The 89733-nt window shown below is 72.0% G+C and carries 81 protein-coding genes and 1 pseudogene; 42 read left to right on the forward strand and 40 right to left on the reverse strand.

Annotated features, from left to right (window positions below; all coding sequences use genetic code 11):
* Positions 1-161: 161 nt before the first annotated feature.
* Positions 162-449, reverse strand: a complete 288-nt coding sequence (locus ACGFIO_RS04500) for a DUF4873 domain-containing protein (RefSeq protein ID WP_392821901.1) — start codon at positions 447-449, stop codon at positions 162-164.
* Entirely contained in the window at positions 446-1093 is a 648-nt protein-coding gene (locus ACGFIO_RS04505; RefSeq protein ID WP_392821903.1) for a TetR family transcriptional regulator, read from the reverse strand. The genes ACGFIO_RS04500 and ACGFIO_RS04505 overlap by 4 nt, the downstream gene beginning before the upstream one ends.
* Before the next feature lie 48 nt (positions 1094-1141).
* Between ACGFIO_RS04505 and ACGFIO_RS04510 the strand changes: the two genes are divergently transcribed.
* Positions 1142-2020 (forward strand): diiron oxygenase, encoded by an 879-nt coding sequence (locus tag ACGFIO_RS04510; protein ID WP_392821906.1) that lies wholly within the window; start codon positions 1142-1144, stop codon positions 2018-2020.
* Here ACGFIO_RS04510 and ACGFIO_RS04515 read toward each other — a convergent pair.
* The 3 genes from ACGFIO_RS04515 to ACGFIO_RS04525 are packed head-to-tail and all read right to left on the reverse strand — an operon-like array spanning position 1991 to position 5093.
* Complete coding sequence (locus tag ACGFIO_RS04515; protein ID WP_392821909.1) at positions 1991-2830, reverse strand: alpha/beta fold hydrolase; 840 nt, start codon at positions 2828-2830, stop codon at positions 1991-1993. The genes ACGFIO_RS04510 and ACGFIO_RS04515 overlap by 30 nt on opposite strands.
* Positions 2827-3642 (reverse strand): SDR family NAD(P)-dependent oxidoreductase, encoded by an 816-nt coding sequence (locus ACGFIO_RS04520; RefSeq protein ID WP_392821911.1) that lies wholly within the window; start codon positions 3640-3642, stop codon positions 2827-2829. Before ACGFIO_RS04520 ends, ACGFIO_RS04515 begins: the two co-directional genes overlap by 4 nt.
* Complete coding sequence (locus tag ACGFIO_RS04525; RefSeq protein ID WP_392821914.1) at positions 3639-5093, reverse strand: flavin-containing monooxygenase; 1455 nt, start codon at positions 5091-5093, stop codon at positions 3639-3641. The genes ACGFIO_RS04520 and ACGFIO_RS04525 overlap by 4 nt, the downstream gene beginning before the upstream one ends.
* A 70-nt stretch (positions 5094-5163) precedes the next feature.
* Here ACGFIO_RS04525 and ACGFIO_RS04530 point away from each other — a divergent pair, with 70 nt between their 5' ends.
* Positions 5164-6192, forward strand: a complete 1029-nt coding sequence (locus ACGFIO_RS04530; RefSeq protein ID WP_392821915.1) for an AraC family transcriptional regulator — start codon at positions 5164-5166, stop codon at positions 6190-6192.
* Here the strand turns inward: ACGFIO_RS04530 and ACGFIO_RS04535 are convergent, their stop codons facing one another.
* The 4 genes from ACGFIO_RS04535 to ACGFIO_RS04550 all read right to left on the reverse strand — a co-directional run bounded on the left by ACGFIO_RS04535 (position 6193) and on the right by ACGFIO_RS04550 (position 9216).
* Positions 6193-7143, reverse strand: coding sequence for an SDR family NAD(P)-dependent oxidoreductase (locus ACGFIO_RS04535; RefSeq protein WP_392821916.1), 951 nt, complete (start codon positions 7141-7143; stop codon positions 6193-6195).
* Between the two features lie 38 nt (positions 7144-7181).
* A complete protein-coding gene (locus ACGFIO_RS04540) occupies positions 7182-8162 on the reverse strand; it encodes an MFS transporter (protein WP_392821919.1) in 981 nt (326 codons plus the stop codon).
* A complete protein-coding gene (locus tag ACGFIO_RS04545; protein WP_392821921.1) occupies positions 8117-8422 on the reverse strand; it encodes a hypothetical protein in 306 nt (101 codons plus the stop codon). Before ACGFIO_RS04545 ends, ACGFIO_RS04540 begins: the two co-directional genes overlap by 46 nt.
* A gap of 137 nt (positions 8423-8559) precedes the next feature.
* The gene (locus ACGFIO_RS04550) at positions 8560-9216 is read right to left on the reverse strand and encodes a nitroreductase family protein (protein ID WP_392821924.1); all 657 of its coding nucleotides are present in this window, start codon (positions 9214-9216) and stop codon (positions 8560-8562) included.
* A 75-nt stretch (positions 9217-9291) separates the two neighbouring features.
* Here ACGFIO_RS04550 and ACGFIO_RS04555 point away from each other — a divergent pair, with 75 nt between their 5' ends.
* Entirely contained in the window at positions 9292-10479 is a 1188-nt protein-coding gene (locus ACGFIO_RS04555; RefSeq protein ID WP_392821925.1) for a CynX/NimT family MFS transporter, read from the forward strand.
* A 115-nt stretch (positions 10480-10594) separates the two neighbouring features.
* Here ACGFIO_RS04555 and ACGFIO_RS04560 read toward each other — a convergent pair whose 3' ends face one another.
* A complete protein-coding gene (locus ACGFIO_RS04560) occupies positions 10595-11599 on the reverse strand; it encodes a zinc-binding dehydrogenase (RefSeq protein WP_392821928.1) in 1005 nt (334 codons plus the stop codon).
* Positions 11599-12420, reverse strand: coding sequence for an SMP-30/gluconolactonase/LRE family protein (locus ACGFIO_RS04565; RefSeq protein WP_392821931.1), 822 nt, complete (start codon positions 12418-12420; stop codon positions 11599-11601). Before ACGFIO_RS04565 ends, ACGFIO_RS04560 begins: the two co-directional genes overlap by 1 nt.
* A gap of 82 nt (positions 12421-12502) precedes the next feature.
* Between ACGFIO_RS04565 and ACGFIO_RS04570 the strand changes: the two genes are divergently transcribed.
* Positions 12503-14218, forward strand: coding sequence for an IlvD/Edd family dehydratase (locus ACGFIO_RS04570; protein ID WP_392821934.1), 1716 nt, complete (start codon positions 12503-12505; stop codon positions 14216-14218).
* Here ACGFIO_RS04570 and ACGFIO_RS04575 read toward each other — a convergent pair.
* Entirely contained in the window at positions 14199-14969 is a 771-nt protein-coding gene (locus ACGFIO_RS04575) for a PHP-associated domain-containing protein (RefSeq protein WP_392821935.1), read from the reverse strand. The genes ACGFIO_RS04570 and ACGFIO_RS04575 overlap by 20 nt on opposite strands.
* A 27-nt stretch (positions 14970-14996) precedes the next feature.
* Between ACGFIO_RS04575 and ACGFIO_RS04580 the strand changes: the two are divergent.
* Positions 14997-15212: pseudogene (locus ACGFIO_RS04580) on the forward strand (hypothetical protein); the annotation flags it as partial.
* Between the two features lie 6 nt (positions 15213-15218).
* Here ACGFIO_RS04580 and ACGFIO_RS04585 read toward each other — a convergent pair.
* Positions 15219-16127, reverse strand: coding sequence for an NADP-dependent oxidoreductase (locus ACGFIO_RS04585; RefSeq protein WP_392821938.1), 909 nt, complete (start codon positions 16125-16127; stop codon positions 15219-15221).
* Between the two features lie 38 nt (positions 16128-16165).
* Between ACGFIO_RS04585 and ACGFIO_RS04590 the strand changes: the two genes are divergently transcribed.
* The 9 genes from ACGFIO_RS04590 to ACGFIO_RS04630 all read left to right on the forward strand — a co-directional run bounded on the left by ACGFIO_RS04590 (position 16166) and on the right by ACGFIO_RS04630 (position 22773).
* On the forward strand, positions 16166-16771 hold the full coding sequence (locus ACGFIO_RS04590; protein WP_392821940.1) for a TetR/AcrR family transcriptional regulator: 606 nt from the start codon (positions 16166-16168) through the stop codon (positions 16769-16771).
* A 9-nt stretch (positions 16772-16780) separates the two neighbouring features.
* Positions 16781-17401: an L-threonylcarbamoyladenylate synthase gene (locus tag ACGFIO_RS04595; RefSeq protein WP_392821943.1), complete on the forward strand. Its 621-nt coding sequence runs from the start codon at positions 16781-16783 to the stop codon at positions 17399-17401.
* Between the two features lie 17 nt (positions 17402-17418).
* Positions 17419-17853: an alpha/beta fold hydrolase gene (locus ACGFIO_RS04600; RefSeq protein WP_392821945.1), complete on the forward strand. Its 435-nt coding sequence runs from the start codon at positions 17419-17421 to the stop codon at positions 17851-17853.
* Positions 17850-19223: an FAD-binding oxidoreductase gene (locus ACGFIO_RS04605; protein ID WP_392821949.1), complete on the forward strand. Its 1374-nt coding sequence runs from the start codon at positions 17850-17852 to the stop codon at positions 19221-19223. Before ACGFIO_RS04600 ends, ACGFIO_RS04605 begins: the two co-directional genes overlap by 4 nt.
* 55 nt (positions 19224-19278) lie before the next feature.
* On the forward strand, positions 19279-19962 hold the full coding sequence (locus ACGFIO_RS04610) for an energy-coupling factor ABC transporter permease (RefSeq protein ID WP_392821951.1): 684 nt from the start codon (positions 19279-19281) through the stop codon (positions 19960-19962).
* On the forward strand, positions 19959-20303 hold the full coding sequence (locus ACGFIO_RS04615) for a PDGLE domain-containing protein (protein WP_392821953.1): 345 nt from the start codon (positions 19959-19961) through the stop codon (positions 20301-20303). The genes ACGFIO_RS04610 and ACGFIO_RS04615 overlap by 4 nt, the downstream gene beginning before the upstream one ends.
* A 1-nt stretch (position 20304) precedes the next feature.
* Positions 20305-21057: a cobalt ECF transporter T component CbiQ gene (cbiQ, locus tag ACGFIO_RS04620; protein ID WP_392821956.1), complete on the forward strand. Its 753-nt coding sequence runs from the start codon at positions 20305-20307 to the stop codon at positions 21055-21057.
* Positions 21054-21809 carry an energy-coupling factor ABC transporter ATP-binding protein gene (locus tag ACGFIO_RS04625; RefSeq protein WP_392821958.1) on the forward strand — a complete coding sequence of 252 codons (756 nt, stop codon included), beginning with the start codon at positions 21054-21056 and terminating at the stop codon, positions 21807-21809. Before cbiQ ends, ACGFIO_RS04625 begins: the two co-directional genes overlap by 4 nt.
* 148 nt (positions 21810-21957) lie before the next feature.
* Positions 21958-22773 carry an LLM class flavin-dependent oxidoreductase gene (locus ACGFIO_RS04630; RefSeq protein ID WP_392821960.1) on the forward strand — a complete coding sequence of 272 codons (816 nt, stop codon included), beginning with the start codon at positions 21958-21960 and terminating at the stop codon, positions 22771-22773.
* A gap of 32 nt (positions 22774-22805) precedes the next feature.
* On the opposite strand, the gene ACGFIO_RS04635 is transcribed toward ACGFIO_RS04630, so the two are convergent.
* A complete protein-coding gene (locus ACGFIO_RS04635; protein ID WP_392821962.1) occupies positions 22806-23447 on the reverse strand; it encodes an isochorismatase family protein in 642 nt (213 codons plus the stop codon).
* Between the two features lie 11 nt (positions 23448-23458).
* Positions 23459-24463, reverse strand: coding sequence for an LLM class flavin-dependent oxidoreductase (locus tag ACGFIO_RS04640; protein ID WP_392821964.1), 1005 nt, complete (start codon positions 24461-24463; stop codon positions 23459-23461).
* 87 nt (positions 24464-24550) lie between these two features.
* On the opposite strand from ACGFIO_RS04640, the gene ACGFIO_RS04645 reads away from it, so the two are divergent.
* Positions 24551-25459 carry a fumarylacetoacetate hydrolase family protein gene (locus ACGFIO_RS04645; RefSeq protein ID WP_392821966.1) on the forward strand — a complete coding sequence of 303 codons (909 nt, stop codon included), beginning with the start codon at positions 24551-24553 and terminating at the stop codon, positions 25457-25459.
* Positions 25460-25462: 3 nt separating this feature from the next.
* On the opposite strand, the gene ACGFIO_RS04650 is transcribed toward ACGFIO_RS04645, so the two are convergent.
* Positions 25463-26911, reverse strand: a complete 1449-nt coding sequence (locus ACGFIO_RS04650; RefSeq protein WP_392822000.1) for a peptide MFS transporter — start codon at positions 26909-26911, stop codon at positions 25463-25465.
* 133 nt (positions 26912-27044) lie between these two features.
* Positions 27045-28235, reverse strand: coding sequence for an MFS transporter (locus ACGFIO_RS04655; protein ID WP_392822002.1), 1191 nt, complete (start codon positions 28233-28235; stop codon positions 27045-27047).
* Positions 28236-28322: 87 nt separating this feature from the next.
* Between ACGFIO_RS04655 and ACGFIO_RS04660 the strand changes: the two genes are divergently transcribed.
* From ACGFIO_RS04660 to ACGFIO_RS04675, 4 genes are all read left to right on the forward strand, one after another.
* A complete protein-coding gene (locus ACGFIO_RS04660; protein WP_392822004.1) occupies positions 28323-29744 on the forward strand; it encodes an NAD-dependent succinate-semialdehyde dehydrogenase in 1422 nt (473 codons plus the stop codon).
* A 28-nt stretch (positions 29745-29772) separates the two neighbouring features.
* Positions 29773-30543 carry a glycerophosphodiester phosphodiesterase family protein gene (locus ACGFIO_RS04665; protein ID WP_392822007.1) on the forward strand — a complete coding sequence of 257 codons (771 nt, stop codon included), beginning with the start codon at positions 29773-29775 and terminating at the stop codon, positions 30541-30543.
* A 175-nt stretch (positions 30544-30718) separates the two neighbouring features.
* Positions 30719-31561: an alpha/beta fold hydrolase gene (locus tag ACGFIO_RS04670; protein WP_392822009.1), complete on the forward strand. Its 843-nt coding sequence runs from the start codon at positions 30719-30721 to the stop codon at positions 31559-31561.
* Positions 31562-31857: 296 nt separating this feature from the next.
* The gene (locus ACGFIO_RS04675; protein WP_392822012.1) at positions 31858-32901 is read left to right on the forward strand and encodes a DMT family transporter; all 1044 of its coding nucleotides are present in this window, start codon (positions 31858-31860) and stop codon (positions 32899-32901) included.
* A gap of 31 nt (positions 32902-32932) precedes the next feature.
* On the opposite strand, the gene ACGFIO_RS04680 is transcribed toward ACGFIO_RS04675, so the two are convergent.
* Positions 32933-34696 carry a hypothetical protein gene (locus ACGFIO_RS04680; protein WP_392822013.1) on the reverse strand — a complete coding sequence of 588 codons (1764 nt, stop codon included), beginning with the start codon at positions 34694-34696 and terminating at the stop codon, positions 32933-32935.
* 599 nt (positions 34697-35295) lie between these two features.
* A complete protein-coding gene (locus tag ACGFIO_RS04685) occupies positions 35296-37479 on the reverse strand; it encodes an ATP-binding protein (RefSeq protein WP_392822016.1) in 2184 nt (727 codons plus the stop codon).
* A 150-nt stretch (positions 37480-37629) separates the two neighbouring features.
* Between ACGFIO_RS04685 and ACGFIO_RS04690 the strand changes: the two genes are divergently transcribed.
* From ACGFIO_RS04690 to ACGFIO_RS04710, 5 genes are all read left to right on the forward strand, one after another.
* Positions 37630-38004, forward strand: coding sequence for a YciI family protein (locus tag ACGFIO_RS04690; protein WP_392822019.1), 375 nt, complete (start codon positions 37630-37632; stop codon positions 38002-38004).
* A 77-nt stretch (positions 38005-38081) separates the two neighbouring features.
* Positions 38082-39275 (forward strand): alginate lyase family protein, encoded by a 1194-nt coding sequence (locus tag ACGFIO_RS04695; protein ID WP_392822021.1) that lies wholly within the window; start codon positions 38082-38084, stop codon positions 39273-39275.
* A gap of 62 nt (positions 39276-39337) precedes the next feature.
* Positions 39338-40351 carry an efflux RND transporter periplasmic adaptor subunit gene (locus ACGFIO_RS04700; protein WP_392822023.1) on the forward strand — a complete coding sequence of 338 codons (1014 nt, stop codon included), beginning with the start codon at positions 39338-39340 and terminating at the stop codon, positions 40349-40351.
* Positions 40348-41037, forward strand: a complete 690-nt coding sequence (locus ACGFIO_RS04705) for an ABC transporter ATP-binding protein (protein WP_392822025.1) — start codon at positions 40348-40350, stop codon at positions 41035-41037. Before ACGFIO_RS04700 ends, ACGFIO_RS04705 begins: the two co-directional genes overlap by 4 nt.
* Complete coding sequence (locus ACGFIO_RS04710) at positions 41034-42299, forward strand: ABC transporter permease (RefSeq protein WP_392822027.1); 1266 nt, start codon at positions 41034-41036, stop codon at positions 42297-42299. The genes ACGFIO_RS04705 and ACGFIO_RS04710 overlap by 4 nt, the downstream gene beginning before the upstream one ends.
* A gap of 109 nt (positions 42300-42408) precedes the next feature.
* Here ACGFIO_RS04710 and ACGFIO_RS04715 read toward each other — a convergent pair whose 3' ends face one another.
* The gene (locus ACGFIO_RS04715) at positions 42409-43371 is read right to left on the reverse strand and encodes a ricin-type beta-trefoil lectin domain protein (protein ID WP_392822029.1); all 963 of its coding nucleotides are present in this window, start codon (positions 43369-43371) and stop codon (positions 42409-42411) included.
* Positions 43372-43467: 96 nt separating this feature from the next.
* Positions 43468-44562, reverse strand: coding sequence for an alpha/beta hydrolase family protein (locus ACGFIO_RS04720; RefSeq protein ID WP_392822031.1), 1095 nt, complete (start codon positions 44560-44562; stop codon positions 43468-43470).
* A 210-nt stretch (positions 44563-44772) separates the two neighbouring features.
* Here ACGFIO_RS04720 and ACGFIO_RS04725 point away from each other — a divergent pair, with 210 nt between their 5' ends.
* Positions 44773-45210 carry a CBS domain-containing protein gene (locus ACGFIO_RS04725; protein ID WP_392822033.1) on the forward strand — a complete coding sequence of 146 codons (438 nt, stop codon included), beginning with the start codon at positions 44773-44775 and terminating at the stop codon, positions 45208-45210.
* Positions 45211-45217: 7 nt separating this feature from the next.
* Here ACGFIO_RS04725 and ACGFIO_RS04730 read toward each other — a convergent pair whose 3' ends face one another.
* Together ACGFIO_RS04730 and ACGFIO_RS04735 are read right to left on the reverse strand one after the other, a co-directional pair.
* Positions 45218-46063: a DUF4097 domain-containing protein gene (locus ACGFIO_RS04730; protein WP_392822034.1), complete on the reverse strand. Its 846-nt coding sequence runs from the start codon at positions 46061-46063 to the stop codon at positions 45218-45220.
* A gap of 49 nt (positions 46064-46112) precedes the next feature.
* Positions 46113-46613: a toxin-antitoxin system HicB family antitoxin gene (locus tag ACGFIO_RS04735; protein ID WP_392822036.1), complete on the reverse strand. Its 501-nt coding sequence runs from the start codon at positions 46611-46613 to the stop codon at positions 46113-46115.
* Positions 46614-46781: 168 nt separating this feature from the next.
* Between ACGFIO_RS04735 and ACGFIO_RS04740 the strand changes: the two genes are divergently transcribed.
* Entirely contained in the window at positions 46782-48539 is a 1758-nt protein-coding gene (locus ACGFIO_RS04740; RefSeq protein ID WP_392822038.1) for an alpha/beta fold hydrolase, read from the forward strand.
* On the opposite strand, the gene ACGFIO_RS04745 is transcribed toward ACGFIO_RS04740, so the two are convergent.
* The 3 genes from ACGFIO_RS04745 to ACGFIO_RS04755 form a co-directional block, all read right to left on the reverse strand.
* A complete protein-coding gene (locus ACGFIO_RS04745) occupies positions 48540-50861 on the reverse strand; it encodes a VIT domain-containing protein (RefSeq protein ID WP_392822041.1) in 2322 nt (773 codons plus the stop codon). It lies immediately after the preceding gene.
* Positions 50858-51523 (reverse strand): MerR family transcriptional regulator, encoded by a 666-nt coding sequence (locus ACGFIO_RS04750; protein ID WP_392822043.1) that lies wholly within the window; start codon positions 51521-51523, stop codon positions 50858-50860. The genes ACGFIO_RS04745 and ACGFIO_RS04750 overlap by 4 nt, the downstream gene beginning before the upstream one ends.
* Positions 51524-51645: 122 nt before the next feature.
* Entirely contained in the window at positions 51646-52173 is a 528-nt protein-coding gene (locus ACGFIO_RS04755) for a gamma-glutamylcyclotransferase family protein (RefSeq protein ID WP_392822046.1), read from the reverse strand.
* Between the two features lie 37 nt (positions 52174-52210).
* Here ACGFIO_RS04755 and ACGFIO_RS04760 point away from each other — a divergent pair, with 37 nt between their 5' ends.
* Positions 52211-52900, forward strand: coding sequence for an aspartate/glutamate racemase family protein (locus ACGFIO_RS04760; RefSeq protein ID WP_392822049.1), 690 nt, complete (start codon positions 52211-52213; stop codon positions 52898-52900).
* A 41-nt stretch (positions 52901-52941) separates the two neighbouring features.
* On the opposite strand, the gene ACGFIO_RS04765 is transcribed toward ACGFIO_RS04760, so the two are convergent.
* Both ACGFIO_RS04765 and ACGFIO_RS04770 read right to left on the reverse strand, forming a co-directional pair.
* Complete coding sequence (locus tag ACGFIO_RS04765; protein WP_392822051.1) at positions 52942-53718, reverse strand: ABC transporter permease; 777 nt, start codon at positions 53716-53718, stop codon at positions 52942-52944.
* A complete protein-coding gene (locus ACGFIO_RS04770; protein WP_392822054.1) occupies positions 53715-54614 on the reverse strand; it encodes an ABC transporter ATP-binding protein in 900 nt (299 codons plus the stop codon). Before ACGFIO_RS04770 ends, ACGFIO_RS04765 begins: the two co-directional genes overlap by 4 nt.
* 111 nt (positions 54615-54725) lie before the next feature.
* Between ACGFIO_RS04770 and ACGFIO_RS04775 the strand changes: the two genes are divergently transcribed.
* Both ACGFIO_RS04775 and ACGFIO_RS04780 read left to right on the forward strand, forming a co-directional pair.
* Positions 54726-55964 (forward strand): sensor histidine kinase, encoded by a 1239-nt coding sequence (locus ACGFIO_RS04775; protein WP_392822057.1) that lies wholly within the window; start codon positions 54726-54728, stop codon positions 55962-55964.
* A gap of 10 nt (positions 55965-55974) precedes the next feature.
* Complete coding sequence (locus tag ACGFIO_RS04780) at positions 55975-56637, forward strand: response regulator (RefSeq protein ID WP_392822059.1); 663 nt, start codon at positions 55975-55977, stop codon at positions 56635-56637.
* A gap of 170 nt (positions 56638-56807) precedes the next feature.
* On the opposite strand, the gene ACGFIO_RS04785 is transcribed toward ACGFIO_RS04780, so the two are convergent.
* Genes ACGFIO_RS04785 through ACGFIO_RS04795 form a run of 3 tightly spaced genes read right to left on the reverse strand, consistent with a single transcriptional unit; the run spans position 56808 to position 59087 of the window.
* Positions 56808-57578 carry a MerR family transcriptional regulator gene (locus tag ACGFIO_RS04785; RefSeq protein WP_392822061.1) on the reverse strand — a complete coding sequence of 257 codons (771 nt, stop codon included), beginning with the start codon at positions 57576-57578 and terminating at the stop codon, positions 56808-56810.
* A gap of 4 nt (positions 57579-57582) precedes the next feature.
* The gene (locus ACGFIO_RS04790) at positions 57583-58335 is read right to left on the reverse strand and encodes an ABC transporter permease (protein WP_392822063.1); all 753 of its coding nucleotides are present in this window, start codon (positions 58333-58335) and stop codon (positions 57583-57585) included.
* Positions 58332-59087, reverse strand: a complete 756-nt coding sequence (locus ACGFIO_RS04795; protein ID WP_392822064.1) for an ABC transporter ATP-binding protein — start codon at positions 59085-59087, stop codon at positions 58332-58334. The genes ACGFIO_RS04790 and ACGFIO_RS04795 overlap by 4 nt, the downstream gene beginning before the upstream one ends.
* Before the next feature lie 92 nt (positions 59088-59179).
* Here ACGFIO_RS04795 and ACGFIO_RS04800 point away from each other — a divergent pair, with 92 nt between their 5' ends.
* Positions 59180-61135, forward strand: coding sequence for a peptidase M6 immune inhibitor A (locus ACGFIO_RS04800; protein ID WP_392822067.1), 1956 nt, complete (start codon positions 59180-59182; stop codon positions 61133-61135).
* On the opposite strand, the gene ACGFIO_RS04805 is transcribed toward ACGFIO_RS04800, so the two are convergent.
* Positions 61122-62318, reverse strand: coding sequence for a dipeptidase (locus ACGFIO_RS04805; RefSeq protein WP_392822069.1), 1197 nt, complete (start codon positions 62316-62318; stop codon positions 61122-61124). The two genes, ACGFIO_RS04800 and ACGFIO_RS04805, sit on opposite strands and share 14 nt — an antisense overlap.
* Before the next feature lie 161 nt (positions 62319-62479).
* Between ACGFIO_RS04805 and ACGFIO_RS04810 the strand changes: the two genes are divergently transcribed.
* On the forward strand, positions 62480-64066 hold the full coding sequence (locus ACGFIO_RS04810; RefSeq protein WP_392822072.1) for a DNRLRE domain-containing protein: 1587 nt from the start codon (positions 62480-62482) through the stop codon (positions 64064-64066).
* Positions 64067-64081: 15 nt separating this feature from the next.
* Here ACGFIO_RS04810 and ACGFIO_RS04815 read toward each other — a convergent pair whose 3' ends face one another.
* On the reverse strand, positions 64082-64660 hold the full coding sequence (locus ACGFIO_RS04815; protein ID WP_392822073.1) for a TetR/AcrR family transcriptional regulator: 579 nt from the start codon (positions 64658-64660) through the stop codon (positions 64082-64084).
* 250 nt (positions 64661-64910) lie between these two features.
* Here ACGFIO_RS04815 and ACGFIO_RS04820 point away from each other — a divergent pair, with 250 nt between their 5' ends.
* The 4 genes from ACGFIO_RS04820 (at position 64911) to ACGFIO_RS04835 (ending at position 71924) form a co-directional block, all read left to right on the forward strand.
* The gene (locus tag ACGFIO_RS04820; RefSeq protein WP_392822075.1) at positions 64911-67583 is read left to right on the forward strand and encodes a putative bifunctional diguanylate cyclase/phosphodiesterase; all 2673 of its coding nucleotides are present in this window, start codon (positions 64911-64913) and stop codon (positions 67581-67583) included.
* A gap of 134 nt (positions 67584-67717) precedes the next feature.
* A complete protein-coding gene (gene pgi, locus ACGFIO_RS04825) occupies positions 67718-69349 on the forward strand; it encodes a glucose-6-phosphate isomerase (RefSeq protein WP_392822077.1) in 1632 nt (543 codons plus the stop codon).
* Positions 69339-70421 carry a winged helix DNA-binding domain-containing protein gene (locus tag ACGFIO_RS04830; protein WP_392822080.1) on the forward strand — a complete coding sequence of 361 codons (1083 nt, stop codon included), beginning with the start codon at positions 69339-69341 and terminating at the stop codon, positions 70419-70421. The genes pgi and ACGFIO_RS04830 overlap by 11 nt, the downstream gene beginning before the upstream one ends.
* 162 nt (positions 70422-70583) lie before the next feature.
* A complete protein-coding gene (locus ACGFIO_RS04835; RefSeq protein ID WP_392822082.1) occupies positions 70584-71924 on the forward strand; it encodes a discoidin domain-containing protein in 1341 nt (446 codons plus the stop codon).
* Positions 71925-71993: 69 nt separating this feature from the next.
* Here the strand turns inward: ACGFIO_RS04835 and ACGFIO_RS04840 are convergent, their stop codons facing one another.
* From ACGFIO_RS04840 to ACGFIO_RS04850, 3 genes are all read right to left on the reverse strand, one after another.
* Entirely contained in the window at positions 71994-72854 is an 861-nt protein-coding gene (locus tag ACGFIO_RS04840) for a hypothetical protein (RefSeq protein ID WP_392822084.1), read from the reverse strand.
* 269 nt (positions 72855-73123) lie between these two features.
* Positions 73124-73996 carry an oxidoreductase gene (locus ACGFIO_RS04845; RefSeq protein WP_392822086.1) on the reverse strand — a complete coding sequence of 291 codons (873 nt, stop codon included), beginning with the start codon at positions 73994-73996 and terminating at the stop codon, positions 73124-73126.
* Positions 73993-74745, reverse strand: coding sequence for an alpha/beta fold hydrolase (locus ACGFIO_RS04850; protein ID WP_392822088.1), 753 nt, complete (start codon positions 74743-74745; stop codon positions 73993-73995). Before ACGFIO_RS04850 ends, ACGFIO_RS04845 begins: the two co-directional genes overlap by 4 nt.
* A gap of 95 nt (positions 74746-74840) precedes the next feature.
* Here ACGFIO_RS04850 and ACGFIO_RS04855 point away from each other — a divergent pair, with 95 nt between their 5' ends.
* From ACGFIO_RS04855 to ACGFIO_RS04885, 7 genes are all read left to right on the forward strand, one after another.
* Positions 74841-75734 carry a LysR family transcriptional regulator gene (locus tag ACGFIO_RS04855; RefSeq protein ID WP_392822091.1) on the forward strand — a complete coding sequence of 298 codons (894 nt, stop codon included), beginning with the start codon at positions 74841-74843 and terminating at the stop codon, positions 75732-75734.
* A gap of 208 nt (positions 75735-75942) precedes the next feature.
* Complete coding sequence (locus ACGFIO_RS04860) at positions 75943-76692, forward strand: alpha/beta fold hydrolase (RefSeq protein ID WP_392822092.1); 750 nt, start codon at positions 75943-75945, stop codon at positions 76690-76692.
* Positions 76693-76723: 31 nt separating this feature from the next.
* Positions 76724-78013 carry a carbohydrate-binding protein gene (locus ACGFIO_RS04865; RefSeq protein ID WP_392822094.1) on the forward strand — a complete coding sequence of 430 codons (1290 nt, stop codon included), beginning with the start codon at positions 76724-76726 and terminating at the stop codon, positions 78011-78013.
* Between the two features lie 126 nt (positions 78014-78139).
* Positions 78140-79609, forward strand: a complete 1470-nt coding sequence (locus tag ACGFIO_RS04870; RefSeq protein ID WP_392822096.1) for a beta-N-acetylhexosaminidase — start codon at positions 78140-78142, stop codon at positions 79607-79609.
* A gap of 27 nt (positions 79610-79636) precedes the next feature.
* Positions 79637-82477 carry an NACHT domain-containing protein gene (locus tag ACGFIO_RS04875; protein WP_392822099.1) on the forward strand — a complete coding sequence of 947 codons (2841 nt, stop codon included), beginning with the start codon at positions 79637-79639 and terminating at the stop codon, positions 82475-82477.
* A 161-nt stretch (positions 82478-82638) separates the two neighbouring features.
* Positions 82639-83688, forward strand: a complete 1050-nt coding sequence (locus ACGFIO_RS04880; protein ID WP_392822101.1) for an FAD-dependent oxidoreductase — start codon at positions 82639-82641, stop codon at positions 83686-83688.
* Between the two features lie 193 nt (positions 83689-83881).
* On the forward strand, positions 83882-84463 hold the full coding sequence (locus ACGFIO_RS04885) for a pyridoxamine 5'-phosphate oxidase family protein (protein ID WP_392822102.1): 582 nt from the start codon (positions 83882-83884) through the stop codon (positions 84461-84463).
* 267 nt (positions 84464-84730) lie between these two features.
* On the opposite strand, the gene ACGFIO_RS04890 is transcribed toward ACGFIO_RS04885, so the two are convergent.
* From ACGFIO_RS04890 to ACGFIO_RS04905, 4 genes are all read right to left on the reverse strand, one after another.
* Entirely contained in the window at positions 84731-85930 is a 1200-nt protein-coding gene (locus tag ACGFIO_RS04890; RefSeq protein ID WP_392822104.1) for a M20 family metallopeptidase, read from the reverse strand.
* 104 nt (positions 85931-86034) lie between these two features.
* A complete protein-coding gene (locus tag ACGFIO_RS04895) occupies positions 86035-86616 on the reverse strand; it encodes an FMN reductase (RefSeq protein WP_392822106.1) in 582 nt (193 codons plus the stop codon).
* A complete protein-coding gene (locus ACGFIO_RS04900) occupies positions 86613-87692 on the reverse strand; it encodes an LLM class flavin-dependent oxidoreductase (protein ID WP_392822108.1) in 1080 nt (359 codons plus the stop codon). The genes ACGFIO_RS04895 and ACGFIO_RS04900 overlap by 4 nt, the downstream gene beginning before the upstream one ends.
* A 55-nt stretch (positions 87693-87747) precedes the next feature.
* On the reverse strand, positions 87748-89571 hold the full coding sequence (locus ACGFIO_RS04905; protein ID WP_392822109.1) for a glycoside hydrolase family 76 protein: 1824 nt from the start codon (positions 89569-89571) through the stop codon (positions 87748-87750).
* Positions 89572-89733: the final 162 nt, after the last annotated feature.

Consider the following 89733-nt stretch of genomic DNA (forward strand, 5'->3'; position numbering starts at 1 on the left):
CGGGGGGGGGGGCGGGCGGGGGGGGGGCGGGGCCGGGGGCGGGCCCCCCCCCCCGGGGCGCCCCCGCCGCGCCAACCCCCCCCCCGCCCCCCCCGCCCGGGGGGCCCCCCCCCCCGCCCCCCCCCGGTTCCGTACGCTCGGACGGATGGACCCGCCGGCGCTCAGCTGAAATCGGGCCAGGGCGGGAAGCCGATGCCGGACAGCCGCAGACCGCCCCACGGGTCGGGCTCGCCGACCTTGGCCGAGGCCGGGCTGCCGTCGGCGACGGTGATGGTCGCCTCCCGGAAACCCGCCCGGTACGCCGCCACCAGCGCCGCGTCCGGTGCGATCCGCCCGGCCCAGCGCAGCCGGCCCTCCAGCGGTTCGAAGTGGGCCGACAGCCGCACGTCGAGCGACGCCGACGAGTCGCCCACGGTCACCACGGCCGGGCCACGGTAGTCCTCGCTCATTTCCGCACCGCCCACTCGTCCGGGAAGTCGGCGGCCCGGTTGACGCCTGCGATGCCGCCCCACAGGAACGTGGTCAGGTAGTCGCTCAACGCCGGCCGGCTGATCGGCTGCTGGGTGCGCAGCCACCAGTCCCCGACGGTCTGGACGTAGCCCACGATGCCGTACGCCCACGGCAGCGCCGGCCCCGAGTCGAGCCCGATCGAGCGCAGCCGGTCGCCCAGCAGGCGCGCCAGCCCGCTGGACACGGTGTCGACCACGTCGCCGACCACATCCGGACCGCGCTCGATGCCGGACGGGTGCACCACGAACCGGTACACGTGCGGGTCACCCTCGATGTAGGCGAGGTAGGCGTCGATCGCGGCGGCCACCACGTCGCGCTCCGCGCGTACCCGGGAAACCGCGGGACCGATCGCCGCGAGCAGGCTGGCCGCCGTCTCCTGGCCCACCGCCTGCCAGAGTTCCGACTTGTCGGCGAAGTATCGGTACAAAACCGGCTTGCTGACCCCGGCGGCCGCCGCGATCGCCTCCATGCCGATGTCGGGGCCCTGCGCGCGGATGGCCTCGATGGCGGCCGCGGTGAGCTGGGCGCGGCGCTGCTCGCGATGTCCGGCCCAGCGTTGACTGCGACCGTCCGGAGAGTTCATAGTACGAAAAGTAACTGTTACCGGAGGTAACATCAAGAGGAGGGGACCGTGGACCGCGACCTGACCGCCACCCGGCTACTCCGATCGTCGGCGTTGAACACGTACGACCCCGAGGTCGAGATCGACTGGGAGGCTCCGTTCGAGCCGGGCCGTTATTACTGCCCGCCCGAGCGCTGCAGTCTCTACGGCACCGAGCTGTGGAACGGGCTCACCGAGCCGCAGCGGATCGAACTGTCCAAGCACGAGGTGGCCAGCGTGGCCGGCCTGGGCATCTGGTTCGAGACGATCCTGATGCGGATGCTGCTGCGCGAGTACCACCGGCAGGACCCCCGGGAGCGGCACGCGCAGTACGCGCTGACCGAGGTCGGCGACGAGTGCCGGCACTCGGTCATGTTCGGGCGCATGGTCGCCCGGTTCGGCTGCCCGCACTACCGCCCGGAGGGCCGCGACGGCCGGCTCGGCCGGTTCGTCGCCGCCACCGCGCGAGGACCGCGGATGTACGCCGCCACCCTGATCGCCGAGGAAGTGCTGGACACCTTCCAGCGCGAGGCGATGGCCGACGAACGGGTCCAGCCGCTGGTGCGCATGGTGTCCCGGATCCACGTCATCGAGGAGTCCCGGCACGTCCGCTACGCCCGCGAGGAACTGGCCCGGCAGATCGCCGAAGTCACCACCTACGACCGCGTGATCATCGCCCGGACGGCCTGGCTGACCGGTCACCGCCTGATCCACGCCGACGTCTACCGGTCGGTCGGCATCGATCCGGCGGTGGGCCGGCGCGCCGCCTGGGCCAACCCGAACTTCCAGGCGACGCTGCGCTGGGCGGGGGAGCGGGTCGTCGAGTTCCTCGGCGAGCTCGGCCTGATCAGAGGTCCGGCCCGCAAGCTGTGGGAAAGGTCAGGCCTGCTTCAGGAACTCTCGCGCTAAGCCCGCGAACTCGTCGGCCCGCTCGATCTGCGGCATGTGGCCCGTGCCCGGGAAGAGGTGGAACGAGGCGTGCGGCAGCGCGGTGCGGGCCGCCCGGAGGTGCGCGGCCGGGAGGATCAGGTCCTTCTCACCCCAGACGACCAGGGTCGGCGGGTCGAGCTCGGCCACCCGGGCCAGCAGCTCGGTACGCCACCCCGGGTGCACACCACGGATCCCGCCGAGCGCCTTCGCCGTGGCCAGGAAATGCGCGGCGTACCCGTCCCGGGCGGCGACCCGGAGGCCGAACTCCACCCGCTCGTCGGTGACCAGCGCCCGGTCCACGAACAGGTTCCGCTCGACCTGGGCCGACACCCGCCGGTCGAAGCGCCTCATCAGCCGTCGGCCCAGCCCGGGCACGGCCAGGACGCGCAGCGCCATCGTCACTTCACGCCCGAAGCCGGCGCTGGCCACCAGCGTCAGTGACCGGGCGGCCCCCGGGTCGCGGCAGAGCATGCGCATGGCCACCGCGCCGCCGAGCGAGTTGCCCATCAGGTGGGCCGGCCGCCCGGCGCCGAGAACGACGAGGGTGTCCTCGACCCCGGCGGCCAGACTGTCCAGGCTGGGCGGTCCCGGCAGCGGGTCGCTCAGCCCGAAGCCGGGCAGGTCGACGCTGATCACCCGGTAGTCGTCGTCGAGCCGCTCGTGCTGCGGGGCCCAGTCCTCCAGGCTCCGGGCGATGCCGTGCAGCAGGACCACCGGTGGCGCGTCCGGGTCGCCGGTGACGTGCGCGCGGATCCGGGCGCCGTGCACCTCGACCTCGCGTACCGTCATCGGGACGCCAGCCGCACCAGCCGGCCGATCACCTTCATGTGCGACACCGGCATCAGCCGGGACAGCGCGGCCGGGACCTTCGCGCTCGACGCGATCAGAACCCGCGCCCGGCGGCGGGCCACGCCGTCCAGGATCTCGGCCGCGGCCTTTTCCGGCGGGTACGAGAGCAGCCGGTCGAAGCGCTCCTGCTCGCCGTCCTCGCCGCCCTTCGGCACGTTGCTGCCGACCGGGGCGTTCGCGGCGATCCTGGTCCGGATCCCGCCCGGATGGATGGTGGTGACACCGACCCGCCCGTCGAGCTCCGACCGCAGCACCTCGCTGAACCCGCGCAACCCGAACTTGCTGGTGCTGTACGCGGCCTGCCCGGCCGGCGCGATCAGCCCGTACAGGCTGGACACGTTGACCAGGTGGCTGCCCTCGGACGCGAGCAGGCTGGGCAGCAGCTCGTGGGTGAGCCGGACCGGAGCCCGCAGGTTGACGTTGAGCACGGTCTCGAACTCTTCGATCGTCACCTGCTCGAACAGCCCGCCCAGGGCCATCCCGGCGTTGTTGACCAGCAGACCCAGTCGTGGGTGGCGCTCGCGCAGGAGCCGGCCGAGCTCGGTCGCGGCGGACGGGTCGGACAGGTCGGCGACGTGCGTCCGCACAGCCCCGTTGATCCGACCGGCCACCGCCTTGAGGCCGACCGCGTCCTTGTCCACCAGCACCAGGTCGCAGCCGCGCTGGGCGAGCCCGTAGGCCAGCTGTTCACCGATGCCCGACGCGGCCCCGGTGAGCACCGCGGTCTTGCCCCGGAAGACGAACGGCTTCATGCGGCGGCTCCTACCCGGGTGCGTTCGCGGCTGAACGTCATGTTGCGGCGCAGGTCGGCCCGCGGGGACCGGATCAGGTCGTAGACGTAGTTCTGCTTGATCGTCCACGGGTCGCGCGTGCCCTGCTGCGGGAACAGGCTCAGCGCGCGCTGGACGTACCCCGAGGTGAAGTCCAGCAGCGGCCGTCGCGGCCCCGGAGGCTTGGCGTCCGGTCTGGCCACTGTGTACCCGTTGCGGTTCATGAAGGTCAGCAGCCGCATCACGTAGCGGTGGCTGAGGTCGGCGCGCAGCGTCCACGAGGCGTTCGTGTAACCGATGCAAAAGGCCAGGTTGGGTACGCCGCTGAACATCATGCCCCGGTACGCGACCTGCTCACCCGGGTTGACCGCCGTGCCGTCGACAGTGACCCTGATGCCGCCGACGGCCAGCAGGCGCAGCCCGGTCGCCGACACCACCACGTCGGCCGGGATCGTCGTGCCCGAGCTCAGCCGGACGCCCTCGGGCACCAACCGGTCGATCGTGTCGGTGACCACCGACGCCCGGCCGGAGCGGATCACGTCGTACAGGTCGCCGTCCGGGATCACGCACAGGCGCTGGTCCCAAGGGTCGTAGGCCGGCTTGAAGTGGGTGTCCACGTAGGCCTCGTCGCCCAGCCGCCCGACCGCGAACTTGCGCAGGATCGCGCGTGCCCGCTCGGGCCGGCGGCGCGCGAGCTGGTAGAAACCCTGCGACACGGCCACGTTGCGGGCCCGGATGACCCGGTGCACCACGCCGGCGGGCAGCTTGCGCATCATCGCCGCGGCCATCTTGTCCCGCGCGGGCAGGATCGCCATGTACGTGGGGGAGCGCTGCAGCATCGTCACGTGCCCGGCCGTCCCGGCCAGCGTCGGAACGAGGGTGACCGCGGTGGCACCACTGCCGATGACCACGATCCGCTTGCCCCGGGTGTCCAGATCGGCCGGCCAGAACTGCGGGTGCACGAAATCGCCGGCGAAGTCCTCGCGGCCGGGGAACTCCGGCTCGTACCCGCGGTCGTAGTCGTAGTAGCCGGTGCAGCAGTACAGAAACCGGCAGACGTACGTGCCGCCGGTCGTCTCGACCGTCCACCGCTGCTCCTCCGACGACCACGCGGCGGTCAGCACCTTGGTGTCGAAGCGGATCCGCGGCAGGATCGGGCCGTCCTCGGCGATCTGGCGGATGTACGTGCGGATCGACTCGCCGTCGGCCAGCGACCGGTCGCTGCGCCACGGCTTGAACGGATAGCTCATCGTGAACATGTCCGAGTCGGAACGCACGCCCGGATAGCGGAACAGATCCCAGGTGCCGCCGAGCGCGGCCCGGGCCTCCAGCACGGCGAAGCTGCGTTCCGGATGCTCGCGGGTCAGCCGCCAGGCCGCCCCGACCCCGGAGAGCCCGGCGCCGACGATCAGCACGTCCAGATGTTCGGCCATGACGCCCAGCTTTCTGTACTTCTACCGTCAGTACTTGTCTTTCGGCGACAAGTATTTACCCTCGTACGACATGGCTGACGTTGTCCGGGCCGCCGGTCTGCGTGGCCTGCCCGACCTGGTGACCGCGCTCGGCCGGGACGGCGACGCGCTGCTGGCCGCCCACGGCATCCCGCCCACGGCGCTGAACAGCGACGACGCCGTCATCCCGTCGACCGCCGCGGCCCGCGTCCTGGAGTCCGCCGCCACCGCCTGCGACTGCGGCGACCTGGGTCTGCGCCTGGCCGGGCAGCAGAACGCCTCGGTGCTCGGCCCGCTCGCGATCGCCATCGAGAACTCACCGACCCTGGGCGAGGCCCTGGACTGTGCCCGGCGGTTCCTGTTCGTTCACAGTCCCGGCCTGACCGTCGCCGAGGTGCCCGACCCCGAGCACCGCCCCGGCGTGTCCGGCATCCGCTACGCCGGCGCCACGTCCCCGCTGCCGCCGCAGGTCGCCGACCTCGGGCTCGGCCTGCTGCACCGGGTCACCGACCTGCTCTCCGGCGGCTACGGGCTGCGCTCGGTGCACCTGCCGCATCCGCCCCTCGCGCCGGTCGCCCGCTACACCGCGTTCTTCGGCGCCGACGTCCGCTTCGACCAGCCCGCCGCCGTCCTGCGGGTGCCGCAGACGCTGGCCGCGACGCCGGTGGCCGGCGGTGGCAACGAGATGCTGCGCGAGGTCGCGCTGGACTACATGCGTGGCCACTTTCCCGCCCCCGGGTCGTTCACCAGCGCCCGGGTCCGGCACCTGCTGGCGCGTGGGCTCGGGTCGGCGCCGGTCCACCTGGCCGCGGTGGCCCGCCAGCTGCGGACGCATCCACGAACCCTGCAGCGCCGGCTGGCCGACGAGCAGGTGACCTTCGAAGAACTGCTCGACGATGTACGCCGCTCCGCCGCCCACCGCCTGATCACCTCCACCGACCTGCCGTTGTCCCAGGTCACGGCCATGGTCAGCCTGGCCGAGCAGTCGGCGCTGACCCGCGCCTGCCGCCGCTGGTTCGGCGTACCGCCCCGCGAGCTCCGGCGCGCCACCCGGCTCAGCCGCGACGCCGGGCCCGCCTGATCAACGTGTCGCGCGGCGGAACGCCTGGTGGAGTGCCGCCGCGCCGACCGCCGCGGCCACCCCGCCGGTCGCGACCGCGGTGACCTGCCGCCACGTCGGCCGCAATGGGCCGCCCTCGCTGCGCGCCGCCGGCCCGAAGACGTTGCCCGGATGCCGCGAGATCGGTTCCCGCGACAGCCCGAAGCGTCGCATCAGCGGCGTGACCAGGGCGTCGTACACCCATGGCATGGTCGTGAACCCCAACTCGATCAACCGGTTGGCCGGGCCGACCGAGATCTCCCGCCCCGGCCGGTCGGCCTGCCGCAGGATCGCCGCGGCCACCCGCTCGGGCCGGTCGACCGGGGGTGGCGGCCGGCCGACGAAACCGGCGTAGTTCGCCGCGCTGGTGTAGATCGGTGTGTCGACGCTGCCCAGCGACACTGTGCAGACCCGCACGCCGGGCGCGTCGCGGACCTCCTGGGCGAGCGTACGGGCCAGACCCCGCAGCCCCCACTTGGCCGTGACGTAGGCCGACATGTACGGCGCGGTGATGTGCGCGAGCAGCGAGCTGCAGAGGATCAGCGTGCCCCGCTGCTGGTGCCGGAACTGCCGCAACGCGACCCGGGCGACGTTCGCGGTGCCGATCAGGTCGGTGGCGATGACCCGGTCGAAGACCTCGGCCGGAAGATCCTCGAAGCGTCCGTACGCCATCACGGCGGCCGAGTCGGACCAGATGTCGATCCGCCCGAACCGCTCGACCGCCGCGTCCCGAACCGCGTCGACCTCGGCCCGGCGGGTCACGTCGGCCGGCACGATCAGCGGTGTCCCGCCACACTCCTCGGCCACCTTGTGCAGGTCGGCCTCGCCCCGCGCGACCAGCACCAGCCTGTCCCCGCGCGCGGCGAACGCACGCGCGGCCGCCCTCCCGATGCCGCTCGACGCTCCCGTGATCACCACGACCCGCTCACTCATGCCCCGGGTCTTACCCACGATCAGCCGGAACGTGCAGTTTATTTGCCCATCACCGGGGCAAGAAACCTGGCCCGCTGCATGACGGCGATGCCCGCCGCGCCGAGCAGGCCGACCAGGCACAGGAAGGCGAACGGGATCCACAGGTGGCCGTTCAGGTCGAGCAGGGCGCCGGTGACCGTGCTGACCACGGCCGTGAGCAGGGCCGAGATCAGGTAGAAGTAGCCGTAGTAGGTGCCGACGAGGCGTTCGCTGCCGACCATCGGGATCAGCTCCATCATGAACGGGTTGGTGATCGTGATGCCGACGCTGAACACCATCGTGCCGAGGAGAACCGGCCCCGCCGCGGCCAGGGCGTCCGCTGGGGCCAGCGGGGACGCGGCCGTGCCGGTCAGCGGGGCCGCCAGGGCCGGGGCCACGAAACCGGCGGCGATCAGGGCCAGCCCGACCGCCATCGAGGTGCCCGGGGACCACCGGCGGCGGCACAGGGCGACCAGCCGTACGCCGGTCAGCAGGCCCACGCCGGTCGACACCACGAAGACCGCGCTGACCGCGCCCGGGCGGCCGGTCACCCGCTGCGCCTCGAGCGGCAGGGCGAGGTAGAGCTGGTTGAACAGGGCCCAGTAGGCCGCGCCGGCCAGGGTGAAGGCCAGGAAGCGGCGATTGGCCAGCATGGTCGCCCAGGCCCGCCACACGCCCGCCTCCGGTGGCGGCCGCAAGGTCGACGGCAGCACGAACGCCTGCACGACGGTCAGCACCGCGAAGATGCCGCAAGCGACCGCGCAGACGATGCGGAAGTCGACGCCCAGCAGCAGCGCGCCGAGCACCGGGCCGACCAGGGAGCCCGAGTTGCCGACGACGTTAAGCAGCGTGAACGTCTCGGCCCGGCGGGTCGGCGACTCGTGCATCAGATAGGTCTGCACGGCCGGGTTGAAGATCGCACCGGCGACCCCGGTCAGCGCGGTCGCGGCGATGATCAGGGCCGGGGTGGTGAACAGGGCGAACATGCCGAAGGCGACCACCCGCAGGGCGCACCCAGCATGATCATGAGGCGGGGGCTGAGCCGGTCGGCTCCCACCCCACCGACCACGTAGAGACCCTGCTGGCAGAGCGTGCGGACGCCGAGCACGGTGCCGATCAGCGCGGCGGCGAAGCCCAGATCCTCGCGCAGATAGGTGGCCAGGAACGGCACCACCATGAAGAAGCCCAGCGTGATCCCGAACTGGTTGGCGATGAGCAGCTTGGCCACCGGGGTCAGACCGCGCCACCCCGACCGCTCCATCCCCAGACCCTAGGAGATCACCGGCGGCCCGGCTGTGATCACCGCCTCAGCCTCGGGCAGCAGGGCCCGCTCCCGGTAGGCGCAGAAGCCGTCGTATTTCGCGAGCCTTCGGCGTACCCCCCCCGGGCGCCCACGCTCTACTGTTCGGCTGACCGGGGGCGGTTCGCGCCGTACGCGTCCCAGTGCACGACCTCCTCCAGCGGCCGCCGCTTCGGTTGCGCCCAGCGCCCCTTGACCGGGTAGCCGAGCGGCACCAGCGCCATCGTGATCGACTTCTCCGGCAGCCCGAGCAGCTCGCAGGTCTCCTTGTCGTGGCCCGAGTAGAGCGTGGTCAAGGTCGCACCGATCCCGTAGGCCCGGGCCGCCAGCATCAGCTGCTGCACCGCGCCGTAGATGGACGAGCCCAGCCGCGGGTTCTTCGACTCGCCCGGCCCCAGCAGCGCCGGGATGATCCAGACGGGCGCGTCCTCCAGGTGCTCGGCCAGGTGCTCGGCCGAGAGGTAGGTGCGCCGGCCGGTCGCGTCGCCGTTGAGTTCCTTCTCCCGGCGGGGCCCGTACACCGCCTGCCAGCCCTCGCGGTACCACTGCGCGATCTGCCGCTTCTTCTCCGGGTCGCGCAGCACGATCCACGCCCACAGCTGCGAGTTGCCGCCGGACGGCCCGCGCACGGCGGCGTCCAGCAGCTCCCAGATGATCTCGTCCGGGATCGGGTCGGTGGACAGGTAGCGGCGCGCCGGCGTGGAGTGCAGGGCCTCCAGCACGCTGATGTTCTCGGGGGTCATGGCGTCAGTCATACCACCGCCGGAGTCCCTCGTGACCACGACCACAACACCGGGCGGCGACGTCGCCGGAGGCACATGATGGGGTCCGTGGTCACCGAGGAGAAGACGCGGGCCCGGTCCGGCGGCGTGGTCGCCGTGGTGGCCATCCTGCTCGCCGCGGTGAACCTGCGCCTCGCCGTGACCAGCGTGGGCCCTGTGCTGGCCGAGATCCGCGACGGCCTCGGCATGAGCGGCACGGTCGCCGGGCTGCTCACCTCGCTGCCGGTCGTGTGTTTCGCGCTGTTCGGCTTCACCGCTCCGCGGCTCGCCCGCCGGTTCGGCGCGGCCGCCGTCGTCGCCGCCGGCCTGGTGGTCCTCGCGCTCGGTCTCACGATCCGCCCGTACGCCGGCAGCCCGCCGCTGTTCATCCTGCTCAGCGGCGTGGCCCTGGCCGGCATCGCGGTCGTCAACGTGCTCCTCCCGATGATCGTCAAGGAGCGTTTCGCCGGGCGTGCGGGCGTGCTCACCGGCCTCTACTCCTTGTCGCTCAACCTGGGCGCCGCGGCCGCCGCCGGCGCCACCGTGCCGCTGACCGGCGCGCTCGGCGACGACTGGCGGCTCGGGCTGGCCGCCTGGGCGGTGGTGGCGGTGCTGGCGGTGCCACCGTGGCTGGCCCTCAGCCGCGACCACACGCCGGCGCCGCCGACCGGCCGGGCCGCCCCGCCGCCGTTGCGGGTGGTCCGCGAGCCGGTGGCGTGGGCCTTGGCGGTGTACTTCGGCATGCAGTCGACCTCGGCCTACGTGATGATCGGCTGGCTTCCGCAGATCTACCGCGACGCCGGGATCTCGGCCTCGACGGCCGGCGTGCTCTTCGCGGTGACATCCTTCCTCGGCGTGCCGCTGGGCTTTCTGGTGACCACGTACGCCGGACGTGTCCGCAGCCAGAGCCTGATCGCTCTCGGGCTGGGCGTGGCCGGCATCTTCGGCTATGGCGGCCTGTGGCTCGACCCGGCCGCGGCCCCCTGGCTCTGGGCCGTCCTGCTGGGCGTCGCCAACTGCGCGTTCCCCCTGGTCCTGACCATGATCACACTGCGCGGCCGCACGCCCGCGTCGGTCGTCCGGCTGTCCGCCTTCGGCCAGGGCATCGGCTACCTGATCGCCATCCCCGGCCCGATCCTGGTCGGCGTCCTGCACGACGCGTCCGGCGGCTGGCGGGTTCCGCTGGCCCTGATGGTGGCCTTGACGATCCCACAGATCATCGGCGGAGCGCAGGCCGGCCGCGACCGCCAGGTCTGAGCCTCCTCGCCGACGGCCCTACCACTGTTGAGGCAGATGGTGGGCGTGGGCGGTGTTCGGGCGTGAGGGCCGCCCGGTGCTACCACTGTCCAGACCGGTGGTAGGCCCTGGGGCGTCAGGAGGCGGGGGTGATGTGGATCTTTGGGGCGGGGCCCCAGGCCGGGGCACGGCGGCCGGAGAGGACGGCGACCGCGTCGTCGAGGGTGACGGTGGCCGCTACCAGTGGGCGGGGGTCGACGGCGCCGGCGGCGTACGCGGAAATGGTCTGAGCCAGCGCGCCCGAACCGCTCAGCACGCCCACCGCGGTCACGTCCTTGAGCGCCAGCCGCCGGGTGTCGGCGAGCGACGGCTGCTCGGCGATCCCGATGAACACCACCCGGCCGCCGGGCTCGACCAGGTCGATGGCCCGGGCCGGCAGCGTCGACGCCGTCGAGCAGTCGACGACCGCGTCGAACGGCAGTTCGGGCAACGTGTCGGCGGTCCACGCGTGGGTGAAGCCGAGCGAGCGGGTGAAGTCGAGTGACAACCCGAGCACGTGCACCTCGGCGCCGGCCGCCGCCGCGAACGACGCCGCCAGCAGCCCGATCGTGCCGGGACCCATGATCAGCACCCGGGCGCCGGGCACCAGCTGGGCGGCCAGGACGGCCCGGAGCGCGTTGGCCCCGGGTTCGACCAGGGCGCCCAGGGTGGCGTCGACCTCGGGCGGCAGCTCGTGCAGCGCCGACACGGGCACCGGGAGTTGGGCCGCCAGCGCGCCGGGCCAGCCGCGCCGGACCCCGATCTCGTGCCGGTCGGCGCACAGGTGCTGCCGGCCGGACGTGCACCGGGCACAGTGCCCGCAGCCGAGCATCGTGTCACCGGTGACGCGACGGCCGAGCCAGGCCTCGTCCCCGGCCGAGCCGACCGCGGTGACGACGCCGCTCCACTCGTGCCCGATGCGCATCGGGTAGGAGGCCTCGCCGGAGTGCAGGTAGGCCATCTCGCCGCTGAAGAACTCGAGGTCGGTGCCGCACACCCCGGCCCGGTCGACGTCCACGACGACCTCGCCGGCCCGCGCCGCCGGCGGCGGGACGTCGCGCACCACGCCCTGGCCGGGCCCGGTGATGACGAACGCGCGCACTAGTGGAACCCGGCCCACTCGTAGGCGGGCAGCCCGGTCGCGCCGACGTCGGCCAGGTAGACGGCGTCCCGCGCGGTGATCATCAGCCGGTCGAGCCCGGGCCCCACGAACGCCGGGCAGGTCACCTCGGCGCTGGCCACCGCGACGACGCCGGTCAGGTCGCCGGCCGGGCTGAACCGCCGAACCTCACCCGTGCCGTAGACGGCCACCCAGACATTGCCGTCGGCGTCGGCGCAGATCCCGTCGGGGTCCCAATCGTCGCGCAGGAAGACCTCGGACGACGTGGACGACCGCCGATGGATCACGCCGGGCACGGTGTCGACCCAGTAGCGGAGGCTTCCGTCGGGGCTCCAGGCCAGCCCGTTACTCAGGCCGGCCCCCGATTCGACGGTGGTGACCGAGCGGTCGGCGCCGACCCGGACCAGCACCTCGTCGGTCCCGGGCTGCTCGTTCAGTTGCATGGTCCCGACCAGGAAGGCGCCGTCGGGGTCGCACTTGCCGTCGTTGAGGCGGCGGCCGCTGCCCTCGGGCAGGATCCGCGGGCCGGGCGTGACCTCACCGTCGGCGGTCACCACGAGCAGGGTTTCCAGGCCGGCGACGAGCAGGTCTCCGGTACGCCCGCGCGCCACCGCCGTGACCATCCGGTCGAGTTCGCGGGTCTCGGTCAGCTCCACGCCCGAGTCGGTCAGCCGCCCGCTGTGCAGGGCGCCGGCCTCGATCTCGACCCAGTGCACCAGAGCGCGCGGCCCGTCCCAGATCGGTCCCTCGGCCAGCCGGAACTTTCGGTCCGACGCCCGCGTCGCAACCCACCGCTCGACCATGAAGCCCCCTTCTCGAACTGACCCCTAGCTTGCCGGAAATCCAAAGGTAGGGTCCAGGAAGGGTATCGAGAGGTGGTCGGAAGTGGCGGAGTTGCGCAGCAACCAGTGGTACGGCGGGGACGACCGGAACTCCTACATTCATCGGGCCTGGATGCGCCGCGGCACCCCGGGCACGTCGTTCATGGGCAAGCCGCAGATCGCCATCGCCAACACCGCGTCCGATCTGACTCCGTGCAACGCGCATCTCAACGAGGTCGCCGACAGCGTCAAGCAGGGCGTGTGGGCCGCGGGTGGCGTGCCCCTGAACCTGCCCGTTGTCTCGCTCGGTGAGACGAACGTCCGGCCGACCGCGATGCTCTGGCGCAACATGGCCGCGATGGCCATCGAGGAGATGCTACGGGCCAACCCGATCGACGGCGTGGTGCTGCTCGGCGGCTGCGACAAGACGATCCCGTCGCTGCTGATGGCGGCCGCCTCGGTCGACCTGCCCGCGGTGGTGGTGCCGGGCGGGCCGATGCTCACCGGCACGTTCCGGGGCACGCCGCTGGGTTGCGGCACCGACGTGTGGCGGCTGTCCGAGGAGGTGCGCGCGGGGACGCTGTCGGAGGCCGCGTTCCTGGAGTCCGAGTCGTCGATGATCCGCAGCCGGGGGCACTGCAACACGATGGGTACGGCCAGCACGATGGGCCTGCTGGCCGAGGCTCTGGGTACGACGATCCCGGGCACCGCCGGCACCCCGGCCCCGGACAGCCGGCTGCTGGCCCGCTCGCACGACACCGGCCGGTTGATCGTCGACATGGTCAACGCCGACCGCCGCCCCAGCCAGGTGATCACCGCGGCGTCGTTCCACAACGCGATCGTGGCACTGGCGGCGATCGGCGGGTCGACCAATGCGGTGGTGCACCTGCTGGCCATTGCCGGGCGGTTGGGCGTACCCCTCACGCTCGACGATTTCGATCGCATCGCCGCCGAGGTGCCGTTCCTGGTCGACCTGCAGCCCTCCGGCCGCTTCCTGATGGAGGACCTGTTCCGTGCGGGCGGGCTGGCGGCCGTGCTCAAGCAGGTCGAAGATCTGCTCGACCCGTCGGCGATCACGGTCACCGGCGAGCCGTTCGTGGAGTCGCTGGGCGAGGCGCAGATCTGGGACAAAGAGGTGATCCGTACGCGCGACGCCCCGCTGCTGCCCAGCGGCGGCATCGCGCGGCTCCGCGGCAACCTGGCCCCCGACGGCGCGATCATCAAGCCGGCCGCCGCCTCTCCGCATCTGCTCCAGCACCGGGGCAAGGCGCTGGTCTTCGACTCGATCGAGGACTTCCACGCCCGCGTGGACGATCCGGAACTCGACGTCGACGAGAACACCGTGCTGGTCCTGCGGGGCTGCGGGCCGCGCGGCTACCCGGGCATGCCCGAGGTGTCGAACATGCCGCTGCCGGCGAAGCTGCTGCAGAAGGGCGTCCGCGACATGGTCCGGATCTGCGACGGCCGGATGAGCGGCACCGCCTACGGCACGGTGGTGCTGCACGTGGCCCCCGAGGGCGCGTCCGGCGGCCCGCTGGCCAAGGTGCGGACCGGCGACTGGATCACGCTCGACGTGCCGGCCCGGCGCATCGACGTCGACCTGCCCGAGGGCGAACTGGAGGCCCGCGAGCCCGCGCCGGCGATGCTCGAGGCGCTGGCCCGCCCGGCCCGGGGCTGGGAGAAGCTCTACGTCGACACGGTGACCGGCGCGGACACCGGCGCCGACTGCTCGTTCCTGCTCGGCGGCAGCGGCGACAAGGTCACCCGCGAGTCTCACTGAGCCGTATCGCGTTGGTCAGGGCCGCCATCCGGCCGTCCGGGTGGCGGACCTCGACCAGCGCGTACGCGTCGGTGCGGTGGAGCTCGACCCGGGCGCCGGGTACGCCGCGGACGTCGACGGTCAGCTCGGGTTCGCCATCACCCGGCGGCAGGGTGTCACCGATCTGGGCCACGTGATCGCCCCGGCGGGCCTCGAAGGTCAGCTCGGTGGAGGCGGAGTCGGTGATCCAGCTGCGGCCGGCCGCGAGCCCGTCCAGGATCGCGCCGGGAGTGCACCGGTCGGCGCGGACCACGGTGTGTGCCACTCCGATCTGCCCGGCCCGGTGGATGTCGCTGTCTCCGACGGCCGGCCGGGTCAGCGGGTCGAGCAGCCAGCCGGCCAGCGCCGCCTCGTTGTCGGCCTGCCACGGCACGTCCGAGCGCCACGCCCCGTTCCACACCTCGACCAGGTCGAAGCCGTCCGGTGGAAGGGTGAACGTCCCGCCCGGGTAGGGGGCGTGCGGGTGTGCCACCACGCGCAGCCGTCCCTCGATGTCAAGCCAGTGCCCGTCCGGCGTGATGTTCTCGCGCCCCCGCAGGACCGGGAACCCGGTCGCGGCCCAGTCGGCGAAGTTCTCGTCGGTGCCGTGCTCGGTGGCGGCCAGGAAGTCCAGCCCGAACTCCCGGGCCGCGGCCACCACCTGCGCCGGCGTCAGCTCGCCGCCGCTCGATCGCGCCGAATGGGTGTGACAGTCGCCCCGGAACCACGCCATCGAGCCAGATTAGTCAATGATGGGTGGATGCTTTCCTACCGCTCCGAGGGTTCCATTCTCAGCCTGTGGTCGAAGGGCTCGATCCTGTCGATCGGCTCGACCGGTTCGATCGCGTCCATCGGCTCGGTCGGTTCCGTCGCCTCGATCGCCTCGATCGGCTCCTTCGTGGCGGTCGGCTCGATCCTCTCGGCCGTCTCGGTCGGTTCGGTCATGGCCTGGCGCGCCCGCCGCCGCGTCCTCGCCGCCGGCTCAGACCACTAGAACCAGGCGGCCGCGCAGGTGGCCCTGCTCGCCGCGGCGGTGGGCCTCGGCGATGTCGGCGAGTGGGAAGGTCCGGTCGACCGGGAGCCAGAAGCGGCCGGCCGCGATCAGGTCGCCGATCTGGCCGATGGCGTGGACGGCGAGGCCGTCAGTGTGGCCGTTGCTGAAGTGCACGCCGTGCTTCTCGGCGCCGGCGAAGTCGGCCAGGGTGATCACGTTGGGCGCGCCGCCGGCCAGGTCGATGAGGTCGGGCAGGACGCCGTTGCCGGCCACGTCGAGGGCGACGTCGACTCCGCCGGGGGCCAGGTCGCGGACCCGGCCGGCCATGCCGTCGCCGTAGGTGACCGGCTCGGCGCCGAGCAGGCGCAGGTAGTGCTGGTTGGCGGGGCCGGCGGCGCCGATCACCCGGGCGCCGCGGGCGACCGCGAGCTGGACGGCCGTGCTGCCGATGCCGCCGGTAGCGCCGTTGACGAACAGCGAGCGTCCACTCTCGACTCCGAGCTGGTCGATGGCCCGGGTGGCCGTCTCGAGGGCGACCGGCAGGCCGGCCGCGTCGACGAAGCCGAGTTGCTCCGGGATGGGCGCGCGGACGGTGATCAGGGCCAGTTCGGCCGCGCCGGCGCCATCGTCGGAGACGCCGAACACGCGGTCGCCGACGCGGACGTCGGTCACCCCCTCGCCCAGCTCGTCGACGACGCCGGCGACGTCGCGGCCGGTGGTCTGCGGCAGCGGGTCGCCGAAGTCGATCTCGCCGCTGCGAATCTTCCACTCGGTCGCGTTGAGGCCGGCCGCGCGCACGACGATGCGGACCTGGCCGGGGCCGGGGTGCGGGTCGGGGAGGTCGACGATCTCCAGGACCTCGGGGCCGCCGAAGCGGCTGAACCGCGCTGCTCGCATTCCTGGACCGTACCCCTTCTTTAGGGTGTACTCCAAGTATGGGACTTCGGGATCTCAAGAAGGCGCGCACCCGGCAACTCATCGCCGAGACCGCGGCCCGGCTGTTCGCCGAGCGGGGGTACGAGCAGGTGACCGTGGGCGAGATCGCACGGGCGGCCGAGGTGGCCGAGCAGACCCTCTACAACTACTTCCCGTCCAAGGAGCAGCTGGTCACCGATCGGGAAGAGGAGGTTCAGCAGCGCCTGGTCGAGCTGGTCCGGGCCCGGCCGGCCGGCACCAGCCCGGCCGCCGCCATCCGCGACTTCGTGCTCGAGTCGGTGTCCGGCATCGGGGACATGCCGCCGGAACTCGCCGCCGGCACGATCGGCCACCTGGCGACGATCAGCCCGGCGGTCCACCGGATCGTCCTCGAACTGACCGACCGGCAGGCCACCGCGCTGGCCGAGGCGATCGGCGCGACCAGCCCCGTGCCGCCCGAGATCGCCCGGCTGCGAGGGGCCGCGCTGGCCGGCGTCTTCCACTTCGTCATCGGCGAGTCGGGCCGGCTGATCCGCGCGGGGCGGACGGGCCCCGAGATCGCCGGCACGCTGCGGCCGAAGGTGGAGAACATCCTCGCCGAACTCGACCGGTGGCCGGCCGACTAGGCTCTTCGCGTGGCGAGGTATTTCGACGTGCATCCGGTCAATCCGCAGGCCAGGGCGATCGGGCAGGTGGTCGGCGTCATCCGGGACGGCGGCGTGGTGGCGTACCCGACGGATTCGTGTTTCGCGCTCGGTGTGCGGATGGGTGACAAGGACGGGCTGGACCGGATCCGCGAGATCCGCCACCTCGACGAGCGGCACCATTTCACGCTGATGTGCCGGGACTTCGCGCAGCTGGGGCAGTTCGTGACGATCAACAACGCGCTGTTCCGGTCGATCAAGGCGGCCACCCCGGGCCCGTACACCTTCATCCTGCCCGCCACCCGCGAGGTCCCGCGGCGGCTGCTGCACCCCAAGAAGAAGACAGTGGGGGTACGCATCCCCGACCACGTCGTGGCCCAGGCCATCTTGGCCGAGCTGGGCGAGCCGCTGGTGTCGAGCACCCTGCTGCTGCCCGGCGAGGACGAGCCGATGACCCAGGGCTGGGAGATCAAAGAGGCCCTCGACCACCAGGTCGACGCCGTGGTCGACTCGGGGGAGTGCGGCACCGAGCCGACCACCGTGATCGACTTCTCGGATGGCGAGGCAGAGGTTCTGCGCGCCGGCGCCGGCGACACGACCCGTTTCGCGTGAAAAGCTAGGGTCGGCTCATGGCGACATTCACCACCGGCGACGGGGTCGATCTGCACTACACCGATGACGGTGACGGGCCGCCGGTGCTGTTGCTGGCCGGCTTCTGCGGCCCCGCCGAGAGCTGGGAGTTCCAGCGCCGGGCCCTGATCGACGCCGGTCACCGGGTGATCGCCCTGGACCGGCGGTCGCACGGCCGGTCGGCCGACCCACCGCTGCGGGCGCTGCTGCGCGACCACGCGGCACAGGACTGGCGCGACGTGGTGGCACGACTGTCCGTGCCGTCGCTGTTCCTCGCCCCGCGCGACTCGCAACTGTGGCCGGCCGGACACGCGGCCTGGGCCGCCTCCGTCAACGAGCGGGCAGGTGTGGTGACCCTGGACGGCTGCGGTCACGCCATGGCCGTCGACCAGCCCGAGGCGGTCAGCGCCGCGATCGTGGAGTTCCTGCGATGAGTCTGGTCCCGGGCATCGACGAGATCACCGACCCCGACGTGCTGGCGAGCCTGTCGCATGACGAGGCCGAGTGGGCGCCGGTGGGGCGGGCGGTCGCCGCAGTCCGTCCCCGCTCGACCGACGAGGTCGCCGCGATCGTGGCCGAGTGCGCCCGGCAGGGGCTGGCCGTCGTGCCGCGAGGCGCCGGGACCGGGCTGTCCGGCGGTGCCAACGCGGTCGACGACTGCGTGATTCTCGACCTGTCGAAGATGAACACGATCCTGGAGATCGACCCCGGCAACATGCTGTGCGTCGTGCAGGCCGGCGTGGTCAACAACGATCTCAAGGCCGCGGTGGCCGAGCACGGCCTCTGGTATCCACCCGACCCGGCCAGCGCGCCGTGGTCCACGATCGGCGGGAACGTCGCCACCAACGCGGGCGGCATGTGCTGCCTCAAGTACGGCGTGACCCGCGATTACGTGCTCGGCCTGACGGCCGTCGCGGGCGGCCCAGCCGGGGACTACGGCACCGTGGTCCGGCTCGGCCGCCGCACCACCAAGGGCGTCGCCGGGTACGACCTGACCAGCCTGTTCGTCGGCTCGGAGGGGACGTTCGGCGTGGTCACCGAGGTGACGCTGCGCCTGCGCCCGGCTCGCACGGAGCCGACCCGCACGGCCGTCGGCGCGTTCGGCAGCCTGGTGGCGGCCGGTGAGGCGGTGGCCGAGTGCACCCGCCGCGGCCTGCTCCCGGCCGCGCTGGAACTGATGGACAAGGCCACCCTGACCGCGGTCGAGGAGTGGAAGCACCTGGGCCTGTCGGCCGACGCCGAGGCGCTGCTGCTGGCCGAGATCGACACCCCGGGTGCGGCCGGGGAGGCCGAGGCGATGGCCATGGCCGACGCGTTCACCGCCGCGGGGGCGTTGTGGGCGGAGTCGTCGACCGACGAGTTCGAGGCCGAGCAGCTGCTGGCGGCGCGGCGGCTGGCGTACCCGGCGCTGGAGCGGCTGGGGTCGGTGTTGTCCGAGGATGTGTGCGTGCCCCGCTCGGCGATCCCGGGGATGCTGGCGACGATCGAGGCGATCGGAGCCCGGCACGGCGTGACGATCGCCACCATCGCCCACGCCGGCGACGGCAACCTGCATCCGCTGATCATCACGCCGACCGGTGACGACGTCGCGCGCGGGGCCGCTCAGCAGGCTTTCGAGGAGATCCTGGCCGAGGCCATCGCCGCAGGTGGGACGGTCACCGGGGAGCACGGCGTGGGCCTGTTGAAGCGTGGCGGCATGCGCCGGGAGCTGTCGCCCGAGGTGCTGGCCATGCAGTCGGCGGTGAAGCAGACGCTCGACCCGCGGAACCTGTTCAATCCCGGCAAAGTGGTCGGCCTGCCCTGATCTTGCTTGTTGCCAGGTCTGTGCAACAGCCAGTTCTTCCAAATATGCTGCGGGCATGGACCGTTCCGTGGCGATGCACATCGCGAACGGCATCGTGGACGCGCGGATCTCCGCCGCATTCGCGATCGTCTCCCTGGTCGCGCTCGGTTTCTGCGTGATGCGCGGCCGGCTCGACCTCGACGACCGGCTGGCCCCGATGGCCGGCCTGGTCGCCGCCTTCATCTTCGCCGTGCAGATGCTCAACTTCCAGGTCCTGCCGGGCGTCTCCGGGCACCTGCTCGGCGGTGCGCTCGCGGCCATGCTGGTCGGCCCGTGGGTCGGCGCGCTGTGCGTGTCGACCGTGCTGATCGTGCAGTGCCTGCTGTTCGCCGACGGCGGCCTGACCGCGCTGGGCCTGAACATCTTCAACATGGCCCTGCTCGGCACCGCGGCCGGCTATCTGGTGGCCGTCGCCGTGCTCCGGCTGATCCCGCGGGTCTGGGTCGCGACCTTCGTGGCCTCGGTTCTCAGCGTCGTGATCGCGTCGCAGGGCTTCGTTCTGGAATACGCGCTGGGCGGCACCACCGACCTCGACCTCAGCACCGTCTCGGCCACCATGGCCGGCGTGCACGTCCTCATCGGCATCGGCGAGGGCCTGATCGCCGCCACCACCGTCGCCACGGTGGCCAAGGTCCGGCCCGATCTGGTGTACGCCCTGCGCCGCGCCCGCAAGCCCCAGCCCGTGGAGGCTCAACTATGACCAAGAAGCTCGGCTGGTTCCTGGCCGGTGGACTGCTCGTGGCGCTGCTCCTGGCCGGCGTGGTCAGCAACTTCGCCTCCGGCAGCCCCGACGGCCTGGACGCCACCGCCCGGCAGGGCTGCACGTTCGACGCCCAGGGCGAGATCACCGGCGGCACGTGCATGGCCCAGCGGGAGCAACGGCACCAGCTGAACGGCAGTCCGCTGGCCGACTACGGCATGAAGGGCCTGGACGGCCCGCTCGGCACCGGCCTGTCCGGCGTCCTCGGCGTGCTCCTCACGTTCGGGCTCGGCGGGGGAGTGTTCTGGCTGGTCCGGCGGCGCAAGCCGGTCGCGCACTGAGATGGGCGCCGGACACGCGCATCCCCTGCACCTCGAACACGACAGCCCCCTGCACCGGCTGCCGCCCGAGGTGAAGATCGCCGCCACCCTGCTGTTCACCATCGTCGTGGTGGTGACGCCGCGCGAGCACTTCCGGGCGTTCGCCGGTTACGCCGCGCTCATCGTGATCGTGGCGGCGGTCGCCCGGGTCCGGCCCGGCTGGCTGGCCCGGCGGGCCAGCATCGAGCTGCCGTTCGTACTCCTCGCCCTGTGGCTCCCGTTCGCCGGGCACGGGGAGCGGATCATCTGGCTGGGCCTGTCGCTGTCGGTGGACGGGCTCTACGGCGCCTGGAACATCCTGGCCAAGGGGACGCTGGGCGTACTCGCGTCGCTGCTGCTCGCCGCGACCACCTCGATGCGCGACCTGATCATCGGCCTGGACCGGCTGCGGGTGCCGTCGGTCTTCACCCAGATCGCCACGTTCATGCTGCGCTACCTGGACATCCTGGCCGAGGACGCGCGGCGGATGCGGATCGCGCGGCTGTCCCGCGGCTACAACCAGCGGTTCCTGTGGCAGGTCAAGGCGTTCGCGGTCGGTGTCGGCGCGCTGTTCCTGCGGTCGTTCGAGCGGGGTGAGCGGGTCTATCTGGCGATGCGGTCGCGTGGTTACACCGGCCGGCTGCCCCTGCTGTCGCACCGGCGGGCGTCGGTCGCGCAGTGGGCGGCGTCGGCGACGCTTCCGCTGGCGGCGGCCGGGCTGGCGGTGCTGACGTGACGGCCGCGCTCGAGGTTCATGGCCTGCATTACGCCTACCCGGACGGGACGGCCGCGCTGCGCGGCGTCGACCTGACCGTCCCGGAGGGCGAACGGGTGGCGCTGCTCGGCCCCAACGGAGCCGGCAAGACCACGCTGGTGCTGCACCTCAACGGCATCCTGCACGGCGGCGCGGGCCGGGTGACGGTGGCCGGGGCCGACGTCGACCCGCGGGACCGTACCCGCATCACCGAGATCCGCCGCCGCGTCGGCATCGTCTTCCAGGACCCCGACGATCAGCTGTTCATGCCGTCGGTGGCCGAGGACGTGGCGTTCGGCCCGGCCAACCTCGGCCTGCGCGGCGCCGAGCTGGACGCCCGGGTGGACGAGGCGCTGGCCGCCGTCGGCATGAGCGCGCACCGCGACCAGGTCCCGCAGCACCTGTCGTTCGGCCAGCGCCGCCGGGTGGCCGTGGCTACGGTGCTGGCCATGCGACCGTCGCTGCTGGTCCTGGACGAGCCGTCGTCCAATCTGGACCCGGCCAGCCGCCGCGAACTGGCCGAGATCGTCCGATCCCTGCCCGTGACCGTCCTGATGGTGACCCACGACCTGCCGTACGCGCTGGAACTCTGCTCCCGCGCCCTGATCCTGGACAACGGCCGTGTCGAGGCCGACGGCCCGACCCGGGACGTCCTCACCGACGCGAACCTGCTCGCCGCGCATCGCCTCGAACTTCCCTTCGGTTTCAATCCGTTGGCCGTCGCGGGCGGATAGTTCAACCGAACTTTGTGAACCTCCACACGTGTGTCGGCGGGAAGTTTGACACGGAAAGTATCGCTAGCGTCGATGGGGTTTGGACATTCCACGACGAGGCGAGGCAGACGTGAAGATCGGTATTGGACTTCCGAATCAGGTGCGGGAGATGAACCCGGCGGTCATCCCGGGCTGGGCCAAGCGGGCCGAGGAGGCCGGCTTCAGCACGCTCGGCACGGTCGGGCGGCTGGCGTACCCCGGTCTCAACGACACCGTGGCGCTCGCCGCCGCGGCCGGTGCGACCAGTCGCATCGGGCTCTTGACCAACGTCCTGCTCGCTACGGTCTGGCCGCCGGTGCTGCTGGCCAAGGAGGCGGCCGGGATCGACGCGGTCTCCGGCGGCCGGCTCACCCTCGGCCTCGGCATCGGCGCGCGGCCGGACGACTTCGTCGCCGAGGGCTACCCGGCCAAGGGGCTGGGCAAGCGGATCGACGCCGACCTCGAGGTCTACCACCGCGTGTGGAAGGGCGAGCCGGTCGGCGGCGGCGACAACGCGGCCGTGCCCACCGGCACCCGGGCGGTCCCGCTGTTGTTCGGTGGCATGGCCCCGGCCTCGTTCGCCCGGCTGGCCAAGTGGGGCCAGGGCTGGGTGGCGCCGAGCGTGCCGGTCGCGATGGCCGCGCAGGGCTTCGAGGCCGCCCGCGGCGCGTGGAAGGCCGCCGGCCGGGAGGGCGACCCGCGGATGGTCGGGATCGCCTACGTCGCGCTCGGCGACCCGGAGAAGGGCAAGGCCAACGTGTACGACTACTACAGCATCTCCCCGCAGTTCCTGGACATCGTGATGAGCTCGGTCTCGACGTCGGCCGATCAGCTCCGCGAGACGGTCAAGGCGTTCGCCGCGCTGGGGATCGACGAGCTCATCCTCAACCCGACGACCGACGACCCCGACGAGGTCGAGCGCTTCGCCGAGGTCGTCCTCTCCTAGCTGTACAGCCTGCTGGCCGCGGCCCGGTCCATTCAGGACCGGGCCGTGAGCTTTCCCTGGTCGACGCCGGCGAAGAACACCCGGCCGCCCATGGCCATGGCCGGTTGGAACTCGCTCATCAGCCGCATCCGGATCGGTGAGTCGGCGAAGCGCGGCTCGAGCTGGAACTCCGCCGCCAGCGACCACCAGGTCACCGGTGTCACCCCGGCCTGGATCATGCGCTGGACGGCCATGTCATGCGCCTCCTCGCTGGTGCTCGCGCTGGCGTCGACGACGACGCTCACCTCGTACCCCTCGCGTAGCGCGCCCAGCACCGTCTGCAGGACGCAGCCGTCGGTGGCGATGCCGCCGACGATCAGCCGGCGCCGGCCGGTGGCCTTGACCGCGGCGGCGAAGTCCGGGTCGAGGAACGAGTTGAAGGCGGTCGTCCGCTCGATCACCGGCTCGTCGCCGATCGCGGCCATCAGCTCCGGATAGAGCGGGCCGGAGGGCTTCGACGCCTCGCCGTTGGTCACCACCAGCGGAGCGCCGTAGAGCTTGGCCGTCGTGGCCAGGCCGACCGCGTTGGTGATGTGCTCGCGCAGGTCGTGCGAGCGGAGCAGGTTGGCGAATCCGATCGCGTAGTCGACCAGGACGACGGCCGCGTTGTCGGGGGATAGGGGTTCGAGGTTCATGACGGGTCCCTTCAGGCGTTGCGGAGTGCGGGTGCGATCTCGGTGCCCAGCAGATGCAGCGACTCGTCGACCAGCTCGGCCGGCAGCCCGCCCCAGTCGGCCAGCAACTGAACGCGGTCGAAGCCGACGCTCTTGTGCAGCCGGAGCAGCTTCTCGGTGACCGGACCGGCCGGGCCGACCATGAGGTGCCGGTCGGGCCGGAGCCCCTCGGCGAAGTCCTCGGGCGAGACCCGGATGCCGGCCGCGCCGGGCCGCTTCGGCCGCAGGAAGTCGCGGTAGTACGGATAGGAGCCGGCGGCGGTGTCGCCGGCCAGGTAGTGGGCCGCCACCCCGAGCCGCAGGCGATCGGCGTGACCGGCCCGTTCGCCGGTCGCGCGGTAGAGGTCGGCGAGCTGCCGCAGGTAGTCCGGTGTGCCGCCGATGTAGCCGAGGACCAGCGGCAGCCCGGCGGTGGCCGCCCGGATGACACTGCCCGGGCTGCCGCCGGCGCCGATCCACACCGGCAACGGCTGTTGCACGGCCCGGGGCGTCACGTGCGCGGGCACCAGGCTCGGCCGGTGCCGGCCGGACCAGCGTTCCGGGTCGCCGTCGCGGAGCCGCAGCAGCAACTCCAGCCGCTCGGCGAACGCCTCGTCGTAGCCGGCGATGTCCACCCCGAACAGCTCGAACGGGTCGGGATAGGCGCTGCGCCCGGCGGCGATCTCGGCCCGGCCGCCGCTGATCAGGTCGAGCGTCGCGAAGTCCTGATAGACCCGCACCGGGTCGTGCACGCTCAGCACGGTGACGCCGCTGGTCAGCCGGATCCTGTTGGTGCGCGCGGCCACCGCCGACAGCACCGGCACCGGTGACGAGACCAGGAAGTCGGCGCTGTGGTGCTCGCCGACCCCGAACACGTCCAGGCCGAGCTCGTCGGCGCGTACGCCGAGCTCGACGATCTGCCGCATCCGGGCCTCGGGCGACGCGCCCGACGGCAGGTCGGTCAGAGTCGACACGCCGATCTCCATGACGGCCTCCATGACATAACTGGAAGTGCTCTTCCGGTTTAACGTAGCATAACTGGAAGCCCCCTTCCAAATGTCTCGGAGCTGTGTCACGGTGACGGCATGAAAATCGTCAGCTACGGACCGCCCCGCGCCGAGCGGCCCGGAATACTCGTACCCGGGCAGGGAATCGCCCCGCTCGACCCGCTGCTGCGCTCGCTCGGTCTGACCAGCCTGGACACCAACAGCGTGCTGGCCCTGTTGGACCACCTGCAGCCGGTGATCGAGACGACGCTGACCGGCGGCGGAGTCGCGTGGCTGGACGAGACGACCACCCGCCTCGGGCCGCCGGTGCCGTTCCCCGACAAGATCCTGGTCGCCGGCGGCAACTACCAGTCCCATGTGGACGAGGCGATGGGTCGCGAGAACGCGCCGTCGCCGTCCGAGCCGATCATCATCTTCAAGCCGTCGAACACCGTGATCGGCCCCTACGACACCCTGGTACGGCCGGCGCAGAGCGATCAGCTCGACTACGAGACCGAGATCGGCGTGGTGATCGGGCGGGGCGGCCGGCGCATCCCGGCCGAACGGGCCTACGACCACGTGGCCGGCTACCTCATCGCCAACGACGTCACAGCCCGCGACCTGGCCTTCAAGGACATCCACATCAGTCCCGCCTTCGCCCAGATGACCCGGGCCAAGGGAATACCGACCGGCGCGCCCCTCGGACCGTGGCTGGCCACCCGGGACGAAATCCCCGACCCGCACCGGCTCCGGCTGCGCTGCTGGGTCAACGGCGAACTCCGCCAGGATGGCGCCAGCGACGAGATGATCGTCGACATCCCGCACCTGATCGAGGACTTCAGCCAGATCCTCGAACTCTCACCCGGCGACGTCATCATGACCGGGACCACGACCGGCTGCGGCGCCTTCCAGAAGCCGGAGCCGATCTGGCTGACCGCCGGCGACGTGGTCCGGATGGAGATCACCGGGCTGGGCCGGATGGAGACCACCGTCGCCGACGAGGCCTGAGCGTCAGTTGACCCCGGCCATCAGCCGCTTCAACGGCCGGGTCAGCGCGACCATGACCAGGCCGGCGACGATGGCGATCGCGCCCAGAATGCCGAAGTACGGAACCTCGTGGTCCTCGCTGTAGTAGTTGGCCAGCGTGCCCGACATCGCCGTGCCCAGCGCCACCGACAGGAAGAACAGCGCCACCATCTGGGTCCGGAACGCCTCCGGCGCCAGCTTCGTGGCCAGCGACAGCCCGACCGGCGACAGCAGCAGCTCGGCCACCGTGAAGACGAACAGGATTCCGGCCAGGCCGAGCAGCGGCGCCGAGTTCGGCCCACCGCCGGCCAGCGGCAGGAAGAGCAGGAAAGCGACGCCCATCAGCGCGGTGCCCAGGCCGAACTTGATCGGAGTCGACGGCTGCCGCGAGCCCAGGCGCGTCCACAGCACGGTGAACACGCCGGACAGGATGATGATGAACACCGGGTTGATCGACTGCACCCAGGACACCGGCATCTCCCAGCCGAACAGGTTCCGGTCCAGCCGCTGGTCCGAATACACCGTGACGACCGTGAACTGCTGCTGGTAGAGGCTCCAGAAGACGGCGCTGACCAGGAACATCGGGATGAACGCGAGGACCCGGCGCCGCTCGGTGGCGTCGATCCGGTGGCTGGACAGGATCACCGCGAAGTAGGCGACCGCGGCCAGAATGCTCAGCACCACGACGATCGTCGACAGCCGGGCCGCCGGGATCAGGCCGGTGAACGCCAGCGCCGCCACCACGACGACCACGGCCACGGCGAACGCGATCACCAGGGGGCGTCGCTCGCGGGGGAGCGGGTTGGCCACCTCGTTGGTCAGACCCTTGCGGCCGTACGCGTACTGCGCGAGCCCCAGCGCCATGCCCACGGCGGCCAGGCCGAAGCCCCAATGGAAGCCCGCCTCCTTCTGCAGCAGCCCGGTCAGCAGCGGACCGACCAGCGCACCGAGGTTGATGCCGAGGTAGAACAGCGAGAACCCGGCGTCGCGGCGCTCGTCACCGGCCGTGTAGAGCGAGCCGACCAGCGCGGTGGCGGTCGCCTTGACCCCGCCCGAGCCGAGCGCGATGCAGATCAGGCCGAACGCGACACCGGCGACACCCGGGACGACGGCCAGGCCGATGTGCCCGATCATGACCAGGACGGCCGCGCCGAACAGCACCCGCTCCGGCCCGAAGAGCCGGTCGGCGATCCACGCCCCGACCACCGTGGCCAGATAGACACTGCCGCCGTACGCCCCGACGATGCTGGTCGCCGTGCCCTGGTCGATCCCGAGCCCGCCCTGCGCGGCCGTGTAGTACAGATAGATCAGCAGAATCCCCTGCATGCCGTAGAACGAGAACCGTTCCCACAGCTCGACGCCGAACAGATGAGCGAGCGCGCGGGGTTGCCCGAAGAACGCGCGGTCCCGGGCATCAACATCCGTCACTGTCATGCGGTGGCCGTACCCCGAACCGCCGTGATCTAGGCACGCCCCCGCCGACACACGTGGCGTCCGGCGATCAGTGGGGGAAGCCGCGCGGCACCGGCCCCGGCGATCAGCACCGTGCGACACCGGCCGAGCGGTCCTAGCCCACGCTGGGCGGCGCGGCCGGGCCGGTGGCCGCAACGGGTTCTCGCCAGCGGGCGCGGGCGACAGTGGCCAGGACTCCGAGGGGGACGCAGGCGACCGCGAGGGCCGCGTAGACGAGGTCGAAACGGCCCGCGTCGGCCGGGCCGGCGAGCAGCGCGGCCGACACCGAGCTGCCCGCGAACAGGGAACCAGCGAACAACGACACCACGATCGCCCGGGCCGACGGCAGCACCTGGGTCGCCCACGTCTGCAGCGACGAGTGCATCGAGGACCAGCCGACGCCGAGCAGGACCGCGGCGACGGCGGCCGGCCCCGGCGTACGCGAAACCGCCGCGACCGCGCAGGCCAGCGCGCACGCGGTGGCGCCGCCGGCGATCAGCTGCCACACCGGGCGGGTCCGGGACAGCCGGCCGGCCACCCGCGCGAACCCGAACACCGCCACCCCATAGACGGCCGTGACCAGCCCGGCCAGCGTCGGCCCGGCGCCGGCCCGCTCGGCCGCGGCGGGCAGCAGGGTGAGCGCGCCGAGCAGGATTCCGCCCTCGACCAGGGCGATGAGCAGGACCATCAGGGTGTACGGGGACCGCGCCACCCGCCCCGCGGGGGCCAGGATCGGCTCGTCGGCGCGCTCCACGGCGGGTTCGGGCAGCCGCCGCAGCAGAACCACCAGCACCAGCGCGCAGCCGGCCGAGATCAGGAACACCAGCCGCCAGCTGACCGCCTGGGCCAGGGCGCCGGCGGCACCGGAGGCCAGAGCGGTGCCCGCCGCGACGCCGGTCATCAGGGCGGCGATCTCCGGCTGCCGGCGTTCGGCCGGAACCGTGTCGCCCACGTAGATCAGGCTGGCCGGGATCGCGGCGGCGAAACAGGCGCCGGCCACGGCCCGGGCCACACCGAGCTGGACCGTGTCGGCCACGCCGGCCGAGGCGGCGGTGGCGATCGCGGCCAGCAGCAGTGACAGGCGCAGCGTGCGGACCCGGCCCAGACGGTCCGAGACGACGCCCCAGACCGGTTGCATCAGGCCGTACGCGAGAAAGTAGAACCCGGCCACGTGCACCATGGCCGACAGCGGCTGATGCAGCGCCGCCGCCATCACCAGCAGCATCGGCGGCATCGCGAACCGGTCGAGTGTGCTGACGAACGTGGTCACCTGGAGCAGCCGCGCGCCCGGCGCTCTCTCGATCACCACGCCATCATGCCCCGGCCGTACGGGGGCGGCTCGGCGCGGACCGGCCTAGGGTGGGACGGACGACCCGTACTAGGGGGATTAGCTGTGGAAACTGACCTGTTCATCGGCGGCAAGTGGGTGTCCTCGGAAGCCCGGTTCGACGTCCTCGACCCCGCCACCGGCGACGTGCTCGCCTCCGTGGCCGACGGCAGCGTGGCCGACGCCGGTGCCGCGGTCGACGCCGCCGCGGCCGCCCTGCACGCCTGGTCCAAGACCCCGCCGCGGGAGCGGTCCGAGATCCTCCGCCGCGCCTTCGAGCTGATGACCGACCGGGCCGACGAGCTGGCCAAGCTGGTCAGCCTGGAGAACGGCAAGGCCCTGGTGGACGCCAAGGGCGAGGTGACGTACGCGGCCGAGTTCTTCCGCTGGTACGCCGAGGAGGCGGTCCGGGCCGAGGGGCAGGTGACCATCGCGCCGTCCGGGGCCAACCGCATCGTGGTCGTCCGGCAGCCGGTCGGCGTGTGCGTGCTCGTGACGCCGTGGAACTTCCCGGCCGCGATGGCCACCCGCAAGATCGGGCCGGCGCTGGCCGCCGGGTGCACGGTCATCCTCAAGCCGGCCAGCGACACCCCGCTGACCGCGCTGGCCATGGCCGCGATCCTGGCCGAGGCCGGGGTGCCCGAGGGGGTGGTCAACGTGCTGCCGTCGCGGAGCTCCGGCCAGGTGGTCTCGGCCATGCTCAAGGATCCGCGCGTACGCAAGGTGTCTTTCACCGGCAGCACCGAGGTCGGCCGCATCCTGCTCGCCCAGGCCGCGGAGAACGTGGTGAACACGTCGATGGAGCTCGGCGGGAACGCCCCGTTCGTGGTCTTCGCCGACGCCGACCTGTCCGCCGCCCTGGACGGCGCCATGATCGCGAAGATGCGCAACGGCGGGGAGGCGTGCACGGCGGCCAACCGCTTCTACGTCGAGTCGTCCATCGCCTCCGAGTTCTCGGCGGGTCTGGCGGCACGGATGGCCGCTCTTCGGGTCGGGCCCGGAACCGACCCCTCCACGCAGGTGGGACCGCTGGTCAACGAGGACACCGTCGACAAGGTCGACAAACTGGTCACCGCTGCGGTCTCCGGCGGTGCCTCCGTCGTCACCGGCGGCTCGCGACCGGACGGGCCCGGGTTCTACTACCCGCCGACCGTGCTGACCGGGGTCGCACCGGACGCGCCGATCCTGCGCGAGGAGATCTTCGGGCCGGTCGCGCCGATCGTCACCTTCGAGAGCGAGGAGGAGGCGGTCCGGCTGGCCAACGACACCGAGTTCGGGCTGGTCGCGTACGTCTACACCGGCGACCTGGCCCGTGGTCTGCGGGTGAGCGAAGCCCTCGAGGCCGGCATGGTCGGTCTCAACCGGGGCCTGGTCAGCGACCCGGCGGCGCCGTTCGGCGGGGTGAAGCAGAGCGGCATCGGGCGCGAGGGCGGCCACGAGGGCATGCTCGAATACCTCGAGTCGAAGTACATCGCCGTCACCTGGTAGCAACCTCGTCCTGTTAGATCTTGTCCTTGTGAGCGCATATCTCGACGCACCGGCCCCGCTGGCGTTCGCCCACCGGGGCGGGGCGGCGGCCGGGGACGAGAACACGGCGGAGGCCTTCGGACGCGCGGTCGCGCTCGGCTACCGGTACGTGGAGACCGACGTCCACGCCACCGCCGACGGCGTGCCGGTGATCTTCCACGACGCCACCCTGGCCCGGGTCACCGGTTCCCGGGGCACGGTGGCGTCGATGACCTGGGCCGACCTGGCCACCGTCCGGGTCGGCGGCGCGGGCGCGGTGCCCCGCCTCGACGAGGTGCTCGCCGCCTGGCCCGGCGTCCGCTTCAACATCGATCTGAAGTCCACCGGCGTCGTCGCGCCGGCGGTCGAGGTCGTCAAACGCTGCGCCGCCGCCGATCGGGTGCTGCTGGCCTCGTTCAGCGACGCCCGGCTGGCCGCCGCCCGAGCCCTGGCCGGACCGTCCGTGGCCACGTCGATGGGGCAGCGCGCGGTGGTCCGTCTCCGGCTCGGTTCGCTGTCGCGTCCCGGCCGCACGTCGCGTCCGCGCGGCTGGCCCGAGTCGGTGGTGGCGGCCCAGGTGCCGGTGCGTTCCGGCCCGGTCCGGGTGGTCGACGCGGCCTTCCTCACCCACGCCCACCGGCTCGGGCTGCAGGTGCACGTCTGGACCGTCGACGACCCGGCCGAGATCGGCCGGCTGCTCGACCTCGGCGTGGACGGCATCATGACCGACAACCTCGAGGCGCTGCGGTCGGTGTACGTGAGCCGGGGGCTCTGGGGTTGAGGTTGAGGCGCGTCCCGTGACCCGCCGGGGCCGCCGCCAGCCACACTCGGGACCTCGCCGCACTCCTGGCCGGGTCATGAAGCGCGCCGTAACGCTGTTTTTCCGGTACGTGAACCCGGGCCGTGCCGCGGCCTAAGATGATCCGGTTCAGGCGGGCCGGACAGTGGGGGTTCAGATGTACGAACGGCGGGTGGTGGCCGGCCTCGCGATGGCGGATTGGGGACCGGTCACCGGATCGCCGGTGGTCCTCGCGCTGCACGGGCTGACCAGCACATCGGAGGTGTGGAGCGCGATGGCCGGCGCACTGCCGGCGATGCGCGTCGTCGCTCCCGACCTGCCCGGGCGGGGCGGGTCGACCGACGTGCCGACCGGCCCCGGTCTGCCCGGTCACGCCCAGGCGGTGCTGCGGCTGGCCGACGAGCTGCAACTGCACGACGTGATAGTGGTCGGGCACTCGATGGGCGCGTTCCTGGCGCCGCTGGTGGCGGCCAAACTCGGCGACCGCGCCCGCAGCGTGATCATGCTCGACGGGGGCGTCGCGCCCGCACGAGCCTTCCTGCTCCGCCGGCCGATCGTCCGCCTCGTCTTCGGCGCCGCCACCCGCCGCCTCGGCCGCAAGTGGTCCAGCGTGGAGAAATACGCCCGGGCGACCGAGGGGAAGGCCGTCGCCAACCGTCCCGACCTGCACCAGACGATGCTGGCGTGGAGCGCGTACATGCTGGCCGGCCCGCCCGGCGCGCTACGCCCCCGGATCAGCCGGGACCGCCTCGTCGACGACGCCGCCGACTCGCTGTCCGGCCCGGCGACCCTGGGCGCGCTGGCCCGGACCACGCAGCCCGCGCACCTGATCGCGGCGACCCGCGGCGCGGACGACAACGCGGCGCCCTTCCTGACCGACGCCGCGCTGGAGGCCGGTCGCGCCCAGCTGCCGCGCCTCACCATCGAACGCGCCGACGCCAACCACCTCACCCTGCTCTTCGACCCGAGCGTCCCCGCCGCCGTCGCCCGAGCCTCCTGACCGGTGGTGGCCCTGGGCGGGGTCCGGGTCCCCGATCCCGCTCCCGCCTACCACCGGCTCTTGATGTGGTAGACCCGCGCCGGTACCGCTCCCGGCTACCACTGGCTTCCGATGTGGTGGACCCGGGCGGTGTCCGGCGCGCATACCGCCCGGGTCCACCACTGGCCTTTGGTGTGGTAGGGCTGACGCTGGCCTCGGGGTGAGCTGGGTAACCATCGCGTGCGGCGGCCCGGCGGGCGGCCGTAGCGTAAGGACCCGTGAGCCTTTCCCCCGATACGCGATCACGGTCGGTCGGGGTGGGGCTCGTCCTCGCCAGCGGCCTGTCGGTGCACTCCGGCGCCGCCGTGGCGACCACCCTCTTCGCGCAGGCGGGCATCGGTGCGGTCGTCGCGCTCCGGCTCACCGTCGCCGCGATCCTGCTGCTGGCCTGGTGCCGCCCGGCCGTCCGCGGACGCAGCCGCGGCGACTGGGCGGTCATCGGCGCGTTCGGCCTGGCCCTGGCCGCGATGAACACGGTCTTCTACGAGGCGATCGAACGCATCCCGCTCGGCCCGGCGGTCACCATCGAGGTGCTCGGCCCGCTGACCCTGTCCGTGGTGGCGGCGCGGCGCCGCTCGGCCTGGCTGTGGGCCGGCCTGGCCCTGGCCGGCGTCGCCCTGCTCGGCCGCGGCGGCTTCGACCGGCTGAACTGGGTCGGCGTGCTCCTCGTCCTCGCGGCCGGCGTGTTCTGGGCGTCGTACATCGTGCTGTCCTCGAGGGCCGGCGCCCGCTTCCCCAAGGCCGACGGGCTCGCCCTGGCGATGGGCGTCGCGGCGGCGCTGTCGCTGCCGCTCGGGATCGCCGGCGCCGGTCCCGGGCTGTGGTCGCCGCGGGTGATCGCGCTCGGCTCGGCCGTCGCGGTGTTGTCGTCGGTCCTGCCGTACTCGCTGGAGCTCATCGCCCTGCGCCGGCTGCCGACCGCGACGTTCGCCGTGCTGATGAGCCTGGGGCCGGCGATCGCCGCGTGTGCCGGCTGGGTGATCCTGGGCCAGGCGCTCAGCTGGACCGAAGCGGCGGCGATCCTGCTCGTGGTCGCGGCCAGCATCGGCGCGATCCGCTCGGCCCCGGCCCGCAAGGCCTCCACCCCCGCCCCGGGTGCCGTCGCGTCGACCTCTTCCGCACCCGTTCCCGATCACGGTGCCGCGCGGTCTTCCGCGCCTGACCGCGGTGCCGTCTTGTCTTCCGCGCCGGACCGCGGTCGCGCCGCGTCCTCTGCTCCCGCTTCCGATTCCGTCCGGGCCTCGTCTCTCCGTTCCGGGGCGCCAGCGCCACCCGAGGTTCCGTCGCCCGCCTCGACCTGAGGCGGCATCTCGGGGGCGGGGGCCGGTGAGGTCAGGACGCGAAGAGGGCTACGGCGGCGGTGACCGTTACTGCCCAGGCCGCCACGAGCAGCAGGGGCCGGCGGGGCACGGTCGCCGGCGGGGGCGGCGGCAGGTGGGCGGTGGCGAAGGCCTGCCAGCGTGCGTCGCGCAGGGCGGCCACGAGCTGGTCGCGGGTGCGCTGCGAGGAGGTACGCGGCCACGGCGGCGGCACCGGCACGGTCAGCACCGAGTCGCCGACGGCCAGGGTGACCGCCCCCTCGTCGTCGTGGACCGCCGCGGTGTCGACCGTCCACGGCTCCGAGACGGTGCCCCGGAATCCGATCGACGTGACACCGCCCAGGTTCCAGAGCAGCCGCATCCGGACCTGCGACCGCCACCCGAACTCGACCGCCACCAGCGACGCGACCGCCACCACGCCAACCGCGAGCCAGTCGCCGGCGTGCCCGGCCAGGTGCATGACCTCCGCCGCCCCGAACGCCGCCCCCAGCCCGATCGCCGCCACCGTGCACCAGGCCCGGGCGGGGGAGACGCGGTGCTCGTGCACGGCGTCCGGCGGGGCCAGGTGGTCGTCGGCGCGCAGGGCGTCCGGGTCGACCAGTTGCTCCTCGTCGTCGGAGATCTCCCGGGGCAGGCCGTGGTCGGCGTCGTACGGTACGACGGTCACGCCCCCGACCGGCTCGACCGGCACGTGCAGCCGCCCCTCGGCCACCACCGCGCACCACTCGCCGGGCGCCGGATCGCCGTAGAGCAGCGCCGGAACCGTACGCGGATCGCCCGACTCGTCGTCGGTGGACCAGTCGTCGGCGGTGTTGATGCCGAACTCGACGGCGCTGCGCCCGTCCGCCGCCGGTACCAGCACGTGCAGGTAGCCGAGCTGGTCGACGACCCGCGCCCGGCGCAGCGGCTGCACCGACCCGAAGAACCGCCGCAACTCCCGCCGCCGCCCCCGCGCCCGTGCGACCAGCGCCACCCCGATCCCCCCGGCGAGCAGCGCCGCGCCGATCCACACCGGCTGCGCGACGATCTGCCACCACACGACCAGCGCGACCGCGACGGCGACGAGAACGACTCCGGCGGCACCGGCGGCTCTCGCGATCACCGGCCAGGAGACCGGGAAGGGTGGCTGCGAGAAGCGTCCGGCGGGCGGCCGGTGGCCGGACGCCAACTCGTCAGGCTCTTCGTCCGCCGCGATCGGCGAGCCGGCCGAGGAGATGAGGTCCGCGGACAGGCCCGGGATGGGCGCGGCGGCGTAACCGGCGGCTGGGTCAATGGTCGGCGCGGCGTCGACATCCGCGGCGGAGTCCAGGCCGGGGGGCGAGCCGAGGGTGGTCGCGGGGAGGGGGACGTCGACCAGCACCTCGTGCGGGGCGTCGGCGAAGAGGGCCGCCTCCTCGTGGTGCGGCAGCTCGAGCGGCGGCAACCGGACCGGCATCACGACGGCGGCCGCACGCCGGGCCACGAGCACGGTCAGCAGGGCGTACGCGAACGGCAGAAACTCGCGCCACCCGTACCCGGGCCCCAGCAGCACCCACCCGAACGCGCACACCACCGCGGCCAGCCCCGCCGCCTCCCGATGGATGTAGATCATCACCGCCGGCGCCGCCAGCAACCCGAGCGCCGCCCACCGTGCCCCGGTTCCCGCCACCGCCCCGGGCGCCGTGACCGCGTCGAGCCCCGCCCCACCCGACTCGGCCACCACGATGAGCACGATCGCCACCGCACACGCGGGCACAAGGTGATCAGGCCGGAAGGCAGCCGGGAGGAACCGGGTCATACCGCCAATTGTCGCCTCCGCGTCCCCGGCTCAGGGCCGATTCGCGCGGTTCAGGGCGAACGGCAGCCGTCTCCAGCATCCTGTGGCCGAATCCGATCGACCGGGCGGAAGACCACAAGGTCAAGGTCAGATCCGGGGGGTACGCGCGGAGCCGCCCACCCGGCGCGGGAAAGAGCGAGCGGCGACCCGCCCGCACCCTAATCGCCGGTCAATCGCCGGTCGCTCGCCTGTTGCCGCCGCCTCCGGTGGACCAGAGTGGACACCACGCCGGGATGGAACCGCAGGTGGCACCGCAACGGGGGCCGCGCGGGGGTACGGGGACGATTCCGGCGCGAGTGCGGCGGCCCTGCCCTCCGGGGCCGCCGCTCATGATCTCGCCGGCGGTGGACGGGCGGCCGGTCAGTGGGCTCGGTGAGTCCGCTCCGGCTCCACCGCCGGTGACAAACCCGCCACCGAGCGCCCGGCGAAGCGACAAGTGCCCGGCGAAGCGACAAGCGATAAGCGACGGCGAAGCGACGGGCGGCCGGCCACACGCCGACCAAGGCGAAAGGGGTCGCCGAGAAATGGCCGCGAGGGACAGGTAGGCGGCAAAGAGGGAGTCAGGAAGCTCGGGAACGCGGCCGATCAACCCGGGCCAGGATCGAATCCGACCGCCGCCGCGCCGACCGGGCCGCCGCCGCGTCGCCCGCCTGCTCGTGCGCGTCGGCCAGGTGCCGTAGCGTCTCGGCCTCGGAATACCGATCGCCGAGGCCACGGAACACCTGGCGCGCCTGCTCGTAGTAGCTGACCGCCTGCCGATGGTCGCCCAGCCCGGCGTACGCGCGCCCCAACGTGTCCAGCGACGTCGCCTGCCCGTGCCGGTTGGCGACCCGCGCGTACAGTTCGACCGCCTGTTCCGCGGCGGCCCGCGCCTCCGCCGCCTGGCCGACCAGGGTGAGGCACCAGGCCTGGCTGTTGAGCGAGCTCGCGACGCCCTCGGTGCTGCCGGCGTCCTCGAAGAGCCCGCGCGACTCGGTCAGCCGCGCGAACGCCTCGGTGAACCGCGCCTGCCGCTGCGCCGCGTAGGCGAGACCGTGCAGCGTGCGGGCCTGCCCGAGCACGTCGCCGAGGCGGGTGGCCTGCTCCAGCGCGATGTCCAGGTGCCCGCGGGCCTCGTCGAACCGTTCCAGCCGGAACAGCGCCCGGGACAGGCCTCGGTGCGCATGGCTCTCGCCGCGCAGGTCGCCGGCCCGGTGCGCGGTGTCCAGTGCGATCTCGTGCGCGCGCAGCAGGTCGTACCAGTTGCCGCGGCGCTGGATGAACGTGGTCAGCTGCCACGCCAGCCGCCAGCACAGGCCGGGGAAGCCCTGGTCGGCGGCCATCTTGACCAGCGCCAAAAGGTTGGCGCGCTCGGTCGTCAGCCACGATGTGGCCATCTCGTCGTCGTCGCCGAACAGGGGCGGCGGCCGCTCGTCGACCGGCTCGCGGTGCGGTTCGAGGGTCTGGGCGGCGGCCGAGGACCAGAGCAGGTGCGCGTCCAGGAGCCGGGCCTGGGCGGCGCGGATCTCCACCGGGTCGTCGGTGCGTGCGCACTGCTCGGCCGCGTACGCCCGGAGCAGGTCGTGCATGGTGTACCGCCCGGGTGTCCGTTCGGACAGCAGCTGGGTGCGCAGCAGTTCGGCCAGCAACTCGGTGGCGGGCCCACCGGTCAGCGCTTCGGCCGCGATCGCCGACCAGTCGGGGCCGGGGTTGAGGCTGAGCAGCCGGAACAGCCGGGCCGCGGCGGGCGAGAGGATGCGGTACGACCAGGAGAACACGCTGCGCAGGTCGGTGTGCTCGTCGTCGCTGGCGAACGCCGACATCCCGGCGGTCAGGTCGCCGGCGACCCGGGCGGCGGTCAGCATCGGCTCGGACACCAGCCGCCCGGCCACCACGGCGAGGGCGAGCGGCAGCCGCTGACACCGGTCGATGATCGCGCGGACCGCGTCGGTGTCGCCGTCCAGCCTGTCCGCGCCGACCCGCCGGGTGAGCAGCCCGGCCGCGTCGGCGGTGCTGAGCATCTCGAGGCGGACCGGGCGGGCACCGGCCGTGGCGACCAGCCCGTGCAGCGGGTTGCGGCTGGTCACCACGACGACGCAGCCGGCCGTGCCGGGCAGCAGCGGGCGGACCTGGGCGGCGTCGCGGGCGTTGTCGAGCAGGATCAGGATCTGTTTGCCGGCCAGCACGCTGCGGAACAGGCTGAGCTGGGCGGACGGGTCGGTGGGCACGGAGTTGGGGGGTACGCCGAACGCGTCCAGGAAGCCGCGTACCGCCTCGCTGGTCGGCACCATCTCGCCGGGCCCGTACCCGCGCAGGTTGACGTAGAGCTGGCCGTCCGGGAACTGGTCGACGGCCCGGTGGGCCCAGTGCACCGCGAAGCAGGTCTTGCCGACGCCGGCGGGGCCGGTCACGGTCCAGACCACCGGCAGCGGCGACGTGGTGTCCGAGTCGTCGAGCTGGGCGAGCTCGGTATCGCGGCCGACGAAGACCGCGGTGTCGGCGGGCAGCTGGGCCGGGCGCGGCCGCAGCCGGACCGGCTGGGGTTCGTCGCCGAGTCCACCGGCGGCGGTGAGGAACGCGGTCCGGTCGTCGCCGGACAGCCCGAGGGCGTCGGCGAGCCGCCGGACGGTGGCGGGGCGCGGCCGGGCGATGCGGCCGGTCTCCAGGTCGCGAATGTTGCGCACGCTGACGCCGCTGTGGGCGGCGAGCTCCTCCTGGGTCAGTCCGCACCTGCGGCGGGCGGTCCGCAGTGCATGGCCGAACAAGTCGCCTCCCTCCCCGTCATCGACGACCGTCACCCATCGTGCCGGTTCGACGGTTCTGGAAGAACCCCGGGTCGGCAACTTCCCATTCCGTGTCGAGAACGCGCCACCGGCTCCGACCCTTGGCCGAGGGACCCCGACCGAGGAGCTGACATGCCGAAATACCTGCTGATCCAGAACTACGAGGGTGGCCGCGGCTGCGATACGCCGATGGGCGAATGGGATCCGGCCGACATCCGCGCGCACATCGACTTCCAGGTGGCGCTGGACGCCGAGCTGACCGCGGCCGGGGAGCTGATCGATTCCCAGGGTGTCGGCCAGGCCGTGACCGTGGTCGTCTCGGACGGTGCCACGACCGAGGCCACGCCGGCGGCGGTGGAGGGCCGGCTGGCCGGGTTCCGCCTGGTCGACGTGGTGTCGGCGGATCGCGCGGTGGAGATCGCCGCCCGCTGCAGCGCCGCGCCGGCCCGGGCCGGCCGCCCGATCCAGCAGCCGGTCGAGGTGCGCGAGGTGATGGTCGCTCCATAGACAACCCTTGATTTCCGGGTCGGGGACCCGGATTGTTAAGTGACTTGCCGGTTATCCCCGACCCGAGGAGATCCCCGATGCGCGTCCTCCTTGCCGCCGCGGCCGCGGTCGCCGCCGTGGTGGCGACCCTCGGCGCCCCCGAAGCCGTCCCCGTCGCCCCCGAAGCCGCCCCCGCCGGAGCCGCCCCCGCCACCTTCGCCCACCCCGGCGTCCTGGTCAGCCGTCCCCAGCTCGACTTCGTCAAGGCCAGGATCCAGGCCGGCCAGCAGCCGTGGCTGAGCGCCTACAACCAGATGATGGGCAGCCGGTACGCCTCGCTGTCGCGGGTGCCCGCCCCGCGCGCCACGGTCGAGTGCGGTCCGACCTCCAACCCCAACTACGGGTGTACGGACGAACGGGAGGACGCCATCGCCGCGTACACCGACGCGCTGGCGTGGTTCATCACGGGCGACTCCGCGTACGCCCAGAAGGCCGTTGATCTGATGGACGCCTGGTCGGCCACCATCCAGCGGCACACCAACAGCAACGCACCCCTGCAGACGGGCTGGGCCGGCTCGGTGTGGCCGAGGGCGGCCGAGATCATCCGGTACACCTATGGCGACTGGCCCGATCAGGCCCGGTTCGCCACCATGCTCCGCAACGTCTACCTGCCGGTGGTCATCGCCGGCGACTCGCGGACCGGCAACTGGGACCTGACCCTGGCCGAGGCCTCCATCGGCATCGCGGTCTTCCTCGAGGACCGGGCGAGCTACGACCGCGCCATCGCCCGGTTCCGGGCCGCGGCCGCCGCCTTCGTCTACGTGACCGCCGACGGAGTGCGGCCGAAGTACCCGCCCGCCAGCAGCGTCGACACCCCGGCCGAGCTGGTCGGCTTCTGGCACAACCAATCGACCTGGACCGACGGCCACGCCCAGGAGACGTGCCGCGACTTCACCCACACCGGCTACGGCATCTCGGCCATTTCGCACATCGCCGAGACGACCCGGATCCAGGGCGGCGACCTCTATCCCGAGTTGCAGGACCGGCTCCGCCACTCGCTCGGCTTCCACACCAAGTTCGAGAACGGCACCGCCGTGCCGTCGAGTGTCTGCGGCGGCAGCGTGACGCTCGGCCTCGGGCCGGTGACCGAGGTCGGCTTCAACGCCCTGCACAACCGGATGGGCATCGCCATGGCCAACACCCAGCAGTACACCGAGTCGCACCGGCCCCAGGGCTCGAACAATCTGTTCGTCGCGTGGGAGACGCTCACGCACGCGAACAACCCCGCGTAATCGGGCAAACACGGCTTGACCCGCTTCTGTACCCTCTGCGCCCGGACGACAAGGAGACTCAGTTGGGTACAGGACGGGCGGCCATCGCCGTCGCGGCGCTCGTGGCCCTCGGCGGATGCGGCGGCTCCGCCGAGGGTGTCGAGACGCCAGGGCTGGACGCCCCCGGCACCGTGCTCACCACGGTCAAGCCGGTCCGGCAGGACGTGGTCAACAAGATCAGCCTCACCGGCAAGGTCGGCATCGACCCGGTGTTCGGCATCGTCTCGCCCCACAACGGGGAGGTGCGCTACCTCGACAAGAAGCCGACAGCCACCCCGGTCGACGAGGACACCTGGGTGGCCTCGGTCTGGTGGGACGGCGAGCGGACCGAGGTCGAGATCCCGAAGGGCTCGATGCTGGCCGGGCGACTGATGCCGGACAAGGCCCGGGTGACCGAGGGCATGCCGATCGTCTCGGCCAAGCACGCCGGGTACGGGATCGTCGCCGAGATCGACAGCGCCCAGGCGTACCGGCTCAACGGCGCCGCCCAGTCCATCCGCGGGCAGATCAAGAACGGTCCGGGCCCGTTCGACTGCAAGCCGCTGGGCACGGTGGCCGCGCTGCCCGAGGGCACCGTGCCCGAGCCCAAGCCCGATCCGACCACCCCGCCGGCCGGGCAGCCCGGCGCCTCCGCGCCGCCGCAGGCCCAGACCGGCGGCGACCAGACGCAGCCCGAGACACCGGCCGGCGGCTCCGAGCCGACCGGCCTGCGGCTGGTGTGCACGGCGCCGAAGAACATCAAGCTGATCAACGGGGCCGAGGTCACCCTCGAGGTGATCACCGGCAAGGCCAAGAAGGCGCTGGTGCTGCCGATCGAGGCGGTCGCCGGCAGCCAGGGCAAGGGCAAGGTCGACCTGGTCGCCGACGGGCATACCCGCAAGACCGTCGACGTGGTTCTGGGCCTGACCGACGGGCGGTTCATCGAGATCAAGAGCGGGCTCAAGGGTGGCGAAACCGTGGCGGTGCCCGGCCCCGACCTGCCCGACGCGCCGCCCGCGGGTGACCCGAACGCCAACCCGTCCGGGCCGACCGGATGACCCCGCTGATCGAGCTGTCCGGGATCGTCAAGACGCTCAAGGGTCAGAAGGAACCACGCACCATTCTGGACGGTGTCGAGCTGCGGGTCGACCCGGGGGAGAGCGTCGCCATCGTCGGCCGGTCCGGCTCGGGCAAGAGCACCCTGCTCAGTGTGCTGGGCCTGTTCGACCGGCCCGACCAGGGCGCCTACCTACTGCACGGGCAGGACATCAGCCGCGTGCCCGAGCGGCGGGCGGCCCGGCTGCGCAGCGCCGAGTTCGGCTTCGTGTTCCAGCGGTTCTTCCTGCTCAAGCACCTGACGGCGGCTCAGAACGTGGCGATGGCGCTGGTCAACGGTCAGGGCTGGCAGCCGCGGCGGGAACGGCGGCGACGGGTGATGACCGCGCTCGAGCAGGTCGGCATCGCCCAGCTGGCCAAGAGCAAGCCGGCCAAGATGTCCGGTGGCGAGCAGCAGCGGGTGGCGATCGCCCGGGCGCTGGTCCGTGAGCCGAAGGTGCTGCTGGCCGACGAGCCGACCGGTGCCCTCGACCTGGAAACCGGCACGCTGGTGATCGACGCGCTGCACGCCGCCACCGACCGCGGCTGTGGCCTGGTGCTGGTCACCCACGACCGCGATCACGCCGCGCGGATGGGCCGTACCCTCGATCTGCGGGACGGGGTCCTGACCGAGCGGGTGCCGGCGTGAGGCGGCTCTCCGGTCGCTCCCGATCCGCGCTGATCATCGGCCTGCAGGGCATCCGCGCCCGCAAGCTGCGCACCCTGCTGTCGATGGTCAGCCTGTTCCTGGGCGTGCTCGCGGTCGTCGTGGTGCAGGCCGGCGCCAGCATCGCCGAGAAGGCCATGTTCGCCGACACCGATCTGCAGATGGGAGTCGAGGGCACCAGGGTCATGTACGTCGGCGCCGAGGGCCGGCAGACCCAGATCGTGCTGGACGTCGTCGGTCACCGCAGCGACGCCGTCGCCATGGTCGGCATGCGGGCCGTCATCGGTGAACCCGGGGTCCGGCCGGTCAACGAGGGCGGCGCCCCGATCGGTGAGAACTGGGGCGGCGGCCCCGGCCCGGAGGCGGGCGGTGACCCGGCCGGTCAGGCGGTGGAGGTGCATCTCAGCGCGCTGACCGGGGACGTACGCGTCTTCCGCCCGTTCCGCCACCGGGCCGGCCACTGGCTCTCCTTCGGCAGCGTGCCCGCCCTGGCGCCCCGGCTGGTCCTCAACGAGGCCGCCGCCAAGGCTTTCCGGCAATACCACGTGCCGGCCCAGATGCGCCTGAACGGCAAGGACCAGACGGTCACGCCGCAGTTCGTGGGCGTGGTCGACGACGGTGACAACGCACCCCAGGCCTATGTACGCCTGGACGAGCTGGACCGCTGGACCGGCGGCGACCAGGCGGCCAACGCGCAGGGCAACCCGAGCGGCGACCTGCAGGTGCTGATGACCGGGTCGACCCCGGTCACCCCGGTCCTGCAGAAGCGGCTCAAGGCGGCCGGCTCCGATTCGAGCGTGGAGACGGTCCGCTCCCGCGAGGACATGGAGAAGGAGCTCAAGCTCATCCGGCTGATCTTCCTCGGCCTGGCCGGGCTGGTCCTGCTGATCGGCGTGGCCGGCATCCTGAACGTCGGCCTGGCCAGCGTCGGCGAGCGGGTCGAGGAGTTCGCGTTGCGCCGGGCGGTCGGCACGCCACGCCTCCTGCTGGCCGGCATCGTGCTCACCGAGACCCTGCTGACCGGCATGTTCACCGCGGCCGCGGCCATCGGGGCCAGCGCCGGCGCGCTGCGGCTGGTCAGCATGCTGTTCGGCGATCAGGAACCGTTCCTGGCCAACGTGGCCTTCCCGTGGGAGGCGGGCGTCGCCGGGATCATCGCGGGACTCGTCGCGGGCATCCTCGGCGGTGGCGTCCCGGCCCTGCGCGCGGCCGGCATTCCGATCGCGACAGTGATGCGCGCCTAGGGCGCATCTGATGGATCACCCAGCGCTGCGCCGTGGCCCAGAGCGTGACCAAAGCGGTAGCCCCGGGCGGTGTCCGAGAGCCTGACACCGCCCGGGGCTCCCACTGGCTCTAGCCGGGCAGCTGCCAGCGCTGAGCCGCGCTGCCGGAACAGCGGACGACCCAGACCGAGGAGCGTCCGGCCGGCGGCCGGGTCAGGCAGTTGCCGGAGGACGCGCTGGTCAGCGTGCCGTTCCCGCCGACCTGCCAGCGTGTCACGCCACGGTCGCCGCAGCCGGTGACCCGGACCGTGGCCATCCGGCTGACGTCGGCACACTTGTCGCGTACCCGCAGCGTCCCGTCGGTGGCCAGGGTGAAACTCTGGGCCGGCGTGTTGTTGCAGGTGAAGACCTGGATGCGGTTGCCGTCGGCCGGGTTGTTGGCGAACAGGTCGAGGCAGCGGCCGTCGTCGGCGGTGATCCGTCCGGTCCGGCTGGCCACCCGCTGCGGGGCCGGCGGTGCCAGCAGCAGCGGGCTGCGCGCCCCGGCCGGCGCGGACGTGGTGGCCGCCTTTTCCGGTGCCGGAACCCGCGTGGCCTTCCGGGCCGGTTTCTCGCCCGCCGGGGTGGCGGTCCGCCGCCCGGCCGGGGTGGACGTCGAGGTGGAGGTGGGCGCGGCCGTCGGCTCGCCGCCGAACGCGTTCTCCGGCTCGGCCACCGAGCCGGCCGACGGGGACGCGGACGGCGCGACCAGCGGCAACGCACCAGCCTGGGCCGGCGCCCGTTCGCTCGAATCGTCCGGGGCGAAGACGACGTAACCCGCCGCGGCCAGGCCGGCGGCGGCGACCGCGCCGGCGGCGGCGAGAGCGACCGGATGGCGCCGCCTGCGCGGGGTGCCGTAGACGGTCGGGGTGGACGGGGTCAGCGGCGCCTCGGCGGTGGCGGCGGCCGAGGGGTACTCGCCGGCGGGCCAGCGCACGTCGGTCCGCGTCGCGGCACCGCCGCGTACCGGAGAATGCAGATATCGGCGAACCAGCAGCGGTGCGCCGGGGTCGCCCTGGGCCTGGTCAGTCATCGCGCCGATCAACCTACCCACCCGGTGCCACCCTTGATCAACCGGCCGTTCGGGCGAGATCATCTCCCGGAACGGGCGGGCGGGGGCGCGGCTCGGACCGCGCCCCCGCAATCAGGCTCAGCTCGCGAACCGCTGCGTGATCCAGTTCGCCACGGTCGTCGTCGAGTCGAACACCGCACCCTCGTGGGTCCGGCCCTCCAGCGTGATCAGCTGGACCGGCTGGCTGTACTGCTGCAGCTGGGGCACCAGCACGTCCGACGTGATCTGGTAAGGGACCGCCTCGTCGGCCGTCCCGTGCACGATCAGGATCGGCGCTGAGGACGGGCGCTTGGCCGGGTTGCCGTACTGCGCCAGCTTGGTGATCACGATGTTGGGGACGGTGCCCCCGGGCACCAGCTGCTCGCGGGTGAGCGGCTCGTACGCGTCCAGGATCTCGTTGAGGCAGCCGGTCTGCAGCACGCTGGTCTTCTGCTTGGCCGGCGTGGCCAGGACCTGGTCGGGTTTGACGGCCGAGTCCACCGCGGACAGCCCGTAGATGGCCATCACCAGGTAACCCTTGCCCGGCGCGTCCGGGATGTCCGGCGCGATCAGGTCGAGGTTCGAGGCCGGCGCGATGGCCGCGACGCCCTTGAGCACCAGGTTGCCGTCGTAGCCGGGGGCGATCTCCCCGGCGAACAGCGCGCCCTGGCCGCCCTGCGAGTGCCCGTCGATGACGTACTTGGTGGACAGCAGCGGGTCGACGATGCGGGACGACTTGACGATGTCGATGATCGAGCGGGCCTCGCTCTCGCCGATCAGGTACGGGTGGGCCTGCGGCGTACCCAGGCCGGGGTAGTCCGGCGCGACCACGGTGTAGCCGCGGTTGAGCAGCTCGAGCACGGCGGCCCGGGCCTCGGGCCAGAACACGTTCTGGTTGAGCGACGGCGTGCACTGGTCGGCCAGCCCGGTGGTGCCGTGCGCCCAGACGACGACCTGGTTCCGCTTGTTGCTCTTGGGCGTGATGACCAGACCGGTGGCGGTGATCGAGGCGCCCTTGATGTCGGTGGTGCGGTACTCGATGCGCAGCGCCGTGCCCTTGCCCTGCAGCGGGGCGGGCAGGCTGGCGGCGGTGCGGGAAACGATGTCGCCCGGTGCGGGCGCGATGGCGGAGGCCGGTGCGCCGCCGGCGGTCAGGCCCGCGGCGATGAGGACGGTGATCAGGATTTTGCGCACACTCACTCCTTGTTGAGGGCCCCCGGCATGATCTTGGACAAACAGCCTGTGTGAGGCATGTTCCAGACATCACGCGACGGACCGTCCGATCAAGGGCCGCGGGGGTGCGTTAGCGAGCCATTCGGTTGATCCGGGCTGGCGGTCCGGCCACGCATTGACAATGCTGAGGGGTACGCACCACGACAGCGCCGTCTGGGTTCGGGAGGAATCATGCGTATCTCCGATGTTCTGCGGATCAAGGGTGACCGGGTCGTCACCGTCACACCGGACACCGACGTGGCCGGCCTGCTCCGGGTCCTGGCCGAGCACGGGATCGGTGCCGTGGTGGTGTCGCCGGACGGCACGGCGATCGCCGGGATCGTCAGCGAGCGCGACGTGGTGCGGGCGATCGCCGCGCGGGGCGCCGACGTGCTGACCGAGCCGGTGACCCGGATCGCCACCTCGAGCGTGCGTACGGTCACGCCCGAGGTGTCCCTGGAGGACGTCGAGCGGCTGATGACCGACGGCCGCTTCCGGCACGTGCCGGTGCTGGTGAACGGTGCGCTCGGCGGGGTGGTCAGCATCGGCGACGTGGTCAAGAACCGCATCGACGAGCTGGAGAGCGAACGCAGCGAGCTGGCCGGCTACATCACCGGCGAGCGTCCCTGACCTCTGGTCACGGGCGGCGGATGACGATGTCGCCGTACGAGGTCCGGGCGTTCACCTCCACGTGCGACCCGCCGCCGGCCGGCGCCTCGGACGCGCTCAGCCGGCTGTGCACGGTCCCGAACGACGTGTGCACGTCCAGGTAGGCGGGCAGCCCCTCGGGCACGCCGATCTCGAGCTCGCCCAGCGCGGTCTTGAGCGTCACCGTGCCCGGGCTGACCTCGCCGATCCGGATGGCGCCGTTGGCGGTGGAGGCGTCGACGTCGCCGCCGGCCCGGCCGACCAGCACCTCGCCGTTGGACGACCGGATCCGCACGTGGCCGCCGGCGCTGTCCAGCCGGGTCTGGCCGGTCCCGGTCTTCAGCTGCGCCTTGCCGCCGGTGTCGCCCAGGCGCAGGTCGCCGGCGCCGGTGGTAGCCGTGGCGTCGCCGTCGACGGCCCGAACGCTGATGTTCCCGGCGCCCGACTTGGCCTCCAGTGCGGCGACCCGGTCGAGCTGGATGTCACCGACGCCGCTCTTGGCCCGGACCTCGCCGAGCGGCCCGGTGCCGGTCAGGTTCAGGACCCCACCGTCGGCGTCGACGCCCGATCCGGCGGGCAACGTGATCGCGACGTCGATCACGCCGGTCTTGGCGAAGATGCCGAAGTTGCGCTGCTTGGGGCCCTTCACGAGCAGGCGGCCGTTGGCGTACTCGACGACGGTCTGCTCGGCCCAGGTGCGGTCGCGTTCGCTGCCGGGGTTGGCCGGCCGAACCTCGACGGTGGTGCCGGGGGTGTCGCCGGCGGTGACGCGGACGTCGCCGGCGGCCAGGGTGATGGTGGCCGCGATCGGGCCGGTGGTGTCGAATTCGGGCATGGCGGTACGAGCCCCCTTCTGGGTGGCTGGTCGGAGGATGGCAGAGGTGTTAGCGGGCCCAGCCGGTCAGCCGGTCGGAGCCCACGACCGAGCGGCGGGGGTGTTGCTGGGCGCCGCCGGGCGGGCGGCTGACGGCGGCCGCGGCCGCGCGGACCAGCCACGCGTTCACGGACAGGCCCTCGCGGGTGGCGGCCTCCTCGATCCGGGTCTTGAGCTGGTCGGGCAGGCGGAGATTGATGCGCGAGACGGCGTCGTCGCTTTCCGTGATCAGCGGGGGAGGGGCGGCCTCGGCCAGGGGTTCGTCGCTGGGTGGCAACGTGACGACGAAGGTCGGCTCGCGGTCGCGCAGGCGGACCTGGACCGAGCCGGGCGCCATCTCGGTGGTGATCTCGTCGGTGGCGGCGCCGAGCGCGTCGAGCAGGGCCAGGCGGAACGCCGACTCCATCGGCGCGGTGAGCCGCTCGGCGAGCGCGCGAGCCTCGGCGCCACCCAGCTCGGCGGCGTTGGCGAGCTCGCTGCGGAGCTGTTCGACGTACGGCGTGATTTCCATGGCACCAATATGGCACCACCATGGCGCCATTGCAAGTCGCGATGACGCCAATCCTCTGTTCGGCCAGGTCAGACGGCCGCCGGGGACAATATTCGCGGGTACGGCGAGTGACTATCTTCGGTGCATCCCGGGCATACCGCGCTCCGGATCGCGAGAGGTCACCCCCCGATGTCCCTCATCCGCCGCCTGGCCGTCGCCGGGCTCGCCGCCACGCTGCTGGCCGGCCCGCTGTCCACCCCCGCGGACGCGGCCGCCACGCTGCCGGCGGGCCCGCTGTCCACCCCCGCGGACGTGGCCGCCGCGCGCACCAGCGCGCGGGAGAAGCACCGCGTCGACGCGGTGCGGACGCCCAAGCTCAAGTGGTACAAGTGTTACGTCTACGCCGAGTGCGCCACCGCCACGGTGCCCCTCGACTACGACCGGCCGGGTGGGGCCAAGACCGAGATCGCGCTGGTACGCCTGCGCGCCACCGACCGCAAGCACCGGGTCGGCAGCCTCTTCGTCAACCCCGGCGGCCCGGGCGGCTCGGCCACCCAGTTCGCGCTGCTCTCGCCGCTGTTCCTGAGTGACAAGCTGCTCGCCCGGTTCGACATCGTCGGGATGGATCCCCGGGGCGTCGGTTTCAGCGACAACGTCACCTGCTTCGACTCGCCCCGGCAGCAGGCGAACGCGCTGAAGGGCATGACACCGCGGTTTCCGTACGGGAAGAAGGAAGAGAAGGCCTATGTCGCGTCGGCCGTGCGGCTGGGCCGGGCGTGCTCGACCACCGGCCGGCCGCTGACCGGGGCGATGTCCACGGCCGAGGTCGCGCGCGACATGGACGTCATGCGGCGGGCGGTCGGCGACAAGCGGCTCAATTACCTCGGTTTCAGTTACGGGTCGGTGCTCGGGTCCTACTACGCCAACATGTTCCCGGACCGGTTCCGGACGATCGCCATCGACGGCGTGATCAACCCGCGGGCGTGGGCCGGGACCAAGCAGACCCGGAACATCGTGCAGGACGTGCGGCTCGACTCGGCCGGCGGCGCGTACCGGGCGTTCGCCGAGCTCATGAACCGCTGTGCCCAGGCCGGGCCGGAGAAGTGCGAGTTCGCCGGCGGCAACACGCTGACCCGGTTCCACAACATCACCGAGCACCTGAAGCGGAACCCGATCGTGGTGCCGGTCCCGGTTCTCGGCATCACGGTGCGGATCACCTACGCCGACTTCATCGGTGAGGTGCTCGACGCGCTCTACTCGCCGAGCGCGGGGGAGGACGTGGCCGCGCTCGCCGCCGACCTGCAGCTGTTGCAGTCCGGGGCGACCGGCGCCGGCGTCACGGCCGCGCAGACGCGGTTCGCGGACCGGATGCGGCGCGGCTTCCCGTACGACAACAGCCTGGACGCGTACGCCTCGGTCATGTGCACCGACGGCCGGCACCCGGCGAACGCCTCCTCGTGGCCGGCCGCGGCCGCCGCCGCCGACAAGAAGGCGCCGTACTTCGGCCGGGCCTGGACCTGGGCCAGCGTGCCGTGCGCCCGTGACACCTGGACCGTGCGCGACGAGGACGCGTACACCGGGCCGTTCAACACGCGCACCAGGAACCCGGTGCTCGTGGTCGGTAGCTTCTGGGACCCGGCGACCAACTATCGGGACGCGGTGCAGACGGCCCGCAAGCTGCCCAACAGCAGGCTGTTGTCCAGTAACAACTGGGGGCACACGGCGTACGGTACGTCGGCCTGCGCGACCGGCGCGATGGACACCTACCTGCTGACCAAGCGGCTCCCGGCCAAGGGCACGGTCTGCACGGCGCCGCAGCCGTTCACCGGGGCGAATCTCATCCCGGGCATAGAGCTGAGCACCGCTTCGGTCAACGCCCTGGTCGCCCAGGGCCGCCCGGCGCCGGGAGCGGCCAAGCAGCTGCCCCCGATCGCCGGTCGTCGCTGATCAGCGCTTCCAGAACGCCTTACGCTCGCCGGGCTCATCCTTTCCGAGCCCGGCGAGCACCCGCAGCGCCTCGGCCCACTTGTCGGGCAGGCCCGTGTCGCCACGCAGCACCGCGACGAGATCGCGTAGCTCCGAAACCCCGGGCGCCAGCACGTCGAGGCGGCTGGCCAGGTCGTCCAGCAGCTCGGCCCGCTCGTGGTCGGGCCGGCCCTCGGCCGCGCGTAGCCGTTCCAGCTCGATCTTGACGATCGCGGTCAGATCCACCGTGGACTGAGCCCGGCCGCCCAGAAGCGCCGGGGCGCCCATCTTGCCCCGCCCGCCCGGCGCCGCACCCCGCCGCATCATCGTCGGCGCGAACCTCGGCGTCGTGCCTGGCGCCGGCGGCATCGGGGCGGCCAGCGTCATCGACGCCGACGCCATGGCGATGAACGGGGTCGCGCCCGCGGCCACCGGCGCCTCCCACCCGGACGGCGTCTCGACCGGCTGCACCACGCGGCGGGTATCGCCGTTCTCGTTCACCACCCGGCTGTCCACCGCCACGAACGCGGTGAACCGGCACAACACCCCGAACCGTAGCGACGTGGTCGTGATCGTGTGCTCCAGGCCATGATCGCCGGCCGCGTACCGATCCTCCAGGTCCCGCAGCCGCGCCCGCGCCCACTGGGCCGTCACCGCGGGCTCGTCCCTGCGTACGACCGGCACCGTGGCCTCGAAGGTCCCGCCGTCCCGCCGCTTACCGGCGACCGTGATGCTGCCCTCGGCGCGGCCGGCGTACCGCCCGGCGATCACCAGCGGCACCCCCGGATAGAGCGCCGGCAGCCGGTGCGGGCTCCGCGTGCCGTCCACCAGTGTCAGGCCCGCGGACGTGACAGTCAGGTCGGTGACCAGCGGCGCGCCGATCCGGCGATGGATGTGCTCCATCGCCTCGTCCAGCCGGTCCTCGCTCTCCACCAACTCGGTACGCCCGCCGCCGATCGACGCCAGCCGCCCCAGGAAGCCCGCGTTCACCGCCCGGTCGATGCCGATCGTGTGCACCCGGATGCCGCCGATCAGCGGCGTGATCTCTTCGAGGATCTGGTCCTCGTTGCCGACCTGGCCGTCGGTGACCAGCACCAGCACCCGGTCGCGGGCCTCGTCCCGGAGAAGCTTCAACCCCTCGCGCAGCGGCGACAACAACTCGGTGCCACCCCGCGCGTCGGCTCGCGACAGGTGCTCGACCGCCCGGAACCGATGCCGGTCGGACGCCTCGGACAGGCCCCTGTCGAGCCCGGCCGGGTATTCCACGGCGTGGTCGAAGGTCAGCACCGCGAACCGGTCGGCCGACGTCAGCGTGTCGACCACCCGGCCGGCGGCGCGGCGGGCGGCGACCATCTTCCAGCCGCCCATGCTGCCCGACCGGTCCAGCAGCAGCACCACGTCCTTGGGCCGGGCGCTCGCCTCCGCCGCCGGCGGCAGCACCGTCACCGCGAAGGTCCCCTGCTCGGCGTCGTCCGGGTCGGCTTCCTCGTCCGGTACGGCCACGGCGGTCTGCCCGCCCGGTGCGTACGCCAGCCGCAGGATGAAGTCGCGGTCGGCCCGCTCGCCCGGCCTGATGCTGATCCGCCGCCCGTCCTCCACGATCGCGTGCAGGCTGGAGGTGACGCCGCCGAGCTCGAGACCGGCCGGGTCGATGTCGACGTCGATGGAGAGCCGCAGCGGATTGGGGAAACCGGGCAGCAGCACGGGCGGGGAGATGCGCGACGCGTCCGGTACCGCGTCGGTGTCGGTCTCGTGCCCGGCACCCACCGGTGTGCCCGGCAACGGCGTGCCCGGCACGTACCGGGGCGCCACCACGAGCGGGAACCGGAACGTCGCGGCTCCGTCCTCGTACGGCAGTGGCCCGACCAGCCGCAGTTCGACGGTCACCCGCTCGCCCGGCACCAGGTTGCCGACCCGCATGGTGAAGACGTCCGGTCGCTCCTCCTCGGCGATCGAGGCCCGCTTGCCCTCGGCGATCGCCTGGTCGTAGGCCTCCCGGGCGGCTCCGCGTTCCTGAAGTTCGGCCTCGACGGTATGCCCGTCGGCGGTCATCGTCATGCCGGTCACCGCGGCCCGGTCGGGCAGCGGGAAGACGTAGGTCGCCTCGAGCGGGACGTCGTGCACGTTGACGAACTCGGCCGCGACTATTGTCCGCGCGGTGAGCCCGGAAACGCTGGACCGGACCGCGAGCCGATCGAGTGGCAGGTTGCCGCGCTCGGTCGCCAGTGACCCGAAACCGGCCTCGGGCAGGATGCGGATGCGGCCGATCTCGCCGGGCTCCATGGGGGATACGGACAGGGTCATGGCAGTCTCCCGTTCTCGGCGGTCTCGATCAGGCCGCGATCGGCCAGCAACGCAAGCAAAGGCGCGGCGGCGACGCTGATCGCGTCCCGGTCGGCCTCGGTGGGTACGCCCGGGAGCACGAGAATCGCCCCGCCCCCGAGCCGCACCGCCCCGGCAACACTGTCAACGTCACGCTCGACCGGGCCGACTTGGGCGGCCGCACCCGGGCCCACCTGGGCGGCCGCCGCCGGACCCATCTGGGCCGGCGCACCCGGGCCCACTGGCGGGCCGACCTGGGTGGCCACCGCCGGGCGGGCCGCCCAGAACCGCGGCCGGGCCACCGGATCGGGCTCGGGACCATCGGCGACCAGCAGGTCGGCCGGCACCCGGGCGATGGCCGCGAGCGTCTCGTCGCCCGCGCCGGTCAGCTCGGCCTGGATCTGTGCGATCGACAACCCGGCGGCCTGCCGCCGCTTGACCGCGACCAGCTGGAGCAGGTGCCGGGGCCCGTACAGCGCGGTGCGCCCGCTCATGCCCAGCGGCCGGTCGATCAGCCCGATCGTGCGGTACCACCGGATGGCCCGGCGGTCGGGGACGTCGCGGACCCGCCCATTGGGTGCGCCGGCATACTCGGCGGCCAGCGCACGGCCCACCCGATCAACCAGCTCATCCAGCGTCCACATGCCGACCACTCTGACACTGTCATGGTGACACTGTCAACCGCCCGTCGAGCTCGAGGAACTGGGCGCGCTCAGCATCGCCGACGTGGTGGCCGGCGTGGCCACCGACACCCTGCCGATCTACGTCACAGGCGGATGCGCCTCAGGTCGGCCACCGGCGCGGGCAACGGCCGCGGCAGCGACAGGCCCTCATGCGACGCGTACGCCGCGAGCACGGTGTCCAGGTAGTCACGGCGGATCCGGGCCGTGCCCGCGGCGATGCCCCGCCGGGCCCGCTCGGCACTTCCCGGCTCGGCGACATAGGTCCAGGCCGGTCCGAAGCCGTCGACGTCGACGCTGGTCCGTCGATAGTTGCCCTCCCGAGCGTCGAGCGCCGGCAGGCCGTCGTCCGGGACGTGGATGACGACGCCCTCGGCCGCGCCGCCCGGTTCGACGGTCAGGAACAGGACCTGGACCGACGGGCGGCTGCCGTCGGCCGGGTCCAGGTAGGCGACCGACCGGTTCACGCCGTTGTCGGTGCACACGTTCCAGGTGAGCGACCAGCCGGTGAGCCGCGCGCGGGAGTAGTCGCGGCCCGCGACCGCCGGCCGCCCCACGAGCTCGGCGATGGTGGCCGGCGCGATCAGCGACCCGTAACCGAAGACCGCCGCCATCGCCGCATCATAGGCGGCGCGGATATCATCCGACCGTATGCGAACCATCGGTCTGATCGGCGGCATGAGCTGGGAGTCCACCGCCGAGTACTACCGCCTGCTGAACGAGTTGACCCGGGACCGGCTCGGCGGCCTGCACTCGGCCCGGTGCGTGGTCTACTCGGTCGACTTCGCCGAAATCGAACAACTCCAGGTTCAGGGGCGGTGGGCCGAGGCCGGGGAGATCCTGGCCGACGCGGCCCGCGCGCTGGCCGCGGCCGGTGCCGATCTGCTGCTGATCGGCACCAACACCATGCACAAGGTGGCCGATCAGGTCGCCGCGGCCGTGCCGATCCCGTTGCTGCATCTGGCCGACGCCACCGCCGACGCGGTACGCGCGGCCGGCGTCACCCGGGTCGGCCTGCTCGGGACCGCCTTCACCATGGAACAGGACTTCTATCGTGGGCGGCTCGCCGGCCACGGGCTCGACGTGCTGGTGCCGGAGCCCGAGGACCGCGCCCTGGTGCACCGGGTGATCTACGACGAGCTGTGCCTGGGCGTCGTCGACGACCGGTCCCGTAAGGAATATCGGCGGATCATCGAGAACCTGGTCGCGGCCGGCGCGGAGGGCGTGATCCTGGGCTGCACCGAGATCGAGCTGCTGGTCGGGCCCAAGGACAGCCCGGTGCCGGTGTTCCCGACGACCCGCCTGCACGCCGAGGCGGCGGTCCGCGCCGCGCAACAGTAGGGCCGGGAAGCGCGCTTCCCGGCCGTACCCCCGATGCCGTTCTAATTGACCTCGCGCCGCAGCATCCGGAACGCGCCCGCCACCAGCGGGACCAGCACCCACACCGCGGACGACACCGCCAGCCTCGACCACTCGCCGCCGGTCATCGCGTGCTCGGTCAGAGGGGCCGTGGTCAGGTTGATGTCCAGCCACCCGGCCGCCTTCTGCAGCGAACTGATCACCGAGCCGAGGAGCGTCCAGACCATCGGCAGGGCGAAGAAGCCGACGATGGCCAGCGGCGTGTTCATCAGCAGGCCACCGAACGCGGTGCCCATCAGCACGTACAGCACCTGCAGCAGCACACACTGGGCGATCACCTGCCCGTTCATGCTCCAGCTGCCCGCGCTCACCAGGTTGAACACGGCGGCGAAGACGAACGTGGACGCGGCGGCCAGGACGGCGATCGCGGCGGCGGCCAGCAGCTTGGCGGCGAGAACGCGGCCGCGCTGCGGGACCAGGGTGAACGTGGTCAGCGCGGTGCGTTGCGACCACTCGCTGGTCATCGACAGGATGCCCAGCACCGGCAGCAGGATGCCCGCCGGGAGCTGCGCGAAGGTCAGGTACGACATGAACGTGTGGGCGTCGTCGGGCGCCGCGAACAGCAGGATCAGCCCGGTGGCGACCGAGGCCAGGGCGATGACGACGAGCAGCCACAGGCCGGCCCGAGTGTCGGCCAGCTTGCGTAGCTCGACACCGACCAGGCGGCCGATCGGGATCGTCCGGTTCCGGTGCGAGGCGGTGGTCGCCGGCACCTCACTGTCGACGAGGGTCGCGGTCACTTCACAGCCTCCTGCACGGAATCGCCGGCGGTCAGGGTGAGGAACATCTGCTCGAGGCCGCCGCCACCGGCCGGACGCAGCTCCAGCAGGACCAGGCCGGCGTCGGCGGCGGCCCGGCCGATCGTCTCGGCGTCGGACTGGACGATCGTGGCGCCGTCGGCGGTGGGGGTGCCGCTCAGGCCGGCCCGGCGCAGGACCATGTCGAGGGCGGCGCGGTCGAGGGCGCGGACCACCATGCCGGAGGCGGACAGCAGCTCGGCCTTGTCACCCTGCGCGACGATCTTGCCCCCGCCGATGACGACCAGTTGATCGGCGACCGCCTCGACCTCGCGCAGCAGGTGCGAGGAGAGCAGCACGGTGCCGCCCGCGTCGGCGAAGTCGCGCAGCAACCCGCGCATCCAGAAGATGCCCTCCGGGTCCAGGCCGTTGGCCGGCTCGTCCAGGATCAGGATCTTGGGATCGCCGATCATCGCGTACGCCAGCCCGAGCCGTTGCCGCATGCCCAGCGAGTAGGCTCGCACCCGCCGTTTCGCCGCCACCTGGTTGAGCCCGACCCGCTCCAGGCTCTCGTTCACCCGCCGGTTGTCGAGGCCCATCGTCGACGCGGCCAGCGACAGCACCTCGCGCCCGGTGCGCCCGGCGTGCTGGGCCGAGGCGTCGAGCAGTACACCGACCCGGCGGCCGGGGTTGCCGAGCTTGGCGAACGGCACCCCGTCGACGGTGGCGGTGCCCGCGGTGGGCGGGGTCAGCCCGGTGATCATGCGCATGGTGGTGGACTTGCCGGCGCCGTTCGGGCCGAGAAAGCCGGTGACCGTGCCGGGCGGACAGGTGAACGACACGTCGGAGACGGCCGGATGTGACCCGTACCGTTTGCTGAGGTGTTCGACCGTAATCATGAGCATGACGGTGCCGGGGCCACCTGGCCACTCGCCACTGCCGGAGGTCGACGGGCACCCCCGACTTTGGTCGGTATCCGCCGTTCCGGCCGCCCGCCTAGGCTCTGACCCATGACGACCGTGCCGACCGAGAACCGATGGCTCCTGCTGCCGTCGGCGCTGGGCGGGTCACGGCGCCGGTCGACCCGCGACTGGGTCGTCGACACGCTCTGCTTCCTGCTCGGGTTCGGGTTCACCGTCCTGATCACGGCCGACCTGCTCAGCAGCCACGCGACCGTCGTCCCGGAGTATGCGGACACCCCCCTCTGGCTGGTCTGGGTCGACTTCGTGGTCGGCACGCTGGCCGCGGCCGGCCTGTGGTGGCGACGGCGCTGGCCGGTGCGGCTGGGTCTGGCGATGCTGGTGACCGGCGTCTTCACGGTGACCGGCGCCGTTACCGGCATGATCATGCTGTTCACGGTCGCGGTGCACCGGAAGTTCGCCGTGACGGCCGCCATGGCCGCCGGGACGGTGCTGGTCAGCGCGCCGTTCACTCTGTTGCGACCCGACCACGGCAGCTCGTTCTGGGAGAGCATGGGCTGGAGTGTCGTGGTCGTCCTGATCATCGTGCTGTGGGGTTCCGTGGTGCGGTCCCGGCGGCAGCTGGTGCTCTCATTGCGTGACCGGGCCGAGCGTGCGGAAAGCGAGCAGCAGCTGCGCGTCGCCCAGGCCCGGACGCTGGAACGGACCAGGATCGCCCGTGAGATGCACGACGTCCTGGCCCACCGGATCTCCCTGGTCAGCCTGCACGCCGGCGCCCTCGAGATCCGCGGTGACGCCTCACCGGAAGAGGTCGCCACGGCCGCTGGGGTGATCCGGGCCAGCGCTCACCAGGCGTTGCAGGACCTGCGCGAGGTGATCGGGGTGCTGCGTACCGACACCGACGCCTCGTCGGCACCCGAGCGGCCCCAGCCCACGATCGCGGAACTGCCCGCCCTGGCCGACGAGTCGAGGGCGGCCGGCTCCCGGGTGCGCCTGGAGCTCGACGCGGCGGCCGACAGCGTGCCGGAGGGGGCCGGGCGGACGGCGTACCGGATCGTGCAGGAGGGTCTCACCAATGCCCGCAAGCACGCGCCGGGCGCCACGGTCACGGTCGCCATCAGGGGTGGGCCGGGTGAGGGCCTGACCGTCTCGGTGCGCAATCCGTGGCCGGCCGGCGGCACACCGGCCGCGATCCCGGGCGCCGGCACCGGCCTGGTCGGGCTGGCCGAACGGGCCACGCTGGCCGGTGGCCGGCTGACCCACGGGCGCGAGCCGACCGGCGAGTTCGTCCTGACAGCATGGTTGCCCTGGCCGGTGGTTGACGCATGACGGAGGTTCGGTGAGCGAGTCGGTTCGCGTCCTCATCGTGGATGACGATGCCCTGGTCCGCGCCGGGCTCACGATGATCCTGAACGGCGCCGCCGGGGTCACGGTCGTGGGCGAGGCGGCCGACGGCGCCGACGTGCCCGGTGCCGTCGCCGCCCACCGGCCCGACGTGGTGCTGATGGACATCCGCATGCCGCGCGTCGACGGCCTGGCCGCCACCGAGGCGCTGCGCGGCCGGCCCGAGGCGCCCGAGGTGATCGTGCTGACGACGTTCGACGCCGACGAGTACGTGCTCCGGGCGCTCCGGGCCGGCGCCAGCGGTTTCCTGCTCAAGGACACCCCGCCGGCCGAGATCCACCAGGCCGTGCGGCGGGTGGCGGCCGGCGAGGCCACGCTGTCACCACAGGTCACCCGGCGGCTGATCGCGCATGTGGCCGGCCCGGCCAACGGCGCCGGCCGCGAAGAGCTGGCCCGGCGCCGCCTCGACGAGCTGTCCGAACGGGAGCGTGAGGTCGCCCTGGCGGTCGGGCACGGCAAGTCCAACGCGGAGATCTCGGCCGAGCTGTTCATGAGCGTGGCCACCGTCAAGGCGCACGTGTCGCGCCTGCTGACCAAGCTCGACATGAACAACCGCGTGCAGGTCGCGCTGCTCGTCCACGACGCCGGCCTGGTCTAGCCGGTCGAAACCTGGTCGCGGCCGGCGGGCCAGGAGGCGAACTTCGTCTCCAGCCCGGGTTGATCACGACGCGTCGGTCGACGACCTGCTTCTGGTGTGCGGCCTGCAGACACGCTAGGACACGACGCGTCGGTCGACGACCTGCTTCTGGTGTGCGGCCCGCAGACACGCTAGGCGTGGCGCTTCTCGACCTTGGTCCAGCCGGTCCAGCCGCGTTCGGCGATCAGCTTGCGGATCCGCACGACGGCCGGGTGGGCGGCGTCGGCGAACGAGTCCATCAGAGCGATGAACATCTGGTCGGGCATCAGCTCGTCCTGACCGTCGAGCTCCCCCAGGGCCTCGGCCTTCTCGAACAGCCGGGTCATCAGATCGGCCGCTTCCAGCACGAACTCGTCGTTCTCCCAGTCGTCGCCGGCGCGGGCGGCGAGCCGGTAGAGGCTGACGATGTCGGGGTCGGCGAGCTGTGCCACCTTGTCGGCCAGGATCGCCGGGATCGAGTCGGGCCAGCGCGCCGCCATCAGGATGTAGGCGTCGCGCTCGGCCCCGATGACCGTCTCGGGCACGCCCAGCCCCCGCAGCCGGCCCAGGTAGTCGACCACCTCCGGGGGAACGGCCAGAGTGTCGGCCCGGGGGAGCAGCGCGATCCGGCGGCGGTTGTCCCGCAGGGCGCGGATCCGGTCCCGTAACCCGCGATCGATGTCGGCGATCGCCGCGGCGAACGTCTCCGGGTCGGCGTCGAGCAGCCCGCGGACCCGGACCAGCGGGACTCCGGCCTCGGCCAGGGTGCGGATCCGGACCAGACGCACGACCGCGGCGGCGTCGTACGACCGGTAGCCGGAAGTGTCGCGCCCGGGCTCGGGGAGCAGCCCGATCTGGTGGTAGTGGCGCACGGCGCGGATGGTCACCCCGGCGTACGCCGCCAGCTGTCCGATCGTCAGCATGGGTTCAGCCTGCCCGACGCCGGCGGTGCACGACATGGGCCAGGGCGTAGGCGATCCCGAGCAGGCCCAGGCACCAGGCCAGGGCGATCCACAGGCGGCCACCGACCGGCTGCCCGGCGAGCAGGTCGCGGGTGGTGTCGACGACGGCGGTGACCGGCTGGTTCTCGGCGAAGACGCGGACCGGGCCGGGCATGGTCCCGGTCGGGACGAAGGCCGAGCTGACGAACGGCAGGACGATCAGCGGGTACGCGAACGCGTTGGCGCCGTCGATCGTCCTCGCCGTCAGCCCGGGAATCACCGCGAGCCAGGTCAACGCCAGGGTGAACAGCAGCATGAGGCCGGTCACGGCGCACCAGGCCGGCACCCCGGCTCCGGATCGGAAGCCCATCAACAGCGCGACCAGCACGACCACGACCAGCGAGATCAGGTTGGCCACGAGCGAGGTCAGCACGTGCGCCCACAGCACGGCCGAGCGGGCGATCGGCATCGACTGGAACCGCTCGAAGATGCCGCCGCGCAGGTCGAGGAAGAGCCGGTACGCGGTGTACGAGACGCCTGACGCGACGGTGATCGGCAGGATGCCGGGCAGGAGATAGTCCACGTACGCGGCGGTGCCGGTCTCGATCGCGCCGCCGAGCACGTAGACGAACAGCACCATGATGGCGATCGGCATGACCGCGGTGGTGATGACGGTGTCGGGGCTGCGGACGATGTGCCGCAGGGAGCGGCCGAGCAGGGTGACGGTGTCGGTGATCATCGGATGTCCTCCCGCTGGTCGCCGACGACGGCGAGGAAGATCTCCTCGAGGGTGGGCTGCTTCTCGACGTACTCGACCCGGGCCGGCGGCAGCAGCTTCCGGAGCTCGGCCAGGGTGCCGTCGGCGATGAGGCGCCCGTGGTGGAGGATCGCGATCCGGTCGGCGAGCTGTTCCGCCTCGTCGAGGTACTGCGTGGCCAGCAGCACGGTCGTGCCGCGCCCGGCGAGCTCCCGGACGGCCAGCCAGACCTCGACCCGGGCCCGCGGGTCGAGCCCGGTCGTCGGCTCGTCGAGGAGGATCACCGGCGGGTCCCCGATCAGGCTCATCGCGAGGTCGAGGCGACGGCGCAGGCCACCGGAGTACGCCGACACCCGCCGCCCGGCCGCCTCGGTCAGCCCGAACCGGGCCAGCAGGTCGTCGGCGATCCGGCCGGGTCGGGGCTGGTGGCGCAACCGGGCGACCAGCGCCAGGTTCTCCCGTCCGGTGAGGATCTCGTCGACCGCGGCGAACTGTCCGGTCAGGCTGATCGACTCCCGGACGCCGGCGGCCTGCCGGACAGCGTCGAAGCCGTTGACCGTGGCCGTGCCCGCGTCCGGTTTCACCAGCGTGGACAGGATCCGCACGATCGTGGTCTTGCCGGCCCCGTTCGAACCGAGCAGCGCGAAGACGCTTCCGCGCGCCACCTCGAAGTCCACGCCGCGCAACACGTGCAGGTCCCGGAATGACTTCTCCAGCTGCCGTACCTGAATCATGGCGCCACCATGCCGGGTTGACGCTGCGTCAAGGTCAAGGGGCGCCGCACCATATGACTGATTCGCGGCAGATATCCGGGTAGCGTGACGCCATGCCGGTTGGTGCTGGGATCGTGCTGTCGCTGGTCGCGCCGCTGCTCGCCGTGCCCGCCGGGCCGGGCGCCGTCATCGTCGCCGACGACACGCGGGAGCCCTCGCGCAAGGTCTACGCCGTCCCCGAATCGGGCCGGAAGGCGCCGGCCCCGCGGGTGAGGGCCGGCACCCAGGCGGTCGGGGCCAGCCGGGAGTGGCTGGGGCTCAACGACGTGGAGGGCCGCTTCTACCGGAAGACCTACACGCTGCGGGCGGTCGGCGAGCACATCGAGGTCTGGGTCGCCGAGGACCTGGCGTTCCCGGCCGGGGACTGCCGCAAGGATCCCGTCGCGGTCACCGACGAACAGGTCGCGGGCCTGGTCCACGAGTTCGACACGGTGATCTACCCGCGCGAGACGGGCGCGTTCAGCGTCCCGGGCGACCGGGACGGCACCGATCCGCTGCTGGACGGCGACTTCACCGGGGACGGCGGGAAGACCGTCACGCTGGTCGACAACATCCGGGACGACAACTACCTCGACTTCCCCACCGCGTACACCTACATCGCGGGCTTCTTCTCCAGCCAGCTCAATGCCCTGGTCGACCGGAACGTCATGACCATCGACGCGTACGACTGGAAGCACCGCACCGGTGCCGGCCCGCCCGACGACGCCACCGGCGACCTGTGCACCAGCCGGCCGGCCAAGCCACACATGTACGAGGGCACCTTCGCCCACGAGTGGCAGCACCTGCTGCAGGGCTACACCGACCCGGCCGAGGAACTGTGGGTCAACGAGGGACTCTCCGACTACGCCCAGAGCCTGGTCGGCTACGTCGATGCCACCAGGGGCGTCTACCGGCGCGGCGCCGACACGCACCTGACCTGTTTCCAGGGATTCGGCAACGTCAAGACCGCCTACAACACCACACCCCGCGAGTGCGGCGGCCCGCAGAACTCCCTCAACCTGTGGAACGAGGGCAAGCCGGCCGAGGTGCTGGCCGACTACGGCATCGCCTACCAGTTCATGCTCTACCTGAAGGACCGGTTCGGCCCGGAGGTGCTGTCCCACATCCACCGCGACGGGAAGAACCAGGGCATCACCGGCGTCGCCGCGGCCCTGCCGGTGCCGTTCTACGACGTGCTGCACGACTTCCAGATCATGACCCTGGTCGACAAGCCGGTCGGCGACGGCGACCCGAGGTTCACGTCGGTGTCGCTGCGGTCGACGGTCAACCTCAGGAACCCGTCGGCGTACGAGCGGCCCGGCGCCGCCCCCAACGGCGCCGACTACATCCAGCTCCGGAAGCCGCTCAACGCCGTCACCTTCACCGGCGCCAAGACCCTGCCGCCGCGGAAGATGGCGTGGACGGTCAAGGACGGCGCGCTCTTCTCGGGCGACGCGAGCAAGACCGACGCCACGGCGGTGATCGCGGTCAACGTGCCGGCGGCCGACCCGCGGTTGCGGATCAGCACCAGGTACGGCGCCGAGAAGGACTACGACTTCGGGTACGTGACCGTCTCGGCCGACGGCGGCCGCACCTATGCCGCCGTGCAGGGCGACAACACCACGGCCGGCCCGCTGGGCCCGGGCGTCACGGGGGACACCGGTGGCGCGTTCGTCGCGCATTCGTACGATCTGTCGGCGTACGCGGGCAAGAGGGTTCTTCTCGGTTTCCGCTACGTCAGCGACGGTGCGGTGAACGAGGGCGGCTGGTACGTCAAGGACATCCTGGTCGGCACCCGGAGCATCGCGAGCGAAACGAAACTGTTTCGTTCATACACGCAGATCCGGCCGGTCGCGGTGCACCACTGGGAGGTCAGGCTGATCGGGATCACCGGGACCCGGTTCGTGCAGGTCCCGGTGACCGACTACGCGAAGGTGCGCGACTACGACAAGGTCGTGGCCGTGGTGGCGTACGACGAACCCACCGAAACGGTGACCCAGTACGCCCCATACACCCTCACGGTGTCCTAGCCGGCCAGAGCGGCTCCTCCGCGACGTCCTCGCTCACCTGCAACACCCGCAGCATGTTGTTGCCGGTGAGCTTCTCCAGGTCGTCCCGGCTCCAGCCCCGGTCGGCCAGCTCGGACAGCAGCCGCGGGTAGCCGGTCACGTCCTCCAGCCCCTCCGGCAGCGCGTCGGTCCCGTCGTAGTCGCCGCCCAGCCCGATGTGGTCGACGCCGGCGACGTCGCGGGCGTGCTCGATGTGGTCGGCGACCTGCGCGATCGTCGCCCTCGGCTGCGGGTTGGCGGCCAGCCAGCCGGCCAGCTCGGGTTGCGGCCGGGGCTGCGACGGCCCGGCGAACTCGGGCCTCGTCCCGGGCGCGGGCGCGGCCGGCCAGGCTTCCTCGCCGGCCGGCAGGCCCAGCCGTTCGGCCTCCTCGGTCCGGGCCGCGTACCAGGCCATGACCTCCTGCGACACGAAGATCGGCACGAACGTCACCTGCACCACACCACCGTTGTCGCGCAGCCGGGCCAGCACGTCGTCGGGCACGTTGCGGCGGTGGTCGTTGAGCGCGCGGGCCGACGAGTGGCTGAAGATGACCGGCGCGAAGGCCACGTCGAGGGCGGCGTGCATGGTCACCGGCGCGACGTGGGACAGGTCGGCCAGCACGCCCACCCGCTGCATCTCGCCGACGATGGCCCGGCCGGCGTCGGTCAGCCCGCCCACGGCCGGCTCCTCGGCGGCCGAGTCGGCCCAGGATGTGTTGTTGTTGTGGGTCAGGGTGACGTACCGGACGCCGAGGCGGGCGAACGAGCGGAGCACGCCCATCGAGGTGGCCAGGCTGTGCCCGCCCTCGATGCCGATCAGCGAGGCGATCCGCCCGTCGGCCCAGGCCCGGCGCACATCCCCCGCGGTGCACGCGATGGCCAGGTCGGACGGGTACGCCGCGACCATCCGGTAGACCGCGTCGACCTGCTCCATGGTCGCCACCACGGCCTCGGGCTCAGGCAGGACGGAGGGCACGTACACGGACCAGAACTGTGCGCCCACCCCGCCCGCGCGCAGCCGGGGCAGGTCGGTCTGCACGCCCGGCAGTTCCTGGTCCAGCCCTTCGACCGAGTATGAGCGCTGGGCCCGCAGTTGCATCGGCAGGTCGTTGTGCCCGTCGATCACCGGTGCGGCCCGTAGAACGTCGGGGACCAGTGGATTCATGCGTACTCCTCGCGGTCTTTGCGGTGTGATCGCAGCTTCGCACGACCTCCCCTTGAGGCTGCAACCGGCTGGCACCGCCACGGGCACTTACGGTGCACCGCCCGCACCGGAATCTCTTCTGCATGCCCGGCCGAACACACGGCCGGACAAGGCGGGGGGATATGAAATTGCGGTTCCAGCTTCGAAAGTCGATGTCCGTCCTGGCTGCCGTCGTGGGCGGCGCCGGGGTCGCGCTGGGCGTTCCGTCGGTGGCGGGGGCCGCCACCGGTGACGACCTGAAGATCGGTGCGGCCGAGGACACCTACACCTCGAGCGGCCGCAGGAACACCAGCTTCGGCGACGAGGACAAGCTGGTGATCGGCAAGCTGGACAACGACGTGAAGGTTTCCTACCTGAAGTTCGTCGTCCCGGCCGGCACGAGCGTCACCGGCGCCCGCCTCGAGCTGACCCCGGTCGGCGGAGTCACCGGCAAGGTCACGGTCAGCCGCGTGCTGACCAACGACTGGGCCGAGAAGACCCTGACCTCGGGCAGCGCGCCCAAGCTGGGCCTGGCCGTGGCGACCGCCGCGGGCGACGACATGAACTTCGACCTGGGCGCCGAGATCACCGGCCCGGGCACCTACTCGCTGGCCGTGCAGTCGTCCTCGACTTCCGACGTGACCCGCTTCCGCTCGTCGGAGAGCGGCCCGGGCGCGCCGGAGCTGACGATCACCACGGGCGAGCCGGCCGAGGAGCCTTCTCAGGAGCCGACCGTCGACCCGACCCCGGCCCCGGGGCCCACGCCGGTGCCGACCAAGCCGTCGAAGGACTGCCAGACCGACGCCAAGCTGGTGCCCAGCTGCGGCGTGATGTGGGGCGGGGCGGCCGGCGGGTTCACCGACGCGCCGCGCGACCAGGCCCTGATCGACTGGGAGAAGACCACCGGTCGCACGGCCACCATCTTCCACCAGTACCACAAGGGTGACGAGCCGTTCCCGACCAAGATGGAAATCGCCATGACGCGCGACGCCGACAAGCCGCGCGTGCTGCTGCTCAACTGGAAGATCGCGTACGGCACCACCTGGGCCAAGGTCGCGGCCGGCGAGCAGGACAAGCGCATCGACGCGTTCGCGGCGCGCGTGAAGGCGACGTACCCCGAGAAGTTCTTCCTGGCCCTGAACCACGAGCCGGAGAACGACGTGGTCGCCAAGGGCGGCTCGGGCTACGAGGCCAAGGACTTCGCGGCGATGTACCGGCACACCATCCTGCGCCTGCGCAGCAAGGGCCTCACCAACGCCATCAACGTCATGGCCTACATGGGCAACGAGAAGTGGATGTCGCAGTCCTGGTGGAAGGACCTGTACCCGGGCGACGACGTGGTGGACTGGATGGGCCTGGACTCGTACGTCTCGGCCGAGAAGGGCTACTACCACTACGGCATGTTCGCCGATCTGCTGGACCGCAAGGGCAACAACGGCCCGGGCTTCTACGACTGGGCGACCACCAAGCACGCCGGCAAGCCGCTGATGGTCGCCGAGTGGGGTGCCTACCACCGGATCGGCAAGCCGGCCGACAAGGCGCCGCAGTACAACAGCGTCCGCCCCGAGCTGGCCAAGCGCCCGCAGATCAAGGCGATCGTGCACTTCGACACCGAGCACGACGACGAGGGTGACCGCGACATCAGCGTCACCAGCACCAAGACCGGGCTGGCGGCGTTCCGGAAGCTGGCCGCGGACCCGATCTTCAACGTGAAGCTCAACCTCAAGTAAGGAACAGCACCGAGCTCACGAGCCGCCCGGCGGGCCTGCCGGGCGGCTCGTGCCGTGCCGGAGCCCGTCCATCAGCAGGTCGAGCAGGCGCGACGCCTGGGCCGGGTCGGCCGAGCCGGTGATGCCGCCCAGGCCGACCAGCACGTCCAGTGGCGGCATGTCGTCGCGGATGGTGCCCGCGGCCACGCCCGCGCCGATCAGCTCGGCCAGCGCGCCAACCAGGCGTTCCCGGCTGTGGGCGAAGGGATTGCCGCCCGAGGCGATCAGGGCCCGCAGCGCGTCGCCGAGGTCGCGCTTGGTGCTCATGTAGGTGACGTAGCGGTCCATCCAGGCGCGCAGGGCCGCGTCCGGCGGGCCGGCCGCGAGCAATTCGGGCACGGCGCCGACGATGCGGTCCAGCTCGTGCTGGTACGCGGCCGCGACCAGCGCGTCGCGGGTGGGGAAGTGTCGGTACAGGGTGCCGATGCCGACCCCGGCGGCCTTGGCGATCGCCTCCAGCGACACGTCGGCACCGTCCGTGGCGAAGGCCCGGACGGCCGCCGCGAGCACCTTGTCGCGGTTGCGTCGCGCGTCGGCCCGCAGCGGCCGGGTCATCGGTGTTCCCTTCTTCACAGAGCTGGCAAGTCTTCGCAGGGCGGGCGTACCGGAGGGTCCTCCGGTTCCTATGGTAGACGGAGACGCACCCGGACGCGGCGGCGGTCTCCGCCGGCGTACGTGCCCGGGAGTGCGCCGGCTCGGGCGCGAGTCGCCGCCCCTGTTCGCCCGGTAATCCTCAAGTGACCCCGGTCATGCCCGATCTCGGGTGATGACGAGCAGGTCGAGCGCGCGCTTGGGGAGGGGTGGGATGACGGTCCGGCGTACCGCAACCATGTCGATCCTGGCCCTCTTCGCGGCCGTCGCCGTCTGCCTGATCTCGGGCCTGGGCGGGGAGACCTTCACCCGCGACCTCTCGAACGTCGCCACCGTGCTCGCCGCCACCGCGGCCGGGCTCGCGTGCCTGCACAACGCGGTCACCCGGCCCGGGCGGATGCGGTGGGCCTGGATCGGGATCAGCCTCGGATCGCTGTCGTACGCCTGCGGCGAGGCGATCTGGACGTACGGCGAGACCATCCGCGGCGCCGCGGTGCCGGTCCCGTCCTGGGCCGACCTGTTCTACCTCGGCATGGTCCCGCTGACCGCGGCCGGGCTGCTGCTCGTCCCGGTCACCCGGCAGAGCGTCGCCAACCGGTTCCGCAGCATCGTCGACGGCCTGATGATCGCCGCGTCGCTGCTGCTGATCAGCTGGATCTTCGTGCTGCACCCGCTGCTGCGCTCGGGCGTCGACCCCGGCGCCGAGCTGTTCGTGCTGCTGGCCTACCCGGTCAGCGACATCGTCCTGATCACCGTGGTTCTCTACATGCTGGCGATGCTGCGCCGCGGCGGCCAGGACTGGGTGCCGTTCACGCTGATCGGGGCGGCGGCCGCGCTCCTCGGGGTGGCGGACAGCCTGTTCACCTTCTTCAGCCTGGACGACTCGTACCGCACCGGCGGGGTTGTCGATCTCGGCTGGCTGGGCGGGTTCGTGCTGATCCTGCTGGCCGCGCGCCGCCCCGCGCAGCCGGCCACCGCCGAGCACGGCGACGACCAGGCCGACCAGCAGCCGTTCGCGATGGTCGTCCCGTACGCCGCGGTCGTCGTCGCCCTGCTGATCAGCGTGGTCGAGTACGCCCTGACCGGGCCGGACGCGTTCGTCACCTGGACCCGTTCGGCGCTGATCCTGCTCATCGTGTGTCGGCAGATCCTCACGTTGCTGGAGAACCGGGCGTTGCAGAAGCGCCTCGAGGACCGCGTGGCCAGGCGCACCGCCGAACTGCAGGCGCGGGAGAACCGGTTCCGGGCCCTGGTGCAGCAGAGCTCCGACTCGGTGGCGGTGATCGATCGGGACACCACGATCCGGTACCAGAGCGAGTCGGTCGAACGGATCTTCGGGTTCACCGCCGCCTCCCTCCTCGGCGTCCGGCTCGCCGAGGTCGTCGGGCGGCGTACGGCGGCGCAGCTCGAAGCCGCGATCGCCGTGGTTCTGGACCGGCCGCTGGCCACCGTGGTGGTCGAGACGATGCTGCCGCACGCCGAGGGCGGCCGGCGGCATGCCGAGGTCACCATCACCAACCTGCTGCACGACCCCACGGTCAATGGGCTGGTGCTCAACACCCGCAACATCCACGAGGCCAAGGAACTGCAGGACCAGCTGGTCCACGAGGCGTACCACGACACCCTGACCGGGCTGGCCAGCCGCGCGCTGTTCCGCGAGGAACTGGACGCCGCGGTCGACGACGTGGCCATCCTCTTCCTCGACCTGGACGGCTTCAAGGAGGTCAACGACAGCCTCGGGCACGCCGCCGGCGACCAGCTGCTGGTCCAGGTGGCCGGCCGGCTGCGCGGCTCGGTGCGCGACGGCGACACCGTGGCCCGGTTCGGCGGCGACGAGTTCGCGGTGCTGGTCGACTCGGTGACCGCGACGGCCGACGCCGTGGCGCTGGCCGAGCGGATCATCGCCGCGCTGGCCGAGCCGTTCCTGGTCGGCGGGCGCGACCTGCACGTCGGCGCCAGCGTCGGGATCGCCTCGGCCGCCGACGCGGGCGACGTCTCGCAGCTGCAACGCAACGCCGACCTGGCCATGTACAAGGCCAAGGCGGCCGGTGGCAGCGGGTTCGCGGTGTACGACCCGGCCATGCACGACCAGCTCGTCGAGCGCCTGCAGCTGGAGGCCGACCTGCGTCGTGCCCTGGAACGCGACGAACTCACCCTGCACTACCAGCCGACCGTCGAGCTGGCCACCGGCGAGATCACCGGCTTCGAGGCGCTGGTCCGCTGGCAGCACCCCGAGCGGGGGATCGTGTCACCGCTCGAATTCATCGGGATCGCCGAGGCCACCGGCCTGATCGCGCCGCTCGGCCGCTGGGTGATGGCCGAGGCCTGCCGCCAGGCGGTGGCCTGGGGCGCGGGTACCACCCGCCGGCTGAAGATGGCGGTGAACGTCTCGGTTCGCCAGTTCGACCACTGCGACCTGGCCGAACTGGTGGCCGGGGTGCTGGCCGAGACCGGGCTGCCGGCCGACCAGCTGTGCCTGGAGATGACCGAGAGCGTGGTGCTGACCGAGACCGACGAGAACCTGGCCCAGCTGCAGCGGGTCAAGGCGCTCGGTGTCACCCTGGCGATGGACGACTTCGGCACCGGGTACTCGTCGCTGGCGTACCTGCGGCGGTTCCCGATGGACGTCCTCAAGATCGACCGTTCGTTCGTCGACCGGCTGGGCGGCGATGACGAGGATGTCGCCCTGGTGCGGACCATCGTGCGGCTGGGCCAGAGCCTCGGCATGCAGACGGTGGCCGAGGGCATCGAGAACGCCGTGCAGCTGTCTTCGCTCTGCGAGATGCAGTGTGACTTCGCACAGGGGTACTACCTGTCCCGTCCGCTACCGGCCCCGGCCGCCGGGGAAATCTTGGCTGCCGGGATACCCGCCGTTATCCACAGCTAGGACCCGTCTCGAATCAAGTCCCCGGGCGCATCAACCGCGACGGAATTTGAGACAGGTCCTGAGGGCGGCCCGCTCGGATTCGTGCCACGATGGGCGCGAGAGTCCGGGTTCCAACGCGGGAGTGTCAAAGCACAATGAGCGATCACGTTTCCGACAGCGCCGAGTGGCACGCAGTCCAGGCCCTCGCGGAAAAATTCTCCGCGGTGCACCTGCGTGAGCTGTTCGACAGCGATCCGGCGCGCGGTGAAAAGCTCACCGGCCAGGTCGCCGATCTGTATGTGGACTACAGCAAGAACCTAATCACCGACGAGGTGCTCACCGCCCTGGTCGCGCTGGGCGAGAAGGCCCAGCTGCGCGAACGGACCGCCGCTATGTTCGCCGGCGAGCACATCAACGTCACCGAGGACCGCGCCGTGCTGCATACCGCTCTGCGCCTGCCGCGTGACGCCACGCTGGTGGTCGACGGGCAGGATGTGGTGGCCGAGGTGCACGAGGTCCTCGACCGGATGGGTGACTTCAGCGACAAGGTGCGCTCGGGCGAGTGGCTCGGTGCCACCGGCCAGCGCATCCGCACCGTGGTCAACATCGGCATCGGCGGTTCCGACCTCGGGCCCGTGATGGCCTACGAAGCGTTGCGGGCCTACGCCACGCCCGAGATCGAGTGCCGGTTCGTGTCGAACATCGACCCCACCGACCTCTACGCCAAGACCCACGACCTCGACCCGGCCACCACCCTGTTCGTGATCGTGTCCAAGACCTTCGGCACGCAGGAGACGCTGACCAACGCCACCGAGGCCCGCAACTGGCTGCTCGGCCAGCTCGGCGGCGACCAGTCGTCGGTGGCCAAGCACTTCGTCGCGGTCAGCACCAACGCCGACAAGGTGTCCGCGTTCGGCATCGACACGGCCAACATGTTCGGCTTCTGGGACTGGGTCGGCGGCCGATACTCGCTGCCCTCGGCGGTCGGCCTGTCGGTGATGATCTCCATCGGCCGCGAGCAGTTCGCCGACCTGCTCGGCGGCTACCACGCCGTCGACGAGCACTTCAAGAGCGAGCCGATCGAGCGCAACGTGCCGGCGCTGCTCGGCCTGCTCAACGTCTGGTACGACACGTTCCTCGGCGCCCAGTCGCACGCGATCCTGCCGTACTCGCAATATCTGCACCGCTTCGCCGCCTACCTGCAGCAGCTCACCATGGAGAGCAACGGCAAGTCGGTCCGGCTCGACGGCTCGCCGGCCAGCTTCCAGACCGGCGAGGTCTTCTGGGGCGAGCCCGGCACCAACGGTCAGCACGCCTTCTACCAGCTGATCCACCAGGGCACCAAGCTGATCCCGGCCGATTTCATCGGATTCAGCCAGCCCAACCACGACATCGGCGGCATGCACGACCTGTTCATGTCCAACTTCTTCGCCCAGACCGCGGCGCTGGCCTTCGGCCGCACGCTGGAGCAGGTGCAGGCCGAGGGCACGGACCCGGCCGTCGCCCCGCACCGGGTGATGGCGGGCAACCACCCGACCACCACGATCGTCGCCGACAAGCTCACGCCCAGCGTGCTCGGCCAGCTGATCGCCCTGTACGAGCACATCACCTTCACCCAGGGGACGGTCTGGCAGATCAACTCGTTCGACCAGTGGGGTGTCGAGCTCGGCAAGGTGATGGCCAACCAGCTCGCGCCCAAGCTGACCGACTCCGCCACGCCGGCGGCCGACCGCGACAGCTCCACCAACGCGCTGATCACCCGCTATCGTGCGGCGCGTGGCCGTTGATTCGCTAGCGTTACGCCTGCACAGCCTGCTGCTCCGGGACCACCCCGGTGTACGTCCGACCGACGTCGCCGGGGTGGTCCGCTGGTTCGGAGCGATGCAGGCACAGGACATGGCGTCCGCGCTCTGGTCGCTGGGTGCGCGCTTGCCCGGCTGGACGTCGGTCGCGGTCTCGGCCGCGCTGGAGGACCGTTCGGTGGTCCGCACGTGGCCGATGCGCGGCACCGTCCACCTCGTCCCGTCGGCCGACGCACAGTGGATGCTCGCCCTGATGGGGGTGCGGGCGCTGGCCGGGGTGGCCAAACGCCGCGAGATCATCGGCCTGTCCGAGGCCGCGGCCGAGCGCGGGGTCGCCGTCCTGGGCGAGGCGCTCGCCGGTGGCGGCCGGATGACGCGGGCCGAGTGTCTGCGCACGCTCACCGAGGCGGGCGTCGACGTGAGCGGTCAGCGGGGCTACCACATGCTCTGGTACGCCAGCCAGCAAGGCGTGACGGCCATCGCCCCGCACGTCGGCAAGGAGCAGACGTTCGTGCTCCTCTCCGACTGGGCGCCGTCGTCCGCCACGCCGGACCGCGCGGAGGCGCTGGGCATCATCGCGCTGCGGTACTTCCGCTCGCACGGTCCGGCCACGGTCGCCGACCTGGCCCGGTGGACGGGCCTGACCGTCCGCGACTGCCGCGCGGGTGTCGCCGCGGCCGGGGACGCGCTGGCCACCGCCGACGGCCTGACCGTCGACGCGGCGTTGCGTGACTTCTCGCCGCCGGTGGTCGACGACTGGCTGGCGCTGCCCGGCTTCGATGAGTACATGCTGGGCTACAAGGACCGCTCGCTGATGCTGTCCGACCCCGATCACCTGAACGCGGTCGTCCCCGGCGGCAACGGCGTCTTCCAGGCCACCGTCGTGCGGGCGGGCGTGGTCGTGGCGACGTGGAAACGTACCCTCCGCTCCTCGTCCGTCGTGGTCGAGGTTCAGCCGCTCGACCGCATCAAGGCCGGCGACCGCAAACACGTGGCCGCTGCTCTCCAGCCGTACGCCGACTTCCAGGAGCTGACCCTCGATGTCCGATGGCCCTGACGCCACGTGGCACCTTCCCGGCCGGACCCTGACCGCGGCGGCCGGCAGCGTGACCGGCAACCGCTGACAACGCCACCGCGATCCTGATCACCGCCCCTTGACCGTTGACACGTGCGCCATCCACGATGGGGATCGATAGCCATCAATAGGATGGGGTGGGCGATGCTCAAGCGTGTGTTTCTCCTGGTCATGGCGGCGGTGCTGGTGATCGCGGGTGCGCCCGCCCCAGCCTCGGCCGCACCGGCACTGGCCGCCGGACGGTCGGCGATCTACGGTGGCGGCCCCTTCTACAGCGGCGGCCAGGCGGTCATGGACAACCTGCGGTCCTCCGGCTTCACCACCGTCGTCCTGTGGGCCATCCACGTCCGGGCCGACACCGGAGACCTGTGGCTCAACGACATCCGGATCATCGCCAACGGCCAGTACGTCGGCGACCCGGCCTGGGCGTCCCGGCTCGCCACCCTGAAACAGGCGCCCACGTCGGTCAACCGCATCGAGGTCTCGGTCGGGTCGGCCGGCCCCAACGACTGGGGTGCGATCAAGACCCTGATCGAACGGGACGGCACCGGGTCGGGCAGCGTGCTCTACCGCAACTTCCAGGTGCTGCGCACGATCACCGGCGCCGACGCCATCAACGACGACGACGAGCAGCAGTACGACCTGACCACGACGACCGCCTTCGCCAACATGGTCATCGGGCAGGGATTCAAGTTCACCTTCGTCCCGTACACCAACATGGCCTTCTGGCGCAGCCTCAAGACCAACCTCGGTGCGGCCGTCGACCGCGTCTACCTGCAGGCGTACGCGGGCGGGGCCGGCAACGACCCGGCCACCTGGACCCAGCAGCTGGGCCTGCCGGTCGACCCCGGCCTGTGGAGCCGGCACGGCGGCGGCTGCGCGAGCGGCGACAGCCCCGCCACGGTCGAGAGCCGGATGCGCGGCTGGGTCACCTCGGCCGGCATCCGGGGCGGCTTCATGTGGCTCTACGACGACATGCAGGCCTGTTCCGCACAGGGCACCCCGGCCCAGTACGCGGCCGCGGTCAACAACGGCACCAGCTCGGGCTCGGTGCCGCTGCCGTCCGGCACCAACGTGGCGCTGAACCGCACGGCCACCGGCTCGGCGCCGTGTGGTTCCACCGAGACCCCCGCGAAAGCCGTCAACGGCAGCGTGTCCGGCGGCAACGCCGACAAGTTCTGCACGCTCGCCGCGACCAGGCAGCTCCAGATCGACCTGGGCTCGAGCCGATCCCTGACCGGCTTCGTGGTCCGGCACGCCGGCGCCGGTGGCGAGTCCGCCGCCTGGAACACCCGCGACTACGACATCAAGGTCTCGGCCGACGGCACCACCTGGACGACGGTGGTGCAGGCCCGCGGCAGCACCGCCGACGTGACCAGCCACATCAATGCCGCGACGGGCCGCTACGTCCGGCTCGACATCGTGACCGCCGAGCAGTCCGGCAACGGCGCCGCCCGCATCTACGAGTTCGAGGTCTACGGCTGACCCGGCGTGGTCACGGAACAGCCCGGCACTGTGTGGGCCGGGCTGTTCCGTGTTCTGGACGCGAGCCGGTCAGCGCTCGAGCCCGGCCCGGTCGACCTTGCGGTGGAAGCGCATCCCGGCCAGCCCGCCCAGGATGGCGCCGACGAGCGCCGCGATCAGGCCGATGACCAGCGCGACGACGCTCCCGGCGGTGGCATCGTCACCGCCGACCGGCAGGCGGGGGAAGCCGCCGACCCGGTCCAGCACGTCGTACTGGTCGCCGAGCACGGCCACGGCCACCGCCACCAGAACCGCGATCACGATGGCCCAGATCCACACGGCCACGCCCTGCCGGGCACCGTTGAACCGGGCCATCCGCCCGGCCACGTAGCCGCCGCAGTAGTACGAGATCAGCAGCACGATCAGCAGCGTCAGGCCGCCGGCGACACCGAGCTCGCCGGCGTTCTGACCGACCTCGGTCCGCGCCTCGGTCAGGTTGGTGCGGGTGGCCACCCCGACGGCGGCGCCGGCGGCGAGCAGCAGGGCGGTGAGGATGACCGCGGTGCCGGTGGCGGTCAGCCACCCGAAGAACGCGGAACCCCACTTGATGCCGCCGTACCGTTCCTTCTCCCGCGCCACGACGGAGGCCCGGTCGACCGGCGCGACCCGATCAGCGTCGGCCGGCCGATCGGTCCGGTCGGTATCGAGCGTGTGGCGGCCGTGCCCGGCACGGTCGGTCGCGGCGCGGTCGGCCACCGGGTGGTCGGAGGCGGTGCGGTCGGCCACCGGGTGGTCGGTCGCGAGGCGATCGGTGGCGCTTCGGTCTGTCGCGGTGCGGTCGTTGGCGGTGCGGTCGGCGGGCACCGCGGCGGCGCTGGTGTCGTCGCCGCCGGCCGGGGTAGCCGCCGCTCCCCGGCGGGGGACGTTGCTGGATTCGCTGGAAACGCTCATGATCACTCCAGGTGGAGGACGAACTCAGAGCATTCCCGTACGCCTATGTCCTAAACGTCGGGGCCAGGCTCCCGGAGCAGGATCTGCCGGTGGTCGCCGAAGCCGTTGCGCAGGTAGAAGTCGACCGCGCGGCGGCCGGAACGGACCGTCACGTGCAGCAGACCACGAGCACGCGCCTCGGCCCGGCCGGGAAGGCCGCTCGTGCCTCGGTCGTGACCTCCCGCAGATCCGCGAGCGCCGTGACGTCGCGATGCCGCCCATCGGCACGATCATCCCGCGGAGTCTAGGGAAAACGTGGTGTGGGTGAGGGCCTCGGACACCTCCCAGAGCCGTTTCGCGGCATCGTCGTCGAGCGCGTCGCGGGACGGCTTCTCGAGAGTCGCCGGTCCGCGTACGCCGAACCGGCCGGGACCCGAGAAGCTGGCGCCGGGCACGTCGCCCAGGGTGGCCAGCAGGGTCGGCCGGGCTCCGTCCTCCGCGCTCTGGGCCAGCAGCCGCGTTCCGGCCGCGAGGGCGCGGTCGAGGACCGGCCGGCCGGTGGTCATGGTGAATCCGGTGGCGGCCCAGCCCGGATCCGCGGCCGTGGCCAGGACCGGTGAACCGGCGGCGGTCAGGCGGCGCTGGAGTTCCCGGGTGAACAGCAGGTTGGCCAGCTTCGTCCGGCGGTAGGCGTCGAACGGCCGGTAGGGCTGCCGTTCCCACCGCAGGTCGTCGAAGTCGATGGGCGTGCGATGGTTGCGGGAGGACACCGTGACGACCCGCCCGGTGATCCGGGCCAGCAGCCGGTTGGTGAGGGCGAAGTGCCCGAGATGGTTGACGCCGAACTGGCTCTCGAAGCCGTCGGTGGTGAGCCGCCGGGTGGCAGTCATGAAGCCGGCGTTGTTGATCAGGTAGTCGATCGGGCCGTCGACCGCGGCGGCGAAGTCGCGTACCGAGTCCAGCGACCCGAGGTCGAGCGGGCGGGACTCGGCGTGGGGGCCGATCTCGGCGGCGGCCGCGCGGCCGCGGGCCTGGTCGCGTACCGCGAGGATGACCCGCGCGCCGTTGGCGGCCAGGGCGGCCGCGGTGGCCTTGCCGATGCCGCTGCTGCCGCCGGTGACGATGGCGGTGCGGCCGGTCTGATCCGGGATGTGCATGGTCATCGCCCGGCCCAGAAGTCCGTGAGCATGCGGGCGGCCCGGGCCGGGTCCTCGAGCATCCACCAGTGGCCGAGCCCGTCCAGGTCGGCGGCGTGGGCACCGGCCCGGCGGGCGGCGCGGTGGCGGAGGGCGACGCTGCCGACGGTGAGATCGCCGGTGGCGACCGGGACCAGACCGGGCCGGGCCGCGGCCGCCGCCAGGTCGCGTCCCCGTTCGGCCAGCGTGTTCTCGGGCACCGAGCGGTACAGCGACAGGATGGCCCGGCCCATCTCGGGGCCCTGCCCGAGGGCCACCTCACCGGCCGCCGGCGCCGGGATGCCCCACGCGATCATCCGCGCCGTGCGTTGCGCCGCGTCGCCCGCGAAGGTCTCCTCGATGTGGCGTTCACCGGCGCCCGGCGTCTGCCAGAGCTTGGCGATCTCGTGCCAGGTGAAGTCCGGCTCGTACCCGCCGATGGTGTCGCTGACCCAGCTGCGCACCAGGTCGGGGCGGGCCATCGCGGCCTCCAGCACGTACCCGCCGCCGAAGTCGTGCCCGACCAGGTCGGCCGGGGTGTCCAGCCGGGCCAGCTCGCCGATGAGCCAGTCCCGGTAGCCGAGGAAGGTGGCGCCGAAGCCGGCGGGGAGGGGTGCGCCGAAGCCCGGCGGTGAGAGCCGGACCACCTCCGGCCTCAGGGACGCGGGCAGCTCGCCGATCAGGGGCGCCCAGACCGCGGAGGTCACCGGGACGCCGTGGACGAAGACAATGGTCATACCGGCAATGACAGCAACGGGTCGGTGCCGCCGTCCAAGACCAGTCTCGCACCCCGTCATGTCGGAAACGCATAACGCGGGACTAGTGTGGGGTGATGCTTCCCGATCTGGATCTGCGACTGGTGCGGTACTTCACGGTCGTCGCCGAGCAGCTCAACTTCGCCCGCGCGGCCGAGGAACTGCGTGTCGCCCAGCCCTCGCTGAGCCGGCAGATCCAGCGTCTGGAGAACTCGCTCGGCGTGCGTCTGCTGGAGCGCACCACCCAGGGCAGCCGCCTCACCGCGGCCGGCGCGGCGTTCCTGCCCCAGGCCCAGCGCCTGCTGCACGGCGCCCAGCAGGCCGTCCGGGCCGCGGTGGCGGCGGCGCCGGCCCGCACGATCACCGTCGGGTACGCCGACGACCTGGTCGTCACACCGGCCGTACGCAACCTGCGCCACCGCTTTCCGGACGCGCACGTCCGCACCCGTCACCTCGCCGCGCAGGACGCCGCCACCCTGCTCGACCGGCGGGTCGACGCCCTGGTCACCCGCACCCCGCTGCCCGTCCCGGCCGACGACCTGCGGGTCACCGTCCTCTACGAGGAGGAAAGGGTCCTGCTCGTGTCCGCGTCGCACCCGTTCGCCGGGAAGGACACGGTGACGGCCGGCGACATCGCCGCCGAACCGCTGGTGGGCTGCACCGGGATGGGCCCGGAATGGACCACTTTCTGGCGCCTCGAACCTCGGCCGGACGGCGAACCCGCCCGTCTGGGGCCGGCCCTGGCCGAGACGTACGAGGACAAGCTCGAGGCCATCGCCGACGGCACCGCCATCGCCGTCGTCCCGGCCGGCGACCGCCGCCACACCCTGCGCCCCGACCTGGTCACCGTGACCCTCGACGGCATCGAGCCGTGCCAGGTCGTCGTGGCCACCCGTGCCGCCGACACCAACCCGCTGGTCCCGGAGTTCGTGCGGTCAGCGCGGGAGCTGGTGCTACCCGAGGCGGCGTAGGAAGTAGCGGCGTCGGGGGTCGCCCGCGCCTCGCGATCGGCCGCGGCGCCCGGCCGGGAAGTCGGCGCCGGTCGGTGCGATGTTCTCGTCGGCGCTAATCAGCAGCAGGAGCGCATGGGGTCCTCCTTTCTGGTTCAGCATCAGGACGAACGGGCGACACCGGCGCGGACAGTTGTCCTGCGGCCCGCCGCTTGTTCGTCTAGAGGGCATGGAGAAGATCACCTCAGCCGACGGCACCTCGATCGCATACCTGAAGGACGGGTCGGGTCCGGCGATCGTGTTCGTCGGCGGCGCGTTCAACGATCACACCCGGCTGGCGCCGCTCGCCGCGGTCCTGGCCGGCGACCACACGGTCGTGACCTACGATCGCCGCGCCCGCGGCCAGAGCGGCGACGGTCCGGCGTACGCCATCGAGCGCGAGGTCGAGGATCTGGCCGCGCTGCTCGAGATGCTGGGCGGGCACGCCTCGGTGTTCGGGTTCAGCTCGGGCGCCGTGCTCGCCCTGCGGGCCGCCACCGAGTTGCCGATCGACCGCCTCTTCCTGTTCGAGGCGCCGTTCGTCGCGGGCGCGCCGGATCTCCCGGCCCGGCTGCAGGAGCTGGTCGACCGGGGTGCGCCCGGCGAGGCGGTGGCCCTGTTCCAGCGGGAGGCCATCGGGTTGCCGCCGGCGGTGATCGAGCAGATCAGGCAGTCGCCGATGTGGCCTGGCCTGGTGGCGATGGCCCAGGCGACGGTCTACGACGCGATCATCACCACCACCCTGGCCCGGCCCACGCCGGAGATGACCGCGGTGACGATGCCGACCCTGGTCATGGTCGGGGCCGGCACGATGCCGAAGTTGAAGGAGTCGGCCGGTCTGCTTCCGTTCGGCGAGCACGTCGAGGTCGCGGGCGGCGTCAACCACGACATCCCGGTCGAGGAGACGGCCCGGCTCATCCGTACTGTTAAGAACCCTTGATATTTATTGTCATCAGTATGACGATGTCGATATGCGACGTCGATGGATGGCTCTGCTGGCGGCCGCGGCGATGACCGCGGCCGCGACGACGGTGATGGCGTACACCCCCGCCTCGGCCGCCGTTACCTGTACCGCCCCGGCGTGGGCCGAGGGCAACACCTACACCGCCGGTTCCCAGGTGACCTACCAGAGCCGTCAATACCAGGCGCTCGTCACGCACACCGCTTATCCGGGCACCGGCTGGAACCCGGCCGCCACCCCGACCCTGTGGCGCGACCTGGGCGCCTGCACACCGGGGCCGAGTGACCCGCCGCCCAGCGACCCACCTCCGAGCGACCCGCCACCCAGCGACCCGCCACCCGGCGGTGACTGCGGCCAGAAGCCCCGGCCGGCCGGCAAGGTGCTGCAGGGGTACTGGGAGAACTGGGACGGCGCGGCCAACGGCGTGCACCCCGGCCTGGGCTGGATCCCGATCACCGACACGCGGCTGGGCCAGCACGGCTACAACGTGATCAACGCGGCCTTCCCGGTGATCCGCTCGGACGGCACGGCCCTGTGGCAGGACGGCATGGACGCCGGCGTCAAGGTCGCCACCCCGGCCGAGATGTGCGCGGCCAAGGCCTCGGGCAAGACGCTGCTGCTGTCGATCGGCGGCGCCACCGCGGGCATCGACCTGAACTCGAGCACCGTCGCCGACCGGTTCGTCAACACCATCGTGCCGATCCTGCAGACCTACCACTTCGACGGCATCGACATCGATATCGAGACCGGCCTCACCGGCAGTGGCAGCATCGGCACACTGTCGGCGTCGCAGGCCAACCTGATCCGCATCATCGACGGGGTCCTGGCCCGCATGCCGTCCGGGTTCGGCCTGACCATGGCGCCCGAGACCGCCTACGTCACCGGCGGCAGCGTCACCTACGGCTCGATCTGGGGCGCGTACCTGCCGATCATCAAGAAGTACGCCGACAACGGCCGCCTGTGGTGGCTGAACATGCAGTACTACAACGGCTCGATGTACGGCTGCTCCGGCGACTCGTACAGCGCCGGCACGGTCGACGGCTTCGTCAAACAGACCCAGTGCCTCAACGCCGGCCTGGTCATCCAGGGTGTGACGATCCGCGTCCCCTACGACAAGCAGGTCCCCGGCCTTCCCGCGCAGCCGGGTGCGGGCGGCGGATACATGTCGACGGCACTGGTCGGCCAGGCCTGGAACTCGTTCAACGGCCAGCTCAAGGGCCTGATGACCTGGTCGGCCAACTGGGACGGCTCGAAGAACTGGACCTTCGGCAACAACGTCAAAACCTTGCAGAACCGTTGACGGTACGGGCCCACCAGCGTCCCGCCCACTCGGCGAGGCCGCTGGTGGGTCCCGCCTTTGCCGCCCGTTCCGGGCGGAGCTGCCGGGTCTTTCGACCACCGCCGGAGCCCATCACCGGAGTCCACCGTGCCCGTGATCCCGAAACCGTTGCACTGCCGGGCAACCGGCGCTGCGCCCTTCGTCCTCGACACCACCGCCCGGGTCGTCGCCGGCGACGAACACCTGCGCGGCCCGGCCGAGCTGCTGGCCGACCGGCTCCACGCCCCGGTCGGCGCCACCGAGCGGCCGGGCGACATCCGGCTCCGCCTGGGCGACCCGGACACCGGCGCGACGACCGGCTTCGCGCGGCGCGAGGCCTACCGGCTGTCGGTGACCTCCGACGCGGTGACGATCGTCGGTGCGACCGCCGCCGGCGTCTTCCGCGGCACCCAGACCCTGCTGCAGCTGCTGCCCGGGCCGATCGCCGCCACCGAGATCACCGACCATCCCCGCCTGGCCGAACGCGGCCTGATGCTCGACCCGGCCCGCAGCTTCCTGACCGTCGCCGACGTCGAGCGCGTCATCGACGGCCTGGTCATGGTCAAGGCCAACCGCCTGCACCTGCACCTCACCGACGACCAGAGCTGGCGCCTGGAGATCCGCTCGTGGCCCCGGCTGGCCGAGCACAGCCGCGCCGGGGCGGTCGCCGGATGCCCCTCCGGCGTCTACTCCCAGGCCGACTACGCCGAGATCGTCCGCTACGCCGCCGACCGCTACATCACCGTGGTCCCCGAGATCGACGTGCCGGGCCACACCACGGCAGCCGTCTCCGCGTACCCCCGTCTCGGTCTCGGCCAACGGCCCGTGCCCCTGATGACCTCGGACGGCGTCGGCACGGTGTCCCTCGACGTCGGCAGCGACCTGACCTACACCTTCCTCGACGATGTCGTCCGCGAGGTGGCCGAGCTGACCCCCGGCCCGTACCTGCACCTGGGCGGCGACGAGGTGACCGGCCTGAGCGACGAGCAGTACACGACGTTCCTGCACCGCGCCCGGCGGATCGTCACCGCGTACGGCAAAACCATGATCGCCTGGACTCCCGCCCCGCGCACCGGGCTCGACCCGTCCGTCGTCCACCACTACTGGGCCGACCGGGCCGGCGACATGAGCCCGGCCTGGTTCGCCGGCGACCGCCCGGTGATCCTGTCGCCCACCTTGCACGCCTACCTCGACTACGGCTTCGCCCCCGGCGAGAGCATCGGCATCAAGTACACCGACCGCACCTGCCGGGCCGCCTACGACTGGGATCCGGCCGCCGTCCGCGACGAGACCACCGGTTGCGACCTGACCACCGGCTACGGCCTGACCGAGGCGCAGACCCAGGGCATCGAGGCCGCCGTCTGGGGCGAGACCATGCGCCGCGGCCGGCCCGACGTGGAACGTGCCATCTGGCCCCGCCTGGCCGGCCTGATGGAAAAGGCGTGGAGCCCGCCGGCCACCTTCGACGACCACGCCCGCCGCCTGGCCCGGTTCGGTACCCAGCTGCGGGCCGCGGGCATCACCTTCTGGCCGGACCCGGAAATCCCGTGGACCGGCCCGGCCGGACGTGGCATTTGATCAATTTTTGATGCGACGATCGGTGTCGTGCTGTTCAGTCTGAGTGGCGGTATCAAACCTGTCTCGGCGCTGTCCGGAACGGTGGCCAGAAAGATCAGATCGCGCGTACGGAAGGAACACGTCCGGGGCACCGCGGCGGCATTGAGCGCCGACCGGGTCGCCGTTTCCCTGATCGAGGATCTGACCCCCGGCAATGGGCGCGACCTTCTGCATTACGTCTCGTCACCGGACTTCGATCAGATCTGTTTCGAGTATTCCCTGCACCGCCGGTTGAACCGGAGCGCCACGCATGGGGACACCGATGAGATCAGGTCGAGCGTCCGCCACCAGATCGTCGAGGGCCTGCGGCACTTCACCGGGCTGGATGGGTATCAGCGCACGGCGACCGCCGATCTGCTGCTGCGCGACATCGTCACCGCCGCCGAGGAAGTGGTCCCGGCGCTGCGTACCCTCCCGGACGAGACCGAGGTCGCCGCCGCGGCCCAGGCCGTCGCCGTGGGCGTCCGGAACGGGAAGATGCTGGGGGAGATCTCCAGCCTCGGCCAGGTCCACGAGTTCAGCGTCCGGATGCGCGCGCAGGTGCGCAACGTGCTCAACGCGATGCCGTTGCCGCACGTCCGGGGAGCGCGCAACGTTCCCTACTCCGACCTCTGGGTGGCACCGGAGTGCCGCGAGCTGGCCAGCGCCGGCCAGCACCCGGACGAGCCGAGCACCGCCCGCCCCTTCTTCGACGGCCGGCACGTGCTGCTGGGCGCGCCCGGTGCCGGCAAGTCGACAATGGCCCGGAAGGTGGCGTACGACATCGCCCGGGCCGAGGACGAACACTCCGGGCTGGTCCCCTTCCTCGTGGTGCTGCGGAACTTCGCCGACAAGCTGACCAGCGTCGGGAACACCATCGAGGACTTCATCGCGATGCAGTGCGCCGAACCGTACGGACTCCGGCCGCCGGACCACGCGATCAGATATCTGCTGCAGAACGGCCGTGCCGTGGTCATTCTCGACGGACTGGACGAGCTCACCCGGGTGACCATGAGGCGACGCGTCGCCGAGCTCATCGAGGGTTTCGCCTTCAACTACCCGGGCGCCAGCATCCTCGTCACCTCACGCAAGGTCGGCTACGAGTACGCACCCCTCTCCACCGCCATGTTCAGCCGCTGGGAACTGTCGTCGTTCGACGACGAGCGGGTGCGGACGTACGCCGGCAAATGGTTCACCCTCGACGCGTCGAGCGGCCGGAGTCCCGAGGAGGGCCACAGCGCCGACCGCTGTGCCGGATTTCTGCGCGAGAGCGAGCCCATCCGCGACGTCCGCAGCAATCCGTTGATGTTGTCGCTGCTGTGCGGCCTCTACGTGGCCGAGCACTTCATTCCGTCCAATCGCGCGGACGTGTACCGGCGCTGCGCCGAATTGATGTTCGCCCAGTGGGACACGATGCGCGAAATCGTTGACCACGAGCAGAGCGTGCTGGCCGCGCGAACCGCGTTGCAGTACGCCGCATGGACCATCTTCCGGGAGACCACGGACGGCCAGATCGGCCGGGCCGCCCTGTTCGCGCACCTGCGAAGGCATTTCGGGGAACGGGCCGACGAGGACATCGCGTACAGCAAGGCGGAGAAGTTCCTCGAGGTCTGCGCGGGTCGCAGCTGGGTGCTGGCCGAGGTCGGCTCGACCACCTCGGAACCGATCTATGCCTTCGTACACCGCAGCTTTCTCGAGTATTTCGCCGCGGAATACGTTTCGGTGCGCTGCCCGACGGTCGCCGATCTGCTCGGTGAGATCGGCGACCGCATCCATTCCGGGGAGTGGCCCGAGGTCACTCATCTGGCCGTCCAGCTGCACGTGCTGGCCAAGTACGGCGCCGACGACTTCGCCCGCCTCCTGTTGAGGGACGACACCCCACCGGCCCAGCGGGTGAACGCGCTGACCTTCGTCAGCCGCATGCTGTCGTACACCGGTTTCCAGCCCGCGCTCCTGCGATCGGTGGTGCGCCGGGCCACGGCGATGTGCCTCGACAGCCAGGAGGGGCCGGCCCACTCGACGCAGGCGCTGGAGGCCCATCCGGTACGCGCGATCCTCTGTGAATCGTCGCCGGAGAACCTGGAGATGGTCCGCCGCGCCCTCCTCGAAGCCCTGGAACAGGAACAGAAGCACCGCCCGTCCGAGGTCCTGATCTTCGCGGCCGAGTTGGACGTGCTCACCGGCGAGTCGTCGCGCAGCCGGCGGTTCTTCTGGAAGCGGTTCGCCGACGGGGTGCTGGCCGCCCTTCCCCGGTTCGACGTGGCGGCCCCGGACCGGTCCCGGCGTACCCTGCTGACCTGGCAGGCTCAGCGCGACCTCGGCGCCGTACGCGAACTGCTCGAGTCGGGCGGGGTCGAGGACCTGTACTCGTCCATCCGGCTCCGGGCCGCGGCTCACCCGTCACCGTCGGTCGGCCTTCTCGGCCGCGACGGCTGGTCCCCGCCCGAGGAGCCCGACGCCGAGGCCGTGGCCGACCTGCTGACCGGCGCGCCGTTGCCCTGGCTCGACCTGATCCCGCCGGCGTCCTTCGCCCGGGCGTCGAGCGCTCTGGTCCGCGACACCCCCGCCCCGGCGAGCCCGGCCGAGCTGGCGGTGAAGACCTTGCTGAGCCTGCCGTACCTGGAATGGGTGGTCATCTCCGAACGGCGCTCCGTCCTGCGGATCGAGACCACGGCGTCACTGCTCCAACACGAGCTCGTCCGGGCCCGCCGCCACGGCCTCCGGCGCGCCGCCGTCCTGGCGGATCTGGCCCGGCGCGGCGGCTCGGATCGTTTCCTGGCCTTCCTGGAGGAGTGGCTGGCCGGCAAGATCTCCACCGTGGCGGCCCAGCCCGAACGGCACCATCGATGATCAGATGGTGACGGCGGTCCGCCCGGACGGCGATCGCGCGCCGTCCCACGGCCTCAATCCGGACCGTCACACCGCCGGCGCGCTGTGATCCGCATCCGGTTCCGGTTCCTGGCCGAGCCGCTCCGGCACGTCACCGCCGGCTAGAGCCGTACGCTTGTCCCGTGATCACGACGGTGGCGGTCATCGGCGCCGGGCAGTCCGGCCTGTCGGCCGCGTACCACCTGCGGCGGCGGGGCGTGGACTTCGTGGTGTTCGACGCCGAGGACGGACCGGGTGGGGCCTGGCAGCACCGGTGGGAGTCGCTGCGGATGGCCACCGTGAACGGGATCTTCGACCTGCCGGGCTTTCCCAAGCCGCCGCTCGACCCGGCCGAGCCCAGCCGGACGGCGGTGCCGCACTACTTCGCGGAGTTCGAGCGGGTCACCGGGCTGACGGTCCTGCGGCCGGTGCGGGTCAGCGCGGTCCGCCGGGCCGACGACGATCCGGCCGGCGAGCTGATCGTCGAGACCAGTGCCGGGACGTGGCGGGTCCGGGCGGTGATCAACGCCACCGGCACCTGGACCAACCCGGTCCGGCCGCACTACCCGGGTCAGGCGACGTTCGCGGGCGTGCAGCTGCACACCAGCGAGTACGTGTCGGCCGAGCGGTTCGCCGGGATGCGGGTCGCCGTGGTCGGGGGCGGCATCTCGGCGATCCAGCAGCTCGAGGAGATCTCCCGGGTGGCCAGGACGTTCTGGTACACGCGGCGCGAGCCGGTCTTCCGGGACGGCGCCTTCGAGCCGGAGGTCACCGGCCGCGAGGTGATCGCCAAGGTGACCGCCGACGTCGAGGCGGGCCGGCCGAGCGGCAGCATCGTCTCGTACACCGGCCTGCTCTGGACGCCGTACGCGCTGGCGGCCAAGGAGCGCGGCGCACTGGAACGGCGCCCGATGTTCACCGCGATCGAACCCTATGGGGTACGCGAGGCCGACGGCACCTTCACCTCGGTCAACGCGATCCTCTGGGCCACCGGCTTCCGGGCCGCCCTGACCCATCTCGACCCGCTGGGCCTGCGCAACGAGCTGGGCGGCATCCGGCTGACCGGCACCCAGGTGGTGGCCGAGCCGCGCGTCCACCTGATCGGCTTCGGCCCGTCGCAGTCCACGGTCGGCGCCAACCGCGCGGGCCGCGAGGCGGTCGGCGCCATCGTCAAACGCCTCCGTGCCGGCTAAGGCGTGTTCGCTGATCCGACCAGGGCCGCGGCGTGGCCCGGAGCGCGCCTGACGGCGTCCGGGAAGCGCCGACGTACAACACCGGTATGACGGCGTTTCCCGGCCGACGCCGGCCACACTCTGGACCTCGCCTCGCACTTGGCCGGATTAGCGAACACGCCCTAGATTCGGATGGGACCGGGGGAGGAACGCGATGGACGTCAGGGACGCAACGGTGGGCATCGGGTCGGCCGAGGAACTGCGGGAGTTGCTGGGTCCGCCGCATGAGCGGGCCGCGACCAAGGACCGGTACGCCCTGGACGAGCAGCACCGGCAGTGGCTGGCCGCGTCGCCGTTCTGCGTGATCTCGACCTCGGCCGCCGACGGCACCTGCGACGCGTCGCCCAAGGGCGACCCGCCCGGCTTCACGCTGGTGCTGGACGACACCACGATCGCGATCCCGGAACGGCCGGGCAACCGGCGGGCCGACGGATACCTCAACGTGCTCGGCAACCCGCACGTCGGCCTGCTCTACGTGATTCCCGGCCGCCCGGAGACGCTGCGGATCAACGGCCGGGCCCGGTTGATCCGGGACGCGCCCTACTTCGACCGGATGGTGGTCCGCGACCACCGGCCGATCCTGGCCCTCGAGGTGAGCGTCGAGCAGATCTACTTCCACTGCCCGAAGGCGTTCCTGCGCTCCGGGCTGTGGAAGCCGGACACCTGGCCGGACCGGGACGCGAGTGCCGACGAGATCGAGAACCACTACGGCCCGATTCTCTACCAGATCGTCTGACCGCCGCGGCCGGCATCGTGCGAATCCAGGTCAGCTGACCGCCGCGGCCGGCATCGCGCGAACCCTGGTCAGCTGACCGCCGCGCCCGGCATCGTGCGAATCCAGGTCAGCTGACCGCCGCGGCCGGCATCGCGCGAACCCTGGTCAGCTGACCGCCGCGGCCGGCATCGCGCGAATCCAGGTCAGCTCACCGCGGCGGGCCGGCATCGCGCCGACCCGGGTCGTCTGGCCGCCGCGGGCGGGCCGGGCCGGCATCGCGAACCCGGGTCATCTGCCCGCCGCCGCGGCCCGGTGGATCAGCCAGGACGACATCGCGCGGACGCCGTGGCCGATGGCCCGCTCGTCGGGATCGAAGGCGGGGTTGTGCGGGGCGGCCGACTCCACCGGCCGGCCCGGTGTCCGGACGCCGAGCCAGGTGAAGGTGCCGGGCATCCGGTTGAGGAACAGTGCGAAGTCCTCACCGTTGAACGGTACGGCGGCGTACGCGGTACGGACCCGCTCGCCCGCCCGTCGGAGGTGCCGGCGCAGCGCCAGGCCGTCGCGTTCGGGGACGACCATGGCCGGGAACGGGTCGTCGGGGAACTCGGCGCCGGCCGCACCCCACGACCGCGCGATCCGGTCGACGGACTGCCGGATCTCGGCGTGTCGTTCCGCCGGCCAGCACCGGTAGAACACTCGCACCTGGCCGCCCTCGGCGCTCGCGGCCATGAAGACGGACCGGGCCAGCGGGCTGCCGGGGGTCAGGAGGGCGGTGACGAGCCGGTCGTAGTCCTCGGTCGTGCGGGGCGGGGCGACGGTGCCGAGCTGGTTGATCTCGGCGGCCAGCCCCTGGGCCCGGGCCGCCGCGTCGGCGCCGGTCAGCGTGACGCGGCCACGGTCGAGGCCGGGCAGGCCGAACCCGGGGTTGACGACGAACTCGCCGACCGGGAACGGCCCGCAGTGCAGGGCGTGGATCTCGACCGGCCGGATCCGGTCGAGCAGCCCGCCGGCGAGCATCGCGGCCGCCCCGGACAGTGCCTCCTCGGCCGGCTGGAACACGAACGCGACGGTGCCGGCGAGCCGGTCACGGTGGCGGGCCAGGGTCTCGGCCACGCCGACGCCGACCGTGGTGTGGATGTCGTGGCCGCACAGGTGAGCGACCATCTCACCGCCGCCCTGGTCGCTCGGCGGCACCGCGTCCAGGTCGGCGCGGTAGGCGACCGTCCGGCCGTGGCGCGCGCCGGTGAGGACACCGACCACGCCGTAGCCCCCGACGCCAGTGGTGACGGCCAGACCGGCGTGCCGCAGCCGCGCCGCGACGACCGCGGCGGTCCGCCGTTCCTGGCCGGCCGGCTCGGGATGGGCGTGCAGGTCGCGCCGCAGGGCGATCAGGTCGTCGAGCGGACGGGGCAGGCGTGGCGCGGGAAGGGCACCGGCGAAACTCGCGGCAGCGCCGGCGAGCACGGTGCGACGGCTGACGTTCGGCATGATCTCTCCCCCGGAGAACGAGCGCGACAGGTCCGCCTGAGCGTGTCACCCCCGGCCCCGGCGGGGGAGTGCGGTCAGCACGCCGGTCCACAGTGGTGCAGACCCTACCCCCGCAGCAGGTCGTCGAAGGAGGTGGTCAGCAGGAACGGATCGGTGACGACGGCCGGATCGCGACGGTCCATCTCGGCTGCCAGCTCACCCGCGGCCTGGTCGATGCGGGTCCGCAGGGAGCTGTCGTTGCCCCAGTCCTCGGTGGCGGCGAAGACTCCGGTCGGCACCGGCACCGCCCGCAGGTGGGCGAACAGCGGCCGGAGCGCGTGGTCGACGGCCAGCGAGTGCCGGATGCTGCCCCCGGTCGCGGCCAGCAGCACCGGTTTGCCGTCCACGGCGCCCTTCCCGATCAGGTCGGCGAAGGACTTGAAGAGGCCGCTGTACGAGGCCTGGAAGATCGGCGTCACCAGGATCAGCCCGTCGGCGGCGGCCACCGCGTCCAGCACCGTCTGGAGTTTCGCCGGCGCGAAGCCGGTCAGCAGGTGGTCGGTGATCTCGTGGGCCACCTCACGCAGCTCCACGACTGTCGTCTCCACCTCGAGCCGGCCGGCCGTGGCGGTGGCCAGCCGGTCGGCCAGCATCCGGGTCGACGACGGCGTTCGCAGGCCGGCCGAGATCACCACGAGTTTCCTCATGCCGGCACCGCCGCCGTCCGCAGCGACTCGTGCGTCGGCGCCTCGGGGACGTGGGCCGGTTTGAGCGACGCGAACTCCCTGCGCAGCACGGGTAGGACCTCCTCACCGAGCAGATCCAGCTGCTCCAGCACGGTCTTCAGCGGCAGGCCGGCGTGGTCGATCAGGAACAGCTGCCGCTGGTAGTCGCCGACGTATTCGCGGAAGCCCAGCGTACGGTCGATGACCTGTTGCGGGCTGCCGACCGTGAGCGGCGTCTCCCGGCTGAAGTCCTCCAGCGACGGGCCGTTGCCGTAGACCGGCGCCTTGTCGAAGTACGGCCGGAACTCGTTGACCGCGTCCTGGCTGTTCGGGCGGATGAAGACTTGCCCGCCGAGCCCGACGATGGCCTGGTCGGGGTCGCCGTGGCCGTAGTGGGCGAACCGCTCGCGGTACAGGCCGACCATGCGCTGGGTGTGCGAGGGCGGCCAGAAGATGTGGTTGGCGAAGTAGCCGTCGCCGTAGTACGCGGCCTGCTCGGCGATCTCGGGTGAGCGGATCGAGCCGTGCCAGACGAACGGGGGGATTCCGTCCAGCGGGCGGGGGGTCGAGGTGAAGGACTGCAGGGGGGTACGGAACTTGCCCGACCAGTCGACCGTCCGCTCGCGCCACAGCCGGTGCAGCAGCGCGTAATTCTCGATGGCGAGCGGAATGCCGGTCCTGATGTCCTGGCCGAACCAGGGGTAGACCGGACCGGTGTTGCCGCGGCCCATCATCAGGTCGACCCGCCCGCCGGACAGGTGCTGGAGCATCGCGTAGTCCTCGGCGATCTTCACCGGGTCGTTCGTGGTGATCAGCGTGGTGGCCGTGCTGAGCAGCAGCTTCTCGGTCTTGGCGGCGATCCAGCCGAGCATCGTGGTCGGCGACGACGGTACGAAGGGCTCGTTGTGGTGCTCGCCGGTGGCGAACACGTCCAGGCCGACCTCCTCCGCCTTCACCGCGATGGTGGTCATGGCCTGGATGCGCTCGTGCTCGGTCGGCGTCCGGCCGGTGGTGGGGTCGGGTGTGACGTCACCTACGGTGAAGATGCCGAACTGCATGACGTGTCTCCTTAAGTCTTTGACACGTCAAGCATCTCATGGGCCACGCGTATTCCTAAGGGGCGGCGACCAGTGCTCCCAGGGCACTCGCCTGGGTACGCCAGTCACGCGCGTTGCCGTCCCCGCCCGTCCAGCGCTGACCCAGCCGGTTCAGGGAATCCCGGTCGCTGCTCCAGATCCGGTTGGCCTGCGTCGTCGCGTACCCGCGGTAGGTGGCGTCGCCGGCGACCGCGGCCAGATCGCCCAGGTAGCGCATGAAGATGCCCTTGAACTGCTTCTGGTTGTCGTCACAGGACTGGCCGGCGGCGTCACAGGACTCGGTCAGGATGCCGCCCTTGGTCAGCACGGTGCCGTTGACCGCGGCGTCGGCCAGGCGCCGCCCGGTGTCGAGCACCGACGCGTCGCCGGTGGCCCGGTAGATCTCGGCCGCCGCGCCGATCGCCAGCCCCTGGTTGTAGGTCCACACGGTCTGGCCGTTGTTCCCGCAGGCGCTGGTGAGACCGTCGTTGACCAGGCCGGACGAGTTGATCAGGCCACTGCGGGTGAACCAGGACCAGCCGGTCGTGGCCCGGTTGAGCCAGGTCGTGTCGCCGGGCAGCCGGTTGTGCAGGGACGCGGTCAGCCGCAGGTAGAGGCCGATGGTCACGGCGTTCTTGTAGGTGTGCTCGCGGTTCCACCAGATGCCGCCGCCGCAGGTCGACGTGTCGTAGTGCGACTGCAGGTAGTTGCCGATGATCACGGCCTCGTCGAGGTACTTGCGGTTGCCGGTCAGGTCGTACGCCTGCACCCAGGCCAGTCCCCACCAGCCCGCGTCGTCGATCGCCCGGCTGATGAAGTGCCCCTCGATCGGGTCCGACGACTTCACGCCGGCCGGGAAGACGCCCTTGTTGACCTCGAAGGTCTGGTCGACGGCCCAGCGGTAGTCGGTGCGGCCGGTCCTGCGCATCCAGTCCATCAGGGTGGTGACCGTCGCCGCCGTGTTCCACCAGCTCGACGGCCACCACGCGGTGTCCGGTCGGTACGCCCACATCAGCGCGTCGGCCGCGGCGGCGGCCCGGTCGCGTTCCGGGCGGGCCCACTGGGTGCAGCTGCCGTTGCTGCCCGACACCGCCCGGCCGCACGCGCGGACCGCGGCGCCGTAGAGGTAGGACTTCGGGTCACGGGTGGCGAACAGGGCGGTGGCCGTACCCGTCGAACCCGCCGGCGTGCTCACCCGCCCCAGCGACGACCCGCCCGGCCAGCTCGCTCCTTCGTCCCAGGAGCGGTCAAGCCAGATCTCGTCGCCCTGGGCGCCGCCGGTGATGGTGCCCCAGGCCATGCCGCGGTCGTCGACGTGCAGCGCGATCGTCCGTCCGGAGAGGCCGGCCGAGGGGACCGGCTGGCGGTCGCCCTGCGGCCCGGTGTCGCGGTCGCAGGCGGCGTCACAGGCGCGGACCCTGAACCAGTCGGTGCACTGGATGCCGCCGGCGTCGCCGCAGGCCCGGACCAGGCCGCGGCGGTGGCCGGCCGGGTCGGCCAGGTTGTACATCAGTGTCCGGGTGCCGGTCCACGAGCCGGGGACGCCGGCCTTGCCGAGCAGGCCGTCCCAGGTCGGCCCGCCGTCCCAGCTGCGGTCCAGCCAGACCGAGTCGCCCGCGGTGCCGTTGTCGATGCTGCCCCAGGCCATCGCGTCGGCCTCGGAGAGGTGCAGCGAGATCCGTCGCCCATTCTGGATCTTGTCGGGTACGGGAAAAGTGTCCTGCCGCGCCTGCGACGGATCACGGGTGTCGCAGTAGACCGAACAGACCGTGGCGGCGTTGACAACGTTGTCGGCAGGCGGCGCCGACGGGCTGGGATTGAGGACGAGGGTCACGGCGGTGACGACAGCGGCGATGCCCATGCATGACATAGTGACGTCCATCAATGTCTGGCGGCAAGGGCTGAGCGGCCACGGTTCAGTGGTGGGGCCCGGGGGGGGGCGGGGCCCCGCGCCCCCCCCGGGGCCCCCCCCGGGCGCGGGGGGCCCCCCCCCCCCCCCCGCCCCGGGGGGGCCCGCCGCGGC

This window comes from Actinoplanes sp. NPDC049265 (assembly GCF_043197135.1).
Classification (GTDB): Bacteria; Actinomycetota; Actinomycetes; order Mycobacteriales; family Micromonosporaceae; genus Actinoplanes.

Excerpts from the sequence above, each read along its gene's own strand:
- ACGFIO_RS04500 (WP_392821901.1), bottom strand. The coding sequence starts at position 449 with ATGAGCGAGGACTACCGTGGCCCGGCCGTGGTGACCGTGGGCGACTCG.
- ACGFIO_RS04505 (WP_392821903.1), bottom strand. The coding sequence starts at position 1,093 with ATGAACTCTCCGGACGGTCGCAGTCAACGCTGGGCCGGACATCGCGAG.
- ACGFIO_RS04515 (WP_392821909.1), bottom strand. The coding sequence starts at position 2,830 with ATGACGGTACGCGAGGTCGAGGTGCACGGCGCCCGGATCCGCGCGCAC.
- ACGFIO_RS04520 (WP_392821911.1), bottom strand. The coding sequence starts at position 3,642 with ATGAAGCCGTTCGTCTTCCGGGGCAAGACCGCGGTGCTCACCGGGGCC.
- ACGFIO_RS04525 (WP_392821914.1), bottom strand. The coding sequence starts at position 5,093 with ATGGCCGAACATCTGGACGTGCTGATCGTCGGCGCCGGGCTCTCCGGG.
- ACGFIO_RS04530 (WP_392821915.1), top strand. The coding sequence starts at position 5,164 with ATGGCTGACGTTGTCCGGGCCGCCGGTCTGCGTGGCCTGCCCGACCTG.
- ACGFIO_RS04535 (WP_392821916.1), bottom strand. The coding sequence starts at position 7,143 with ATGAGTGAGCGGGTCGTGGTGATCACGGGAGCGTCGAGCGGCATCGGG.
- ACGFIO_RS04545 (WP_392821921.1), bottom strand. The coding sequence starts at position 8,422 with ATGGAGCGGTCGGGGTGGCGCGGTCTGACCCCGGTGGCCAAGCTGCTC.
- ACGFIO_RS04550 (WP_392821924.1), bottom strand. The coding sequence starts at position 9,216 with ATGACTGACGCCATGACCCCCGAGAACATCAGCGTGCTGGAGGCCCTG.
- ACGFIO_RS04565 (WP_392821931.1), bottom strand. The coding sequence starts at position 12,420 with ATGGTCGAGCGGTGGGTTGCGACGCGGGCGTCGGACCGAAAGTTCCGG.
- ACGFIO_RS04575 (WP_392821935.1), bottom strand. The coding sequence starts at position 14,969 with ATGGCGTGGTTCCGGGGCGACTGTCACACCCATTCGGCGCGATCGAGC.
- ACGFIO_RS04585 (WP_392821938.1), bottom strand. The coding sequence starts at position 16,127 with ATGCGAGCAGCGCGGTTCAGCCGCTTCGGCGGCCCCGAGGTCCTGGAG.
- ACGFIO_RS04590 (WP_392821940.1), top strand. The coding sequence starts at position 16,166 with ATGGGACTTCGGGATCTCAAGAAGGCGCGCACCCGGCAACTCATCGCC.
- ACGFIO_RS04600 (WP_392821945.1), top strand. The coding sequence starts at position 17,419 with ATGGCGACATTCACCACCGGCGACGGGGTCGATCTGCACTACACCGAT.
- ACGFIO_RS04605 (WP_392821949.1), top strand. The coding sequence starts at position 17,850 with ATGAGTCTGGTCCCGGGCATCGACGAGATCACCGACCCCGACGTGCTG.
- ACGFIO_RS04610 (WP_392821951.1), top strand. The coding sequence starts at position 19,279 with ATGGACCGTTCCGTGGCGATGCACATCGCGAACGGCATCGTGGACGCG.
- ACGFIO_RS04615 (WP_392821953.1), top strand. The coding sequence starts at position 19,959 with ATGACCAAGAAGCTCGGCTGGTTCCTGGCCGGTGGACTGCTCGTGGCG.
- cbiQ (WP_392821956.1), top strand. The coding sequence starts at position 20,305 with ATGGGCGCCGGACACGCGCATCCCCTGCACCTCGAACACGACAGCCCC.
- ACGFIO_RS04630 (WP_392821960.1), top strand. The coding sequence starts at position 21,958 with ATGAACCCGGCGGTCATCCCGGGCTGGGCCAAGCGGGCCGAGGAGGCC.
- ACGFIO_RS04635 (WP_392821962.1), bottom strand. The coding sequence starts at position 23,447 with ATGAACCTCGAACCCCTATCCCCCGACAACGCGGCCGTCGTCCTGGTC.
- ACGFIO_RS04640 (WP_392821964.1), bottom strand. The coding sequence starts at position 24,463 with ATGGAGGCCGTCATGGAGATCGGCGTGTCGACTCTGACCGACCTGCCG.
- ACGFIO_RS04645 (WP_392821966.1), top strand. The coding sequence starts at position 24,551 with ATGAAAATCGTCAGCTACGGACCGCCCCGCGCCGAGCGGCCCGGAATA.
- ACGFIO_RS04650 (WP_392822000.1), bottom strand. The coding sequence starts at position 26,911 with ATGACAGTGACGGATGTTGATGCCCGGGACCGCGCGTTCTTCGGGCAA.
- ACGFIO_RS04670 (WP_392822009.1), top strand. The coding sequence starts at position 30,719 with ATGTACGAACGGCGGGTGGTGGCCGGCCTCGCGATGGCGGATTGGGGA.
- ACGFIO_RS04680 (WP_392822013.1), bottom strand. The coding sequence starts at position 34,696 with ATGACCCGGTTCCTCCCGGCTGCCTTCCGGCCTGATCACCTTGTGCCC.
- ACGFIO_RS04690 (WP_392822019.1), top strand. The coding sequence starts at position 37,630 with ATGCCGAAATACCTGCTGATCCAGAACTACGAGGGTGGCCGCGGCTGC.
- ACGFIO_RS04695 (WP_392822021.1), top strand. The coding sequence starts at position 38,082 with ATGCGCGTCCTCCTTGCCGCCGCGGCCGCGGTCGCCGCCGTGGTGGCG.
- ACGFIO_RS04705 (WP_392822025.1), top strand. The coding sequence starts at position 40,348 with ATGACCCCGCTGATCGAGCTGTCCGGGATCGTCAAGACGCTCAAGGGT.
- ACGFIO_RS04725 (WP_392822033.1), top strand. The coding sequence starts at position 44,773 with ATGCGTATCTCCGATGTTCTGCGGATCAAGGGTGACCGGGTCGTCACC.
- ACGFIO_RS04730 (WP_392822034.1), bottom strand. The coding sequence starts at position 46,063 with ATGCCCGAATTCGACACCACCGGCCCGATCGCGGCCACCATCACCCTG.
- ACGFIO_RS04735 (WP_392822036.1), bottom strand. The coding sequence starts at position 46,613 with ATGGAAATCACGCCGTACGTCGAACAGCTCCGCAGCGAGCTCGCCAAC.
- ACGFIO_RS04740 (WP_392822038.1), top strand. The coding sequence starts at position 46,782 with ATGTCCCTCATCCGCCGCCTGGCCGTCGCCGGGCTCGCCGCCACGCTG.
- ACGFIO_RS04745 (WP_392822041.1), bottom strand. The coding sequence starts at position 50,861 with ATGACCCTGTCCGTATCCCCCATGGAGCCCGGCGAGATCGGCCGCATC.
- ACGFIO_RS04750 (WP_392822043.1), bottom strand. The coding sequence starts at position 51,523 with ATGTGGACGCTGGATGAGCTGGTTGATCGGGTGGGCCGTGCGCTGGCC.
- ACGFIO_RS04755 (WP_392822046.1), bottom strand. The coding sequence starts at position 52,173 with ATGGCGGCGGTCTTCGGTTACGGGTCGCTGATCGCGCCGGCCACCATC.
- ACGFIO_RS04760 (WP_392822049.1), top strand. The coding sequence starts at position 52,211 with ATGCGAACCATCGGTCTGATCGGCGGCATGAGCTGGGAGTCCACCGCC.
- ACGFIO_RS04770 (WP_392822054.1), bottom strand. The coding sequence starts at position 54,614 with ATGATTACGGTCGAACACCTCAGCAAACGGTACGGGTCACATCCGGCC.
- ACGFIO_RS04775 (WP_392822057.1), top strand. The coding sequence starts at position 54,726 with ATGACGACCGTGCCGACCGAGAACCGATGGCTCCTGCTGCCGTCGGCG.
- ACGFIO_RS04785 (WP_392822061.1), bottom strand. The coding sequence starts at position 57,578 with ATGCTGACGATCGGACAGCTGGCGGCGTACGCCGGGGTGACCATCCGC.
- ACGFIO_RS04790 (WP_392822063.1), bottom strand. The coding sequence starts at position 58,335 with ATGATCACCGACACCGTCACCCTGCTCGGCCGCTCCCTGCGGCACATC.
- ACGFIO_RS04795 (WP_392822064.1), bottom strand. The coding sequence starts at position 59,087 with ATGATTCAGGTACGGCAGCTGGAGAAGTCATTCCGGGACCTGCACGTG.
- ACGFIO_RS04800 (WP_392822067.1), top strand. The coding sequence starts at position 59,180 with ATGCCGGTTGGTGCTGGGATCGTGCTGTCGCTGGTCGCGCCGCTGCTC.
- ACGFIO_RS04805 (WP_392822069.1), bottom strand. The coding sequence starts at position 62,318 with ATGAATCCACTGGTCCCCGACGTTCTACGGGCCGCACCGGTGATCGAC.
- ACGFIO_RS04810 (WP_392822072.1), top strand. The coding sequence starts at position 62,480 with ATGAAATTGCGGTTCCAGCTTCGAAAGTCGATGTCCGTCCTGGCTGCC.
- ACGFIO_RS04815 (WP_392822073.1), bottom strand. The coding sequence starts at position 64,660 with ATGACCCGGCCGCTGCGGGCCGACGCGCGACGCAACCGCGACAAGGTG.
- ACGFIO_RS04820 (WP_392822075.1), top strand. The coding sequence starts at position 64,911 with ATGACGGTCCGGCGTACCGCAACCATGTCGATCCTGGCCCTCTTCGCG.
- pgi (WP_392822077.1), top strand. The coding sequence starts at position 67,718 with ATGAGCGATCACGTTTCCGACAGCGCCGAGTGGCACGCAGTCCAGGCC.
- ACGFIO_RS04835 (WP_392822082.1), top strand. The coding sequence starts at position 70,584 with ATGCTCAAGCGTGTGTTTCTCCTGGTCATGGCGGCGGTGCTGGTGATC.
- ACGFIO_RS04840 (WP_392822084.1), bottom strand. The coding sequence starts at position 72,854 with ATGAGCGTTTCCAGCGAATCCAGCAACGTCCCCCGCCGGGGAGCGGCG.
- ACGFIO_RS04845 (WP_392822086.1), bottom strand. The coding sequence starts at position 73,996 with ATGACCATGCACATCCCGGATCAGACCGGCCGCACCGCCATCGTCACC.
- ACGFIO_RS04850 (WP_392822088.1), bottom strand. The coding sequence starts at position 74,745 with ATGACCATTGTCTTCGTCCACGGCGTCCCGGTGACCTCCGCGGTCTGG.
- ACGFIO_RS04855 (WP_392822091.1), top strand. The coding sequence starts at position 74,841 with ATGCTTCCCGATCTGGATCTGCGACTGGTGCGGTACTTCACGGTCGTC.
- ACGFIO_RS04860 (WP_392822092.1), top strand. The coding sequence starts at position 75,943 with ATGGAGAAGATCACCTCAGCCGACGGCACCTCGATCGCATACCTGAAG.
- ACGFIO_RS04865 (WP_392822094.1), top strand. The coding sequence starts at position 76,724 with ATGCGACGTCGATGGATGGCTCTGCTGGCGGCCGCGGCGATGACCGCG.
- ACGFIO_RS04885 (WP_392822102.1), top strand. The coding sequence starts at position 83,882 with ATGGACGTCAGGGACGCAACGGTGGGCATCGGGTCGGCCGAGGAACTG.
- ACGFIO_RS04890 (WP_392822104.1), bottom strand. The coding sequence starts at position 85,930 with ATGCCGAACGTCAGCCGTCGCACCGTGCTCGCCGGCGCTGCCGCGAGT.
- ACGFIO_RS04895 (WP_392822106.1), bottom strand. The coding sequence starts at position 86,616 with ATGAGGAAACTCGTGGTGATCTCGGCCGGCCTGCGAACGCCGTCGTCG.
- ACGFIO_RS04900 (WP_392822108.1), bottom strand. The coding sequence starts at position 87,692 with ATGCAGTTCGGCATCTTCACCGTAGGTGACGTCACACCCGACCCCACC.
- ACGFIO_RS04905 (WP_392822109.1), bottom strand. The coding sequence starts at position 89,571 with ATGGGCATCGCCGCTGTCGTCACCGCCGTGACCCTCGTCCTCAATCCC.